Genomic DNA, 115,343 nt, shown 5'->3' with positions numbered 1-115,343 from the left:
ACCTTCCCGGACGCCAGGTCTATCGGGCCGCGTCCGGGATCGCCGTCGCCGACGTCCTCGCGGGTCAGTTCCAGGCGGTTCTGCTCGTCGCGGGTGTGTTTGCGGCCGGGTGAGAAGAGTTCCTCGAAAACGTTGAACACGGATCCTCCCTGAACCGTGACACCCCCCGACGTCCTTTTCAGCGTAAACCTCAGCCCGTCGGACCGGGCATGAGGGAATCGGCCGGAAAAAGCCCCATCCGGTGCGCCAGCGCCGCCGCCTCGCCCCGGCCGGAGACGCCGAGCTTCGCCAGGATGTTGGAGACGTGGACGCTCGCGGTCTTCGGGGAAATGAAGAGTTCCTCGGCTATCCGGCGGTTGGTGTGGCCGGCGGTGACCAGGCGCAGCACGTCCCGTTCCCGGCTGGTGAGCCCCAGCGCACCGGCGGGGTCCGCGGCGGCGGCCTGCTCCGGGGCGGACGTGAGCGGGAGGCGGGCGCGCTGGGCGAGTGCTCCGGCGGCGTCGGCGAGCGGCCGGGCGCCGAGGTGGCCGGCGACGGCGTGGGCGAGGCGCAGCAGTTCCGTAGAAAAGATCGCGCTCGTGGTACTCGCCGCCGCCCGTCAGCAGGGACTCGGCCAGCCGGTACCGGACGCGGGCGAGGTAGTAGGGCCGCTCCAGGGGTTCGAAGGCGGTGACCACCTCCGACCAGGTGCCCGGGGTGCTCCGGCCCTCGGCGCGCAGGAGTTCGGCGCGCACCCACTGTTCGTGGGCGAGCCAGACGGGGGCGTTCGTGGTGAGGCGCTTGACCGCCCCGAAGATGCCCGCGAGCGCTTCCTCGCGGCCGTCGCGCGCCGCGGGCAGCGTCCGGGCGTCGGCCTCGGCCGTGGCCGCTTCGAGCAGCAGCGGCCAGGCGTAGCGCAGGGGGCCGGGCGGGAAGCCGGACTCCAGGGCGCGGGCCAGTTCGGCGCGGGCGTCGGGGAGGCGGCCCTCGGCGACGGCGACCCTGATGGTGAGGCAGGCGATCGGGAGGTCGTGCTGCGGCATGGGGTCGTGCGGGCCGTAGGAGGCGCGGCCTTTCGGCGAGGTTTCTGGCGGCCTCGGGCACCTGTTTTTTGGGCGAGCGCGAGGAACGCCCGGTGGATCGCTGCGGCCCCCTGCGGACCGGCCGACTGCCTCCGGCGCTGCGCGTTGACGGCCGCCTCCGCGGCCTCGTCCCAGCGGCCCAGGGAGATGAGCGACTCGGCGAGGTTGCCCCAGACCCAGCCCTCGGCGTCCCGCAGGCCCATCCGGCCGGTGAGCCGCAGCCCCTCGCGCAGGATGCCGACGGCCTCCTCGGAGCGGCCAGATGCCTTCCAGGGTGGACGGCAGGTTCACATGGCTGCGGCCGGCGATCGCCGCGAGCCCCCGTGCGACCACCTCGTCCTTGACCTCGAACAGGTGGGTGAGTCCGGCGTCGATCTGCCCGGCCTCGACCATGAGGCCGCCGAGCGTGAGCCGGGCGTTGAGGGCGATGTCGTCGGCGCCCACCATGCGCGCGTACTCCACGGCGCGTTCGGCCGCCGTCAGCGCCTCCGGGCCGGGTCGGCGGAGCATCGACCAGTGGGCGACCATGGCGAGCACCTCGGCGTGCACCTCGGACGGCGGCAGGCCGCGGACCAGGTCCTGGGCGGTGGCGATCTCCTTCCAGCCGTCGCCGCGGGCGAGGCTCTGCACCAGCCGGGAGCGCTGGATCCAGAACCAGGCGGCGCGGTGGGGGTCGTCCTCCTCGTCCAGCAGGCGCAGCGCCCGCTTGGTGATCTTCAGGGCGCGCTCGCGCTCCCCGCAGAGCCGTCCGGCCACGGCCGCCTCGGCCAGCAGGTCGAGGGTCCCGCCGCGCCGTTCGGGCAGTTCCAGCGGGTAGGCCTCGGCGAAGTCGACGGGGCGCAGGGTGCCGCGCACGGCGTCGGGTGCGGCGTCCCACAGTTCCATCGCCCGCTCCAGCAGCCGCAGTTGCTCGGAGTAGGCGTGGCGGTGGCGGGCCTCGACGGAGGCGTCGAGGACGGCGGGCAGGGCCTTGGCCGGGTCGTGGGCGTGGTACCAGTAGCTGGCCAGGCGCGTCGCGCGCTGGTCGGCGGGGACGAGGGCCGGGTCGCTCTCCAGGGCTTCGGCGTAGCGGCGGTTGAGGCGGGAGCGTTCGCCCGGGAGCAGGTCGTCGCTGACGGCTTCCCGGACCAGGGAGTGCCGGAAGCGGTAGCCGTCGCCGCCGGGCGCGGGGGCGAGGATGCTGGCGTTCACGGCGGTCCGCAGCGCCTCGATGAGGTCGTCCTCGGCGAGCCGGGCGACGGCGGACAGCAGCCGGTACTCGACGGTGGAGCCGCCCTCGGCGACGATCCGGGCGACCTGCTGGGCGGTCTCCGGCAGCCGTTCCACGCGGACCAGCAGCAGGTCGCGCAGGGAGTCGGTCAGGCCGGTGCGGCAGCCCTCGTGGGCGGCGACGGCGAGCTCCTCGACGAAGAAGGCGTTGCCGTCGGAGCGTTCGAAGATCGCGTCGACCTGGTCCGGGTCGGGTTCCTGGGCGAGGATGCCGGCGACCTGGAGGCACACCTCCTCGCGGGTGAAGCGGGCGAGTTCGAGGCGGCGGACGGTGCGCAGGCGGTCGAGTTCGGCGAGCAGGGGCCGCAGCGGGTGGCGGCGGTGGATGTCGTCGGAGCGGTAGGTGGCGAGGACGACGAGGCGGCCGGTGCGCAGGGTGCGGAAGAGGTAGGAGAGCAGGTGCCGGGTGGAGGCGTCGGCCCAGTGCAGGTCCTCCAGGGCGAGGACGACGGTGTGCTCGGCGGCGACGCGCTCCAGCAGGCGGGCGGTGAGCTCGAAGAGGCGGGCCATGCCGTCCTCGTCGTGCCGGGCCGCCTCGCGCGCGGCCGCGGTGCCGATCTCCGGGAGCAGCCGGGCCAGTTCCTCCTCCTGCCCGGCCGCCGCGGCGGCGAGTTGGGCGGGCAGTTCCCGGCGCAGGGCGCGCAGTGCCGTGGAGAACGGCGCGAAGGGCAGTCCGTCGGCGCCGATCTCGACACAGCCGCCGAGCGCGACGACCGCGCCCCGGCGGCGGGCGGCGTCGGCGAACTCCTCCAGGAGGCGGGTCTTGCCGACTCCGGCCTCGCCACCGACGAGCAACGCCTGGGGGTCGCCGCCGGCGCCACCGGCGAGCACCTCGTCCAGCGTGCCCAACTCGGCGGCCCGGCCGACGAACACGGGGCTTACGGACCTGGTCTCCACGGCCCCGAGCATCGCATGCGGGTCCGACAGCCCGGCACCGGTTTTCCCACGACCGGCCACACCGGCGGCTGTTTCCGTCCCGTGGGCAACGACACCGGCGCCCGCGGCCGCTCTCTCGGGGACGGCCGGGGCGCCGGGTGGTGCCGTCGCGGTGTTCACGCCGCCCTGGCGAAGGGGTGCCTGCGGAAGCGGCGGCTATGGCTCTCGTGCTCGGCGGATCCTTCGGCGGCTTCGCGGCGGGCGGCGCGGCGGGCGCGGGCGGCCTCGCGGACCTGGCGCTCGTGCTCGGCCCGGCGGATGAGGTCGGCGGTGCGCATCTGCTGCATCTCGTACTCGTACATGGCGTGTCCTCGGTGAGATTCGAGTGGGAGGGCTTCGCTTTCTGCGATGCCTCCACTTTCGTCTCCCAGGCGGGGCGGCCACATCGGGAGAGTTCCGCATCTTCGGCGACGCGTGGGGCCTTAGACACGGCTGAGGGGCCTCAGGCCCTCCGTAAGGTGCTTACGGAGGGTATGAGGCCCCTCGGTTTCCGCGCCGGCTCAGCCCGCGGACGGCAGTCCGAGCAGGATGCCGGTGTACTTGAGGACGGCCAGGAACAGGCCGATCACGCCCAGCGCGACTCCCGCCCAGGCGACCGACTTGATCCAGGGGGCCTGGATCCTGCCGGGCGTGCCGAACGCGGGCCGGGCGAGCGTCACGACGCCGACGACCAGCGCGAGCAGCGCGAACAGGCCGCCCCACAGGGCGGTGGCCTGCCAGGCGTCGCCGTAGACCGCCTGGATCTGCTTGGCCACGCTCGCACCCTGTGCGGTCCGCAGCTGGCCGACGAGGTTCTGGCGGGCGGCGGCGATCGTTCCCAGCCAGCTGCCGGTGAGCGAGACGACGCCCAGCGCGGCGGAGACCACGGCCGCGGCGCCCTGTCCGACGCCGGAGGGGCTCGCGTCCTTGGTCTCGGCGGCCTCGGCCGCGGCCGGGACCTCGGTCTCGGTCGCCTCGTCGGACTTGGTGGTGTCCACCGCCTTCTCGTCGGTCGTGGCCTCGGTGGCCTCGGTCTCGTCCACTGCGTTCGTTGCCATGTCTCGCACCGTAGGGTCGCTGTCTGAGAAGTGTCTTAATGATCGTTGTGAGCGGCACGCGCGTGTGCGTCACGCCACTCGGGTGCCAGCACGGACCACACTTCGAGGTCGTGCCGTACGCCACGGTAGTGGTGCGCCGCGCGCCGCACACCGTCGCGGGTCAGACCGAGCCGCCGCGCCACGTTCAGGCTCGGCTGGTTGCCCGAGGCGGCGACCCACTCGACGCGGTGGATGCCGCGCTGTTCGACCGCCCAGTCGATCAGCACCCGCATCGCGCGGGTGACGAGGCCCCGGCCGGTGGCGGCGGGCTCCAGCCAGCAGCCCACCTCGCACGTGCCGTTCGCCGCGTCGAAGTTCGGGAACAGCACCCCGCCCACGAGCCTCCCGTCCAGCCACAGGCCGTGCAGGGACCCTGTGTCGGCGGCGCGCTTGTCGGCGTACAGCTGGAGCTTCGCCCGGGCCGAGAGCAGGTCCGTCTCGGTCGTCCCGAACGGGATGTACTGCCCGATGAACTCCCGTCCCCGGTCCAGGTGTGCCAGGAACTCCTCGGCGTGCCAGGGCTCAAGGGGCCTCAGCTCGGCGTCGTCACCCAGGGATATCGCGTACATCCGGCTGCCGCTCCTCCTCCGCCAGGACGTCCGCCACCTCGGCGTCCGTCGCGGCGGCCAGCCTCTCATGGGCGGCACGGCACTCGGGCGGTTCGATGCTGATGCGCGGCAGGCGCTTGTCGAGCCAGCGGGGCAGCCACCAGTTGGCACCGCCGAGCAGGTGCATCAGGGCGGGCACGAGCAGCGTGCGCAGCACGAAGGCGTCCAGGGCGACGGCCGCGGCCAGGGCGATGCCGAACATGGCGATCACCCGGTCGCCGCTGAGGACGAACGCCAGGAAGACGGAGATCATGATGACCGCCGCGGAGTTGATCACCCGGCTGGTCTCGGCGAGGCCGACCCGGACGGCACGCCGGTTGTCGCCGGTCTCCAGCCACTCCTCGTACATCCGGCTGACCAGGAAGACCTGATAGTCCATGGAGAGGCCGAAGAGCACCGACACCATGATCACGGGCAGGAAGGGCTCGATGGGCCCCGCGCTGCCGAGGCCGAGCAGTTCGCTGCCCCAGCCCCACTGGAACATCGCGACGACCACCCCGAAGGCGGAGGCCACGGCCGCGACGTTCATCGCGGCGGCCTTCAGCGGGATGCCGATCGAGCGGAAGGCCAGCAGGAGCAGCAGACAGCCCAGGCCGATGACGACCCCGACGAAGAGGGGCAGCTTGGAGACGATGACGTCGGCGAAGTCGTCGTAGCCGGCCGTCAGACCGCCCACCTGCACGTCGAGCGAGGTGCCCGACTCGGCGCGGGGCAGCACGTCCTCGCGCAGCCGGTCGACGAGGTCGCTGGTCTGCTTCGACTGCGGGGAGGACTCCGGTACGACGGTGAGGTAGGCGGTGTTTCCGCCCGGGTCGAACGTCACCGGGGTCACCGAGGCGACACCGTCGGTGGCGCGGAGTGTGCCGTCGAGGTTGTCCAGGGCGAGCCGGTCGTCGGCTCCGTCGACCTTCGTGACGAGGGTGAGCGGGCCGTTCACGCCGGGGCCGAAGCCGTCGGCGACCAGGTCGTAGGCCTGGCGGGTGGTGGACGTCTTGGGGTCGTTGCCCTGGTCGGAGGTGCCCAGGTGCAGGGAGAACGTGGGCAGCGCGAGGACGGCCATGACCACCAGGGCGACGGCACCGAGCACCTTGGGGTGACGCTCCACGAGCGCCGACCAGCGGGCGGCGAAGCCGGTGGGCAGCTCGGGCTCGGGCCCGTGCTCGGCCAGGCGGCGGCGCTCGCGGCGGCTGAGCGCGCGCATGCCGATGACGGAGAGCAGCGCGGGAAGCAGCGTCACGGACGCCGCGACGGTGAGGATCACGGTCAGGCTCGCCGCTATGGCGACGCCGTTGAGGAAGCCCAGCCGGAGGATCAGCATGCCCAGCAGGGCGATGCAAACGGTGGCACCCGCGAAGACGACCGCCCGTCCCGTGGTCGCGACGGCGTTCGTGGCCGCCTCCGCGACGGACAGCCCGCGTTTCAGGCCGCGCCGATGTCTCGTCACGATGAACAGCGCGTAGTCGATGCCGACGCCGAGCCCGATCAGCATGCCGAGCATGGGCGCGAAGTCGGCGACGCTCATGGCGTGCCCGAGCAGCACGATCCCGGCGTAGGCGGTGCCGACGCCGACCAGGGCGGTGGCGATGGGCAGCAGCGAGGCGGCGAGCGAGCCGAAGGCGAGGAACAGCACCACGGCGGCGACGACCACGCCGACGATCTCGGCGACGTGCCCGCCGGAGGTCCCGGTGAGCTCGACGGCGCTGCCGCCCAGTTCCACCTGGAGCCCGTCGGTCTCGGCGCTCCTGGCGGTGTCCACGACGGCCTGCGCCTCGGACCTGCCGATGTCCTGGGCCTGCTCGTCGAAGGTGACCGTGGCGTACGCGGTACGGCCGTCCTCGCTGATCCGGCCGGTGCCGGGGCCGTCGTAGGGGCTGGTCACGGAGGCCACGCCGGGCAGGTTCCCGACGCGGTCCAGGGTGCGGGTCATGGTCTGCTCGACGTCGGCGGCGCGGACGCTGCCGGACGTGGTGTGCCAGACGACGGTGTCACTGTCGCCGCCGAGCCGCGGGAAGCCCTCCTGCAGCAGCTGGGTGGCGCGGCCCGACTCGGTGCCGGGGACCTGGTAGTCGTTCGAGTACGCGGAGCCGGCGACGGCGGCACCCGAGGCGACCCCCGCCAGGGCGAGGAGCCACAGCAGAACGGTGACCATGCGGCGTTGGACACACCAGCGTGCGAGGGCTGCCACGGAACGTGCTCCCAGGGTGAATTTTTTGGATCTTCGGCCGGGAGCAGTCGTCCATGAACTGAACAGCCAGCAAAGAACGCATGAGCAATGCGCAGCCACTCTTACAGGCGTAAGAGATCGTTTGTCGGTTTCGTGGGCTTATTCACAGTGGCCGTGATCAGTCGAACTGGTCCCCCAGCGCCATCACCATCACCCCCGCGATCAGCAGCCACAGCGCCCGCCGGGTGCGTCCCCGGGAGCCCAGCACGGCGGCGAGGGCACAGACCGCTGCCCCGCCGGCATACGCGGCCGGGACGAGCGCGGTCGCGGAGCGGGTGAGACGCAGCAGCGCCGCGGCCAGTCCCGCGAGGGTCAGCAGGGCGCCGGTCCCGGCCGCCGTCCAGCGGGCTCGCCGCGCGTCCTCTTCCGTGACCTCGGCCTCGGCCTCTTCCTCTGCCTCCGGTATCTCCGGGCCGGTGTCGGAATCAACGCGTCCACTCATGGCCGAGACGGTAGCGCGTCGTGAAGGAAAACCAGGTGCGGGGCCCGAAGGCCGCCTGTTAGCGTCCCGCGGTCCGAGGAAACGCCCGCGGCACCCCGCCGCCCGGCCGAAGCAGGTGCATTGTTTGACGGTCCGACCGAGCTCCTACGCATCCCCCGTCTTCCTCAAGGACTCAAGGAGCCCGTTCACCGATGTCGGACATCATTTCCCGGACCTCGAACGACCCCCTCACTGACCGTGTGAGCCACCCCGGCTACCCGCGCAGCAACACCTACGACGCCCGCTGGACCATCGAGAACCAGATGGGCCCGCACGCGCTGTGGCTGCTGGAGTGGCTGGCCCCGGCCCTGGGGCTCGACACCCTGAGCCCCGGCTCGCGCGTGCTCGACCTGGGCTGCGGACGCGCCATGACGTCGATCTTCCTCGCCAGGGAGTACGACGCTCAGGTCACCGCCGCCGACCTGTGGGTCAAGCCCGACGAGAACGCCCGGCGCGTCGCCGAGGCGGGCGTGGCCGACCGCGTCCTGCCCGTGTTCGCCGAGGCGCACGACCTGCCGTTCGGCGAGAACAGCTTCGACGCGATCGTCTCCGTCGACGCCTACCAGTACTTCGGCACCAATGACCTGTACCTGCCCGAGCTGACGCGGCTGCTGAAGCCCGGCGGGCGGATCGGTGTCGTCGTACCGGCGCTGAGCGAGGAGATCGAGGGCATCGAGCCGCCGGAGCACCTCAAGCCGTTCTGGGAGCCCGGCTTCTGGTGCTTCCACACCGCCGCCTGGTGGCGTCGCCACTGGACCCGCAGCGGGGCCGTGGAGGTCGAGACGGCCGACTGGCTCGATGACGGCTGGCAGGACTGGCTGCGGTGGTGCGAGGTCGTCGCCGAGGAGCACACGGACGAGTGGCACGTCCGGATGGCCGGCCAGTGCGCCGAGATGCTGCGACTGGACCAGGGCCGCACGCTGGGCTTCGTCCGGGTCGTGGGACGTCGCCGCTAGACACCCATGAGCAGGGGGGATGCACCGGGTCCGGTGCATCCCCCCTGTCGGGTTCCGCGAAGGTCAGCCCTCGCTGACGCCCAGCTTCTCCAGGATCAGCTCCTTGACGCGCGCCGCGTCGGCCTGACCCCGGGTGGCCTTCATGACCGCGCCGACCAGGGCGCCGGCCGCCGCGACCTTGCCGCCGCGGATCTTGTCCGCGACGCCCGGGTTGCCGGCGATCGCCTCGTCGACGGCCGTCGTCAGCGCGCCCTCGTCGGAGACGACCTTCAGACCGCGCTTGTCGACGACCTCGTCCGGGGTGCCCTCGCCCGCGAGGACGCCCTCGATGACCTGCCGGGCCAGCTTGTCGTTCAGGTCACCCTTCGCGACCAGCTCGGCGACCCGGGCGACCTGCTGCGGCGTGATCGCCAGCTCGTCGAGCGCCTTGCCCGACTCGTTGGCGCTGCGGGCCAGCTCGCCCATCCACCACTTGCGGGCGGAGGCGGCGTCGGCCCCGGCCTCGATGGTGGCGACGATGGGCTCCAGCGCACCGGCGTTGAGGATCGCCTGCATGTCGACGGCCGAGACGCCCCACTCCTCGCGGAGCCGGCTGCGGCGGACCAGCGGCAGCTCGGGCAGCGCGGACCGCAGCTCTTCGACCCACTCGCGCGACGGGGCCACCGGGACGAGGTCGGGCTCCGGGAAGTACCGGTAGTCCTCGGCCTCCTCCTTCACACGGCCCGAGGTCGTCGACCCCGTGTCCTCGTGGAAGTGCCGGGTCTCCTGGATGATCGTGCCGCCGGAGGACAGCACGGCCGCGTGCCGCTGGATCTCGAAGCGGGCCGCGCGCTCCACGGACCTGAGCGAGTTGACGTTCTTCGTCTCGGAACGCGTGCCGAACTTCTCGGTGCCGTTCGGGCGCAGCGACAGGTTCACGTCGCAGCGCATCTGGCCCATCTCCATCCGGGCCTCGGAGACGCCGAGCGCCCTGATGAGCTCGCGCAGCTCACGGACGTAGGCCCGCGCGACCTCGGGGGCGCGCTCGCCCGCGCCCTCGATCGGCTTGGTGACGATCTCGATGAGCGGGATGCCGGCGCGGTTGTAGTCCAGCAGGGAGTGGGACGCGCCGTGGATACGGCCGGTGGCGCCGCCGACGTGCGTCGACTTGCCGGTGTCCTCCTCCATGTGGGCGCGCTCGATCTCCACGCGGAAGGTCTCGCCGTCCTCCAGCTGCACGTCGAGGTAGCCGTTGAAGGCGATCGGCTCGTCGTACTGGGAGGTCTGGAAGTTCTTCGGCATGTCCGGATAGAAGTAGTTCTTCCGGGCGAAGCGGCACCACTCGGCGATCTCGCAGTTCAGCGCGAGGCCGATCTTGATCGCGGACTCGACGCCGGTCGCGTTGACGACCGGGAGCGCGCCGGGCAGGCCGAGGCAGACCGGGCAGGTCTGCGTGTTGGCGTCCTGGCCGAGGGCGGTCGAACAGCCGCAGAACATCTTGGTCTTGGTGCCGAGTTCGACATGGACCTCGAGGCCCATGACGGGGTCGTACGACGCGAGTGCTTCCTCGTACGACACCAGGTCGGTCGTGGTGGTCACGGTGAGTACTTCCCTCTCAGCCCAGCAGGACGTCGTCGTCGCCCAGCCGCTTCAGCTCGCGGTAGAGAATCGCGAGGCCGGTGACGATCGCGACGGCGGACACGGTGGCGTCGATCAGGACCAGGGTGTCCTTCTCGGCGCGGGCCTTCTTCAGCCGCTTGGCGACGCCGATCGCGCCGAACGCGGTCCCGGCCATGGACAGGTACGTGCCGGACTTGGACTTCTTGAAGCCCTTGGCCTTGGTCAGTGCACTCACAGCGACGGAGCCTCCTCGATCAGCGGGTGGCCCCACTTTTCCACGAAGGCGGCCTCGACGGCGGCACCCACCTTGTACAGGCGGTCGTCCTTCATGACGGGGGCGATGATCTGCAGTCCGACCGGGAGGTTGTCCTCCGGGGCGAGACCGCACGGCAGCGACATGGCCGCGTTGCCCGCCAGGTTGGTCGGGATGGTGCACAGGTCGGCGAGGTACATCGCCATCGGGTCGTCGGCGCGCTCGCCGATCGCGAAGGCGGTGGTCGGGGTCGTCGGGGAGACGATCACGTCGACCTGCTCGAACGCCTTGTCGAAGTCCTGCTTGATCAGCGTGCGGACCTTCTGGGCGCTGCCGTAGTAGGCGTCGTAGTAGCCGCTCGACAGGGCGTACGTGCCGAGCATGATGCGGCGCTTGACCTCGGGGCCGAAACCGGCCTCGCGGGTGAGGGAGGTGACCTCCTCGGCGGAGTGCGTGCCGTCGTCGCCGACGCGCAGGCCGTAGCGCAGGCCGTCGAAGCGGGCGAGGTTGGAGGAGCACTCCGAGGGCGCGATCAGGTAGTACGCCGACAGCGCCAGGTCGAAGGACGGGCAGTCCAGTTCGACGATCTCGGCGCCCAGCTCCCGCAGCAGCTCGACGGACTCGTCGAAGCGCTGGATGACACCGGCCTGGTAACCCTCGCCGCGGAACTGCTTGACCACGCCGACGCGCATGCCCTGAACACTGCCGTTGCGGGCGGCTTCGACGACCGCCGGGACGGGCTCGTCGATGGAGGTCGAGTCGAGCGGGTCGTGCCCGGCGATCACCTCGTGCAGCAGCGCCGCGTCGAGGACCGTGCGGGCACAGGGGCCGCCCTGGTCGAGGGAGGAGGAGAACGCCACCATGCCGTAGCGCGACACCGCGCCGTAGGTCGGCTTCACCCCGACCGTGCCGGTGACGGCGGCGGGCTGGCGGATGGAGCCGCCGGTGTCGGTGCCGATGGCGAGCGGGGCCTGGAAGGAGGCGAGCGCGGCGGACGAACCGCCACCGGAGCCGCCGGGGATCTTGGTCAGGTCCCAGGGGTTGCCGGTCGGGCCGTAGGCGCTGTTCTCGGTGGAGGACCCCATGGCGAACTCGTCCATGTTGGTCTTGCCGAGGATGACGACGTCGGCGGCCTTCAGGCGCTGGGTGACCGTGGCGTCGTACGGCGGGATCCAGCCCTCGAGCATCTTCGAACCGACGGTCGTGGGCACGCCCTCGGTGGTGAAGATGTCCTTGAGCGCGAGCGGCACGCCGGCCAGCGGGCCGAGCTTCTCGCCCCGGGCGCGCTTCTCGTCGACGGCGCGGGCCTGGGCGAGGGCGCCCTCGCGGTCGACGTGCAGGAAGGCGTGCACCTTCTCGTCGACGGCCTCGATGCGGGCGAGGTGGGCCTCGGTGACCTGGACGGCCGTGAGCTCGCCGGAGGCGATCCTGGCGGCGGTCTCGGCGGCCGTGAGCTTGATGATGTCGGTCATGGCTTGTTAGTCCTCCCCCAGGATCCGCGGCACCTTGAAACGCTGCTGCTCCTGGGCCGGGGCGCCGGAGAGCGCCTGCTCGGGGGTGAGCGAGGGACGGACCTCGTCCGGGCGCATGACGTTCGTCAGCGGGAGCGGGTGCGAGGTCGGCGGTACGTCTTGGTCGGCGACCTCGCTGACGCGGGCGACCGCGCCGATGATGTCGTCCAGCTGTCCCGCGAAGTGGTCGAGCTCTTCGGGCTTCAGCTCCAGACGCGCCAGCCGGGCGAGGTGGGCGACCTCCTCGCGCGTGATGCCAGGCATGCAGCGATCCTCTGGGGTGGTGAGTGAGTGTGGTTTGGGCCCAATCCTATGGGGCCGCGGGCCGTGCCCGTGAAACGGTTTCCCGGAGGGGGGTGGCGCCACGGCCCCGGCACGGCCGGGGCGCTCCGGACGGGGGAAACCTAGCCGATGCGGCCCGAGTCCTCCGCGGTCGCCGCCGGCAGTGCGGCGCGGGGGCGCTGCCAGCCGCGGGAGCCTCGGGCGCGGAGCCAGGCCGTGGTCTCGTCCGGGGGCATCGCGGCGGCGACCAGCCAGCCCTGGACGGCGTCGCAGCCGAGGTCGCGCAGGCGTTCCCAGGTCTCGTCGTCCTCGACGCCCTCAGCGACGACGAGCAGGCCGAGGGAGTGCGCGAGGTCGACCGTGCAGCGCACGATCTCGGCATCCTCGGTGTCGACCGCGAGCCGGGCGACGAACGAGCGGTCGATCTTCAGTTCGCTGACCGGGAGCCGTCGCAGGTGCACGAGCGACGAGTAGCCCGTGCCGAAGTCGTCCAGGGACATCTTCACGCCGTGCGCGGTGAGCCCGTTGAGGGTGTCGGCGGCGCGCTGCGGGTCCTCCAGGAGGACGTGTTCCGTTATCTCCAGTTGGAGCGCTCCCGCGGGCACACCGTGCCGGGCCAGCCGGGCGGCGACCGAGCCGGCGAAGCCGGGGGTGTGGACGTCGCGCGGGGAGACGTTGACCGCGACCGGGACGAACAGGCCCTGGGCCCGCCAGCGTGCGACCTGGCCGAGCGCGGTCTCCAGGACGTACTCGGTGAGATGGGGCATCAGGCCCGAGGACTCGGCGATCGCTATGAACTCGTCCGGCGGCACCTTGCCCCGCTCGGGGTGCACCCAGCGGACCAGGGCTTCCAGACCGGCGACCTGCCCGTCGAAGCGGACCTTCGGCTGGTAGTGCAGTTCCACCTCGTGGGCGTCCAGCGCCCTGCGGAGGTCTCCCAGCAGACCGAGCCGGTCCGGGGTGTTGGAGTCGCGCTTGGACTCGTAGACCTCGACACCCGTACGGTCGCGCTTCGCCTGGTACATCGCCACGTCCGCCCGCCGCAGCAGTCCTTCGGCGTCCAGGGCGTGGTCGGGGAAGACGGCGACTCCGGCGCTGGCCTCCAGGACGAGGGTGAGGCCGTCGAGGTCGAGCGGGGAACTGAGGGCGGTGACCAGGGTGCGGGCGACCTGGGTCGCGGACGTCGTGGAGTCGGCGACGGGCAGTAAGACGGCGAACTCGTCCCCGCCGAGCCGGGCGGCCTCAGCCCCGCGCGGCAGCGCCACCCGCAGCCGGTCGGCGATCTGCAGCAGCAGCCGGTCACCGGCCAGATGGCCGAGGGTGTCGTTGACCGACCGGAAACGGTCGAGGTCGATCAGCATCAGGGCGGCGCGGGCGTCGATGCGCTCGGCGTCGTCCAGCGCCGTCCAGATGCGCTCCAGCAGCCACTGGCGGTTGGGCAGCCCCGTCAGCGGGTCGCGCAGCTGCTCCTCGGCACGGGCCCGGGCGATCCAGAGCGTGGAGTCCAGCGCGATGAGCGGGATGGAGAACAGCGGCAGCAGGATCGGCTTCGCCACGGCCACCACACACACCAGCGGCGCGATGCCCAGCAGCGCGACCGCGACCAGACCCTGTCTGACCAGGGCGGTGCGGGCGACGGTGGGCAGACCGGGGCGCGGGGCGTGCAGGTACCAGAGCAGGGCGCGGCTGACGGCCAGGTAGGCGAGGGCGACCAGGGCCACTTCGGGTGCGGTGTAGAGCGTCCAGCTGTCCGGGTGGGAGGGGGCCTCGACGGACGGGACGGATCCGAAGGCGCCCAGCACCAGGGCGCCGGCGCCGATGCCGAGGAGGTCGACCGCCCCGTGGAGGATGCCCTGGCGCCAGCGGTTGCGGCGGGCGACGCCGACCAGCACGACGACCGTGAGGCTGACCATGCCGGCCGGCAGCCAGCCGTAGAGCAGCAGCACGGCGAGGGTGAGGGCGGCGCCCGAGCCGGTGCCGCCCCACCAGCGGGATCGGCCCAGCATGACCAGGTGGCCGACGATGATGCCGGTCAGCACGGCCAGCGCCCAGCCGGCCGTGCCGGACGGGAAGAGCGCGTGGCCGCCGGTGAAGGCGCGGTAGAAGCCGGCGCCCAGGACGAATCCGGCCGCTGCGACGACCGCCGCGGGCAGCGCGGGCCAGGAGTGGTGCCGTTCGGGGTCCGCGTCCGGACCCGCGCCCGTCAGCCCGGGGGCGTGTTCGGTGACCGGCTGTGTGGTGCCGCGGCCGTCAGCCGCGGCGCGCCCCCCGGCACCGCGGGCGTCCGCGGTGTACTGTCCGACGGCGCGCACCTCCACGCCCGGACGCCCCGCCGGCCGTCCGGCCCCACGGACTGCACGCCATACGACCGCCATGCGGCGCAGGCGCAGCCGTGAGCCCGGCACGGCGCTCTCGGTCGGTTCCATTCCCGTCCCTCTCACAGCCGGCGGTGCCCACGCCACGCGGCCCGGTGCCCGACAACCCTTCGGCGGCCCGCGTTGGAAAACCCTTCCCCGTGCCCCGCGCGAGCACGAAGATGCCCCGACCGCAGCTGGGCACGGCAGGCGCACATCTCAACAGTAGGCCGCAGAAGGCTTCCACGGGCAGCGGTCGCGGACGGTTGCCCGAATGCGCCCCGGCCACCCGTATGCATCTGGTATGCGCCGAACGGGTGGCCTTCAACCGCTACTCCTCGGCCGAAAGCGCGACTTCTGCCGCCGCGTCCGGTCCCTGCTCCAGCAGGACCCCGAAACCGTCCTCGTTCAGGACGGGGACCTTCAGCTGCATCGCCTTGTCATATTTCGATCCGGGGCTGTCACCCACGACGACGAACGAGGTCTTCTTCGAAACCGAACCGGTCACCTTCGCACCGCGGCTCTGCAGCGCCTCCTTGGCGCCGTCCCGGGTGAAGTGTTCGAGGGTGCCGGTGACGACCACGGTGAGACCTTCGAGCGGGCGCGGACCTTCGTCCTCGCCGGTGCTCTCCGCCTCCATGCGGACGCCGGCGGCCTTCCACTTACGGATGATTTCGCGGTGCCAGTCCTCGGCGAACCACTGCTTGAGGGAGGCGGCGATGGTCGGGCCGACGCCTTCGGTGACCGCCAGCTCCTCCTCCGTGGCCTGGTCGATGCGCTCGATCGAGCGGAACTCGCGGGCCAGCGCCTCGGCCGCGACCGGTCCCACATGACGGATCGACAGGCTGGTGATGATCCGGGCCAGCGGGCGCTCCTTCGCCGCCGCGATGTTCTCCAGCATGGCGAGCGCGTTCTTGCGGGGGTTGCCCTCCTGGTTCGCGAAGATCGTCGCGACCTTCTCCTCGCCGGTCTTGGGGTCGCGCTTGGGCAGACCGCTGTCCGGGTCGAGGACGTACGCCTTGATGGGCAGCAGCTGGTCGATGGTGAGGTCGAACAGGTCGCCCTCGTCGACCAGCGGCGGGTCCTTCGGCTCCAGCGGGGCGGTGAGGGCGGCCGCGGCGACGTAGCCGAAGTGCTCGATGTCCAGCGCCTTGCGGCCCGCGAGGTAGAACAGGCGCTCGCGCAACTGGGCCGGGCAGGTGCGGGCGTTCGGGCAGCGCAGGTCGACGTCGCCCTCCTTCATCGGCCTGAGCGCCGTACCGCACTCGGGGCACTCGGCCGGCATCACGAACTCGCGCTCGCTGCCGTCGCGCAGGTCGGCGACCGGGCCGAGGATCTCCGGGATGACGTCACCGGCCTTGCGCAGCACCACCGTGTCACCGATGAGGACGCCCTTGGCCTTGACGACGTCCTGGTTGTGCAGCGTGGCGAACTCGACCTCGGAGCCCGCGACCGTGACCGGCTCGACCTGGGCGTACGGCGTGACCCGGCCCGTGCGGCCCACGCCCACACGGATGTTGACGAGCTTGGTGTTGACCTCCTCCGGCGCGTACTTGTACGCGATCGCCCAGCGCGGGGCGCGCGAGGTCGAGCCGAGGCGGCCCTGGAGCGGGATCTCGTCGAGCTTGACGACCACGCCGTCGATCTCGTGCTCCACCGAGTGGCGGTTCTCGCCGTAGTGGGCGATGAACTCCAGCATGCCCTCGAGACCGTCGACCACCCTGTTGTGCCGGGAGGTGGGCAGGCCCCAGGTCCCCAGCAGGTCGTACGCCTGGGAGAGGCGGGTCAGGCCGGTGAAGCCCTCCAGGGCACCGATGCCGTGGACCACCATGTGCAGGGGGCGGGTGGCGGTGACGCGCGGGTCCTTCTGGCGCAGTGAACCGGCCGCGGCGTTGCGCGGGTTGGCGAAGGGCTTGTCACCGGCCTCGACCAGCCGGGCGTTGAGCTCCTGGAACTTCTCCATCGGGAAGTAGACCTCGCCGCGGATCTCCACCAGGTCGGGCACGCGGTCGCCCTTGAGGCGCTCCGGGATCTCGGCGATCGTCCGGACGTTGGGCGTGATGTCCTCGCCGGTACGGCCGTCGCCACGGGTCGCCGCCCGGGTGAGGCGGCCGTGCTCGTAGGTGAGGTTCACGGCGAGGCCGTCGACCTTCAGCTCGCACAGGAAGTGGTAGTCCTGCTCGCCCAGTTCCCGCGCGATCCGCTCCGCCCAGGCGGCGAGCTCCTCCTCGTTGAAGGTGTTGTCGAGGGAGAGCATGCGCTCGCGGTGCTCGACCGCCGTGAACTCCGTGGCGTACGCGCCCGCGACCTTCTGGGTCGGCGAGTCCGGGGTGCGCAGCTCCGGGTACTCGTCCTCCAGCGCCTCCAGGGAACGCAGCAGTTGGTCGAACTCCGCGTCGCTGACGACGGGAGCGTCCTTCACGTAGTAGCGGAAGCGGTGCTCCTCGATCTGCTCCGCGAGGCGCGCGTGCTTCTCCCGTGCCTCGGCGGGCACCGTCGTCGTCTCCGCTTGCTTGTCGCCGGCCACCGTGTCGTCCTCCCGTTACTCTGGGTTGTCCGCGAGGGATCTCGCCGCCCGGACGCAGTGGGCGAGGGCCGAGCGCGCGTACCCCGGGGAGACCCCCGCGAGTCCGCACGCCGGGGTGAGCGTGACCGCCTCCGCGAGAAGCCCCGGTGACAGTCCCAGCCTGCGCCACAGCGTCCTGACACCCATGACGCTACCGGCAGGGTCTGACAATGGGCCCTCGGTGCCCGGGACGACACCGGCGAAGAGCCGGGTGCCGCCCTCCACCGCCTCCCCGATCGTCTCGTCGTCACGCTCGGTGAGCAGGGAGAAGTCGAAGGAGACGGCCGCCGCGCCCGCCCGGCGCAGCAGGGCGAAGGGCACGTCCGGTGCGCAGGAGTGGACGACGACCGGACCGTCGGAGTGCACCCCGACGAGCTCGCGGAGCGTGGCCTCGACGACCTGCCGGTCGACGGCCCGGTGGGTGCGGTAGCCGCTGGCGGTCCTCACCTGGCCGCGCAGGACGGCGGTGAGGGACGGCTCGTCGAGCTGGAGGACGAGGTGCGCCCCGGGGATCCGCCGCCGCACCTCGGCGAGGTGCAGACGCAGGCCCTCGGCGAGGGAGGCGGCGAGGTCGCGGCAGGCACCGGCGTCGGAGAGGGCCACCTCGCCGTTCCGCAGCTCCAGGTTGGCCGCGAGGGTCCACGGCCCGACCGCCTGGACCTTCAGCGGCCCCTCGTACTCCTGCGTGAACTCCTCCAGTGCGTCGAGATCCTCGCCGAGCCAGGAGCGGGCCCGCTTGGTGTCCCGCCCCGGCCGGTCGCCGAGCCGCCATCCACTGGGCTCCACACGCGCGTACAGCTCGACGAGCATCCCGGCGGTCCGCCCGATCATGTCCGCGCCGGGGCCCCGGGCCGGCAGTTCGGGCAGGAACGGGAAGTCCTCGAAGGTGCCGGTGACGGTCTTGGCGGCTTCTCGGGCGTCGCCGCCCGGCATGGATCCCACGCCGGTGGCGGCACCGAACCTGAACTGGCTGTTTTCACTCACCGGAGAAGCCTACGCAGCGACGCGGCCGGGGTCAGTTCCCCGGTCGTATCGTCAGGTCGTTGACCTCCGCGTCCCTCGGCAGGTCCAGGGCCGTCAGGATCGTCGTGGCCACCGACTCCGGGTCGATCCACTTCGAGGCGTCGTACTCCTTGCCCTCCTGCTGGTGGACCTTGACCTGCATCGGGCTCGCCGTACGGCCGGGGTAGACCGAGGTGACGCGGACGCCGTTCGCGTGCTCCTCGTGGCGCAGGGAGTCGGCCAGGGCCTTCAGGCCGTGCTTGGAGGCGGCGTACGCGGACCAGCCGGCGTGGGCGTTGAGGCCGGCGCCCGAGTTCACGAAGACCACGTGTCCCCGGGCGGCGCGCAGCTGGGGCAGGAAGTGCCGGGTCAGCTCGGCGGGGGCGACGAGGTTGACGTTGAGCTGGTGGCGCCAGGTCCTCGGGGTGAGTTCGCCGACCGGGCCGAGGTCGACGACCCCGGCGATGTGCAGCAGCGAGTCCACACGGTCCGGCAGCGACTGGTGGGAGAAGGCCCAGGAGAGCTTGTCCGGGTCGGCGAGGTCACCGACCAGGGTCTTCGCCCCGGGGAACTCCGCCGCCAGCTCCTTCGCACGGCCCGCGTCGCGCGCGTGCAGCACGAGGTCGTCCCCGCGCGCGTGCAGACGGCGGGCCACCGCCGCGCCGATGCCGGAGCCCGCCCCGGTGATCACATGAGTAGCCATGCCCGCCATGCTCGCATCAGAGCAGGGTCACTCGATGCCCCGGCTCTCCTCCAGGTACGCCAGGGCCCCCACCGGCTCCTCCGCGAAGAACACCAGGTCGGTGAGCGGGCGGGGCAGGAAGCCCTCGTCCTCCATGCGGCGGAACTGCTGCTTCAGGCCGTCGTAGAACCCGGCGGTGTTGAGCAGCACCACCGGCTTGTCCGTGTGGCCGTGCTTCTTCAGTTCCAGGATCTCGGTCGCCTCGTCGAGGGTGCCGGTGCCGCCCACCATGATCACCACGCCGTCGGCCTTCTCCAGGAGCAGCCTCTTGCGCTCGGCGAGGTCCTTCGCGACGACCATCTCGTCGACGCCCGGCCGGGCCTTGGCGGCGAGGAACTGCACGGAGACGCCGGCGAGCCGGCCGCCCGCCTCCTGCACCCCGTCGGCGACGACCTTCATGAGGCCGACGTCGGAGCCGCCCCACACGAGCGTGTGACCGCCCTTGCCCAGCAGCTTGGCGAACTCCCGCGCGGGACGGGTGTAGCGCTCGTCGAGGTCGGCGGCCGAGAGGAAGACACAGATGTTCATGGGCCCACCGTACGGGTCCGGTCGGCGGTGGCGGCGACCCGTATTTTCGACTGCTTGTGCGGGAGCCGTTCCCAGTCCTCCATGAACCGCGCGGTCAGGCCGTGTTTCGCGGCGAGTTCGATCAGCGTCGCCGTCCGGTAGTAGAAGTCCTCGCGCAGCACCTGGTGCTCCGCGCCCTCGGTGCGGTCGTAGGTGAAGTCGAAGAACCCGCCGGGCGCGAGGATCCGCCCGACGTGGGCGAAACACTCCTCGATGACGTGCGGCGGGGAGTGCGAGAAGACACTGTGCGCGTGCACCACGTCGAAGTGCGCGTCGGGCAGGAAGGCGAAGGTGAGGTCGTCGGCTAGCGCCAGGTAGGGCAGTTTGGGCTGGAGGTTCTCGGCCACGAGGGTGTCCTGGGCGGCGAGGAGGATGTGCGGTGATATGTCGATGCCGTAGTAGTGGCCGGCGTCGAGGTGGTCGATGAACAGCCGCCCGGCGCGCAGGTTGCCGCAGCCGATCTCCAGCATCCGGTGGTGCGGCTTCAGGCCGTGTCCCACCAGGTAGTCGAACTGCATGCGCCCGATCCGCGCCCACGCCTCGCGCGACGGGCTGTGTCCGACCGCCGCCTCCGCGCTGCGCGCCGCGTCGGAGGCCATCACGGCACGGTAGTAGGCGATGTGGTCGCGGTACCGCAGCCGCAGCCAGGCGTCCCGCACCGCGCGCCGGGCATGCGCGGGCACGCGCTCCGGGTGGCGCAGGGCGTACCGGACCTGGTGGGTCAGGGTGCTGCGGTTCCTGGCCGGTTCCGTGGCTCGCATGGGACCTCCTGCGGCGGTGGGAAGAACTCCGCTTCAGCGTGCGCTGTACCGGAGAAGTCGGCTACCCCGAGGAGGGCCATCGTGACCACCGGGCATCGCATCACCATCGAGCCGAGCGGGCGGCACGTGCGCGTGGTGCACGACGGGCAGGTACTGGCGGAGAGCGACCGGTCGCTGGTCCTGCGCGAGACGGGCTGTCCCGAGCGGTACTACTTCCCGGCCGAGGACGTACGTCTGGACCTGCTGACGCCGTCCGGCACGCACACGCGCTGCCCGTTCAAGGGCGACGCGTCCTACTGGTCGCTGCCGGGCGCCGCGGACCTCGTCTGGGCGTATCCGGAGCCCAAGCCGGACGTCGCGGAGATCAAGGACCACCTGTGCTTCTACGAGGTGGAAGTGTTCTGATCGGCGGACGCGCCGCCCGCCTCACCGATGAAGACCGTGCCGTGCGGCAGTCTGCACAGACATGGACAAGAAGATCCTTTCGCGTGACGGCACCCGCATCGCCTTCGAGAGCACCGGCCAGGGTCCCGCCGTCGTCCTGGTGAGCGGCGCGATGTCGACGGGCGGCACCCTGGCGCCGCTGGCCGTGTCGCTTTCGGAGCGTTTTCAGGCCGTCGTGTACGACCGCCGGGGTCGTGGGGCCAGCGGCGACACCGCGCCGTACGCCGTGGAGCGCGAGGTCGAGGACCTGGCGGCGGTGGTCGAGGCGGTGGGCGGCGAGGCGTGCCTGTACGGCATCTCGTCGGGCGGGGCGCTGGCGCTGGAGGCGGCGGCGAGCGGACTGCCGGTGCGGCGCGTGGCGGTGTACGAGACGCCGTTCGCGATGACCGAGGAAGGGGCCGAGGAGCGCGCTGAGTACACCGGGCGGCTGAAGGAGGCACTCGGTGAGGGGCGGCGCGGGGACGCGGTGGAGCTGTTCCTGCGGCTGACCGGTCTGGCCGAGGGGGTCATCCAGGGCGCCCGCCAGTCCCCCATGTGGGCCGGCATGGAAGCCATCGCCCCGAGCCTCGCCTACGACGACGCCGTGATGCGCGACGGCCGGGTCCCGCGCTCCCGGCTGGCCTCCGTCGGCGTGCCCGTCCTCGCGGTCGCGGGCGACGCGAGCCCGGCGTGGCTCCGCGAGGCGGCCCGGGCGATCGCGGAATCCGTCCCCGAGGGGGCGTACCGCGCCCTCCAGGGCCAGACCCACATGGTGGAGCCGAACGTGCTGGCGCCGGTGCTGCTGGAGTTCTTCTCGCGGGACTGAGGCGCGGGACCGAGAGGGGCGAGGTCACGGCCGGGGCCGAAAGAATCCCACCGGTCAGGCCACGCCCGCCGGGGTCCGCTTCGTCGAGGCGATCGTCGCCGAGCCGACCACGCGCGTGCCGTCGTACAGCACGATCGCCTGGCCGGGGGCGACGCCGCGGACCGGCTCGCTGAAGGTGACTTCCAGGGAGCCGTCGACCAGCTCGGCGGTGACCTCGGTCTCGCCGCCGTGGGCGCGGAGCTGGGCCGTGTAGGTGCCGGGGCCGGTCGGGGCGACGCCGCACCAGCGGGGCTTGACGGCGGTGAGGGCGCTGACGTCCAGGGCGGACGCCGGGCCGACGGTCACCGTGTTGTCCACCGGGGAGATGTCGAGGACGTAGCGCGGCTTGCCGTCGGGGGCCGGGGTGCCGATGCGCAGGCCCTTGCGCTGGCCGATGGTGAAGCCGAACGCGCCCTCGTGGGTGCCGAGCTTCGCTCCCGACTCGTCGACGATGTCGCCCTCCGCCTTGCCGAGCCGGTCCGCGAGGAAGCCCTGGGTGTCGCCGTCGGCGATGAAGCAGATGTCGTGCGAGTCGGGCTTCTTGGCCACCGCCAGCCCCCTGCGTTCGGCCTCGGCGCGGATCTCGTCCTTGGTGGTGACGGTGTCGCCCAGGGGGAACATCGCGTGAGCGAGCTGCCGGTCGTCCAGCACGCCGAGGACGTACGACTGGTCCTTGGCCATGTCGGACGCCCGGTGCAGCTCGCGCGTGCCGTCCTCGTGCACGATCACCTGGGCGTAGTGGCCCGTGCAGACCGCGTCGAAGCCCAGCGCCAGCGCCTTGTCCAGCAGCGCCGCGAACTTGATCTTCTCGTTGCAGCGCAGGCAGGGGTTGGGCGTGCGTCCGGCCTCGTACTCGGCGACGAAGTCCTCGACGACGTCCTCACGGAAGCGGTCGGCGAGGTCCCACACGTAGAACGGGATGCCGATGACGTCGGCGGCGCGGCGGGCGTCGCGCGAGTCCTCGATGGTGCAGCAGCCTCGCGCGCCCGTGCGGAAGGATTGCGGGTTGGCGGAGAGGGCGAGGTGGACGCCGGTCACGTCGTGGCCCGCCTCGGCCGCACGGGCGGCGGCGACGGCGGAGTCGACTCCGCCGGACATGGCGGCCAGGACGCGGAGGGGACGGGAGCGCTGCGGGGTGTCAGTCATAGCCCCTCCAGGGTACGGGGACGCGGGAACCAGGGCTCGCGAGTATGCGTTGACGATCACATGGGACAGCGGAAGGCTTCGACGGACGGCGACCGGAAGGTCGGGCGCCGCGCGTTGCTGATCGGCGGGCTGGTGGCGGCGACGGGCACGGCCGTGCTGGCCCGGGACGAGCTCGCGCGCCTGTGGTGGCGGACTCCGGGCGTCGAGAAGCCGCGCAAGGAGGGCGAGGTCGACTACGCGGGCGCGCGCTGGGTGGCGGCGTCGGACGCGAACTGGCGCCGGGCGGACCGGCCCGACGACTTCGGCATAGACATGGTGATCGTCCATGTCACGCAGGGCAGCTTCGACAGCGCGGTGAAGGCCTTCCAGGACCCGGGGCACAAGGCGGCCACGCACTACATCGTCCGCCAGGACGGGCACGTCACGCAGATGATCCGCGAGCTGGACGTGGCGTACCACGCGGGGAACCGCGACTACAACGAGCGCAGTGTCGGCATCGAGCACGAGGGTTTCGTGGACCGTCCGCAGGACTTCACGGACGAGATGTACGAGGCCTCGGCCCGCCTCACGGCCCGGATCTGCGCGCGGTACGACATACCCGTCGACCGCGAGCACATCATCGGCCACGTGGAGGTCCCGGGCACGGACCACACGGACCCCGGGCCGCACTGGGACTGGAAGAAGTACATGCGGCTGGTGCGTGAGGCGCGTACGGCTCCGGCCTGATCCGGCCGGGGGCGCGGATCAGGCCGCGTTACGTCAGCCCCGCCGCCCTGGCCCGTTCCACCGCCGGGCCTATGGCCTTCGCCAGGGCCTCGATGTCGGCCTCGGTGGAGGTGTGGCCGAGGGAGAAGCGGAGGGTGCCGCGGGCCAGGTCGGGGTCGGTGCCGGTGGCGAGGAGGACATGGCTGGGCTGGGCGACGCCGGCGGTGCAGGCGGAGCCGGTGGAGCACTCGATGCCCTGGGCGTCGAGCAGAAGCAGCAGGGAGTCGCCCTCGCAGCCGGGGAAGGTGAAGTGGGCGTTGGCCGGGAGGCGGCCCTCCGGGTCAGGGTCGCCGCCGAGGATCGCGTCCGGCACGGCCGAGCGGACCGCGGAGACGAGGGCGTCGCGCAGGGCGCCGATCTCGCGGGCGAACCACTCGCGCTGCTCGGCGGCCAGCCGCCCGGCGACCGCGAAGGAGGCGATGGCGGGCACGTCGAGGGTGCCGGAGCGCACATGCCGCTCCTGGCCGCCGCCGTGCAGCACGGGGACGGGGGTGTACTCGCGGCCGAGGACCAGGGCGCCGATGCCGTACGGCCCGCCGATCTTGTGGCCGGTCACCGTCATCGCGGCGAGGCCGGAGGAGGCGAAGTCCACGGGGATCTGGCCGAAGGCCTGGACGGCGTCCGAGTGCAGGGGGACACCGAACTCGGCCGCGGTGTCGGCGAGTTCGCGGATCGGCAGGATCGTCCCGATCTCGTTGTTCGCCCACATGACGGTGGCGAGGGCCACGTCGTCGGGATTGCGGGCGATCGCCTCACGCAGGGCCTCCGGATGGACGCGGCCGTGGGCGTCGACCGGGAGGTACTCGACGGTGGCGCCCTCGTGTTCGCCGAGCCAGTGCACGGCGTCCAGGACGGCGTGGTGCTCGACGGGGCTGGCGAGGACGCGGGTGCGGGCCGGGTCGGCGTCACGGCGCGACCAGTAAAGGCCCTTGACGGCGAGGTTGTCGGCCTCCGTGCCGCCCGAGGTGAAGACGACCTCGCTGGGGCGGGCGCCGAGGGCTTCGGCGAGGGTCTCGCGGGCCTCCTCGACGGTGCGGCGGGCCTGCCGGCCGGATGCGTGGAGGGAGGACGCGTTGCCGGTGGCACCCAGGTGGGCGGTGAGCGCCTCTGCCGCCTCCGGGAGCATCGGGGTGGTCGCGGCGTGGTCGAGGTAAGCCATGGTGAGCCCGATTCTACGGCTCCCCTTCGATCGGCCTCAGCTCAAGGTTGGCCGAACCCGGCGTGGCTCAGAAGCTCCACGAGACGGAGTTGTCCGCCTGCATGAACGCCACCAGGACCAGCAGGTCGGCGACGCCCAGGCCGAGACCCAGGAAGGCACGGCCGCGACGCTTGGTGCCGCGCCACAGGGCGACGGCGGCCAGCACGATGGCGACGGGGCCGAGGAAGACGTTGAGGACGAGGAGGCCGAGCAGGCCCAGGATGAAAGACGCGACGGCCATGCCGTCGGTGTCGCGGATGCCGGTGCGGCGTGTGGCCGGAGCGGTGAGCTGCATGGTGATCGACTCCCGGTGATCGGATCGGTGGAGCGGCGGCCGGTGCGTGGGCGCGGCGGTCAGTGAGCCCGCGTGTGGCGGTCAGTGGGCCTGCGTGTGGCGGTCAGTGGGCCTGCGTGTGGCGACGGCGGCCGTGGCGCTCGCGGAGCGCGAAGATGCCGAGCCAGACCGCGATGACGACGCCCGCGGCGACGGAGAAGGTGAGCGGCGCGTGGGCGACGGTGCCCAGGACGACGCCCAGCAGCAGGAGCGCGGCGACGATGAACAGCACGGTTAACAACCCCCAGAGTTTCGGTGAACGATTGTGGTTACACTTGTTCACTGACTTCCCAGTCTAGCGGCTCTCAAGACTTTCCAATTACAGAGAACAGTTGTTAACTGCATGGTATGAGTCACACGCTCGGCATCCGGCAGGCCCAGAAGCAGAAGACCCGGCAGGCACTCCTGGACGCGGCCCTGGGGCTGCTGGAGGAGCAGAGCCTGAGCAGCCTCGGGCTGCGCGAGGTCACCCGCGCCGTCGGTGTCGCCCCGACCGCCTTCTACCGCCACTTCCGCTCCACGGCGGACCTGGGCGTGGCCCTGGTCGAGGAGGCGCTGGGCAGCCTGCACCCGATGATCCGGACGACGGTGTCCACGACGGACGACAGCCAGGAACGCATCACGCGCGCCATCGAGCTGATCGCCCGTCACGTCGACGGGTACCCCGCCCATGTCCGATTCATCGCCCGCGAGCGACATGGCGGAGTTCAGCCGGTACGGGAGGCGATACGCGAGCAACTGGCCCGGTTCGCCCAGGAGGTCAAGGACGAACTGGCCGAGGACCCGGTGTCCGAGGGCTGGTCCGAGGACGACCTGCTGATGCTCGCGCACCTCTACGTCGACCAGATGCTGATCACCGCGTCGCTGTTCCTGGAGGCGCTGGAGGGGCCGGCGGAGGAGCGGGAGGAGCGGACCCGGAACGTCGCGCAGGTGGCGACCCGCCAGATGCGGCTGATCGGGCTGGGCCGTCACCACTGGCTGGACTGACCCGGCCCGCACGACGCACGGGGGCGGCGCGCTGGTCCCCGAGCGCGCCGCCCTCGCGGCTTCCGGCTGTGCCTACCGTGCCTGCCCCTGACCACCACCGCCCGGCGCACCGCAGCCGCCGCCCTGCCCGCCACCGGGACCGCCCTGCCCGCCGCCGGGCGCCCCACTGGGCATCCCGGAAGGCATCCCGGAAGGCGCCCCGGACGGGGCACCCGACGGCTTGGCGCCTCCCGAAGCACCTCCCGAAGCGCCACTCGACGTACCGCTCGACGTGCCGCTCGAAGCAACTCCGGACGGAACCCCCGGCGGAGCCCCCGAAGGCGCCCCGGACGGCACACCCGACGGCGCCCCGCTCGGCATCCCCGAGGGCGCCTGGCAGGCCTGCCGCTGCTGCCCGGACCCACCGCCACTGCCCGAGGACGACGAGGAGTCACCCGAACCGCAGGCCACCAACGCCAGGGCCGACGACAGCACCAGCAGGGTCACGGCCGGAACGAGACGCGCACGCTTCATGAGAGACAACTCCAAGGCAGATGAGGGAGTCCTGAGGCGGGCACTCAACCAACGCCGCATGGGCCTTCCTTGGGCCCGCCCTGTGACCGCCCTGTCAGCGAGGCAAAGCGCACCTCAAGACACCCGCCCGACCTGCGGTTTCACCCCGGCGCTCCGCCCGGGCGCCGGTACAGCCCCGTGACGGAAGCAGCCGTCCGGGCCAGCTCCTCGCGCACCTGAGGGGGCGAGAGGACCTTCACCTGGTCGGCGAAGGCGAGCAGTTGGCGGGTCTCGCCGAGGACGCCATACGTCAGCCGCACGGTCACCCACTCGCTCTCACCGTCGTCCTCGGGAAGCCCCGCCAGCAGGGGCGCCGTCAGCCGCAGGAACATGTCAAGCCGGTCACGCCGCACCCTGACCGTGACGTCGAGCCCCTCGGGACGCGCCTCGACCTGCCGGCGCAGGACCTCCCAGACGTCGGCGAGTTCGACGCCCGGGCGCCGCCGCACCGGATCGTCGAGGAGCCGGGCCGCGCGCACCCGGTCCGCCCGGAAGAGCCGCGGTGCGGCCCGCCGGTCGGCGACCAGGTACCAGACGCCCGCCTTGGCGACGAGGCCGTACGGGTCGACGGTGTACGTCCGCACCTGGCGCTCTCCGCTGTGCCGGTAGCGCAGCCGCAGCCTGCGGTCGGCGAAGACCGCGTCGCGCAGCACCTCCAGGTCGACGGCCGGTTGCGGGCCGCCCCGCCAGCGGGTGGCGTCGACGAGGATGCGGCGGGAGGCCGTCTCGGCGGCCGGGCGGTGCGGGGCCGGCAGTGCGGCCATCACCTTGCGCAGGGCCGAGCCGAACGCCGCGTCCAGCCCGAGCGCGGTGTGCGCGCCCTGCGCGGCCAGGACGAACAGTGCGCGGGACTCGTCGGCGGTCAGGCCCGTGACGTCCGTACGGAACCCGGCGAGCAGTTCGATGCCGCCGTGCCGTCCGCGTTCGGCGTAGACCGGCACGCCCGCGGCCGACAGGGACTCGACGTCGCGGTAGACGGTGCGGACGGACACCTCCAGCCGCTCGGCGAGTTCGCGGGCCGGGACCCGGCCACGGGTCTGCAGGAGCAACAGGATCGACAGCAGTCGGTCGGACTTCACGGCATCAGCATCGTGCCGTGCGGGAGTTCGCAGCAAATGTTGACGGCCGTTGTCAGGTTATCCGGGGATGCTCCTCTCGCCCACCCACACAGGAGGAGACGCGATGACCACCGACCCCCGCCCGCTGTTCGCCCGCGCCACCGAGCAGGCCGCCGCGCTGATCCAGGCCGTGCGCGCCGAGCGGCTCGACGGCCCCACCCCGTGCTCCGAGTTCGACGTGCGCACGCTGCTGAGCCATCTCACCGGCGGGGCCCGCCGCATCGCGATCGCGGGCGAGGGAGGCGACGCGGTCGCCGCCCAGCCGTTCGCGGAGGGCGTGCCCGACGACGGCTGGGCCGTCGCGTACGACGAGGCCAGGATCCGTGCCGTCAAGGCCTGGGCGGGCGACGACCGCCTCGAGGCGGTGGTGCGTCTGCCGTTCGGCGAGATGCCGGGCCGCACGGCTCTGTCGGCCTACGTCATGGAGACGGTGACCCATACCTGGGACCTGTCCGAGGCCCTGGGCCGGCCGCTCGCCCTCGACCCGGAGCCGGCCGAGTTCGCGCTCGCCGTCGCCCACCGCATGCTGCCCGACGAACAGCGGGACGAGCGCACGCCGTTCGGCTCGGCCCGGCCGGCCCCCGAGGGAGCCGACACCTACGACAGGCTGGCCGCCTGGCTGGGGCGTACGCCGCTCAGCCGAGCCTGACCCGGGCGAGCTGCCGGGACTGCGCGACCAGCCGGCCGGCGCTGTCCCACACCTCGGCGTCCTCCTCCAGGAAGCCACCGGCGAGGTTGCGCGTGGTGATCGACACGCGCAGCGGGCCCGGGGCCGGGCGGCAGCGGACGTGCACGGTCAGCTCGACGGTGGGCACCCAGCCCTTCAGCCCGAGCTCGAAGGCGGTGGGCGGCAGGGCGTCCACCGTCAGCAGCAGGGAGAGCGGGTCGGCGTCCCGGCCGTCCGCGAGACCGAACCAGGCCCGCATCTCGCCGTTGCCGGAGGGCTGTCCGAGGGCCCAGCCCAGGGTCGACGGGTCGAGCTTGAGCATCAGCCGGTCCGTGATGGCCGAGCTGCCGTCGACGGGGGCGGGCCCGTCGTCGGGGCCGAAGCACTGCTCGATCGGCGGAATGGCGGGCGGCACGGCCGTCGTGCGGACATCGTCGGGCAGGGCGCCCAGGTCGCCGTAGGAGGCGAGGACGCGGATGCGTTCGACCTCGCGGCCCTGGTCGTCGTACTGGAAGAGGGAGGCCTGGCCGGTCGAGAGGGTCCGGCCGGTGCGGACGACGTCGGTGCGGACGACCGCCGGGCCGGGCTGGGACGCGGTCAGGTAGTGCGCCGAGACGGTGAAGGGGTCGGCGTGCGGCAGGGCGTCCGCGAGCGCGCGGCCCAGGACCGCCAGCAGGTAGCCGCCGTTGACGGCGCTGATGATCGTCCAGCCGGCGGAGAGGTCGATGTCGTAGACGCCGGGCGCACGGCGGGTCACCGCGGTGTCGCGGTCGAACTCGCTGTCGCCGATCGTGGCCCGGACGGCCGGGACGGAGGCTGCTTCTGGCATGCCTGAACAGTACAAGAACTAACTACTAAGCGGTAGCTTTGCGGGCCTCCGATGGTCATGGACAACTTCCGCGCCGAGTCCGCCCCGCGCGGCTGGGCCGTGGCCGCTACTCGGCCGGGGCGCACTGCGCGGCCAAGCTCGCCGTGGCCCACCCCGACCGCTACCGGGCCGCCGTGAGCCTGTCCGGCTACAACGACCCGATCGGCGAGCGCGACTCGCTCGCCGCGCGGACCCCCGCCCTGCGCGCCGAGAACGACCCCTGCCTGCTGCTGCGCGGAGCGCGCGTGCCGCCGCGGATCGCCCTCTACCTCTCCGGCCAGCCGCACGACGGCTACGAGGCGGCCGTGGCCCTGGAACAGACCGCGAAGGCCCCGACGACCGTGCACGTGGTGTATGTCCCGCGGAGCGCGGGCGGTCACACCATGGCGCTGTGGCGGCCGCAGGTGGTCCCGGCGTTCCGCTGGCTCACGGAGGTCACCGGCCGCGGCCCCGTCACGGCAGGAGGGGCTGCTCCTCCTCGCTCACCGTCGACCGCCGGTGCCACGCCCGCGGAGCTCGCCAGTGGTACCGCATGGCGAGCAGCCGCAGTACGAAGGCGGTGATCACCGCGAGGGTGCTGGTGAGCGGGGACAGGGCGTCGTAGCGGATGCACAGCACGACCATCGTGGCGCCGACGATCGCCGGCACCGCGTAGAGGTCGCGGTCCCAGCGCAGCAGCGAGGGCACCTCGTTGGCGAGCACGTCCCGCAGCACACCCCCGCCCACCGCGGTGACCATCCCCAGACAGGCCGAGGCGGTCAGGTTGAGCCCGTACTCGTACGCCTTCGTCGTCCCGGCGACGCAGAACAGGCCGAGGCCGGCCGCGTCGAAGACGTTCACGGCGACCTGGATGCGCTCCACATGGGGGTGCAGGAAGAAGACGAGGAGGGTGGCGAGCAGCGGGGTGAGGAAATAGCCCAGGTCCGTGAAGGCGGCGGGCGGGACGGCCCCGATGACCAGGTCACGGAAGAGCCCGCCGCCCAGCGCGGTGCCCTCGGCGAGCACGGCCATGCCGAACACGTCGAAGTTCTTGCGGACCGCCAGCAGCGCGCCGGAGATCGCGAAGACGAAGATGCCGATCAGCTCGAGCGAATGCTGGACGGACGGGGTGAAGAGTTCCTGGAGCACCCGAACATTTTTACCCATGACCGAGCCCCCGCCCCCCGGTGTGCGGGGGCGGGGGCTCGGGCGGGATCACTTCTCCACTGCGGACGTGGTGTTCTCCTCGGCCGCCTCGTGGGCCGAGGAGAGCAGCTTCGTGTCCTGCGGCTGCTGGTCCTCGAAGTTCTCCGGGTGGTGGCAGGCGACCTGCTGCCCGGCCCGCAGCTCCACCAGCGGCGGCTCGGTGGTCTTGCAGATCTCCGTCGCCTTCCAGCACCGGGTGTGGAAGCGGCAGCCGCTCGGCGGGGCGATCGGCGAGGGCACGTCACCCTTGAGCAGGATGCGCTCGCTCTTCACGCCCCGGCGCTTCGGATCCGGAATCGGCACGGCCGACAGCAGGGCCTTCGAATACGGGTGCATCGGCGACCTGTACAGCTGGTCGCGCTCGGCCAGCTCGACGATCTTGCCGAGGTACATCACCGCGATGCGGTCCGAGACGTGCCGGACCACCGACAGGTCGTGGGCGATGATCACGTACGTCAGGCCCAGCTCGTCCTGGAGGTCGTCCAGCAGGTTCACCACCTGCGCCTGGATCGACACGTCCAGCGCGGAGACCGGCTCGTCCGCCACCACCAGCTTGGGGTTGAGCGCGAGCGCCCGGGCGATGCCGATGCGCTGGCGCTGGCCGCCGGAGAACTCGTGCGGATAGCGGTTGTAGTGCTCGGGGTTGAGGCCGACCACCGACAGCAGCCGCTGGACCTCCTTCTTCACCCCGCCCTCGGGGTCGACGCCCTGAAGCTTGAAGGGGGCGCCGACGATGGTGCCGATCGTGTGCCGGGGGTTCAGCGAGGAGTACGGGTCCTGGAAGATCATCTGCACGTCGCGGCGCATCGGGCGCAGGTCACCCGTGCCGAGGTGCGTGATGTCCTTCCCCTGGAACTCCACCGTGCCGCCGCTGGGTTCGAGCAGCCGGGTGATCAGCCGGCCCATGGTGGACTTGCCGCAGCCCGACTCGCCCACGACGCCGAGCGTCTCGCCCTTGCGGACCTCGAAGTCGATGCCGTCGACAGCGCGCACCGCACCGGTCTGCCGCTGGAGCAGGCCCTTGCGGATCGGGAAGTGCTTCTGAAGGCCGGTCACCTTCAGCAGGACGTCGCCGTCGGCGGTGGTGTCCTTGGTGAGGACGCTCCCACTCGCGTCCGGTTTGCCCGTCTTTGTTTCGTCTTTGTCGTCGCTCACAGCTTCGGCGCAATCTCTTCGGTCCAGATACGCTCCCGCTGCTCCTGGGTCATGTGGCAGGCGGCCCAGTGCGAGCCGCCGACCTCGGTCAGCTCGGGGCGGACCGTGCGGGTGACGTTGTCCTTCGGGATGTCCGCGTACGGGCAGCGCGGGTGGAAGGCGCAGCCGGACGGGAGGTTGATGAGGGAGGGCGGCGCGCCCTTGATCGGGATGAGCCGGTCGGTCTCCTCCCGGTCCAGACGCGGCATCGAGCCGAGCAGACCCCAGGTGTAGGGGTGGCGGGGCGCGGAGAACACGTCCTCGGCGGGACCGCGCTCCACACACCGGCCGCCGTACATGACCAGCAGGTCGTCGGCCATCTCGGCGACCACGCCCAGGTCGTGGGTGATCATGATGACCGCGGAGCCGAACTCCTTCTGCAGGTCCCGGATCAGGTCGAGGATCTGCGCCTGCACGGTGACGTCCAGGGCGGTGGTCGGCTCGTCGGCGATGAGCAGCTCGGGGTTGTTCACCAGCGCCATGGCGATCATGGCGCGCTGGCGCATACCGCCGGAGAACTCGTGCGGGTAGCCGTCCACGCGCTTGGCGGGCTCGGGGATGCCGACCCGGTCCAGCATCTCGATCGCCCGCTGCTTGGCGACCTTCTTGCTGACGTCGTGGTGGACCCGGTAGGCCTCCACGATCTGCTGCCCGACCGTGTAGTAGGGGTGCATCGCAGAGAGCGGATCCTGGAAGATCATGGCCATCTTCCGGCCGCGCAGCCGCCGTACGTCGTCGGGGTCGGCGGCGATCAGCTCCTGGCCGTCCAGCCACACCTCGCCGGAGACCTTGGCGCGTGCCGAGCGGTGCAGGCCCATCACACCGAGCGAGGTGACGGACTTGCCGGAGCCGGACTCGCCCACGATGCCCAGGGTCTTGCCCTTGCGCACGTCGAAGCTGACGCCGTCCACCGACCTGACCAGACCGTCGTCCGTGTCGAAGTGGATGCGCAGATCCCGAACGGACAGGAACGCGTCGTCCGCGGTGGACGGGGCGACGGAGTCCGGTTCGCCGAGCGCGGCTTTGTCGAGCTTGCTCACGAGTACCTCACCCGGGGGTCGATGGCGGCGTACACCAGGTCGACGATCAGATTGCAGAAGACGATGAAGAACGCGGCGACCAGGGTCACGCCCATCACGATGGGAAGGTCGTTGTCCTTGATGGCCTGGACCGAGTAGGCGCCGATGCCCTGGAGGGAGAAGACGGTCTCGGTGAGCACCGCGGTGCCGACCAGGGTGCCGAAGTCCATGCCGAAGATCGTGACGATCGGGGTGAGCGCGGAGCGCAGGCCGTGCTTGGACACGACCGTGGTCTCCTTCAGACCCTTGGCCCTGGCCGTTCTGATGTAGTCCTCACTCATCGTCTCCAGCATGCCCGCCCGGGTGAGCCGGGCGTACAGGGCGGAGAAGAGGAAGGCGAGACTGATCCAGGGCAGCAGCAGGTGCCAGGCCCATTCGGCGGGGTTCTCGGTGAACGGGATGTAGTCGATGCTGTCCCAGATCGGGATCTCGTAGACGAAGAGCGCGTTGAGGATCTGCCCGGTGAAGAAGATCGGGAGCGAGACGCCGGCGAGCGCGATGAACATGGAGATCCGGTCGATCGGCTTGCCCTTGCGCAGTGCCGAGATGACACCGGTCGTGACACCGGAGACCAGCCAGATCACCGCGGCACCGATGGCCAGCGAGAAGGAGACCGGGATCCGCTGCTCCAACTGGGGCCACACCTCGATGTGGCTCTTGAAGGAGTACCCGAAGCAGGGTGCGCTGCAGTGCGTCGCGTCGGGACCGAACGTGTAGTCGGCGCCCACCACGAGGCCCTTGAGGAAGTGCCAGTACTGCTCGTAGACGGGCTGATCCAGTCCCAGGTTCTGCTTGATCGCGGCAACGGACTCGGGGTTCGCGTCCTTGCCCACGTACTGGGTGGCCAACTGGTCGGCCGTCTGGCCCCCGAGGCGGGGCACCAGGAAGAAGATGGCGAAGGTGACTGCGCTGACCACCAGCAGCAACAGCACCGCGCCCATGACGCGTCGGAGGATGTACGCAGCCACAGCTGTACGGCTCCGGGTGGCCGCGGCGGGATCGTCCGCCGCGGCCACCCGGTGCCTTCACCTGCCTTTCAGAGGTTCCGGCCTGCTGGTTACTTCGAGGAGCCCATCAGCAGGTAGTCGTACATGCCGAGGTAGGCCTGCGTGACCGTGACGTTGGTCGCGGACTTCGGCCGGAGCAGCAGGTTCTTGCGGTAGACGACCGGGACGACCGAGGCGTTGTCGAGCACCATCTTGTCGATCTCGCCCCAGGCCTTGGTGCGGGCCGCGTCGTCGGTGTTGGCGATCGCGTCCGTCAGGGCCTTGTTGATCTTCGGGTCGTCCAGCTCCATCAGGTTGTTGCCGCCCGAGGGCTTGATGGCGGCACCGTTGACGACCTGGTCGAGGAAGCCGTAGCCGGTCGGCCAGTCGGCACCCCACGCCATCGAGAGCATGCCGAGCTTGTTGGCGTGGACGTAGCTCGGGACACCGGCGAAGTTGGAGAAGTACTTACCGGCCGGGAACTGCTTGATCTCGACGTTGATGCCGATCTTCTTCAGCGACGCCTGGACGGCGGTGGCCTGGGCGACCTCGGCGGGGCGGTCGGAGCGAGCGGTCAGGATCGTCTTGAAGCCGTTCGGCTTGCCGCACTCCTTCAGCTCCGCCTTGGCCTTCGCCGCGTTGCCCTTGTTGCCCTCGGTCGCGTAGGTGTCGAACTTGGTGTAGCCGTTGACCGACGGCGGCAGCAGCGTGGTCGCCACGTCACCCTTCGGCGTGCCGCCCATGGCGTCGAGCACGGACTGCTTGTCGAGGCCCCACTGCACGGCCTTGCGGCAGTGGATGTTGTCGAACGGGGCCACCTTCAGGTTCAGCGCGATGTACTGCGTGGCACCCGCGTACGAGCTGTCCGTCTGGCCGGCGTTCTTGCCGGCCAGCACCTTTGGCTGGGTCTGCGGAGCCACACCGGTGCCCGCCGCGTCACCCGTGATCTTGTCCGAGAGCAGGTCGTTGTCGATCGTGACCTGGTTGACCTTGAACTTGATCGTGACCTTGTCCGGCAGGGCCTTGCGGTTCGGGTCCGTCTTCGGGTCCCACTGCGGGTTGCGCACCAAGGTGGCGCCGCGACCCTCCTCGTAGGACTGGAACTGGTACGGACCGGAGGACACGATGTGCTGGACGTACTTCGCACCGTCGTCCTTGGCCTGCGGCACCGGCGCGGTCTGGGAGAACGTCGCCAGGTAGTCGAAGTCGGCGAAGGGCTGCTTCAGCTTGAAGACGATGGTCCGGTCGTCCGGCGTCTCGATGGACTTGATGCCGTCGGCCGACTTGTCCTTGTAGGGACCCTTGTACTTGTCACCGCCCTCCAAGTACGACTTGAAGTACGTCGGCCCGTTGGACAGGGCCTCGGGCGCGAAGTTGGAGCGCTCGACGGCGTACTTCACGTCCTTGGACGTCACCGGCTTGCCGTCCTGGAACTTCACACCCGCACGCAGCTTGTACGTCCAGGTCTTGGCGTCCGGGCTGGACTTGCCGAGAGACTCGGCGAGGTCGGGAACGACCGTGAGGCCGTCCTTGCCCGCCGCCGGTTTGAACGTGGTGAGCGTTCTGCCGTAGAGGCGGGAGAAGTTCTGCACCCAGCCGTAGTACGTGTTGCCCGGGTCGAGCGAGTCGGGCACGTCCGAGTGCTCGTACGAGACCGTCCCGCCCTTCTTGCTCGACGCGTTGACGATCGAGTTCAGCGCGGCGTCCTTCTTGCCGCTGCCTCCCCCGTCGTTGTCGTCACCTCCGCCGCCGCACGCGGCAGCACCCAGCGACAGTGCCAGGACCGACGCAACGCCGGCGGTCACCCTTCTCGTCTTCACCTGAGGAAGCCCCCTCATTCGATGGATCACTTGCTGCGAGGGTCGAGGGCGTCACGCAGCCCGTCACCCAGCAGGTTGAAGGCCAGGACGGTGATGAAGATCGCCAGTCCGGGCACGAACATGTACTGCGGATCAGCCGTGTAGAGATCCACAGCGTTGCTGAGCATGCCGCCCCAGGAGGCCTGCGGCGGAGCGATACCGACACCGAGGAAGCTCAGCGCAGCCTCGAAGAGGATGTTCGTCGGGATGATCAGCGTCGAGTAGACGAGGATCGGTGCGACGAGGTTCGGGAGCAGTTCCCGGAACAGGACGTACGGGCCGCGTGCGCCGAGGCTGGTTGCGGCCTCGATGAACTCCCGCTTGCGCAGGGTCATGGTCTGCGCGCGCACGATGCGGCCGATGTACGGCCAGCTGAAGAAGCCGATCACGAAGATCAGCACGCAGATGCGCAGGGACAGTCCGTCGAGACCGAAGAACCCGTCCTGCACGGACGCCGAGATCGAGATGGCGAACAGGAGCAGCGGGAAGGCGAGGAAGGTGTCCATCAGCTTGCTGATGATGCTGTCGACCCAGCCGCCGTAGTAACCGGCGACGACACCGAGCACGGTGCCGATGCACACCGACAGCAGCGTGGCACCGCCCGCGACCAGCAGGGAGACCCAGGAGCCGTCGATGATGCGGGCGAGCATGTCCCGGCCGTACTGGGGGTCCACACCGAGGGGGTGGTCCCAACTCATACCTCCCCAGCCGCCCTTGGGTGCGAGCAGCGCGGGGTCGATGAGGTCCTGGTTGAACTTGTTGGGATCCAGGTTGAAGATCCACTGAATCGGCTTGGAGAACACCGCCAGCAGCGTGAGCAGGATGACGACGACGCCTCCCGCCATCGCCACCTTGTCCCGCTTGAAGCGCATCCAGGCGATCTGGGTGAGCGAGCGACCCTCGATCTGGCTCTTCTTGACCCCGGAGAGCACGGCCTCGGGCTGTGCTCCGGCTTCCGCCCCGGTGGTCTCGATGGGTGCGGTCACGGTGCGATTGACCCCTCTCGGGCCGGCGATCGCCGAGCCCCTGGCTGCCGCTGTAGCGGTTTGTATGTCTCGTACACAAGACCGACCCGGCCCGTGTCTTGCGGGGAGTCTTCAATGCTTTGGCGATCTGTTGCCAGACTTGGCGATGAAAGGATGCGTAAACGTGATGCTGTCTGCGGGGTTCCGTTATCCGGACAGCGGGTAACGGGGGTCGGACGTGCTGCGTCTGGGGGATTTTAGGACAGGGCCCCCCATTTCGCCCTTATCTACGCGCGGAGAGCTGAGGGGTCGTCGCCTTCGGAGGGCGGTCCGGGAGAGGTCTGCGAAGCCGTCCGGGACCGGTCAGTACCGGCCCTGCGCCGGCGGGTATCCGTAGCCCGAGACCGGGGCGGTGGCGTGGGCCTCGCGGTCGTAGAAGGGGCGGGCCTTCGCACGCAACCACATGGCGACCGGGTCGTGTTCGTCCGACATCGCGACGGTCGACACGGGCAGGCCGTCGGGTACGGCGCCGAGGGACTGCTGCATCATCGCGCGCACGGAGTCCACGGCCGGGGGCGAGGTGTCGTACACATCCAGGCCGATGGCGAGGTACGGCGCCCCGAGCGCGGGCTGCACCCAGGCGCGGCGCAACGAGCGGACGGCCGGGGTGCGGTGGGCGTTCTGCGCGAGCAGGGCGTAGAACTGCGGGATCTCGATGGCCGGTTCGGACAGCCGCAGGGGGCCGGCGGGCTGGCGGTCCAGGCCCGTGGCGATCCGGCGCAGGTCGAGCCAGGGGATGCCGACGCCGCCGCCGGGGGCGTGCGGGTTGAGCCAGAGGCCGTAGTGGTCGGGGTAGAGGGCGCGGGCGACGTCGACTCCGTCGACCACCTCGTACGAGCGGTTCCAGCCGCTGGCCGAGAGTTCCTGTGCGGAGGTGACGCAGGGCGCGTAACCGTACCCGTCGACCTCCATGTTGCCGTACTGGGCGTCGGGCGAGCCGGCCTGGCCGTGCCACAGCAGCATCCAGATCTGGCCGGAGTGCGGGGTGGCCAGCGCGCGCAGGAGCGCCTCGTAGGCGTCGTAGCGCCCGGGCGTGACCTGGCGCAGCATGTGCTCGACCTGTCCGGCCGCGGCCGTGCCGCTCGCGCTCACCTTTACCGCCCCTTCGTACCAACGCCTCGACCGTGACCTAGCTTAAGCCCGCGCGGGAGCCCGGAGCTTGGTGCCGCCCTGCGGGTACGGGCGGCGTGTGGTTCCCGCGCCCCTTCGGGGCGTCGCCCTACCGCTGGTAGAAGGGCCGGACCCGGTTGCGCATCCAGTCACCCACGGGGTCCTCCGCCACGTCCAGGAGCACCAGGTTGACGGGCCAGGGGGCCGGGGCGGCGGTGACGGCACGGGTCAGGGCCTCCAGGGGGAGGGCCCGCAGGTCGCCTTCCCACTGGGAGAGTTCGACGCCCACGAACATCACCGGGTCGGCGGTCTCGATCGCGGCGAGGCAGCGGCGGGCGGTGAGGACGACGCCGGTCGCCTCGAACTCCGCGGAGGCGGCGGCGAGGAAGTCCACCGGGTCGTCCTGCCAGTCGGGTTCGAAGAGGCGGACCCGGCCGCCGCTCGCGGGGCCGTCCAGCGGGGTCCGGCCGGCCCGGCAGAGGTCGGCGACGGCGGGCGGCGGGAGCGGGATGCCGACCACACCGCCCGGGTTGACGGCTATCCCCGCGTGCGGGGGAAGACCGCGGGCGAACTCCACGGCGGGGGCGATGGTGTACGACATGTGGGAGCCGACGACCTGGCGGAACTGCTCCTCGGAGCTGAACACCGGCACGAACGCCTGGCCGTCGATCTCGATGCCGGGCAGGTCGAGGGGGCCGCTGTTCGGGCCGCCGCCGCTGGGCAGCGGGATCCAGACGAAACTCCGGCCGAGCACCTCGATGACCCGCCCGGCGGCCGACGGCCCGGCGCCGAGGGAGGCCGAGAGCACCTCCTCCAGCTCGTTGCCGGGCCATCCACCGTGCGGGTGGGTCTGCGTCTGCGCCGGGAAGTCCGCGGAGAAGTCCGCCGGGAAGTCCATCTGCCTACCGCCTGCCTGAAACCACTGCTGTGGCTAAGAAGGCTAGCGGCTCACGCACGGCGAGCGGTCAGCAGACGTGGCGCGGGCGCGTACGACCGGCTGTGTCCTGCACCGAGGCTGGGCCGCAGGCGGCCGAACCATGGTGCACGGGCGAACGCGACCGGTACGAGACCATGCCGTGGGCGGACCGGTGCACGGACGGCCGGCGGAGCGTAGGGCACGGGTGCCCGGCGCCCAAGCCGCCGTGCCTGAACCCGTGCGGGCGCCCTGCGGCTCACGACGCGGCGATCACTACCCCGACCACAGTGCACGGGCGAACGCGACCGACCCGAGGCCATGCCGTGGGCGGACCGGTGCACGGACGGCCGGCGGAGCGCAGGCCGCGGATGCCCGCGCCCAAGCCGCAGTGCCTGAACCCGTGCGGGCGCCCTGTGGCTCACGACGTGGCCATCAGTACCCCGACCACGGTGCACGGGCGGCCGCCCAACCGCCGGGCACGGGCGCGGGGGCCCGGTGCGGTGGCAGTCGTGTTGTGTGGACCTCGGCCCGTGGGGGTCAGGTGGTGAAGCCGATGTGGTGCAGGGTGTTGGCCGTGTTGCGGTCGGCGAGGACGGCCGAGCCGCAGCCGGCGGGGAGGTCGCCGCGTTCCACCGAGCGCAGCAGGCGGGTGCTCGCGGCGCGGTGGCGCAGGAAGGCGTAGCGCGAGACGCCGCGACCACGGTCGCGCTGACCGGCCAGGGCCTGCTCCGGTGTGACGTCGAGGAGCAGGAGATGCAGGGTGCCGCCCCGGCGGCGGGCCTCGCGGGCCAGCCAGCGGCGGACCCAGGTCTGGGTGCCGCAGTCGTGCACCACGACCCCCTCGCCGGTGCGCAGGGCGCGGCGCAGCCCGGCGTAGTGGGCGAGGCGGACGAGCGGGCGGTAGACCGCGTAGGGCAGGAAGCGCGGCATACGGCCCTCCCAGCGGTCGCGGGTGTCCTGGGAGTCGACGCGCCGGCCCGGCACGGTACGCCGCATCAGCGTGGACTTGCCGCTGCCGGGCAGGCCCGTGACCACGACCAGGTCGCGGGGGCCGAACAGCAGCGCCTGCGGGCCACGGCCGGCGCGGTCGCGCAGATCGCGGACGACCGGCACGGGCAGCGGCGGGCCGCAGACCGCCCGGGCCGGAGCGGCCGGCTGCTCGGGCAGCGCGATGCCCGACGTCGTGGCGTACGCGGTGGTCCTGTTCACCGTGATCGTCCTCCCCTGGGGCCAGGTACGGAGTCCCATCCCCGCCGAGTGTAAAGAGAAGGTAATGCCCGATGTCTCTTGTTTCAGTCCTCTTCCTGCAACAGGCCTGCTACAGGGGGATCCCCCTGCCACCCCGCGAGGATGCGTGCAATGATGTGCCCGCCAACTGCATACCGGCCGTTTGAATCCGCGCGGGAGAGTTCCCAGCATCGCTGACGCTGGGGCGCCGAAGGAGCAAGTCCCTCCCTTGAATCTCTCAGGCCCCGTTACCGCGCGGGCGAGGCACATCTGAAAAGCGGGTCGCCCACCGGGCGGCTCCACCCAAGGTGCAAGCCGTGCCCCGTGTGGTCATGGCGAACCTCTCAGGTTCCGATGACAGATGGGGAGGAACGACCTCGCCCGTCATGCATCTGGGAGACACCGACCGTGAGCAGTACAGGAGAACTCCGTCACACCGCGCTCGATGCCCTGCATCGCTCGCTCGGCGCGACGATGACCGACTTCGCCGGCTGGGACATGCCCCTGCGCTACGGCTCCGAGCGCGACGAGCACAACGCGGTGCGCACGAAGGCCGGGCTCTTCGACCTCTCCCACATGGGCGAGATCACCGTCACCGGCCCGCAGGCCGCGGCCCTCCTCGACCACGCACTGGTCGGCAACATCGGCGGCGTCAAGCCCGGCCGCGCCCGCTACACCATGATCTGCCGGGCCGACGGCGGCATCCTCGACGACCTGATCGTCTACCGGCTGGCCGAGACCGAGTACATGGTGGTCGCCAACGCCTCCAACGCCCAGGTGGTCCTGGAAGCGCTGGTGGAACGTTCCGCCGGCTTCGACGCCGAGGTGCGCGACGACCGGGACGCCTACGCCCTGATCGCCGTGCAGGGCCCCGAGTCGCCGGGAATCCTGAAGTCCCTGACCGACGCCGACCTCGACGGCCTGAAGTACTACGCCGGACTGCCCGGCACGGTCGCGGGGGTCCCGGCCCTGATCGCCCGTACCGGGTACACCGGCGAGGACGGTTTCGAACTGTTCGTGAAGCCGGAGCACGCGGTCGAGCTGTGGCAGGCCCTGACCAAGGCGGGCGAGGGCGCCGGGCTGGCCCCGTGCGGGCTGTCCTGCCGCGACACGCTGCGCCTGGAGGCGGGCATGCCGCTGTACGGGCACGAGCTGAGCACCTCCCTCACCCCGTTCGACGCCGGGCTCGGCCGGGTGGTGAAGTTCGAGAAGGAGGGCGACTTCGTCGGGCGCGAGGCGCTGGCGGAGGCCGCCTCCCGCGCCGAGCAGAACCCGCCCCGCGTCCTGGTCGGCCTGGTCGCCGAGGGCCGCCGGGTCCCGCGCGCCGGGTACGCGGTCGTCGCCGGCGGCGAGGTGATCGGCGAGGTCACCTCCGGTGCCCCCTCCCCCACGCTCGGCAAGCCGATCGCGATGGCCTACGTCGACGCCGGGCACGCCGCTCCCGGCACGCCCGGTGTGGCCGTGGACATCCGGGGCAGTCACGAGCCGTACGAGGTCGTGGCGCTGCCGTTCTACAAGCGGCAGAAGTAGACACTGGCCGTAGGCCGCCACCGCGGTCCCGGGCCCGTCATCCTCCCGCTCACCAGCGGTTCCCTTCATCAGCACTCCCGCGCGTACAGGAGAATTCAGGCCATGAGCAACCCCCAGCAGCTGCGCTACAGCAAGGAGCACGAGTGGCTGTCGGCCGCCGAGGACGGCGTCTCGACGGTCGGTATCACGGAGCACGCCGCCAACGCCCTCGGCGACGTCGTCTTCGTCCAGCTCCCCGAGGTCGGTGACACGGTGTCCGCGGGCGAGACCTGCGGCGAGCTGGAGTCGACCAAGTCGGTCTCCGACCTGTACTCCCCGGTCGCCGGTGAGGTCACCGAGGTCAACGAGGACGTCGTCAACGACCCGTCCCTGGTGAACTCGGCCCCCTTCGAAGGCGGCTGGCTGTTCAAGGTGCGCGTCACGGACGAGCCGGGCGACCTGCTCTCCGCCGACGAGTACACCGCGTTCTCCGCCGGCTGAGGAGTCCCGCCCCTATGTCCGTCCTGAACACACCCCTGCACGAGCTCGACCCGGCCGTGGCCGCCGCGGTCGACGCCGAGCTGCACCGCCAGCAGTCCACGCTCGAGATGATCGCCTCGGAGAACTTCGCTCCGGTCGCGGTCATGGAGGCGCAGGGCTCGGTCCTCACCAACAAGTACGCCGAGGGCTACCCGGGCCGCCGCTACTACGGCGGCTGCGAGCACGTCGACGTGGTCGAGCAGATCGCCATCGACCGCGTCAAGGAGCTGTTCGGCGCCGAGCACGCCAACGTCCAGCCGCACTCGGGCGCCCAGGCCAACGCGGCCGCGATGTTCGCGCTGCTCAAGCCGGGCGACACCATCATGGGTCTGAACCTCGCGCACGGCGGGCACCTGACCCACGGCATGAAGATCAACTTCTCCGGCAAGCTCTACGACGTCGTCGCCTACCACGTCGGCGACGACGGCCGGGTCGACATGGCCGAGGTGGGGCGGCTGGCGAAGGAGTCCCGGCCGAAGCTGATCGTCGCGGGCTGGTCCGCCTACCCGCGCCGGCTGGACTTCGCCGAGTTCCGCCGGATCGCGGACGAGGTCGGCGCGTACCTGATGGTCGACATGGCCCACTTCGCCGGTCTCGTCGCCGCCGGGCTGCACCCCAACCCGGTGCCGCACGCGCACGTGGTCACCACCACGACCCACAAGACGCTGGGCGGCCCGCGCGGCGGTGTGATCCTCTCCACGGCCGAACTGGCCAAGAAGATCAACTCCGCGGTCTTCCCCGGTCAGCAGGGCGGTCCCCTGGAGCACGTGATCGCGGCCAAGGCGGTCGCCTTCAAGGTCGCGGCCTCGGAGGACTTCAAGGAGCGCCAGCGCCGTACGCTGGAGGGCGCCCGCATCCTGGCCGAGCGTCTGGTGAAGGACGACGCCCGGGCCGCGGGGGTGGACGTCCTGTCCGGCGGCACGGACGTGCACCTGGTCCTGGTCGACCTGCGCGACTCGGAGCTGGACGGCCGGCAGGCCGAGGACCGCCTCCACGAGGTGGGCATCACCGTCAACCGCAACGCGGTCCCGAACGACCCGCGTCCGCCGATGGTGACGTCCGGTCTGCGGATCGGCACGCCGGCCCTGGCGACCCGGGGCTTCGAGACCGAGGACTTCGCGGAGGTCGCGGACGTCATCGCCGAGGCGCTGAAACCGTCCTATGACGCCGAGGCGCTCAAGGCCCGGGTGAAGGCCCTGGCCGACAAGCACCCGCTGTACCCGGGTCTGAACAAGTAACGAACACCGCTCGGGGTCGCCGTGCCGCCACAGACGGGCGCGGCGACCCAGCCCCTGTGCACCACCCCGTAGTCAGGAGTACCCCCGTGGCCATCTCGGTCTTCGACCTGTTCTCGATCGGCATCGGCCCGTCCAGCTCCCACACGGTCGGCCCCATGCGGGCGGCCGGGCTGTTCGCCCGGCGGCTGCGCAACGAGAAGCTGCTGGAGTCGGTGGCCTCGGTGCGCGCCGAGCTGTACGGCTCGCTCGGTGCCACGGGCCACGGCCACGGCACGCCCAAGGCGGTGCTGCTCGGACTGGAGGGTGACTCGCCGCGCACGGTGGACGTGGAGACGGCCGACGAGCGGGTGGGCACGATCAAGGCGGACGGCCGGCTGAGGCTGCTGGGCGAGCACGAGATCGCGTTCTCCTTCGACGACGACATGGTCCTGCACCGCCGCAAGACCCTGCCGTACCACGCGAACGGCATGACCCTGTGGGCGTACGACGCCTCGGGCGCGGAGCTGCTGACGAAGACGTACTACTCGGTCGGCGGCGGCTTCGTCGTCGACGAGGACGCGGTCGGCGCGGACCGCATCAAGCTCGACGACACCGTGCTGAAGCACTCCTTCCGTACGGGTGACGAGCTGCTGCGCCTGACGGAGGAGACGGGTCTGTCCATCTCCGCCCTGATGCTGGAGAACGAGCGGGCCTGGCGGAGCGAGGAGGAGATCCGCGAAGGCCTGCTGGAGATCTGGCACGTGATGGAGGCGTGCGTGACGCGCGGCATGTCCCGCGAGGGCATCCTGCCGGGCGGTCTGAAGGTACGCCGGCGTGCCGCGAACACCGCGCGCAAGCTGCGCTCCGAGGGCGACCCGAAGGCCCTCGCCATGGAGTGGATCACCCTCTACGCGATGGCGGTCAACGAGGAGAACGCGGCCGGCGGCCGGGTCGTCACCGCCCCCACCAACGGCGCCGCCGGCATCATCCCCGCGGTTCTGCACTACTACGTCAACTTCGTCCCCGGCGCCGACGAGGAGGGCGCGTGGTCCGCTTCCTGCTCGCCGCGGGGCGCGATCGGCATGCTGTTCAAGGAGAACGCCTCCATCTCCGGCGCCGAGGTCGGCTGCCAGGGCGAGGTCGGCTCCGCCTGCTCGATGGCCGCGGGCGCCCTGGCCGAGGTCCTCGGCGGCTCGCCCGAACAGGTCGAGAACGCCGCGGAGATCGGCATGGAGCACAACCTCGGTCTGACCTGCGACCCGGTCGGCGGCCTGGTCCAGATCCCGTGCATCGAACGCAATGGCATGGCGGCGGTCAAGGCCGTCACCGCCGCCCGCATGGCCATGCGCGGCGACGGCTCCCACAAGGTGTCCCTGGACAAGGTCATCAAGACGATGAAGGACACCGGCGCGGACATGTCGGTCAAGTACAAGGAGACGGCCCGGGGCGGGCTGGCGGTGAACATCATCGAGTGCTGAGCGCCGGCGCACCGGGCGTCTTGCGATGCGAGATGGCGATACCGAAAAACAAGATGGCTGACATCGTTGCAGTGACCATGTTTCATGCGTGAAGGACGACGATGCCCGCCCCAGCCCCTGGTTCAGCCCCGACGCCCGTCAACCCGCGGTCCCGCGTCCTCGTCGCCAGCCTCATGGGCACGACGATCGAGTTCTACGACTTCTACATCTACGCGACCGCCGCGGTGCTGGTCTTCCCGCAGCTGTTCTTCCCGAGCAGCGACCCGACCACCGCGCTGCTGTCGTCCTTCGCGGTCTTCGGCGCCGCGATGGTCGCCCGTCCGATCGGCGCCGTGGTCTTCGGGCACCTCGGTGACCGGCTCGGCCGCAAGAAGACGCTCGTCGTCTCGCTCCTGACCATGGGCATCGCCACGTTCCTCATCGGCGTCCTGCCCACCTACGCCCAGGCCGGCTGGCTGGCCACCGCGCTGCTCGTGCTGATGCGGCTCGCTCAGGGCTTCGCGCTCGGCGGCGAGTGGAGTGGCGCCGCCCTGGTCGCGACCGAGAACGCCCCCAGCGGCAAGCGCGCCCTGTACGGCACGTTCCCGCAGCTGGGCGCCCCGCTCGGCTTCATCATCGGCAACGGCCTGTTCCTGGTCATGGGCGCGCTGCTGCCGTCCGCGGCCGGCGCCGACCCCTCCCAGCCCTCGGACGCCTTCGTCAGCTGGGGCTGGCGCATCCCCTTCCTGTTCTCCGCCGTGATGGTCGCGATCGGGCTGTGGGTGCGCTCCCGGCTCGTCGAGTCGGCGGTCTTCGCCAGGACCCGCGAGTCCGGCGGGGTGCGGCGGCTGCCGCTCGCCACCGTGGTGCGCAGCCACGGGAAGCAGCTGGTCCTGGGCACCTTCATCATGCTGGCGACCTATGTGCTCTTCTACCTGATGACCACGTTCTCGCTGAGCTACGGACGCACCGCGAAGGACGCCGCCGTGCCCGGACTGGGGTACGACTACACGACGTTCGTACTCATGATGATCTTCGGTGTGCTGTTCTTCGCCGCGTTCACCCTGGCCTCCGGTCCGCTCGCGGACCGTTACGGGCGGCGTGCCACCCTGATCTGGATCACCGTCGCGATCATGGTCTTCGGACTGGTCTGGGTGCCGCTGATCGAGCTGGGCACCCTCGGCGTCATGCTGTGGCTCGTGCTCGGCTTCACCCTGATGGGCATGACGTTCGGGCCGATGGGCGCGCTCCTGCCCGAGCTCTTCCCGACCAGCGTGCGCTACACCGGCTCCGGCATCTCCTACAACGTCAGCTCGATCCTCGGGGCGGCGGTCGCCCCCTTCATCGCAGTGGCGCTGTGGGAGACCGGGGACGGCTCGCCGTGGCTGGTCGGCGTCTACCTCTCGGCGATGGCGGTGCTGACGCTGATCGCACTCCTGCTCGTCAAGGAGACCAGGCACGTCTCCCTGGACGACCGGGAGGCCGCCGCCGCCGACGCGACCCGCGCCCCGGCCGACTCCCCCACCTCCTGAAACCGACCGTCAAACCGACCGGCGTTCACCACCGCCGGGTCGCGAGCCTCCTCGCGCCCGGCGTACGGCTTCCGTCGCGGGGCATAACAACAACCCCTGACCCGAGGGGACTTCAGCCCCACCCGCACCAGAGGGAGTCCCATGCTGCGCGGTATCGACGTGAGCGCCTACCAGTCGTCCTCCTACGACACCGACGGCCTCTCCTTCGTCTTCGTCAAGGCGACCGAGGGGCGGTCCTACGTCAACCCGAAACTGGCCGCCCAGACGAAACGGGCCCGGGACGCCGGGCTGGTCGTCGGCTTCTACCACTTCCTGTGGCCCGGCAACCTCAGCGCCCAGGCCGAGTACTTCGTCGGCAAGGCCCCGGACCGCCCGGGCGACATCCTCGCCGTCGACTGGGAGACGACCAGCAGCGGGACGCACGCGAGCAACGCGGAGAAGGACCTGTTCATCCGCAAGCTGAAGGACCTCCGGCCGAACAACCAGGTCGTTCTCTACGCCAACCGCCATTTCTGGCTCAACATCGACACGACGTCCTATGCGGGCGACGGACTGTGGATCGCCGACTACGTCTCAGCGGGCAAGCCCCGCATCGAGGCGAAGTGGCGCTTCCACCAGTACACCGACGACCCGCTCGACAAGAACGTGGCCGACTTCGCGAGCATGGCGGCGCTGCGGAGGTGGGCCGAGGACGCCTGAGCTAGCCGCTGAACTCCGGCGTGCGCTCCGGGGACGCCTCCGCCAGGGCCCTGGTGACCGCGTCGACGCCGCCGCGCAGGCCGTAGACCGGGGTGTCGGGCTGCTGGCGCCAGGAGTCGTCAATGCCGCCCGCGTCGACGGTGTCGAAGCCGAGGGCTTCGATCAGGTCCCGTACCTTGCGCTTGGCCGCCTCGTCGTCACCGGCCACCGGGAGGGCCATGCGGTCGGGGGCACCGGCCGGGAGCGGGCGGTCCAGGATGTCCTGGGCGTACGTGCCGTTGAAGGCCTTGACGACCGGGTGGCCGATCTGACGTTCGGTCCAGCGGCTCTCGGTGAGGCCGTCGTCCTCGATCGCGGCGATCCTGCCGTCGCGCTGCCGGGGGTAGTAGTTGCCGGTGTCGATGACCGCGACGCCGTCCGCCGCCTCGTCGAGGAGACCGGAGGGAAGGTCCGGGACCGCCTTCAGCGGGATGGTGATCACCACGATCTCGGCGCCCCGCGGCGCCTCCCGGACCGTCACGGGCGTCGCGCCCGTCTCCTCCGCGAGGGCCGAAAGTGTCTGCGGGCCGCGGGAGTTGGCGACGGACACGTCGTGACCGAGGGCGGTGAGCCGCCGGGTCAGGTTGCCGCCGATGTTGCCCGCTCCGATGATGCCGATCTTCATGTCGTCGCCTCGTCCCTCGGGAGATGAACAGCGCCTCGTGAAGTGCTGGTGACCATGGTCAACCTCCGGGGCGGGTGGGTTATTCCGGCTTCGGGGCAGGTGCGAAAGCCTGGACCTGCCCGGCCGGGAGCGGCTGATCGGGGCGCTGGAGGAGCTGCGCCGGGGCCATCCGCACCTGGCGACGGTCCTGGTCACCCACCACCTGGAGGAGCTGCCGCCGCACACCAGCACGCCCTGCTGCTGCGCGAGGGCCGTCCGCTCGCCGCCGGCCCGGCGGCCGAGGTGCTCACCGCCGACCATCTCGGCAAGTGCTTCGACCTGCCGCCGGCGCTGGAGCGGCACGACGGCCGCTGGAGCGTCCGCACGGCACGCCGGGCATGACCGTGAGCGCCGCCCGCCGGGCATGACGAGGGGCCCGGTCCGTCCCAGGACGGACCGGGCCCCTTCGTTCAAGACCGTCGGAGCCGGAGCGGCGGCGACTACTTGTTCAGGTAGGACCAGAACTCGTCGAAGCTCAGCTTCTTGTCGCCGTCGAGGTCGCGGGCCTTGATGACGACCTCGGCGACCGACTCGGTGACGTTCCAGTCGCCCGACTGTGCCAGGGCGGTCTTGAACTCGGTAGCGGTGATGTAGCCGTCACCGTCCGTATCGATCCGCTCGAACTGCTTGCGTGCTTCCTCGATGTCCGCCACCGATCCGCCCCTACTCTCGTGTTCTGCGCCGTACCGACGCGTCTTGCTGACGCAGGTCAGATTAACCGCCCGCGCGGGTCTCCAGCGCGGCGACCACCCACGCGAACTCCTCCCGGTACGCCGCCTCGGGCCCGGCGCCCTTCACGATCGCCAGCAACTCGCGGTAGCGGGCCACCCTGTCGGTGGCGTGCGACCGCAGCCGGTCCAGCACGGTGGCGGGGTCGGCGTCGCCCAGCAGCTCGCGCAGCACCTGATCCGCTTGCGGCGAGCCGGGGGCGATGCCGCGCTCGCGGGCCTCGGCACCGAGCTGCACGAGCCGCCGGGAGAACCACAGGGACGCCCCGGCGGGTGTGTCATGACCGCGATCGGCCGCGTTGAACTCGGCGACCTTGCGCATCTGGGCCCTGAAATCCGGGTCCCGGAGCATCTCGGCCAGCTCCAGCCAGGCGTCGACCTGCTCGGGGGTGGGCTCTTCGGGCAGGTCGGCGGCGGTGTTCCGCATGCGTTCGCGGATCACCGGGTCCGCCGTGTCCAGCCCGTGGAACACCTCGTCCACGAACTCCTCCACGATGCGCCGCCGCTCGGCCGCCGACAGTCGTGCCAGTCTGTTCACGAGCGTCATCTCCTCCGCTCCGGAGCCACGTTGGACGACCGTCGACAGCACCGCGCGCGTCACCTTCAGCGACCGGATCCGGGCGTCCAGCGCGAGCACGTGCGCGGCCGCGACCTGGGCGACCGTCGTCTCACCGGCCAGCACCCGCCGGACGTCCACCAGCCCGAGTCCGAGCTCGCGCAACGTCCGGATCAGCTCCAGGCGCGCCACGGACGCGGCGTCGTAGAGCCGGTATCCGCCCGCGGACCGGGCCACCGGCGGCAGCGCGCCCTCGTCGGACCAGAACCGGATGGTGCGCACGGTCAGTCCGGTGGTCCGGGCCAGTTGGCCGATGGTGAGCAGTCCGGTGCCGTCGTCGATCATGTCTGGGAGTCTGGACCTTCCAGTGGGTGGAGACTCAAGGAGCGCGTCGGTGACCGACACACTGCGGGGCATTCTCGACGCCGCGGCGCGGGGTGTCTTCCCGCCGGCGGACGGCGGAACGACGATCGTGGGGCAGCCGTCCGCCCGGGACGCGGGGGTCCTCGCCTTCACGGCTCACTCGGTCGTCTTCACGGACGAGGATCCGGACTGGGTACGCCACACGCTGGCCGGCACCGACGGCGACCGGCTCGCGGCCACGATGAACGCCCGCTTCCTGACGGCGCTCATGGACCGGACGGGCCGTGGGTCCGACACGATAGACGTGGTGCTGACCGGTGCCGCCCTGCCCGGGGAGCCCGCGCTCGCGTTGGCGGAGATCGACGATCCCGGCCATCCACGGGTGGTGTCCGCACGGCGACGGCGGGACGACGTGCGGGTGTGGGCGGCGGACGGCGGGGTGCTCGTCCTGGGGCGCGGGGTGGCCGGACGGTGGGAGGTCGCCGTCGAGGTGGACGAGGGGGCGCGGCACCGGGGGCTGGGGCGGCGGCTCGCGGCCGCGGCGCGGCACCTGGCCGGGGGCGCGCCGGTGTGGGCCCAGGTGTCGGCGGGGAACGCCCGCAGTCTGCGGGCGTTCCAGGCGGCCGGCTACCGGCCCGTGGCCTCGGAGGTGCTGCTGTATGACACTCACCGGAAGATGCCGGTGTGGCCGAGCGAGTAGCGTCCGGGCTGTGGGTAAACCGCGAGGCCGTGCGGTCCGCTGCCGACCGGGATGCGGGCGAGCTGCTTGCCGGTGCGGGTGTCGATGGCGTACACCTCGGCGTCGTAGCGGCCGGACAGCCACAGCACCTTGCCGTCGGCGGAGACACCGCCCATGTCGGGGCTGCCGCCGTCGGGCAGCTGCCACTTCTTGGTCAGCTCGCCGCGCGTGAAGTCGAAGACGGAGATCGTGCCCTCGCCGCGGTTGGACACGTACATCTCGCGGGAGTCGCGGCTGACGTACAGGCCGTGGCAGCCCTTGCCGGTGGGCAGCAGTGTGGGCTCGGTGAACCGGTCGCCGTCCAGGACCCACATGCCGTGGGCCATCATGTCGGCGATGTAGAACCTCTTGCCGTCGGGTGAGACCTTGACGTCCTGCGGCATGGCACCGTCGAACGGCAGCCGCCGCTGCCCGACGACCTCCATCTTCTCGGTGTCGACCTTGAGCAGTTCGCCGCTGAACTCGCAGGAGACGATGAAGTAGCGCCCGTCGAGGGAGAAGTCGGCGTGGTTGACGCCGTAGCAGGAGACCGGGACGGTCTTCCTGACCTCCATGGTGTGCGGGTCACGGAAGACCAGTTCGCGGTCGAGGGAGGCCATGACGACGGCGTACCGGCCGTTGGGCGTGAAGTAGAGGTTGTAGGGGTCGTGGACCTCCACGTCCTTCCCCGCCTTGCCGGTCTTCGGGTCGATCGGGGTGAGGGTGTGACCGCGGTTGTTGTTGACCCACAGCGTCTTCAGGTCCCAGGACGGGACGACGTGCTGGGGCTGCCGGCCCACGCTGATCGTCTCGATGATCTCGTAGGTCTTGGGGTCGATGACCGAGACGGTGTCGGACTCGGTGTTGGGGACGTAGACCCGGGACGGGAAGTCCTTGACCACGGGCGACAGCTTGTTCGGGCGGTCGGCCGCGTACACGTCCTGGGGGTCGAGGACCGGCGGCATGCCCGGCAGTCCCCGGACGGGCTTCCTCTCGGGCGGTGCGGGCACGGCGGCCTTGGTGCCGTGTGCCTGGGAGGTCCGTTCCCCGCCGTCGGTACCGCAGGCGGCGAGTACGGCGAGGGCGGCACCCGCGACGAGGGTGCTTGTGACGAGGTGGCGGTGCATTCGACCATTTAAGGTGTGCTTTACCGGGAAAGCGGTGATTCCCCTGTCCGGCGGCCGAGTGACCTGTCACCGGCCGTGCGGCCGTTCGGGCGCCGGGCCCGGAGGCGGTCCTCAGCGGTCGGCGACCCGCATCTCGAACCAGGTGGTCTTGCCGCGGGGCAGCAGGTCGACCCCCCAGCGGTCGGCCAGCTTGTCGACGAGGAACAGGCCGCGGCCGCTGATGTCCATCTCCTGGACCGGCATCAGGCACGGCAGTCCGCGGGAGGGGTCACGGACCTCGACGCGGATCCAGCCGCGGCGCCGGTGCAGGCGCAGTCCGAAGACACGGGCGCCGGTGTGGCGTACGGCGTTGCCGACCAGCTCGGAGACGAGCAGGACCGCATCCTCCGTGGTCTTGGGGGTGAGCCCCCAGTGGCGGAGGATCACGACCTGGGTCAGCCGTCTGGCGGTGGCCGCGGACTCGGGGCGGGACGGCAGTGGAACCTCTGCCTCCGTCGGGTTGCCGTACAACTCCAGCGCCTTCAGCGCGTGTTCGTCCTCGACGGTCGGCGACCAGCGCGCCGCGGCCGCATGTGCGTGTCCCCGCGGCTGTTCCATACCCTCCAGCCCCGCCATGCCCCCCATCATGGCCGTGCGGGTCGCCCTTGGGGGCCGTTCCCGGGGAATACACCCCCGGAAACGGGTCGTCACCCGGCGATCCGATGACATATGCCGACGGCACTTCGGAGCCGCTCACAGTGGGCCCGACCTGCGATGACGGACCGTTCCGAGGCATGGGACGAGCTGTCCCGGCCGGATACGCTTAAGGCTGCCTTAAGGCTGTCATAAACCGCCCCATCGAGGGACCCGGACCAGACGCCGTGTCAATTGCAAGCCCCTGTGGAGTGTTCAGAGGAACTTCGCCTTGCCCGGCCCCTCCTCCACGAAGCTGCGCATCCCGCGCTCGCGGTCCTCGGTGGCGAACAGACCTGCGAACCAGTTCCGTTCGATCGTCAGGCCCGTGTCGATGTCCGTCTCCAGGCCCGCGTCGATCGCCTCCTTGGCGGCGCGCAGCGCGAGCGCCGGGCCCTGCGCCAGCTTCGAGGCCCAGGCGTGCGCCTGCGTGTACACCTCCTCCGCGGGTACGACCCGGTCCACCAGGCCGATCTCCCGCGCCTCGTCCGCCTTCACCATCCGGCCGGTGAAGATGAGGTCCTTGGCCTTGGAGGGGCCCACGAGCCGGGCCAGGCGCTGGGTGCCGCCCGCGCCGGGGATCAGGCCGAGCAGGATCTCCGGCTGACCGAGCTTGGCGTTCTCGCCGGCGATCCGGTAGTCGGCGCAGAGCGCGAGTTCGCAGCCGCCGCCGAGCGCGTAGCCCGTCACGGCCGCGACGACCGGCTTGGGGATCCGGGCCACCGCCGTGAACGAGTCCTGCAGGGCGCGGGCGCGCAGGACCATCGCGGTGTGGTCCATCGCCTGCATCTCCTTGATGTCCGCGCCGGCCGCGAACACCTTCTCCCCGCCGTAGACCACCACGGGCCCGCACGTCCCTCCCGGCGCGCGGGCCTCCTCGGCGAGTTCCTTCAGCCGGTCCTGCGTGGCGATGTCCAGCGCGTTCATGGGCGGACGGTCCAGGCGCAGCGTGCCGACACCTTCAGCGACTTTCGAGAGAGACGGTCATAGGTAGTAGGTTGAACGGGGGCTAACAGATTTGGGGGCGTGCGGTGGGTCACATCGGCCGGGGGTCCGGGGGTTGCCCCCGGGCAAACACAGCACGGGGGCTAACGGGATTGGGGGCGGTGCGGTGGGTCACATCGGCCGGGGGTCCAGGGGTTGCCCCCGGGCAAACACAGCACGGGGGCTAACAGATTTGGGGGCGGTGCGGTGGGTCACATCGGCCGGGGGTCCAGGGGTTGCCCCCGGGCAAGCACCGCACGGGGGCCAACGGCAAGGGCCCCGGTGCGGTCCGTCACACCGGGGCCCCTGCCGTCAGGCCGGGGTCACTTCTTCCACTTCTCCCAGGACATGTTCCAGCCGTTGAGCCCGTTGTCCGGGTCGACGATCCGGTCCTCGGAGTTCTTGACGACCACGACGTCGCCGACCATCGAGTGGTTGAAGAACCACGCGGCCGGCACCTTCTTGTCCCAGCCGCCGCGCACGTCGCGCAGGCCGATGCAGCCGTGGCTGGCGTTGTAGTTGCCGAAGGCGCCGCCCGCCCAGTAGTTGCCGTGCAGGAAGGTGCCGGAGGTGGTCAGGCGCACGGCGTGCGGGACGTCCTTGATGTCGTACTCGCCGCCGTAGCCGACCGTCTCGCCGTTCATCCGGGTCACCGTGAGCATCTCGCTGACGACCATCTGGCCGTTCCAGGTCTCCATCCCGGGCTTGCCGGTGGTGACCGGGATGGTCTTGACGGTCTTGCCGTCGCGCGTGACCTTCATCGTGAGCTTCTTGGCGTCGACCACGGAGACCTGGTTGCGGCCGATGGTGAAGTCGACGGTCTTGTCCTGCTCGCCGTAGACGCCGGGGCGGCCTTCGACGCCGTCGAGGTCGAGGTCGACGGTCACCTTGGTGCCGGGCTTCCAGTACTTCTCGGGGCGGAAGTCGAGACGGTCGTTGCCGAACCAGTGACCCTCGACGTCGACGGCCGGTTCCGTCCTGATGCGGATGGCCTTCTCGACGTCGTCCGGGTGGGTGATGCCCCGCGAGAAGCGGATGGAGAACGGCATGCCCACCCCGACCTTGGAGCCGTCCTCGGGGGTGAAGCTGCCGGTGAAGGTGTTGTCCGGCGTCAGGGTCGTGAAGCCGGTGTCCTCCGCGGCCGTGCGGCCTTCGGAGTCCTTGGCGACCGCGTGGACCTTGTACTTGGTGGCCGCGGCCAGATGGGTGGACGGCGTCCAGGTGGCGCCGTCCCCGGATATCTTCCCGGCGATCTTCCTGCCCTTGCCGTCCTCGACCTCGACCTCGGTCAGCTTCCCCTTGGCGGCGGTGACCTTCAGCGCGCCGCTGGTGTCGACGGACTTGGCGCCGTCCTTCGGCGTGATGCTGACGACGGCCTCGGACTGCTTGCTCCGCGCGGCGTCCGAGCCCTTGCCCTCGCCCCCGCCGGCACCGGAACCCGTCCCCCCGCCACCGCACGCCGTGACGGCCAGCAGCAGCCCCCCGGCTATCAGTGCGAGCGCTCCGTTCCGCCCGCCAACCGACGCCCCCGATATCGGTCGCCCGTTCACGTGGTTCTCCCCTCCCCGGGCCTGGTCAGGCCCCGCGCCCCTGCGCGTCCCCCGCGCACCGGCGAATAGTAACCACAGGGTGAACGGCACCGGCGGCCCGCGAATGTCACCGTTCGGTCCCAACGGAACGCTGCGTCAACCCACCCCCGTGTCGGACTACTTCACCGCACTGCCCGCCTTCCATGCGTTCCAGCCCATATTCCAGCCTCCGAGCCCGTTGTCGGGATCGACCTCTTTGTCATTGCTGTTGACGACCTCGACGACGTCCCCGACGAGGCTGCGGTCGAAGAACCAGCCGGCCGGGGTGGCGGCACCGCCGCCCTTCACGTCGCGCAGTCCGACGCAGCCGTGACTGACGTTGCTGTGCCCGAAGACGGAGTGGTGGGCCCAGTAGTTGCCGTGCAGGAAGGTGCCGGAGTCGGTCAGGCGCATGGCGTGCGGGACGTCCGGGATGTCGTACTCGCCCTTGCCGTCGCGCTTCTTGAAGCCGACCGTGGCGCCGTTCATCCGGGTGACCTCGAGCATCTCGGTCACCACCATCTTGCCGTTGTACGTGGTGGTCTTGGGGGCGCCGGCCGTGACCGGCACGGTGGCGAGCGTTTCGCCGTCGCGGCGGACCTCCATGGTGTGGCGGGCGGCGTCGACCACGGAGACCTGGCTGCGGCCGACGGTGAAGGAGAACGTCTTGTGCTGCAGGCCGTAGACCCCGCGGGCCCCCTCGACGTCCCGCAGGCGCAGGGCGACGGTGACCTGGGTGCCGGGTTTCCAGTACTCCTCGGGACGGAAGTCCAGGCGGGTCCTGCCGAACCAGTGCGGGCGGATCTCGACGGCGGGACTGGCGGTGACCCGCACCGCGCGTTCCACGGCGGCGCGGTGGGCGATCGCCCGGTTGAACTCCAGTGAGACGATCATTCCGGTGCCGACCGTGGCGCGGTTCTCCGGGGTGACGTAGCCGATGAAGCGTTCCTCGGGGACGTACGTCGTGAAGGTGGTGTGCCGGGCCGAGCGGCGTCCGTCGCCGCCCACGGCCACCACGTCGACGGTGTACTTCGCCGCCAGCGCCAGCCGCTTCTCCTCGGGCTCCCAGGTGAGCCGGTCGGCGGACAGGCGCCCGCGCACCGGGGTCTCCTGCGCGTCCTGCGACCTGACGACCTTCACCGACTCCAGGCGTCCGCCGGGCACGCGCACCCGCAGCTTCCTGCCGGGGCGCACACCCCTGCTGCCGTCGTCGGGCGAGACCCGGATGACGTCCTCGGGCGCCGGGGGCGCGCCGAAGGCGCCGGCGATCCCGCCCATGTCGTCCGAGGTACAGCCCGTGGCCCCGGCCATCAGCCCTGCCCATGTCACTACGGCGGCCAGCGCGGCCCTCGCGCGCCGCGCGCGCCCTTGTACGTGCCTCACGAGGTGCCCAACGACCGGCCGCGTCCCCGGGAAACGACCATGCCCGCCCCCGGGGAAACGTGAGTGCGACCCATGCTCTGGGCAGAACAGTGGGGAGGACGACGCGCAGGGGAGCCGCGACCCGGGCCGCGCACGGGGCCGCACCTCTCTGTCCCCCGTCGTCCCACGAGCCGCGGGAGGCTGACAGGTGTCCAGCGCAGCCGAGCAGGAGGCGGTGGCCGCTCGTCGGGCCGCCGGGAACGGGCGCCAGGCCGCCGCGAACGGCGTACGGCGGACCGCCGCGCCGCCGCCCACGGTGCCTGCCTGGCCGGGCGCGCCGACGCCGCTGGGCGCCCGGTTCCGGGTCGGTCCGGACGGGGTGGCGGGGACCAACTTCGCCCTGTGGGCGGGCGGGGCCGAGGGCGTGGAGCTGTGCCTCTTCGACGAGGCGGGCAAGGAGTCGCGGGTCCGGCTCGGCGAGCTGACCCACGAGATCTGGCACGGTTTCGTGCCGGGCGTGCTGCCCGGCCGGCGCTACGGCTACCGGGTGCACGGCCGGTGGGACCCCTGGACGGGCTCCCGCTGGAACCCGGCGAAACTGCTCCTCGACCCCTACGCGCGCGCGGTGGACGGGGACTTCTCGCTGCCTCCCGAGGTGTACGGGCACGTCCGCGACTGGCCGCAGCAGCACGTCGCCGACACCGTGCGCGACGAGCGGGACTCGGCGCCGTACGTCCCCAAAGGCGTCGTCGTCCACGATGACGACGACTGGGCCGACGACCGCCGCCCGAAGACGCCGTGGGCCGACTCCGTGATCTACGAGCTGCACGTCAAGGGCTTCACCCGGCTGCACCCGGAGATCCCCGAGGAACTGCGCGGCACCTACGCCGGTCTCGCGCACCCGGCCGCGATCGAGCACCTGGTCAGGCTGGGGGTGACGGCGGTGGAGCTGCTGCCGGTGCACCAGTTCGCCCACGAGGACCACCTGCTGCGCAGAGGCCTGCGGAACTACTGGGGCTACAACTCCGTCGGCTACTTCGCCCCGCACTCCGGCTACGCGGCCTCCGGGACGACCGGTCAGCAGGTCGGCGAGTTCAAGCGCATGGTGCGCGCCCTGCACGCGGCCGGAATCGAGGTCATCCTCGACGTGGTCTACAACCACACGGCGGAGGCGGGCGAACTCGGCCCGACGCTCTCCTTGAAGGGCATCGACAACCGCGGCTACTACCGCCTCCAGGACGACCCGCGCCGCTACGCCGACTACACCGGCTGCGGCAACACCCTGCACGTGGTCCAGCCGCACGTCCTGCGGCTGATCACCGACTCCCTGCGGTACTGGGTGACCGAGATGGGCGTGGACGGCTTCCGTTTCGACCTGGCGGCGGCGCTGGCCCGTTCCATGCACGACGTCGACATGCTCTCCCCGTTCCTGGCGGTCATCGCCCAGGACCCGGTGCTGCGCCGGGTGAAGCTGATCGCCGAGCCGTGGGACGTGGGGTCGGGCGGATACCAGGTGGGGGCGTTCCCGCCCCTGTGGACGGAGTGGAACGACCGGTACCGGGGCGCCGTCCGGGACTTCTGGCGGCACGCCCTGCCCGATGTTCGGGAGATGGGCTACCGCCTGTCGGGCTCCAGCGACCTGTACGCCTGGGGCGGGCGCAGGCCGTACGCGTCGGTCAACTTCGTCACCGCGCACGACGGTTTCACCCTGCGCGACCTGGTGACCTACGAGCGCAAGCACAACGAGGCCAACGGCGAGGGCAACCGGGACGGCTCGGACGACAACCGGGCCTGGAACTGCGGTGCCGAGGGCGAGACGGACGACGAGGGCGTACGGGCGCTCAGGCGGCGGCAGCTCAGGAACCTGCTCACCACCCTGCTGCTGTCCACGGGCGTGCCCATGCTGGTCGCGGGCGACGAACTGGGCCGCACCCAGCGCGGGAACAACAACGCCTACTGCCAGGACAACGAGATCGGCTGGGTGGACTGGAGCCTGCTGGAGGACCCCGGCTGGAGGGCGCTGTTCGAGCTGACCTCCCGGCTGATCAAGCTCCGTCACCGGCACCCGGTGCTCAGGCGCCGGGCCTTCTTCTCGGGCCGGGCGCAGACCGCGGACGGGCTGCGCGACCTGGCCTGGTTCACCTCCCGGGGCACCGAGATGACGGAGCAGGACTGGTACGCGCCGGCCGCCTCGCTGGCCATGTACCTGTCCGGACGGGACATCCCGGGCCGGGACGAGCGGGGGCGGCAGATCCTCGACGACAGCTTCCTGGCCGTCCTGCACGCGGGTGAGACGCCGGTGAGCTTCGCGCTGCCGGGGCCGCCGTGGGCGGAGCGGTACGAGGTGGTCGTGGACACGAGTCTGGAGGAGCAGGGGGAAGCGCCGGGCGTGGTGCACCCGGCGGGGACGGAGATCACGGTGCCGGCCCGGGCGGTGCTGCTGCTGCGCGTGGCCGGCTGAAGCATCGTTTCGCCGGCGGGCGATGTCGCGGCCCGTCCGGCGGGCCTTGTCGCCGCCCGTTGCGGGTGCGTGAACTCGCCGGGGATCTTCTTGACCCCGCCGTCGCACCGCTGGCAACGTCCGTACCGAGCCGCGGCCCCTCCCCCTCCCCCTCTCTGAATCCCAGGACCTCCGCATGCCCGAAATATCCCGTCGTGCCCTAGGGGCTCTCGTCGGAAGCGGTGCCGTGGGCGCCGTCGCCGGTACGGCCGGTGCCGCCGGTGCCACCGATGCCGCCGGTGCCACCCCCGTCGAGCGTCCCTTCACGGCCCGTCCCGGTGCCGGATCCGGCCGGCGCCCCAACTTCCTCGTCATCCTGGGTGACGACCTCGGCTGGGCCGACCTGTCCTCGTACGGCGCCCCGCACATCAGGACGCCGAACCTGGACCGGCTGGCCCGCCAGGGCGTGCGCTTCACGGACGCCTACTCCGGCTCCTCGACCTGCTCGCCGACCCGGTTCAGCCTCTACACCGGCCGCTATCCGGGCCGTACGAAGGGCGGCCTCGCCGAGCCGATAGCCGACAAGTCGCAAGGCCTGGACCCGAACCACCCCACCCTCGCCTCCCTGCTGAAGAAGGCGGGCTACGACACCGCGCTCATCGGCAAGTGGCACTGCGGCTGGCTGCCCGACTTCAGTCCGACCAAGTCGGGCTGGGACGAGTTCTTCGGGAACTTCGGGGGCGTGCTGGAGTACTACTCCAAGCTCGGCCAGCTCGGCGCGTACGACCTCTACGAGGGCGACGCCGAGTACCAGGACCTGAGGTACTACACGACCGTCCTCACCGAACGGGCGGTGGAGTACGTGCGCCGGGACCACGACCGGCCCTGGCTGCTCAACCTCAACTTCACCACCCCGCACTGGCCCTGGCTCGCCGAGGGCGACGAGGAGACCGCCGCCGGGATCGCGGCGAAGATCAGGGCGGCGAAGAGCCAGGCCGAGGTCAGCAAGGCCCTGAACCACTACGACGGCGGCTCGGTCGCCAAGTACACGCAGATGGTGGAGAGCCTGGACGCGGCCGTCGGCGAGGTGCTCGCCGCGCTGCGCCGCTCCGGGCAGGAGGACGACACCGTGGTGCTGTTCGCCAGCGACAACGGCGGCGAGCGCTGGTCGTACCTGTGGCCGCTCAGCGGCGGGAAGTTCTCCCTCCAGGAGGGCGGCATCCGGGTGCCGGCGATCCTGCGCTGGCCCGACCGGATCGACGGCCGCCAGGTCAGTCACGAGCCCCACTTCTCCCCCGACTGGACCGCGACCCTGCTGGAGCTGGCCGGCGCCCGGCACGACCCGGCGTACCCACTGGACGGCACGAGCCTCGCCGGGTACCTGCTGCGGGGCGAGGAACCGCCCGAGCGGGACCTGTTCTGGCGGGTGCGGGGCAACCGGGCGCTGCGGCGCGGCGACTGGAAGTACTACCGGGACGCCAAGGGAACCGACCACCTGTACAACCTGGCCGAGGACCAGCGGGAGCAGGCCGATCTCGCCCCGGACCGGCCGGAGCTGCTGGCGGAGCTCAGGTCCTCCTGGGAGAAGATCGCCTCCGGTCTGCTGCCGTACCCGGACTAGCCGAGGAGCCCACCGGTAGGCCGTCGCGCGGTCGGGAGGTACCCCCAGGTCGTAGGGCCACAGGACGAGTCGGAGTCGCCAGAAACTCGGTGGGCAGTGTCAGTGGCGGTCCGTAGGCTCGCTGCCGATGGCCACTACACCCGCACCCGCCCAGGACCGTTCCGCCGTGCGTACGCTGCTGCGTCTGTGGCCGTACGTGCGGCCCGTGCGGGCGCGGCTGTTCAGCGCCGCGTTCGTGGCGATACTCGCCTCGTGCGTGGGTCTGGTGATCCCGCTCGTGCTGAAGTGGCTGGTGGACGGACCGGTCGCGGACCACGACCCGGGCGGGGTGTGGCTCGGGGCGCTGTTCCTCCTGCTCCTCGGCTTCACGGAGGCGCTGCTGTTCGGCCTGCGGCGGTGGCTCGTGGCGCGGCCGCTGTCCCACGTCGAGGCGTCGATGCGGGCGGCTCTGTACCGGCACCTCCAGCGGCTGCCGGTGGCGTTCCACGACCGGTGGGCGTCCGGGCAGTTGCTGTCCCGGGGGACGACGGACCTGATGCTGCTGCGTCAGTTCCTCGCCTTCCCGCTGACGTTCCTGCTGGTCAACGGGGTGACGATCCTCGTCGGCGTGGTCATCATGCTGCTCCAGGACTGGACCCTCGGTCTGGTCGTCCTCGGGCCCGCGGTGCCCCTCATGGTGACCTGCGTGATCTTCGAGAAGCGGTACGCCAAGGTGGCCCGGCTCGCCCAGGACCAGGTCGGCGACCTCACCACGGTCGTCGAGGAGAGCGTGCTCGGCATCCGCGTCATCAAGGGCTTCGGCCGCCATCGCAGCCAGGCGCGGGCGTTCCGGGAGCTGTCGGGGACACTGCGCGGCACGGAACTGCGCAAGGCGCGGCTGCTGGCGACGATCTGGGGCGTCATCGTGACGCTGCCGGAGGTGGCGATCGGGGCTGCGCTGGTGGTGGGGGTCGCCCAGGTGGCCGACGGGGCGTTGTCGGCGGGCACGCTGGTGGCGTTCCTGTCGACGGCCCTGGCGTTGCGGTGGCCGGTGGAGTCGATCGGCTTCCTGCTGGCGATGAGCCAGGAGGCGGCGACGGCGACGGAGCGGTACTTCGAGGTGATGGACGAGGGCGTCGAGGACCCGGGGGCGGCCGCTGCCGCACCGAACGCCGAGGACGAAGGCCTGCGCTTCGACAACGTCCGGTTCCGCTACCCCGACGCCCCGCCCGGCTCCGCGCCCGTCCTCGACGGCGTCACGCTCCACATCCGGCCCGGCGAGTCCATGGCCCTGGTCGGGGCGACGGGCAGCGGCAAGACCACGCTCACCGCGCTCATCCCCCGCCTCTACGAACTGACCTCGGGCCGCATCACCCTGGACGGCGTCGACATCGCCGCCCTGTCCAGGGAGGCGCTGCGCACCAAGGTCGCCGTCGCCTTCGAGGAGCCCACGCTCTTCTCGGCCGGAGTCGGCGACAACGTTCTCATGGGGACGGACGGCACGGCCGGCGAGAGGGAGCTGGAGCGCGCCCTGTCCGTCGCACAGGCCGACTTCGTGCACGCGCTGCCGCAGGGGACGCAGACCCGGGTCGGCGAGCAGGGCCTCAGCCTCTCCGGCGGGCAGCGGCAGCGGCTCGCGCTCGCCAGAGCCGTCGTGGGGCAGCCGGAGTTCCTCGTCCTGGACGACCCCCTGTCGGCCCTGGACGTGCACACGGAGGCCGCCGTGGAGGCCGCCCTGCGCCAGGTCCTCGCGGACACGACGGCCCTGATCGTGGCGCACCGCCCGTCCACCGTGCTGCTCGCCGACCGGGTCGCCCTGCTGTCCGGCGGCCGGATCACCGCGGTCGGCACCCACCAGGAACTGCTGCGTTCGAACGCCGAGTACGCGCACTTGATGTCCGGCGAACAGTCAGGCGAACAGTCAGGCGAACAGTCAGGCCAAGAGGAGGGTGCACGATGACGGCGGCCACCACCACACCGGCCGACGAGAAACCCGACGACGACCGGCCCGGCGCCCGGACCCCCGCCACCGGCGACCCGTTCGACCAGGACGTCCTGCCGACACCTCCGGGCGCCACCGCCGCCCTCCTCCGTTCCCTGCTCGCGCCCAGGAAGGCCCGGGTCACGGTCACGACGCTCCTGCTGCTGCTCCAGCAGGCGGTCGTACAGGCGGGTCCGCTGCTCGTGGCGTACGCCATCGACCGTGCCGTACCGGCGTTCCGGGCGCAGGACCACGGGCCGCTGATCGCGGTCGGGGCCGGCTACCTCGCGTGCGCGCTGGCCGCCGGTGGTCTCCAGTTCGCGTTCGTCGCCGCCGCGGCCCGGGTGAGCCAGGACGTGCTGCTCGACCTGCGCGGCCGGATCTTCCGTCACGCGCAGGCGCTGAGCGTCGACTTCCACGAGCGCTACACCTCGGGCCGGCTCATCTCCCGCTCCACGACGGACGTGGAGTCGCTGCGCGAGCTGCTGGACGAGGGACTCCAGGAGCTCGTGACGGTCGTCCTGTCGTTCGTCTACATCTCGGCGATGCTGCTCTGGCTGGATCTGGGCCTCGGCGGCGTGGCGATGGCGTCCTTCGTGCCGTTGTACGCCCTGGTGCGGCTGTACCAGCGGCGGGCCGGGCGGGTGTACCGGGCGCGGTCCACCGCCATCGCGGCCGTCATCGTCAAGTTCGTCGAGACCATGAACGGCATCCGGCCGGTGCGCGCCTTCCGCCGCGAGGCCGTCAACGACACGGACTTCGGCGCGCTCAACCACCGGCACGAGCGGACCAACGGCGACGCGCTGCTGGAGATGGCCCGGTACGTCACCGGCTCGCGGCTGGTCGCCAACACCGCGGTCGCGGCGATCGTGCTGTGGGGCGCCTACCGGGTCGCGGACGGCACGCTGGCCCTCGGTGTGCTGGCGGCGGCCGTGCTGTACCTGCGGCGGCTCTACGACCCCATCGACCGGCTGGGGATGTTCCTCAACTCCTACCAGTCGGCGGCCGCCTCGCTGGAGAAGATCGCCGGGCTGCTCGCGCAAGCCCCGTCGGTGCCCGCACCGGAGACTCCGCGGCAGCTCCCGCCGCTCGCGAGCGAACACCCGGGGCGCGAGGTCGTCTTCGACGGGGTCCGCTTCGGCTACCGCACCGGCGGCGAGGTGCTGCCCCGCTTCGACCTCACGGTCCCGGCCGGGCAGACGGTCGCGGTCGTCGGTTCCACCGGCGCCGGCAAGTCGACACTGGCCAAGCTGCTGGCCAGGTTCTACGACCCCTCCGGCGGCCGGGTGCTGCTGGACGGGGTCGACCTGCGTGACCTCGCCGTGCCCGAACTGCGGCGCGGGGTGGTCATGGTGACGCAGGAGGCCTTCCTGTTCTCCGGCACGGTCGCCGAGAACATCGCGATCGGCCGTCCGGACGCCCGCCGCGAGGAGATCGAGCGGGCGGCGAAGGAGATCGGCGCGCACGACTTCATCAGCGCCCTGCCCGACGGCTACGACACCGACGTACGCAAGCGGGGCGGCCGTATCTCGGCCGGCCAGCGGCAACTGGTGGCGTTCGCACGGGCGTTGCTGGCCGACCCGGCGGTGCTGATCCTCGACGAGGCGACCAGTTCGCTGGACATCCCGGGCGAGCGGGCGGTGCAGCGGGCGATGGCGACGGTACTGAAGGGCCGTACCGCCGTGGTCATCGCGCACCGGCTGTCGACCGTCGAGATCGCGGACCGTGTCCTGGTGATGGAACACGGCCGGATCGTGGAGGACGGAGAACCGGCCGAACTCATCGCGGGCACGGGCAGGTTCGCGGATCTGCACCGGGCCTGGCGGGACAGTCTGGCGTAGCGCGGAGCGCCGCCAGGTCGTCGTCCGGCCTGGCGGCGGACAGGAGAAGCGTTCGCATAGCGAACATGAACTTCCGGTCAACGAACCTTTTCCGGCCATAGTGTTGACGCGCTCCTGACAGCAAGCGCACTCCCCTGCCACGCTTCCCACGACTGCTCCACGGCAACCCCACGGCAACACCTCCACCTCCCCAGGCCGGGCGACCCCCGGTCCAGCAGAAGGAGTCAGTGTTGAGAAGCAGTTCCTCGCGAAGAGGCACCTCCCACAGACGCACTCCCCACACCCCTCGCCGCACCGCGGCCGTGGCCCTCGCCGGCGTCGCCGCGCTGATCGCCGCCGCCGTGCAGACCGGCACCGCCACCGCGGCCCCCGCGACGGCGCCGGCGGCCGCGAGCAAGGCGAAGCCCGGCACGGAGTCGGTCCGGCTCACCCCCGCCCAGCGGGCCCAGCTGATCCGGGAAGCCGACGCCGGCAAGGCCGAGACCGCGAAGGACCTCGGCCTCGGCGCCAAGGAGAAGCTGGTCGTCCGCGACGTCCTCAAGGACAGCGACGGCACCGTGCACACGCGCTACGAGCGCACCTACGACGGCCTGCCGGTCCTCGGCGGCGACCTGGTCGTGAAGAGCACGAAGGCGGACGCCACCGCCTCCGTCGTGAAGGCCACCCGCGCCGCCATCAAGCCGGCCACGACGACCGCGGCCGTGTCCACCGCCAAGGCGGAGCGGCAGGCGCTGTCCGCGGCGAAGGCGGGCAAGGCCAAGAGCCCCGACGTCGACAAGGCGCCCCGCAAGGTGATCTGGGCCGCGAGCGGCAAGCCCACTCTCGCCTACGAGACGGTCGTCGGCGGCCTCCAGGCGGACGGCACCCCGAACGAACTGCACGTCGTCACCGACGCCGCCACCGGCGAGAAGCTCTTCGAGTACCAGGGCATCGAGACCGGCACCGGCAACACGATGTACAGCGGCACGGTCACGCTGGGCACCACGCAGTCGGGGTCGACGTACAACCTGACCGACGGCGCGCGCGGCGGCCACAAGACGTACAACCTCAACCGCGGCACCTCCGGCACGGGCACGCTGTTCTCCGGCCCCGACGACGTGTGGGGCAACGGCAGCGCGTCCAACGCGGAGACCGCCGGCGCGGACGCGCACTACGGTGCCGCGCTGACGTGGGACTACTACAAGAACGTGCACGGACGTTCAGGCATCCGGGGTGACGGCGTCGGCGCCTACTCCCGCGTCCACTACGGCAACAACTACGTCAACGCCTTCTGGTCCGACAGCTGCTTCTGCATGACCTACGGCGACGGCTCGGGCAACACCCACCCGCTCACGGCCATCGACGTGGCCGGCCACGAGATGACGCACGGCGTCACCTCCAACACGGCGGGCCTGAACTACAGCGGCGAGTCCGGCGGTCTGAACGAGGCGACCTCCGACATCTTCGGCTCGACCGTCGAGTTCTACGCCAACAACTCGGGCGACGTCGGTGACTACCTCATCGGCGAGGAGATCGACATCAACGGCGACGGCACGCCGCTGCGCTACATGGACAAGCCCAGCAAGGACGGCGCGTCCAAGGACAGCTGGTACTCGGGCATCGGCTCGATCGACGTGCACTACTCGTCGGGCCCCGCGAACCACTTCTTCTACCTGCTCAGCGAGGGCAGCGGCACCAAGACCATCAACGGTGTCACGTACAACTCGGCCACCTCGGACGGCCTTCCGGTCACCGGCATCGGCCGGGACAAGGCGGAGAAGATCTGGTTCCGCGCACTGACCACCAAGTTCACCTCGACCACCAACTACGCGGCCGCCCGCACCGGCACCCTCGCGGCCACCGGTGAGCTCTACGGGACCGACAGCGCCGAGTACAAGGCGGTCCAGGACGCGTGGGCGGGCATCAACGTCGGCACCCGCTCCGGCGGCGGAGGCGGCGGCGGAACGTCCTTCGAGAACACCGCCGACGTGGCGATCCCGGACCGGGGCGCGGCGGTCACGTCGCCGATCACCGTCTCCGGGCGGACCGGCAACGCGCCGTCCAACCTCCAGGTGGCCGTGAACATCGTCCACACCTACATCGGTGACCTCCAGGTGCAGTTGGTCGCGCCCGACGGCACGGCGTACACGCTGAAGGGGTACGGCACCGGCGGCAGTGCGGACAACATCGACACCACGTACACGGTGGACGCCTCCTCCGAGGCCGCCAACGGTGTCTGGCAGCTGCGGGTCCAGGACAACGCTGCCGTCGACACCGGCTACATCAACAGCTGGAAGCTGACCTTCCCGTAGGCCGCGGCGCACGGTCGGCGGCTCCATGTCAGGGCGCCGTCCCGGCGGGTTCGACTCCCCCAGGACGGCGCCCGCGCCGTTCCCCGGGCGCACATACCGCGCCGTCGATTTCCGGCCAACATCACACGCACTCCTGACATGTACGCGTCCGGGGTGCCAGTCTTCCTCCACCCGCCGCACAGCACCCCAGCAGTTCCCCCACACTTAGGAGCTCGTGTGACCTCCCCTCTCTACGCGCGTCACAAGCGCACCACCCTGGCCATCGCCACCGCCGTCGCCGCCGGCGCGCTCCTCACCACCGGACTGACCTCCGGCACCAGCGCCGCGGCCGACTCCGCCTCCGGCAAGCCGGCCCTCGCCGCCGCACCCGTCCTGCTCTCCGCGCCCGCCCGCACCACGCTCATCAAGGAGCAGCAGGCAAACGCCACGAAGACCGCCGACGAGATAGGCCTCGGCGCCCAGGAGAAGCTGGTCGTCAAGGACGTCGTGAAGGACGCCGACGGCACCGTCCACACCCGCTACGAGCGGACCTACGCCGGCCTTCCGGTCCTCGGCGGCGACCTCGTCGTGCACGAGTCGAAGTCCGGTGAGACCAAGGGCGTCACGAGAGCGACGAAGGCCGCTCTCAAGGTCGCCTCGCTCAAGCCCACGGTCACCGCCGCCAAGGCGGAGAAGCAGGCCGTGACCCTGGCCAAGGCGGACGGCTCGGAGAAGACCGAGGCGAACTCCGCGCCCCGCAAGGTGATCTGGGCTGCCGACGGCAAGCCGGCCCTGGCCTACGAGACGGTCGTCGGCGGCCTCCAGGACGACGGCACCCCGAACGAACTGCACGTCATCACCGACGCCGCCACCGGCAAGAAGCTCTACGAGCACCAGGCCATCGAGACCGGCACCGGCAACACCACCTACAGCGGCACCGTCACCCTCAGCACCACCCAGTCCGGGTCGACGTACAACCTGACGGACGGCACGCGCGGCGGCCACAAGACGTACAACCTCAACCGCGGCACCTCCGGCACCGGCACGCTCTTCTCCGGCTCGGACGACGTCTGGGGCACCGGCAACCCCTCCAACGCCGAGACCGCCGCCGCCGACGCCCACTACGGCGCCCAGATCACCTGGGACTTCTACAAGAGCGCCTTCGGCCGCAACGGCATCCGGGGCGACGGCAAGGGCGCCTACTCGCGCGTCCACTACGGCAACAGCTACGTCAACGCCTTCTGGTCGGACAGCTGCTTCTGCATGACCTACGGCGACGGGTCGGGCAACACCAACCCGCTGACCTCGCTCGACGTGGCCGCGCACGAGATGAGCCACGGTCTGACGTCCGTCACGGCGGGCCTGAACTACAGCGGCGAGTCCGGTGGTCTGAACGAGGCCACGAGCGACATCTTCGGCGCGGGCGCGGAGTTCTTCGCCAACAACTCCTCGGACGTCGGTGACTACCTCATCGGCGAGGAGATCGACATCAACGGCGACGGCTCCCCGCTGCGCTACATGGACAAGCCCAGCAAGGACGGCGCGTCCAAGGACTCCTGGTCCTCCAATCTCGGCAGCGTGGACGTCCACTACTCCTCCGGCCCCGCCAACCACTTCTTCTACCTGCTGTCCGAGGGCAGCGGCTCGAAGACCATCAACGGCGTGACCTACAACTCGCCCACCTCCAACGGCTCCACGGTCACCGGCATCGGCCGCACCAAGGCGCTGCAGATCTGGTACAAGGCGCTGACGACGTACATGACGTCGACGACCAAGTACGCCCAGGCCCGCACGGCGACCCTGAACGCGGCCTCGGCCCTGTACGGCGCGAGCAGCACCGAGTACAAGGCGGTCGCGGCCGCCTGGTCGGCCGTCAACGTCGGCTGACCGAAGCTCGACCGAGGGCGGTACCCGGATCCACGACAGGTCCGGGTACCGCCCTACTCTTGGTGACCGTGTCTCATCCGGATTCGCAGGACTTCACCTACGCCGACGTCGGCGCCACCCGTGAGCAGGGCTTCTGCCCGCCGGGCTTCCACCCCATGAATGTGCGCACCCGTCTCGGCGAGGGTGAGGAGGTCTTCCGCCGGGCCTCGGAGGCGGTGCTCACCTGGGAGATGCACCGGACGATGGGCGTCGGCGTCGACACGAGCGCGGACCGGGCCGCCCCCGGTGTCGACGTCACCGTCACCCTGGCCGGCATGATCAAGGCCCCCTGCCGGGTGGTCTGGACGGTCGAGGAACCCCGCCGGGCGGGCTGGGCCTACGGCACCCTGCCCGGCCACCCGGAGACCGGCGAGGAGTCCTTCGTGGTCGACCGCACGGGCGACGGCACGGTCTGGCTCACGGTGAACGCCTTCAGCAGGCCGGCCAAGTGGTACGCGCGGGCGGGCGGGGTAGCGACCAGGGGCTTGCAACACGCGTACGCCCGCAGGTGCGGCAACGTCCTACGGAACATCGCGACGCAGGGTGGCGAATCGCCCTGAGGGGCGCGGGGCTGTATCGATCGGCGGCTCCGCCGCGTGGGCGCGACCAGCCCCCACGCGGCCCGCAGACGGCGAACTCACCGCATCAACAACCCCGCAGCCTCCACAAGCTCCTCGGACGGCCCGGCCACAAGCCCCAACTCCGCGCTGGAAGCCAACAGCCGATGCGCGGGAAGGATCCGCACCGTGTACCCAAAAGGCCCGGTGCGATCCAGGGACAACGCCCCTTCATAGACCCACCGCCCGTCCCGCTCGGGGGACCCGACCGGCTTCAACGGAACGATCGTCGCGTCCCCGATGCGGTCCTCCTCGTCCACCCGCCCCGACACCACCTGCACATCCACGTCGTCCGGCCCGAGCTCCCCGAGCCCGACCCGCACCCGCAACCCCAGGGTCGTACCGAGCTCGGCCAGCGCCTCGGACGCCGACGTCTCCACGTGGTCGACCGTGACGCCCGGCCACGCCGCCCGCACCCGGCCCTTCCACTCCGCGAGGTCACGGGCGGTGTCCGGATCCATCGACCGGTGGGCGAGCGCCGCCGGCGAGTAGAGCCGCTCGACGTACTCGCGCACCATCCGCCCGGCCAGCACCTTCGGTCCGAGCAGGCTCAGGGTCTGGCGGACCATCTCGAGCCAGCGGTCGGGCAGCCCGCTCCGGCCGCGCTCGTAGAAGCGGGGTGTCACCCGCTGCTCCAGCAGGTCGTACAGCGCCGCGGCCTCTATGTCGTCGCGGTGGTCCGGATCGGTCGCCACCCCGTCCGCCGTCGGGATCGACCACCCGAAGTCCGGCTGGAACCACTCGTCCCACCACCCGTCGAGGACGGACAGATTGAGACAACCGTTGAGCGCGGCCTTCATCCCGGACGTGCCGCACGCCTCCAGCGGCCTGAGCGGATTGTTCAGCCAGATGTCGCAGCCCGGGTACAGCTTCTGCGCCATCGCCATGCCGTAGTCCGGCAGGAACACGATCCGGTGCCGCACCCTCGGATCGTCCGCGAACCGCACCAGCTCCTGCACCAGCCGCTTCCCGCCGTCGTCCGCGGGGTGCGCCTTGCCCGCCACGACGATCTGCACCGGCCGCTCGGGGTGCAGCAGCAGGTCCATCAGCCGGTCGCGGTCGCGCAGCATCAGCGTCAGGCGCTTGTACGACGGGACGCGCCGGGCGAAGCCGATGGTGAGGACGTCCGGGTCGAGCACGCCGTCGATCCAGCCCAGCTCGGCCGTGGCCGCCCCGCGCTGCCGCCAGGAGGCCCGCAGCCGCTCCCGCACCTCCGTCACGAGCTGCTCGCGCAGGCCCCGCCGCAGTTCCCAGATCTCCTGGTCGGGGATGTCGGCCACCGCGTCCCAGCGGTCCGAGCCGCCGACGGTCAGCGCGTCCTCGGCGCGCTGCACGCCGATCTGCCGGGCGCCGAGCCGGAACACCTCCGGCGCGACCCAGGTGGGCGCGTGCACACCGTTCGTCACGGAGGTGATCGGCACCTCGTCGGCGTCGAAGCCGGGCCACAGCCCGGAGAACATCTCGCGGCTGACGTTGCCGTGCAGCAGCGACACACCGTTGGCGCGCTGGGCGAGGCGCAGGCCCATCACGGCCATGTTGAACAGGTTGGGCTCCCCGCCGGGGTAGGTCTCGATACCGAGCCGCAGGACGCGCTCGACATCGATGCGCGGCAGCTCGGCGTCGGGCCCGAAGTGGCGGGCGACCAGCTCACGGTCGAAGCGGTCGATGCCGGCCGGGACGGGGGTGTGGGTGGTGAAGACGGTCCCGGCGCGCACCGCCTCCAGTGCCGAGTCGAAGTCCAGGCCCTCGGCGCAGAGTTCGGCGATCCGCTCCAGGCCGAGGAACCCGGCGTGCCCCTCGTTGGTGTGGAACACCTCCGGCGCGGGGTGCCCGGTCAGCCGGCAGTACGCGCGCACCGCCCGTACCCCTCCTATGCCGAGCAGCATCTCCTGGAGCAGCCGGTGCTCGCTGCCGCCGCCGTAGAGCCGGTCGGTCACGCCGCGCTCGCCGAGGTCGTTCTCCTCGACGTCCGAGTCCAGCATCAGCAGCGGGACCCGGCCGACCTGCGCCTGCCAGATCCGGGCGCGCAGCTGCTTGCCCCCGGGCAGGGCGAGGGCGACCTGGGCGGGGGTGCCGTCGGGCTCCTCCAGGAGGACCAGGGGCAGCTCGTTGGGGTCGAGGACGGGGTAGTGCTCCTGCTGCCAGCCGTCCCGGGAGAGGGTCTGGCGGAAGTAGCCGTGCCGGTAGAGCAGCCCGACGCCGATCAGCGGCACGCCGAGGTCGCTGGCGGACTTCAGGTGGTCGCCGGCCAGGATGCCGAGGCCACCGGAGTACTGCGGCAGGGCGGCGGTGACGCCGAACTCGGGTGAGAAGTAGGCGATGGCGGCGGGGAGTTCGTCGGGCTGGGCCTGGTACCAGCGGTCGCCGGTCATGTAGTCGTGCAGATCGCCCTCGACCGCGGCGAGGCGGCGCAGGAACCGGCGGTCCTCGGCCAGCTCGGCGAGGCGCTGGGGCGGCACGCTGCCCAGCAGCCGGACCGGGTCGCCACCGGAGGTGGCCCACCGCTCGGGGTCGACGGACTGGAACAGGTCACGGGTCTCCGCGTGCCACGACCAGCGCAGATTGCGGGCCAGGTCGCTGAGCGGCCGGAGGGGTTCGGGGAGAACGGGTCGGACGGTGAATCGACGGATCGCCTTCACGGGTTCCACCTCGGCGCGTTCGCTGGTTGACGCAGGGCTTTGACACAGGGCTTCATCGACGTCTCCTACGACAGTACCGGCGTCGGCGCCGCCGCCGCTGAAGCTCCGCCGCCGGACCCCCGATCGGCCGGAACCGGCCCATCCCCGGATATGGCCGATTCCGCCCCCATAGGCGTCCTTGTGGTGCTTCACCCGCCACGAGAGGCTTCCCGTGGCGACCCGGCCCGCGCCCGCCGTCCGCGGCACCGCGCGGCAGCCGTACGCCGAGTCGAGGAGGGGAACTCGGACCATGGCACGGACGCGCACCCGGCGTCTGCGCTGGACGGGGGGCCTGGCCGCGGCGATCTGCGCCGCGGCGTTTTCGGCCATCACCCTGCCCGCGCACGCCGTACCGGAGGGGCGGATACTCGGCGCCGGAGAACCCGGCGCCGTGGACGGCAGTTACCTGGTGACACTGAGGAAGCACACCCCGGCGCCGTCGGCGGCGGGAAAGAGCCTGGCCGAGCGGTACGGGGTGGACATCAGCCACACCTACGGCGCGGTCCTGAACGGCTACGCGGTCAGGGCGGACGCGAGACGGGCCCGGTGGCTCGCCGCCGACCCCCGGGTCGCCTCGGTCGTCCAGGACACCCGGGTACGCCTGGAGAGCACCGGGCTCACCCAGCGCAACCCGCCGTCCTGGGGTCTGGACCGGATCGACCAGCCCGGCCTGCCGCTGGACCGCGGATACACCTCACCCGGGTCGGCGGGTGCCGGGGTGACGGTGTACGTCATCGACACCGGCGTCCGGACCACCCACCGGGATTTCGGCGGCCGGGCGAGCCACGGCTGGGACTTCGTCGGGAACGACGGGGTCGCGGCGGACGCCAACGGCCACGGCACACATGTCGCCGGCACGGTCGCGGGGAAGTCCCACGGCGTCGCCAAGAAGGCCAGGATCGTCTCCGTGCGCGTCCTCGACGCCGCGGGCGGGGGCACCACAGCCCGGGTGATCGCCGGGATCGACTGGGTGACCCGGCACGCGCGCAAGCCCGCGGTCGCCAACCTCAGCCTGGGCGGGTTCCGCAACGCACAGCTGGACGCCGCCGTCCGCACCTCCATCGCCTCCGGCGTCACGTACACGGTCGCCGCGGGCAACGACGGCCGGCCCGCCGGTCTGTACTCGCCCGGGAGCGTGGAGCAGGCGATCACGGTCGGCGCGACCGACCGGAGGGATACAAAACCGGCCTTCTCCAACCACGGCCCGGCGCTCGATCTGTTCGCCCCGGGCGTCGCCATCACCTCCGCGTCCGCCGCCAGCGACACCGCGCAGGCCACGTACTCGGGCACGTCGATGGCGTCCCCGCACGCCGCGGGCGCGGCCGCGCTGTATCTGGCTGATCATCCGAAGGCGACTCCGTCCCAGGTCGGGAGGGCTCTGACCACATCGGCGGCGACCAAGAAGATCTCCGGCGGGGGGCCCGGCTCGCCGGACAAACTGCTGCGGGTGCCGGGCGGGTAGGGCGAAGCCGCAGCCGTGCGCGGGGGCCGGCCTCGTCCGTGACGGACGAGGCCGGTCTTGTGTGTCGACATACGCGTGAGGAGTTAACAAAGTGCCGGATTGCCCACCCGAATAGGGTGGGAAGGCTCCTCCGGGTACCCCTCTCAGGAGCACCACGCAGGACCCACCTCCCCATAGACATCCGCCCACCCACGTTGACGCGGACAGGAGCGGTCATGCCCGCCAAGCACCATTCGTCACCACCCCCGACCCGCCGCACCGGGGCGCGCGCGCCCAGCGGCGAAGCACACCCCGTGCGCCCGGCCGACGCCGGTCCACCGGCACCGCAACCACCCCCCGCGCATGCGGCGACCGCCGTCGGGCGCATACCCGTCCTCGACGTCCGCCCGGTCGTCCTGCGGGGGCGCCGGCCGGCCAAGGCCGTGACCGGTGAGAGCTTCGAGATCTCGGCGACCGTGTTCCGGGAGGGGCACGACGCGGTCGCCGCCAACGTCGTCCTGAGGGATCCCGAGGGCCGGCCCGGGCCGTGGACGCCGATGCGGGAACTGGCCCCCGGCACGGACCGGTGGGGCGCCGAGGTCACCGCCGGCGAACCCGGCCTGTGGACGTTCACCGTGGAGGCCTGGGGCGATCCGATCGGCACCTGGCGCCACCACGCCGAGATCAAGATCCCCGCGGGCATGGACACGGACGTCGTCCTGGAGGAGGGCGCGCGGCTGTACGAGCGCGCCGCCGCCGGTGCGCCCGAGGACGGCCCGCGGGAGGTGATCCTGGCCGCCGTGGACGCCCTGCGGGACGAGAAGCGCCCGGCGTCGGCGCGGTTGGCGGCGGCGTTGACGCCGGAGGTGGACGAGGTGCTGGCCCGGCATCCGCTGCGGGACCTGGTCACCACCTCCGAGCCGCTGCCGCTGCTGGTCGAGCGGGAGCGGGCCCTGTACGGCTCCTGGTACGAGTTCTTCCCGCGTTCCGAGGGCACCCGCACCCAGCCCCACGGCACCTTCCGCACCGCCGCCCGCAGACTGCCGGCGATCGCCGCGATGGGCTTCGACGTGGTCTACCTGCCCCCGATCCACCCCATCGGCACCACCTTCCGCAAGGGCAAGAACAACTCCCTCTCCCCCGGCCCCGACGACGTCGGCGTGCCCTGGGCGATCGGCTCGCCCGAGGGCGGCCACGACGCCGTCCACCCCGCCCTGGGCACCCTGGAGGACTTCACCTGGTTCGTGGACCAGGCCCGGGACCTGGGCCTGGAGGTCGCGCTGGACTTCGCCCTGCAGTGCTCCCCGGACCACCCCTGGGTGCAGAAACACCCCGAGTGGTTCCACCACCGCCCCGACGGCACCATCGCCTACGCCGAGAACCCGCCCAAGAAGTACCAGGACATCTACCCCATCGCCTTCGACGCCGACATGGACGGCCTGATCGCCGAGACCGTGCGGGTGCTGCGGCACTGGATGGACCACGGGGTGCGGATCTTCCGGGTGGACAACCCGCACACCAAACCGGTCGTCTTCTGGGAGCGGGTGATCGCGGAGGTCAACCGCACCGACCCCGACGTGATCTTCCTGGCGGAGGCGTTCACCCGCCCGGCGATGATGCACACCCTGGCCCAGATCGGCTTCCAGCAGTCCTACACCTACTTCACCTGGCGCAACACCAAGCAGGAACTGACCGAGTACCTCACCGAACTGTCGGGCGAGGCCGCCTCCTACATGCGGCCCAACTTCTTCACCAACACCCCCGACATCCTGCACGCCTACCTCCAGACCGGCGGCCGGCCCGCCTTCGAGGTCCGGGCCGTGCTCGCCGCGACCCTCTCCCCCACCTGGGGCATCTACTCCGGCTACGAGCTGTGCGAGAACACCCCGCTGCGCGAGGGCAGCGAGGAGTACCTCGACTCGGAGAAGTACCAGCTCAGGCACCGTGACTGGGTCACCGCCGAACGCGAGGGCCGCACCCTGACCCCGCTGCTGACCAGGCTCAACACCATCCGGCGGGAGAATCCGGCCCTCCAGCAGCTGCGCGATCTCCACTTCCACGAGGCGGACCAGGAAGCGGTGATCGTCTATTCGAAGCGGAAGGGTTCGAACACGGTTCTGGTGGTCGCCAACCTCGATCCCCACCACACCCAGGAGGCCACGGTCTCGTTGGACATGCCGCAACTCGGCCTGGACTGGCACGAGTCGGTGCCGGTGCGCGACGAGCTCACCGGCGAGACCTACCACTGGGGCAGGGCCAACTATGTGCGCCTCGAACCGGGCCACCGGCCCGCGCATGTCTTCTCGGTTCTGCGACCGTCCAACCCGCAGATCGGAGGGTCACCCACAACATGATCGTCAACGAACCCGTCCAGGACACCTTCGAGGACACTCCCGCACGGGACCGCGACCCTGATTGGTTCAAGCGCGCCGTCTTCTACGAGGTGCTCGTCCGCTCCTTCCAGGACAGCAACGGCGACGGCGTCGGTGACCTGAAGGGCCTGACCGCAAAGCTCGACTACCTCCAGTGGCTCGGCGTCGACTGCCTGTGGCTGCCCCCGTTCTTCAAGTCCCCCCTGCGGGACGGCGGCTACGACGTCTCCGACTACACGGCCGTGCTGCCGGAGTTCGGCGACCTGGCCGACTTCGTGGAGTTCGTCGACGCCGCCCACCAGCGCGGCATGCGCGTGATCATCGACTTCGTCATGAACCACACCAGCGACCAGCACCCGTGGTTCCAGGAGTCGAGGAAGGACCCCGACGGGCCCTACGGCGACTACTACGTGTGGGCCGACGACGACAAGCAGTACCCGGACGCGCGGATCATCTTCGTCGACACCGAGGCCTCCAACTGGACCTTCGACCCGGTCCGCAAGCAGTACTACTGGCATCGCTTCTTCTCCCACCAGCCGGACCTCAACTACGAGAACCCGGCCGTGCAGGAGGAGATGATCTCTGCGCTGAAGTTCTGGCTGGACCTGGGCATCGACGGCTTCCGGCTGGACGCGGTGCCGTACCTGTACCAGGAGGAGGGCACCAACTGCGAGAACCTCCAGGCGACGCACGACTTCCTGAAGCGGGTGCGCAAGGAGATCGACGCGCAGTACCCGGACACCGTGCTGCTGGCCGAGGCCAACCAGTGGCCCGAGGACGTCGTCGACTACTTCGGCGACTACCCCAGCGGCGGCGACGAGTGCCACATGGCCTTCCACTTCCCGGTCATGCCGCGCATCTTCATGGCCGTGCGCCGCGAGTCCCGCTACCCCGTCTCCGAGATCCTGGCCAAGACGCCGGCCATCCCCTCGGGCTGCCAGTGGGGCATCTTCCTGCGCAACCACGACGAGCTCACACTCGAGATGGTCACCGACGAAGAGCGCGACTACATGTGGGCCGAGTACGCCAAGGACCCACGGATGCGCGCCAACATCGGCATCCGGCGCCGCCTCGCACCCCTGCTGGACAACGACCGCAACCAGATCGAGCTGTTCACGGCCCTGTTGCTGGCCCTGCCGGGCTCACCGATCCTGTACTACGGCGACGAGATCGGCATGGGCGACAACATCTGGCTCGGCGACCGCGACGCGGTCCGCACGCCGATGCAGTGGACGCCGGACCGCAACGCCGGGTTCTCCTCGTCCGATCCGGGGCGGCTGTTCCTGCCCACGATCATGGACCCGGTCTACGGCTACCAGGTCACCAACGTCGAGGCGTCGATGTCGTCGCCCTCGTCGCTGCTGCACTGGACGCGGCGCATGATCGAGATCCGCAAGCAGAATCCCGCCTTCGGCCTCGGCTCGTACACCGAGCTGCCGTCGACGAACCCGGCCGTGCTGGCGTTCCTGCGGGAGTACGAGGACGACCTGGTGCTGTGCGTGAACAACTTCTCGCGTTTCGCGCAGCCCACGGAGCTGGATCTGAGCGCCTTCGAGGGGCGGCACCCGGTGGAGCTGTTCGGCGGGGTCCGCTTCCCGGCCATCGGCGAGCTGCCGTACCTGCTGACCCTCGGGGGCCACGGCTTCTACTGGTTCCGGCTGCGCAGGGACGCCGTGTGAGGTCCGGAAGGGCCTGTTGAAGCCAGATACCGCGGGGCGGGCCGCAAACCCCCGTGGCGGGGCGTTTCCTCCGCCCCGCCCGGGGCACGCATCAGTAACACCCCACCCACGCGCGTGAGCCGGAGGGCGCGGTCCGGGCCCGCTGAGGGCGCCGGAGGCGCACCGAGAACGGGTGAAAGGACGCGACGCCATGTCGGAAGCCGTCACACGCACCGTCACCACCCCGCCCGGCCTCCTTGCCTCCCTCGACCCACTGCTGCGGGAATGGCTGCCGCGGCAGCGCTGGTTCGCGGGCAAGGGGCGACCGGTCACCGGGTTCACGCTGGTCGCCGCCACCGAACTGCTCCCGGGCACCGCCAAGCTCGGCCTGTACCACCTGCTCGTCCGCGCCCACCAGCCGCTCGCCCCCTCCCACGGCGCGCCCGGCCACCCCGGTGACTGCTACCAGCTCCTGATAGGCGTGCGCGAGGCGCTGCCGCCTCGGCTGGCGCCCGCGCTGATCGGACATCTGTCGGCGGGGCCGCTGGCCGGCCGGACGGTCTACGACGCCCTGCACGACCCCAGGCCCGCCGAGCTGCTCCTGGAGGCGCTGCGCACCCAGGCCCGTATCGGCGGGCTCCGCTTCGAGCGGGACCCGGAGCAGGAGATCCGGTCCCAGCTGGTGCCGCGCGTGGTGACCGCGGAGCAGTCCAACTCGTCGATCGTCTACGGAGATACGTTCATCCTGAAGCTGCTGCGCCGGATCGTGCCCGGCGTCAACCCCGACCTGGAGCTGCCGCTGGCGCTGGCCCGCGCGGGCTGCCCCCAGGTGCCGGCTCCGACGGCCTGGATGGTCGCGGACGTCGACCCCGCGGCGGACCCGGTGCTCGCCACAGGTTCGGTGGACCTGGCCGGCCAGCCGTACGTCCTGGGGGTGCTCCAGCCGTTCGTGCAGGGCGCCTCCGACGGCTGGGAGCTGGCGCTGCGGGAGCTCGCCAAGGGCGAGGACTTCGGTGCCGAGGCGCGGGCGCTGGGGCGGGCCACCGCCGAGGTGCACACCGCGCTGGCCCGGGCGTTGCCGACCGTCACCCTCGGTCACACCCAGCTGGAGCTCATGGTCGCCGGCATGATCGAGCGGCTGGAGGCGGCCGTCCAGGCGGTGCCCGTGCTCCGGCCCTACGCCGACGGCCTCAGGTCGGCGTTCACGGCGCTGGGCGATCTGGCCGCCGAGGGCCGCACCTGGACCGCGCAGCGCGTGCACGGCGATCTACACCTCGGGCAGTGCCTGCGCTCGCCGGCCGGCGAGTGGTGGCTGATCGACTTCGAGGGCGAGCCGGCCCGGCCGCTGGCCGAGCGGCGCATGCCGCAGCCGGCGGTGCGGGACGTGGCCGGCATGCTGCGGTCCTTCGACTACGCGGCCCGCTCGGCCGATCCGCCCCAGCCGGACTGGGCCGAGACCTGCCGGTCCGCGTACTGCTCCGGATACGCCGACGCCTCCGGCCGCGATCCGCGCACCGACCCGGTGCTGCTGCGCGCCTACGAGACGGACAAGGCGATCTACGAGGTGGTGTACGAGGCCCGGCACCGTCCCGACTGGCTGCCGGTGCCGCTGGCCGCCATAGACCGGCTCGCCGAGTCCGGCCACCTGACCTGACTGACCGATCTTCGCCCAGGAGGCTCCGCCCGTGACCCCCCGCCCTGAGTCCAGCGGTTCGCGCCCCAAGGGGACGGCCGGGGAGAAGATCCCCGAGCAGCCCACGGCCGCCCAGCAGAAGAGCGCCGCGAAGAAGACGGCGGTGCCGAAACAGGCAGCGGCCAAGAAGGGGACGGCAGCCGCGAAGAAGGCCGCCGCCAAGAAGACGTCCTCGGCACGGTCACCGGCGACGAAGTCCGCAACCGCCGCCAAGAAGGCGGCCCCTGCCAAGACGACCGCCGCGCAGAAGGCCGTCGCGCAGAAGGCCGCCGCGAAGAAGTCGGCTCCCGCGAAGGCGACCACGACCAAGGCGACCGCGGCGAAGGCCACCGCCAAGAAGGCGGCCGCGACCAAGGCAGCCGCCAAGCAGACGGCCGTGAAGAAGACAGCGGCGAAGAAGGCGACCGCGAAGACGGCGGTCGCGAAGGCGGGCGCCGAGAGGGCGACCGCGACGAAGGCGACGGCCACCAAGGCCGCCGCGAAGACCACTGCCGCCGAGTCGCCCGCGAAGAAGGCCCCTGCCAAGAAGGTCACCGCCAAGAAGTCCTCCCCCGGGAAGGACGCCGCGGAGCAGGCTTCCCCCACCCAGGTCGTTCCGCCGGAGACGGAGATCGCCGTCTCACCGGCCGTCGACGCGGTGGACCGGGAGCGGCTGCTCTCCGGCACGCACCACGCCCCCCACTCCGTGCTCGGCGCCCACCCCGTCCCCGGCGGGGTCGCGTTCCGGGCGTTCCGGCCGTACGCGCGGTCGGTGACCGTCGTCTCCGGGGAGTTGCGGGCGGAGCTGCACGACGACGGGGAGGGGTTCTTCTCCGGGCTGCTGCCGCTGACGGAGGTCCCGCTGTACCGGCTGCTCGTCGAGTACGAGGGGACGGTGCTGGACACCGAGGACGCCTACCGGTTCCTGCCCACACTGGGCGAACTGGACCTGCATCTGATCGGCGAGGGCCGGCACGAGGAGCTGTGGACGGCGCTGGGCGCGCACCCGACCACCCACCAGGGCGTGACCGGCACCCGGTTCGCGGTGTGGGCGCCGAACGCGCGGGGCGTGCGCGTGGCCGGCACCTTCAACTTCTGGGACGGCACCGGGCACGTCATGCGGTCGCTGGGCTCGTCCGGGGTGTGGGAGCTGTTCCTGCCGGACATCGGCGAGGGCGAGCTGTACAAGTTCGAGATCACCCGCCCCGACGGTTCGAAGACCCTGCGTGCCGACCCGCTGGCCCGCCGCACGGAGGTGCCGCCCGCGACCTCGTCGGTCATCACCTCCTCGGAGTACGAGTGGGGCGACGCCGACTGGCTGGCAGGGCGTGCCGAGGCCCCGGCGCACGAGTCGCCGTTCTCGGTGTACGAGATCCATCTGCCGTCCTGGCGACCTGGACTGACGTACCGTCAGCTCGCCGAGCAGCTCCCGGGGTACGTGAAGAACCTGGGCTTCACGCACGTCGAGCTGATGCCGGTCGCGGAGCATCCGTTCGGCGGCTCCTGGGGCTACCAGGTCACCGGCTTCTACGCGCCGACGGCCCGGCTGGGCACGCCGGACGACTTCCGGTACCTGGTCGACAAGCTGCACCAGGCCGGTATCGGCGTCCTCATGGACTGGGTGCCGGCGCACTTCCCGCGCGACGACTGGGCGCTGGCCGAGTTCGACGGCCGGCCCCTGTACGAGCACGCGGATCCGCTGCGGGCCGCGCACCCCGACTGGGGCACGCTGGAGTTCGACTTCGGGCGCAACGAGGTGCGCAACTTCCTCGTCGCGAACGCCTCGTACTGGTGCGAGGAGTTCCACATCGACGGCCTGCGCGTGGACGCCGTCGCCTCGATGCTCTACCTCGACTACTCGCGTGAGCCGGGCCAGTGGACGCCCAACGAGCACGGCGGCCGGGAGAACCTGGACGCGGTCGCGTTCCTCCAGGAGATGAACGCGACGGTGTACCGCAGGGTGCCCGGCGTGGTCACGATCGCCGAGGAGTCGACCGCCTGGGACGGTGTCACCCGGGCCACCCACCACGAGGGCCCGAGCGGCTTCGGCGGGCTGGGGTTCGGGCTGAAGTGGAACATGGGCTGGATGCACGACTCGCTCCAGTACATGAGCCACGAGCCGGTGCACCGCAAGTACCACCACCACGAGATGACGTTCTCGATGGTGTACGCGTACAGCGAGAACTACGTGCTGCCGATCTCCCACGACGAGGTGGTGCACGGCAAGCGTTCCCTGGTGTCGAAGATGCCCGGCGACTGGTGGCAGCAGCGCGCCGGGGTCCGGTCCTACCTCGGCTTCATGTGGGCCCACCCGGGCAAGCAGCTGCTGTTCATGGGGCAGGAGTTCGCGCAGGGCGCCGAGTGGTCCGAGGCGCACGGGCCCGACTGGTGGCTGCTGGACCCGGGGTACGGGGCCGAGCCCGACCACCGGGGCGTGCGTGACCTGGTCCGCGACCTCAACACCGTCTACCGCGCCACGCCGGCGCTGTGGCGGCTCGACACGGATCCGGCCGGATTCGAGTGGATCGTCGGGGACGCCGCCGAGGACAACGTGCTCGCGTTCCTGCGGCTGGACCAGGAGGGCACCCCGCTGCTGGCGGTGTCGAACTTCGCGCCGGTCGTGCGCCAGGACTACCGCCTGGGCGTGCCCGAGGACGTCCCCGCCTGGCACGAGGCGGTCAACACCGACGCCGAACGCTACGGCGGCAGTGACGTCACCAACCCCGACCCGGTCAAGCCCGAGGCCCAGCCCTGGCACGGCCGCCCGGCGAGCATCCGCCTGACCCTGCCGCCCCTGTCCACGGTGTGGCTGCGCCCGGCTTAGGTGGTCTGTGACGCGCCGGGGCGGAAGCGGCTCATTCCGCCGCTCCCGCCAGCGTGTGCGCGATGTGGTCGGCGAGCGGCGCCAGCCAGTCGCTGCGTGCGTTGCCGAGCAGGTGGTCGCCGTGCGGGACCGGCAGGTAGGTGCCGTGCGGTGCCAGACGGGCCAGCGGCTCGCCGTTCGTCACGCCGGGGATGACGTCCTGGCCGCCGTCCACGACCAGCAGCGGGGCCGTGATGCGCGGTGCCAGGTCGGCGAGGTCCACAGCGCGGGCGAAGGCGCGCGCGGGGTCGGCGCCTGCGGCCCGCCGGGTCATGATGTCCCGCACGGGCGGGGGCAGTCCGTCCCAGTCGAGACGGAAGGGGCCGCTCACGGTGGCGACGGCCGCCACGCGCGGCTCCAGTGCCGCGGTCCGCGCCGCGTAGTAGCCGCCCAGGCTGAGACCCACGAGCCCGATCCGTGCGACACCGAGGGCGTCGACGACCCGGCCGACGACCTGCTCGTAGTCCGGTGTGAGGACGCTCGTGGCGGCGAGGGCACCCTGCCCGGGTCCGTCCATCGCGAACACCGCGAGTCCCCTGGCGAGCAGTGCGGACGCCACGCCGAGGAACTCCTCCTTGGCCGAGTCCAGGCCGGGGACCACGACCACCGTCCCGGGAGCGTCCGAAGGTCCGCGCAGCCAGCCGGTGAAGCCCTCGCCGCTGACGCGCCGCGCCTCGGGCTCCAGCACGGTCAGCGCGCGGCTCAGCGCCTGGTCCGCCTCGGCCGCGGCCCGGCCCGCCTCCGCGTACGGCGCGAGTGTGGCGAGGTGGAACCACCGGGCCGCCATCAGGAGGTACTCACCCGCGGAGACGGACGATCCGGCCCGCTCCGCGCGCTCGACGCAGGCGCGTCCGGTGCGCGAGAAGGCCGGTCCCCAGTCGGCGACGGAGGTGAGGCCGGCGGTGACCCGCCGGTACTCGTGGGGATCGATGCCCGCGCCGGTGGCGCGTGTCCACTGGGCGGCGGCGAATTCGGCGGTGTTCATCGGGTTCCTCCCGTCAGCAGGACGGCCTTGCCGCGTATCCGGCGCTCGCGCAGATCGACCAGGGTGCCCGCGGTGTCCGTCCAGTCGGCGATCCGGCCGATCTCCGGGTGCAGCCGGTCCTGTGCCACCAGGCGCACCAGCGTCGCGAGGTCGGGCCCGTAGGGGGCGCCGGCGTAGTGGAAGTGCTGGAGGGTCACGCGCTCGGTCCCGCCGAGGAGCTCGAAGAAGTCGAGGGTCGCCGGGGTGCGGCTCGCCTGGCCGAACCAGACGACCAGTCCGCCCGGCCGCGCCTTGGAGAGGGCCACCGGCAGATCCGGTCCTCCCGTGGACTCCAGCACGACGTCGAACGGCCCTTGAGCCGCCGCCGGCTCGTGCACCACCTCGGCGCCCAGCTCCGCGAGCCGCTCGCCGCGCTCCGGCGTGGCCGTCACCGCGGTCAGCTCGGCTCCGGCCGCGACGGCGAGTTCGGTGACGTAGTGGCCGACCCCGCCCGAGGCGCCGGTCAGCAGCACCCGGGCGCCGGCCAGGGAACCGGCCGTGCGCAGCAGTCGCAGAGCGGTGATGCCGGCGAGGGGCAGGGCCGCCGCCCGGACGCTGTCGACGCTGTCCGGGAGCGGTGCGAGGGAGTGCGTGGGCACCGCCGCGTACTCGGCCCAGCCGCCCTGCGCCGGATGTCCGGCCACCCGGGTGCCGATGGCGGGGCCCGAACCGTCGGCCGCGGCCTGCACGACGAGTCCGGCGACGTCCTTGCCGGGCAGCAGCCCCGGGCGGGGGTGTTCGAGGAGGAACGTCTCGCCCCGGTTCGGTGCGAACGCCTCGACCTTGACCAGCGCCTCGTCCGGCTCCGGTACGGGCGGGGGGAGCTCGGCGAAGGCGACCGGACGGGCCGCCTCTCCCGTGGGAATGAGTCTTCGCATGCCGACCATGCAACCTCCGCGACCGCCCCGTGATCCAACAACGAACCAGCAGGACCGACAACGTTCGGTTGTCGCTTAGAGTGAGGAGCCGTGGATCTCGACATGGCGCAGGTACGGGCCTTCGTGCGCGCCGCCGAGGAACTGCACTTCGGGCGGGCGGCCGGCACACTCGGCCTCTCCCAGCAGGCGCTGTCCAAGCGGATCGCCCGGCTCGAGTCACTCCTCGGCACCGAGTTGTTCCAGCGCGGCGGCAAGGCGGTCGGCCTCACGGATGCGGGGCGGCGTTTCCTCGGGCCGGCCCGGCAGGCCCTGGCCTCGGCCGAGTCGGCGGTCGCGGCCGCGGTGGGACCGGATCGCCCCCTGCGGCTCGACGTCTGGGGGCACCTCTACGCGCCGATGCGGACCCTGGCGCAGGTCGCCGGACGTGCCGGGGAGCTGGTGCCGGGGCACGGACGCGATCTGCCGTCGGTGATGGCGGCCCTGCTGCGCGGCGACATCGACGCGGCGTTCGGCCGGGTTCACCCGCCCCTGCACGCCGGGCTGGCCCATCGCCTGGTCCGCCTGGAGCCGGTGGACGCGGTACTCAGCGCGGACCATCCGCTCGCCGCCGAACCGGCGCTGCGGCCGGAGCAGTTGGGCGGCAGCGTGCTGTGGGCGCCCGGTGCTCTGGACCGGCTCGACTTCCTGCACCGGTTCGCCCACCGGTTCACCATCCCCACCACGGCCACGACCCTCAACCTGGGTCTGGCCCATTTCCTCGCCGAGGTGGCGGAGGACCCGCGACGCTTCTCGCTGCTGCCCGCCGACGTGCCGCTGCCGGACGTGCCGGGCCTGCGTTCCGTCCCGCTGGTCGACCCCACGCCGCTCTACGCCTGGTCGCTGCTGTGGCGCACCGGCAGCGGGCACCCGGGGCTGAACGCCCTCACCGCCGCCTTCGCCGCGCAAGCCGGGCGGAGCCGATGGCTGGAGTACGACCCGGCGCGCGACTGGCTGCCCGAACCTCCCGCGAACGCTCCTACGGGCAAGGCGGGTTGACATCTGGCCCTCGTGACAGGGCTGTGACCGGAGGAGTGGCCTCCACCACAGCCCCTCCGGTCCGGTCCTGGTGGGGTGTCCGCATGGATGCCACCCCGCTCACCTCGCGGGCCCCGCGGTGCTGATGAGCTTGGTCTCGTTGGCCTGTGCCGTCGGCGCGCTCGTCGCCGGGGCAGGGGTTGTCGCGATGGCGCTTCCCGGACGGCCCGAGCCGTGGCCGGACCATCTGATGCGCCGTGCGGCGGCGACGGCCGCGTGGGCGGCGGCGGCCGTGTACTCGCTGGGGTTCTTCGACGTGCTGATGTCGGAGCAGGCGTTCGGTGACGGCGCAGACTCGGTCCCGGCCCCGGCCTGCCGCGACGGCTTCGATCCGGACACGGTCCGGGGACTCTCCCACCACCGTTCCTCGTACCTGCCGCTGCGCTTCGACTGCGTCCGCGAGGACGGCTCCGTGTACTCCGGCGCCCCGGGGGACTACGGGTGGATGAACGCGGCGAGCGCGTCCCTCGCCCTGTCCGCCGCCCTGCTGGTCATCGGTGTGGGCTACGCGAGTGAACTCCGGGCCCGGAAGACACCGGGAGCAGCGTCATGACGCTGCTCCCTCGGTTTCCCGGAGACCGCCCCCTGCCCCAGGGAGCCGATGCGGGAGGGCGTCCTGGGGAGCGGGGCGGTGTCGGGAGTCTCCACCCCGAGGTCGCTCCCGCTGTGGGCGGCCCCGTACCCGGCGGCACGAGGCCGCTCCGCTACACGAACGCGTCCGCCAGGGCTTTCGGCAGCTCCCCGGTGTGCAGCACGCCGAGCCGCTGGGTGGCCCGGGTGAGGGCCACGTACAGGTCGCTGGTGCCGTACCGGCCCGGCTCGACCACGAGGACGGAGTCGAACTCCAGCCCCTTGGCCTGGCGCGGGTCGAGGAGGACGACCGTGTGCGTGAGGTCCGGTTCGGCGTCCGCCGTCACACCGTCCAGCCGGGCCGCGAGGGCACGGTGCAGCTCCCGGGGGGCGATCACCGCGAGCCGTCCCTCGGCGGGGGTGAGCTCGTCGACCGCCTTGGCGACGGCGCCGGGCAGGTCGTCGGTGGCCCGTGCCCAGGGGCGTACGCCCGTGGAGCGGACGGAGCTCGGCGGTTCGAACTCCGGGTGCTCGGCGCGCACCACGGCCGCCGCCACGTCCATGATCTCGGCGGGGGTGCGGTAGTTGACGCCGAGCCGGGTGTGTTCCCAGCGGTCCTCGACGTACGGGTCGAGGATGCCCGCCCAGGAGCCGACGCCGGCCGCCTCGGCGGTCTGCGCGGGGTCGCCGACCAGGGTCATCGAGCGGGTCGGGCTGCGCCGCATCAGCAGCCGCCACGCCATGGGCGACAGTTCCTGCGCCTCGTCGACGATGATGTGCCCGAAGGCCCAGGTGCGGTCGGCCGCGGCGCGCTCGGCGGCGCTGCGGTGGTCGTCCTCCTCGTGCCGCTCGGCGAACCGCTCGGCGTCGATGATGTCGTGCGCGGACAGCACCTCGCTGCCGTCGGGGTCGCTGTCCTCCTTGTCCTCGAACTCGTAGGTGCGGGAGGCGTACGACACCTCCAGCACGCCCTGCGCGTAGGCGATCTGCTCCTCGCGCTCGCGGGCGGCGCGCTCCCGGGCCAGGCGGTCGTCGTCGCCGAGGAGTTCGGCGGCCTCGTCGAGCAGCGGCACGTCCGCGACCGTCCAGCGCCGGGTCACGGGGCGGCGTACGGCGTCGGCGTCCTCGGCGGGCAGGAACTCCTCGGGCGCGGCGAGGAAGTCGGCGACGAGCCGCTGCGGGGTGAGCACCGGCCACAGCTGGTCGATGGCGGACCAGACCTCGGGGTTCTCGGCGATGTCGTCGCGGATCTGGGTGATGTCGCTGGGGTCGAGCAGGCTGGAGCCGTCGAACGGGTCGGTGCCGATCCGCTCGGCGTACAGCTCGGTGAGGGTGTTGAGGATGTGGCCCTCGAAGTGCTCGCGGGCCGCGTTGTGCGGCAGCGTGGCGGCGCGGGTGCGCTCGCGGGCGACGTTCACCAGACCGTCGTCGAGCATGAGGACCTCGCGGTCGTGCTCGATGGCGATCACCGGGTCGGGCAGCGCCTGCCGGGAGCGGACGACCTCGGCGAGGACGTCGGCCATGTCGGCCCGGCCCTTCACGGCGGCGGCCTCGGGCGTGTCGGTCGCGGTCGCCTTCACCCCGGGGAACAGCTCGCCGACGGTCGCGAGGAGCACGCCCGTCTCGCCGAGGGAGGGCAGCACCTCGCCGATGTAGCCGAGGAAGGCCGGGTTGGGCCCGACGATCAGCACGGCGCGCTTGGCGAGCAGCTCACAGTGCTCGTACAGCAGGTAGGCGGCGCGGTGCAGGGCGACGGCCGTCTTGCCGGTGCCGGGGCCTCCCTCCACCACCATGACGCCGCGGTGCGGGGCGCGGATGATGCGGTCCTGGTCGGCCTGGATGGTCTGCACGATGTCGTTCATCCGGCCGGTGCGGGCCGAGCCCAGCGCGGCGAGCAGCACGGCGTCGCCGGTGGGGTCCTCGTGGCCGGTGCGGGTCTCGTCCCCGAGGTCCAGGATCTCGTCGTGCAGGTGGGTGACCCTGCGGCCGTCGGTCGCGATGTGCCGCCGGCGCCTGAGGCCCATCGGAGTGTGGCCGGTGGCCAGGTAGAAGGGCCGGGCGACGTCGGCGCGCCAGTCGATCAGGACGGGCGTGCGCTCCGCGTCGTCGGTGCGCAGCCCGATCCGGCCGATGTGGTGGGTGGTGCCCGAGGTGAGGTCGATCCGGCCGAAGCACAGGGAGCCGTCCACCGCGTTGAGCGCGGCGAGCAGCCCGGAGCGCTCGGCTACCAGGATGTCCCGTTCGAGTCTGGCCTGCATGGGGGTGTTGCCCTGCGCGAGCGCGTCCGTGACGGAGGTCTCGGCGTCGCCGCGCAGCGCGTCCACGCGCGCGTACAACCCGTCGATGAATTCCTGCTCCTGCCGCAATTCATCGTCCGGAAATTCGGTGTTTGACAATTCCGCTCCCGCCCGGATATACTGTGCTCACTGAACTTCGCGCGACTTCTTTCGACTTGAAGTCGCGAACAGACAAATATACGCAAGGAAATCCCCCGAGCGCAATTGCTCGGGGGATTTCCTGTGGTCCGGGCGGGTCGCCTACAGCACGTCGGCCAGCTCCTCCAGCAGCCGCCGCTTGGCTCGCGCCCCCACCATCGACTTCATGGGCTCACCGCCGCGGAACACCATGAACGTCGGCATCGACAGCACCTTGTAGGCATTGGTCGTCGCCGGGTTGGAGTCCACGTCGAGCTGCACCACCTTCAGCCGGTCGCCCTCCTCGGAAGCGAGGGCTTTCAGCACCGGCCCCATCTGCCGGCACGGCGGGCACCAGTCGGCGGTGAACTCCACCAGCACCGGCAGGTCCGCGCCGATCACCTCCGCCTCGAAGTCCGCGTCCGTCACGTCCGTCACGCCGGTCACGTCGCTCACCAGTCCCCTCCCAGTTCGCACTGCGGCTCCGGACCTCCCGGAGCCTCCGCCTCGGCGGCCAGCTCGGCCCGGGCCAGTTGCCGGGCGACGGTGTCCCGCACCCCGCTCAGCTGACCGATCAGGGAGTCGAGCTCGTCCAGCTTGCGCCGGTAGACCGCGAGCGACGCCGGGCAGGAGTCCCCCTCGGGATGCCCCGCCCGCAGACACTCCACGAAGGGCCGCGTCTCCTCCAGGTCGAACCCGAAGTCCTGGAGCGTCCGGATCTGCCGGAGCAGCCGCAGATCGCTCTCGTCGTAGGTCCGGTATCCGTTGCCCGCGCGCCGTGCGGGCAGCAGCCCGCGTGACTCGTAGTACCGCAGCGTCCGCGTCGTGGTCCCGGCCCGTGCGGCCAGCTCGCCGATTCGCATGCGTACGAACGTAATCCTTGCCCCTGGCGTCAAGGCAACAGTGGTTCGCCTCGCACGATCAGCGAGTTCCCGCGGTCTCCGGCTCCCTGTCCTCGACGGGCTCCGGCGCCGTCTTCCCCTTGCGCGGCAGCAGCAGCGCCACGACGACCGTGCCGACCCCCAGAATCACAGCCCCCACCACACTGGTGTGCGCGACCGCGTCGGCGAAGGAGGCCCCGACCGCGTCGGCCATCTGCCGGGCTCCTGCGCCGAGTTGCTCGGCCTGCGCGCGCAGCCGCTCCGCCTGCTGCGGATCGCTGGTGTGCGCCGCCTGCTCGGCCAGCTGCCGTGCCTTGTCCCCGATGCCCCGTGCCACGGCGTACCCGGCCCCGACGGAGTCCTGGGCCGTCTCCAGGGCGGAGGCGGGCAGCTTGCTGCCGGTGGTGGCGTCGGAGAGGTGCCCGGAGTACGACGTCGCCAGCAGTGAGCCGAGGATGGCGATGCCGAGCGAGCCGCCCAGCTCCAGCGACGTGTCGTTCACGGCGCCGCCGACGCCCAGTTCGGACTCCGGGAAGGCTCCCATGATCGCGTCCGTGCAGGGCGAGAGCGCCAGCCCGATCGCGAGCCCGAGGACGATCAGGGGCGCGACGAAGTCGCCGTACGACGACCCGGCGTCGACCCGGGTGAGCAGGGCGAGGGCCGCCGTACCGCCGACCATGCCGGCCGTGACGGTCCACTTCATGCCGACCCGCGGGGTGAGGTAGCCGGTGAGCGCCGAGCCCACGAAGACCGCGCCGGCCAGCGGCAGCATGCGCAGGCCGGTGTCCAGGGCGTCGTAGCCGAGGACGAACTGCAGGTGCTGGGTCAGGTAGTAGAAGGCGCCGAAGACCGCCAGGAAGAACAGGGCGACGGCGAGGTTGGACCCCGCGAAGCGGCGGTCGGTGAAGCGGCGCACGTCGAGGACGGGACGCGGGTGGCGCAGCTCCCAGAGCACGAAGGCGACGAGCCCGGCGCCCGCGACGACCGCCGCCGTGATCGCCTTGGTGCCCCAGCCGAAGTGCGGGCCCTCGATGATCATGTAGACGAGCGCGCCGATCCACACCACCGACAGCAATCCGCCGACGTAGTCGATGCGCTCTCGGTGACCGGCCTTGGACGGCGGTACGAGGACGAAGGCACCGACGACGGCCAGTGCGGCCACGGGGACGTTGATGAGGAACGTCGACGACCAGCCGTGCCGCTCCAGCAGCGCCCCGGCGACCAGCGGTCCCGCGGCGATGGCCAGTCCGGCCGTCGCGGTCCACAGGGTGATGGCCTTGGCGCGTTCCGCACGCGGGAACGTGGCCGCGAGCAGGGACAGCGTGGCGGGCATGATCATCGCGGCGCCGCCGCCCATCACGGCACGCGCCGCGATGACCGTCGTGGCGCTGTCGGCCAGGTAGCCGAAGACCGCGCCCGCGCCGAACACGACGAGCCCGAGCACCAGGGCGCCCCGGCGGCTGTACTTGTCGCCTATCGCACCCAGCAGCAGCATCAGCGCGGCGTACGGAACGGTGTAGCCGTCGATGACCCACTGGAGGTCGGCGCTGGACAGACCGAGGTCCTCGGTCATCGCGGGTGCGGCCACGGTGAGGGCGGTGTTCGCCATCACGATGATCAGCAGGCTCAGACAGAGCACGAGGAGCGCCCACCAGCGGCGTGCGTAGGGACGCTCCCTCCTCTCGGCCGGTTCGGTCATGACGAGTCGCACGACGGTTCGCCTTCCTCACTGACTCGCGGAGTTGCACAGGAGTGTGCATTTGCACAACGCTGTGCAATGTACGCCCGTTGCACAGCACTGTGCAAGTCGATGGAGGGGAGGCACAATGACGTCCATGACCACGGGCAGCACCAGCCGCGCCGACGCCAACCGGCGCCGCATCCTCGACGTCGCCCTCGCCGAGCTGCTGCGGGACCCCGACGCGTCCATGGACCAGATCGCCCGCGCCGCGGGCGTCGTACGGCGGACCGTGTACGGGCACTTCCCGAGCCGCGAGGGGCTGATCAGCACGCTCGTCGACGAGGCCGTCCAGGCTCTGTCGGCCGCGCACTCGGCGGGCCGCGAGGGCGTGGAGGACCCGGCCGAGGCCGTGGCGCGTTCGGTGCTGGCGGTGTGGGAGATCGCCGACCGCTACCGGCTGCTGGTCGCGCTCGCCCAGCGCACGGTCACCATGCAGGGCATCCGGGAGCGGCTCGGACCGGTCCGTGAGGAGAGCATCGGACTGCTGCGGCGCGGACTGGACGAGAACGTCTTCAGCTCACCGCTTCCGGCGCCGGCCCTGGCCTACGTGCACGAGCAGACGCTGTTCGCGGTCATGGAGGCCGTGAACGACGGCCTGCTGACAGCGCGAGAGGCGGGCCGCTGCGCCGCGGTCACCGTGTTGACCGCGGCGGGCGTGCCCGCCTCGAGAGCCACCGAACTGGTGGCGAAGCTGAACGATTGAACTTCTTGGGGTGATGACCGGGCGGCTGAGTGACGGGGGGACACCCAGCCGCCCGGATTCTGGGGGGCGGCGCGGCCGTCAGGCCTTCGCCAGCTCCTTCTCGCCGCCCTGCTCGGGCACCTCGACGTGACCGTCGCCCGGAGCGTCGTCGTGGTCGTCCAGCAGCGTCTTCTCGTCGAAGGGCAGCCGGCCCGCGAGGACCTCGTTGACGCGCTCCTTGTCGATCTCCTTCGTCCACGTGCCGATCAGCACGGTGGCCACGGCGTTGCCGGCGAAGTTGGTCAGGGCGCGGGCCTCGCTCATGAAGCGGTCGATACCGACGATGAGGCCGACACCGTCCACCAGGGCCGGCTTGTGCGACTGCAGACCACCGGCCAGGGTCGCCAGGCCCGCGCCGGTGACACCGGCGGCGCCCTTGGACGCGACGAGCAGGAAGAGCAGCAGCGGGATCTGCTCGCCGATCGACATGGGCGTACCCATGGCGTCGGCGATGAACAGCGAGGCCATGGTCATGTAGATCATGGTGCCGTCGAGGTTGAAGGAGTAGCCGGTCGGGACGGTGATGCCGACCACCGGCTTGCTGATGCCCAGGTGCTCCATCTTCGCGATGAGCCGCGGCAGCGCGGACTCGGAGGAGGAGGTGGACAGGATCAGCAGGAACTCCCGGCCCAGGTACTTGAACAGCGCGAAGATATTCAGGCCGGAGACGACGCGCAGCAGGGCGCCGAGCACAACGATGACGAAGAGGAAGCACGTGACGTAGAAGCCGAGCATCAGCACGGCGAGGCTCTTGAGCGCCTCCAGGCCGGCGGAGCCGGTGACCGCGGCGATGGCGCCGAAGGCACCGATCGGGGCGGCCCACATCACCATGGCGAGGATACGGAAGACGAGCCGCTGGATGTGCTCGATGCCGCGCAGGATCGGCTGGCCGGCCGAGCCCATGCCCTGCAGCGCGAAGCCGGCGAGCAGAGCGATCAGCAGGGTCTGCAGGACCGACTCGTTGGTGAAGGCCGACACGATCGTGGTCGGGATGATGCCCAGCAGGAAGTCGGCGGTGTTCGCGGTGGCCTCGGAGTCGATCTGCGCGTGACCGGCGTCCTTGACCGCGTCGGTCACCGCGAGGCCGGTGCCCGGCTCCAGGATGTTGCCGACGACCAGGCCGATGCCCAGCGCGACCAGCGACATCACCATGAAGTAGCCCAGGGCGATACCACCGAGGGCACCGACCTTGGCGGCCTTCCGTACCGAGCCGATGCCCAGCACGATCGTACAGAAGATGATCGGCGAGATCATCATCTTGATCAGGGCCACGAACCCGGTGCCGATCGGCTTCAGCCCGACAGCGAAGTCCGGTGCGGCCAGACCCACCGCGATACCGGCAGCGACCGCGATGATCACCGCGATGTAGAGGTAGTGGGTGCGGTCCCGCTTGGGTTTGCGTGCGGCAGGTGCCGTATCGGCTGCGCTGGTCACGGCGGCCCTCCTTGACGACGTCGTCGGCATCACCGGCGTGCGGCTCACGTCCGGGAAAACTCCGGGAAACTCCGAGAAACAGGGAGCGGGACTCCCGGAGATGCGTTATGGGGAATGCCGTGACTATGTCCTGCTCTGTGAGCGCGGTCACCCTTCCGTTCATTTAGTTCACAATCAGCCAAGGGGCAGACTGACGACATGCGCATCTCCGTACCCCGACCTCGCAGCCTGGCGGCCCAGCTCTTCGCCATGCAGGCGGTGCTCATCGCCGTCGTCGTGGCCGGATGCGCACTGTTCACCTACGTCAGCGACCGCAGCCAGGCCGAGGAGGCCGCGACGCGCCAGGCCAGGGCGGTGGCACGGTCCGTGGCCGACTCCCCCTCCGTGCCGGCGGCCGCGCGCGCCTCCGACCCGACCGCGGAGCTCCAGCCGTACGCGCTGAAGGTCATGCAGGACACCGAGGTCGACTTCATCACGATCATGAACCCGAAGGGCATCCGCTGGACGCATCCCGACCCGGACCAGATCGGCCAGACCTTCCAGGGCCACACCGAGCGTGCCCTGAGGGGCGAGACCTTCACCGAGACCTACACCGGCACCCTCGGCCCCTCGGTCCGCGCGGTCACCCCGATCCGGGACGGCACGCGGATCGTCGGCCTGGTCAGCGCGGGCATCCGGGTCGAGGCGATCAGTGAGCGCGTGCAGAGTCAGGTCACGGGCCTGCTGGGCGTCGCGGCCGGGGCACTGGCCCTGGGCGCCGTCGGCACCTACGTTGTCAACGCCCGGTTGCGCCGCCACACCCACGGTATGAACGCATCCGAGCTGAGCCGGATGCACGACTACCACCAGGCCGCCCTGCACGCGGTACGTGAGGGGCTGCTGATGCTGGACGGGCAGTACCGTGTGGCGTTGATCAACGACGGGGGGCGGGAGCTGCTCGGCGTGGAGGGGGACGTGGTGGGCAGGTCGGTGGCCGAGCTCGGGCTCCCCGCCCCGCTGACGGGCGCGCTGCTGGCGTCGGAGCCGCGGGTGGACGAGGTGCATCTGACGGCGTCGCGGGTGCTGGTGATCAACACCTCGCCGGTGTCGGGCGGCGAGCGGCGCGGTACTGTCGTCACGCTGCGCGATGTCACCGAACTCCAGTCCCTGATGGGCGAGTTGGACTCCGAGCGGGGCTTCACGCAGGCGCTGCGCTCACAGGCGCACGAGGCGGCGAACCGGCTGCACACGGTCGTCTCGCTGATCGAGCTGGGCCGGGCGGACGAGGCGGTGGAGTTCGCGACGGCCGAGCTGGAGCTGGCGCAGGCACTGACCGACCAGGTCGTCGCGGCGGTGAGCGAGCCGGTGCTGGCGGCGCTGCTGCTGGGTAAGACCGCCCAGGCGAACGAGCGGGGCGTGGAGCTGATGGTGTCCGAGGACAGCAGCCTGGACGACGGACTGCTGCCCGAGACCCTCCCCGCGCGGGACCTGGTGACCATCCTGGGCAACCTGATCGACAACGCCGTGGACGCGGCCCAGGGGAGCGCGCGGGCCCGGGTGACGGTCGCCGCCTACACCGAGGACCGGGACGGCGCCCCGGAGCTGGTGCTGCGGGTCTCGGACACGGGCCCGGGCGTCGACCCGCAGCACGCCGAGGCGGTCTTCCAGCGGGGCTTCTCGACGAAGCCGGCGGGTCCGGGTGGCCGGGGGCTCGGACTGGCGCTCGTACGGCAGGCGACCCAGCGGCACGAGGGCTCGCTGTCGGTGACGGAGGCCGACGGGGGTGGCGCGGAGTTCGAGGTGCGGCTGCCGCTGGGCGAGGCGAAGGACACGACGTCCTCAGAGCGGGTCCGCGAGCACCCGGCGCCCGGGCAGCCCGCCCGGAAGGACACGACGCCCGCGGAGCCCGTCCAGGAGAACCCGACGCCCGCGGAACCCGCCCGAGAGAACCCGGCGCCCGCGGAACCCGCCCGGGAGAACCCGACGCCCGCGGAACCCGTCCAGGAGAACCCGACGCCCGCGGAACCCGCCCGAGAGAACCCGGTGCCCGCGGCGCCGGCCCGGGAGGACCACGTGCCCGGAGGCCCGGCTCCCGCCGTCCCTCCGTCCACAGACCCCGCGTCCCGTGGCGCGGTTTCCGGGGGCTCTACATCGAGGGGCTCTGGAGGCCACGTATGACGAGCGACACGACGAGACAGCAGGCCATCCGCGTCCTGGTTGTGGAGGACGACCCGGTGGCCGCCGACGCCCACGTCCTGTACGTCGGCCGGGTCCCGGGCTTCGTCGCCGTGGGCAAGGCGCACACGGGCGCGGAGGCCCGCCGGGCCCTGGACCGCACCCCGGTGGACCTGCTCCTGCTCGACCTGCACCTGCCCGACGTGCACGGGCTGCAGCTGGCGCGCTCACTGCGGGCGGCCGGGCATCACGCCGACGTGATAGCGGTGACGTCGGCACGCGACCTCACCGTCGTCCGCGAGGGCGTCTCCCTCGGGGTCGTGCAGTACGTCCTGAAGCCGTTCACCTTCGCGACCCTGCGGGACCGGCTCGTGCGGTACTCCGAGTTCCACGCGGCGGTCGGCGAGGCGAGCGGCCAGGACGAGGTGGACCGGGCGCTGGCGGCCCTGCGCGCACCGGGCCCGGCCGCCCTGCCGAAAGGCCTGAGCGCACCGACGCTGGAGCGGGTGACCGTGGCCCTGCGCGACAGTGCGGAGGGCCTCACCGCCGCCGGTGTCGCCGAGACGGTCGGCATCTCCCGCATCACGGCCCGCCGTTACCTGGAGCACCTGGTCGACGCGGGCCGCGCGGCCCGCCGCCCGCAGTACGGGACGGTGGGGCGGCCGGAGTTGCAGTACCGCTGGGTCACCGGGTAGTGACGGGTCGTCAGACGCGACGGGGCGGGATCGATCCGGCGCACACGCATTGACCTGACTAGACCACTCAACTTAGGTTCACGACGCAGCCGTCCCGGCCACAACGAAGTGCGCCCGTAGGAGGTCGTGCCCGTGCGCCCCACCGCCGCCCTCACACCCTTCCTCGCCCTCGTCCTCGCCGCGACCACCCTCACCGCCTGCGGCGGGGGCTCCGGCAGCGACCCGGACACCGTGAAGGTCTCCTTCAAACAGTCCACGGACAACTCCGTCAAGGTGATGGACACCTACCTCGCGGACATCAAGAAGCAGTTCGAGAAGGCCAACCCCGGCAAGAAGGTCGAACTCGTCCCCATCAAGGCCCCGGACTCGGAGTACTACACCAAGCTCCAGCAGATGCTCCGCTCCCCCAAGACCGCCCCCGACCTGGTCTACGAGGACACGTTCCTCATCAACTCGGACATCACCAGCGGCTACCTCAAGCCCCTCGACGCGTACCTCGCCAAGTGGCCGGACTGGAACCGGTTCATCGACACCGCGAAGGCGGCGGCCAAGGGCGAGGACGGCAAGACGTACGGCGTCCCCGACGGCACCGACACCCGCGGACTCTGGTTCGACAAGGGCGTCTTCGCCAAGGCCGGCCTCCCCGCCGACTGGCAGCCGAAGACCTGGAACGACGTCCTGAGCGCCGCCCGCGCCATCAAGAAGAAGGTCCCGGGCGTCATCCCGCTCAACGTCTACACGGGCAAACCGGTCGGCGAGGCGGCCACCATGCAGACCTTCGAGATGCTGCTCTACGGCACGAACGACGGCGGCACGGATCCCCTCTACGACAAGAACACGAAGAAGTGGATCGCCGGCGGCCAGGGCTTCGAGGACGCGCTCGGCTTCGTCGAGACGGTCTACAAGGAGAAGCTGGGCCCGGACGTCTCCGACGCCCTCGACCCGAACGTGATGACCCGGGTCCGCGGCGAGTGGCTCCCGAAGGGCGAGCTCGGCATCGCCCTCGACGGCTCCTGGCTGCCGCAGGACTGGCTGCCCGGCAGCGGCCACGAGTGGCCCGAGTGGTCGAAGAAGCTGGGCCTCGCCGCCATGCCCACGCAGCACGGCCAGGCGCCCGGCAAGGTGAGCATGTCCGGCGGCTGGACCTGGGCCGTCCCCGCCAAGGCGGGCAACCCGGACCTGGCGTTCGAGTTCATCAAGACCATGCAGACCAAGGCCAACGCGCAGAAGTGGTACGTCGCCAACTCCGGCATCGCGGTCCGCGAGGACGTCGCGAAGGACCCCGCGTACGCCACCGCCCAGCCCGGCATCAAGTTCTTCACCGACCTGGTGCGGAGCACCCACTACCGACCCGCCTACCCCGCCTACCCCAAGGTCTCCACGGCCATCCAGGAGGCCATGGAGGGCGTGACGACGGGTGACACCACGGTCGGCGAGGCGGCCCGCGGTTACACCGACGCCCTCAAGGACGCCACGGACAACCAGGTCGTCGAGCGGTGAGCGGCGGTACGCGCCGATGACCGCCACAGCACCGCACCCCGAGATCGGAAAGGCGCCCCGGCCCCCTGCTTCCCTCCGCCCCCGGCGGGGCCCGGGCGTGCTGATCCGCACCCTCCCCCTGGTCCCCTCGGTCGTCCTCCTGCTCCTCTTCCTCGCCGGCCCGATCGTCTACTGCGTCTGGATCGCCTTCACGGACCTCCAGCTCACCGGCCAGGCCCAGGAGTCGTTCGTCGGCTTCGACAACTTCACCCGGGCCTTCGGCGACGAGGCGTTCCTCAACGCCGTATGGCTGACACTGGTGTTCACGGTCGTCTCGTCGCTGATCGGCCAGAACACCCTCGGCCTGGCCCTCGCGGCCCTGATGCAGCGCGCGTCCAAGCCGGTCCGCACCCTCACCGGCGGCATCGTCGTCACGGCGTGGGTACTGCCGGAGGTCGTGGCGGGCTTCCTCCTCTACGCCTTCTTCCGCCGGGAAGGCACACTGAACGCCATCCTGGACTGGCTGCACCTGCCGTCCCAGAACTGGCTGTTCACCCTGCCCATCCTGGCGGTGTCCTTCGCCAACGTCTGGCGCGGAACGGCCTTCTCCATGCTGGTGTACTCGGCCGCGCTGAACGAGATCCCCAAGGAGATCACCGAGGCGGCCGAGGTGGACGGGGCGGGCGGCCGGCGCCGGATGTGGCACATCACCCTCCCGATGATCCGCCGCTCCATCGGCACGAACCTGATGCTCAACACCTTGCAGACCCTCTCGGTCTTCGGCCTGATCTGGGTGATGACGAGAGGCGGCCCGGGCGGCAGGAGCCAGACGCTCCCGCTCTTCATGTACGAACAGGCCTTCCAGAACAGCCTCATCGGCTACGGCACGGCGGTGGCCCTGCTGCTCCTGCTGGTCGGCTCCCTGTTCTCGCTCGTGTATCTGCGCCTGCTGCGGACGGAGGTCTGACCCCCGTGGCCCTGACCCTCTCCTCCCGCCGCACGACCCGCCGGCTCGCGGCCGACGCGGGACTGCTCGTGGTCGCCGCGGCGTTCGTCCTGCCCCTGGCCTGGGTGGTCCTGTCCTCCCTCGACCCCCGTGCCGACCTCCGTGTGAAGGCCCCCGACGGCCTCACCCTGGACAACTTCGACGCGATCCTGACCTCGGACATCACCTTCACGCCGCTGCTCAACAGCCTGGTGCTGTGCGGCAGCGCGACGCTGCTGACGGTGGTGTGCGCGGCGCTGGCGGCCTATCCGCTCTCCCGCTTCCGCTCCCGCTTCAACCGCCCGTTCCTGCTGACGATCCTCTTCGCGACCAGTCTGCCCATCACGGCGATCATGGTCCCGGTCTACGCGCTGTTCGTCCAGGTGGACCTGATCGACACCATGCAGGGCACGATCTTCTTCTTCGCCGCGTCCCAACTGCCGTTCGCGATCTGGCTGATGAAGAACTTCATGGACGGCGTACCGAAGGAACTGGAGGAGGCGGCCTGGACGGACGGGGCGGGCTCCCTGCAGTCCCTGGTCCGCATCGTCCTGCCGCTGATGGGGCCGGGCGTGGCCGTGGTGACGGTCTTCTGCTTCGTCATGATGTGGGGCAACTTCTTCGTCCCCTTCATGCTGCTGCTCACCCCCGACCAGATGCCGGCGTCCGTCAGCATCAACGACTTCTTCGGGAATCGGGGGATGGTGGCGTACGGGCAGTTGGCGGCGTTCTCGATCGTGTACTCGACGCCGGTGATCCTTTTGTACGTGTTGATCGCCCGGAGGTTGGGGGGTGGGTTCGCGCTGGGTGGGGCGGTGAAGGGCTGAGCGGCGTTTGTGCTGGGGCGGGGCGTTGCGCAGCTCGGCGCCGCGAGGTGCCGCTGCGCCCACCCGTGCCGCCCCAGCGGCACGACTGCCCGCAGCTAGGGGCGCGACGTGAGGGGCCGTGTCGGGGGGTGTTCGCCCGCAGTGGGCGGCGCGTGTGACGCCAGTTGGCCGGTAGGTGGCCTGGTCGCGCCGTTCCGAGGACGGACACCCCCCGGCGCGGCCCCGACCCCCCACCGGGCGATCACCGCACCAAGCACGGACGCTTGGCGTCGAACTCCCACCCCGGAACCAGGTACCGCATCCCCACCGCATCGTCCCGCCCACCCAACGCCTTCTCCCGGTACAGCTCATGCGCCGCGAGAAGCCGGTCCATGTCCAGTCGCACACCCAGGCCCGGCGCATCAGGGACCGCGACTTCGCCGTCGGCGATGCGCGGCGGGTCGACGGTCAGCCGCTCCAGCCCCTCCTGCCAGATCCAGTGCGTGTCCAGGGCGTTGTACTCGCCCGGCGCCGCCGCCCCGCAGTGGGTCACCATGGCCAGCGAGATGTCGAAGTGGTTGTTGGAGTGGCAGCCCCAGGTCAGCCCCATCGCGTTGCACAGCTGCGCCACCCGCACCGACCCCTGCATGGTCCAGAAGTGCGGGTCGGCCAGCGGAATCGACACCGACTGGAGTGCCAGCGCGTGCGCCATCTGGCGCCAGTCCGTCGCGATCATGTTGGTCGCCGTCGGCAGCCCCGTCGCACGGCGGAACTCCGCGAGGATCTCCCGCCCGGAGTAACCGCCCTCCGCCCCACAGGGGTCCTCCGCGTACGCCAGCGTCCCGACCAGCGGCCGGCACAACTCCACCGCCTCCCGCAGCGACCACGCCCCGTTCGGGTCGAGGGTGATCCGGGCCTGCGGGAAGCGCTCCTTCAGCGCCCGCACGGCCCGTACCTCCTCCGCTCCCTCCAGCACGCCCCCCTTGAGCTTGAAGTCCCGGAACCCGTACAGCTCGTACGCCGCCTCCGCCTGCCGGACGATCGCCTCCGGCGACAGCGCCTCCTCGTGCCGCACCCGGTACCACTCCACCGGGGAGTCGGGCTCACGGACGTACTCCAGGTCGGTCCGGTCCGGGTCACCGACGTAGAACAGATAGCCCAGCACCCGCACCGAGTCCCGCTGCTGCCCGTCACCCAGCAATGCCGCGACCGGCACGTCGAGATGCTGCCCGAGCAGATCGAGCAGCGCCGACTCGACCGCGGTGACGGTGTGCACCGTCGTCCGCAGGTCGAAGGTCTGCGCACCCCGACCCCCGGCGTCCCGGTCGGCGAACCGCTCGCCGATCTCGCGCAGCACCCGCTTGTAGTCGCCCACCTTCGCCCCGACGACCAGCCCCTCGGCGTCCCGCAGCGTCCGCGCGATCTTCTCCCCGCCGGGCACCTCGCCCAGCCCCGTACGGCCCTCGGAGTCCGTGAGAACCACGATGTTGCGGGTGAAGTACGGCCCGTGCGCGCCGGAGAGGTTCAGCTCCATGCTGTCCCGGCCCGCGACGGGGTAGACGGCGAACGCCGTGACGGTCGGCTGTTGCCGGATGCTCATCGGATGTCCCTTCTCGGATGGGTTCGGATGGGTGATGCGCAGACCAAGGACGCCGGGGTTCACAGGCCGAGGGCGTCGAGCACCCACTCGACCACCAGCACCCCGCCCAGTCCGAGCACGGCGAGCACCGTCGTGTAGGACGTGCGGACCTTGATCGCCTCGATGACGGAGAGGTTGAAGTACTCCTTGAACAGCCAGAACCCGGGGTCGTTCACATGGGAGAACGCGATGGAGCCGCAGGCGACGGCCAGCACCATCACCTCCGGGTGCGCCCCGCTGCCCGCCAGGAGCGGCAGCGCCACCCCGGAGGCCGTGACGACGGCGACCGTGGCCGAGCCGAGCGCGATGCGCAGGATGACGGCGACGAGCCAGGCGAGGACGATCGGCGAGATGGACCAGCCGTCCGTGGCGTCCTTGATGTAGTCGGAGATCCCGCCTTCAACCAGGACGTTCTTGAAGGCCCCGCCCGCGCCGATCACCAGCAGGATCATGGCCATCGCCTGGGCCGCCGAGGTGCAGGAGGCGGCGACGTCGGCGAGGCTCCGGCCGATCCGCGGCCCGAACGCCCAGACCGCGAGACACAGGGTCAGCAGCAGGGCGATCGGTGCCGAGCCGACGAAGGCGACGACGTGCAGGAACGGGCTCTCGCCGGAGGTGGCCATGTCGGTCACGGCGGCGGCGACGATCAGCACCACGGGGAACAGCGCCACGAACAGCGACCAGCCGAGCCCCGGCATCTCCTCCTCGGTGAACTCCCGTTCGCTGACCAGGCCCTTGGGGATGCCGGGCGTCAACCGCGCGACGAACGGAAGCCGGGGCCAGGTGAGGGCGATGAGCACCCCGGCGGGCACGGCGACGAACAGGCCGTAGAACAGCGTCAGTCCGACGGAGGCGTGGAAGGTCGCGGCGACGGCGGTGGGGCCGGGGTGCGGCGGCAGGAAGCTGTGCATGGTGGACAGGGCGATGGACATCGGCAGGCCGACCCACAGCAGCTTCGCCCCGGTGACCCTGACCAGGGTGAACGCGATGGGCACGATGATGATGAACGCGACCTCGTAGAACATGGTCACGCCGATCAGCATGGACGTGACCACCATGGCGACCTGGACCCAGCGCGGGCCGAAGGCGTCGAGGAGCTTGCCGGCTATCCGCTGTGCGGCGCCCGAGTCGCCCATCACCCGGCCGACCATGGCGCCGAGCCCGATGGTCAGCATGGTGTCGCCGATCTGGTCCCCGATGCCCTCGGAGAGGACGTCCGGGATGGTCGCCACCGGAATGCCCTGGACCAGTGCCACCCCGACCGCCACGAGCAGCAGCGCGGCGAAGCCGTTCAGTCTGAGCCTGGTCATGAGGAGAAGCAGGATCAGGACGCTGATCCCGACTACGAGCAGAGGCAAGGCAGTTCCCCTTTGAACTGGTGGGAGCTCATCCCTGTATGCAGATGCTGTCCACGTATGCAGATGGAGGCTAAGTGGGTGAACCTGCGGGGTCAATGGTCGTGCGATCACGGATTGCCGGGGACCGGATCGCGGCGGACCTACGATGAGCCCATGCAGGAGAGGAGAGGCGTCCGCGGCGTGAAGTCGGCGGCCCGGACCGTCGCGCTGCTGGAACTGCTCGCCGGGCGGGGCGAAGAGCCCTCCCGCCTCGACCAGCTCGCGCAGGACCTGGGCGTGCCGCGCAGCAGCATGTACCAGCTGCTCCAGACGCTCGTCGACTCCGGCTGGGTCCGTACCGACGCCACCGGCTCCCTCTACGGCATCGGCATCCGGGCGCTGCTCACCGGCACCGGCTACCTCGACGGGGACCGGCGCATCCGCCTGGTCCGGCCGTACCTGGACGAGGCGTCCGACGCGCTGGGCGAGACGATCCACATGGCACGGCTGGACGGCCGGGACGTCGTCTATCTCGCCACCCGGGAGTCGCACGAGTACCTGCGCACCATCAGCCGGGTCGGCCGCCGTGTCCCGGCGCATGCCGGTGCGCTCGGCAAGGCGCTGCTCGCCGAGCGCACCGACGGTGAACTGCCCTTCGGCGACGGCCCGTTGACGGCCCTCACGGAGAACACGCACACCGACCGGGCCGCCCTGCTGGCCGACCTGGCCGGGGTGCGCGCACGCGGCTACTCGGTCGACCGCGAGGAGACGGTGCCCGGCATCGCCGGCTTCGGTTTCGCCCTGCGCTACGGCACCCCGGTCGTCGACGCCATCAGCTGTTCGGTCCCGGTGGCCCGGCTGACGCCTGAGCACGAGGCCCGCGTCATCGACGTGATGCGGGACGTCCGGGCGAGGATCGAGTCCGGGCCGCCACCGGTGGCGGGCGTGCCCGACTGGCGCTGAGGATCAGGTCGCGAAAGATCAGGGGCATTCGCGAAAGATCAGGGGCAGTTCGCGAGAGATGAGGGGTGGTGCGCGAGAGGGATCGTCAGCCGGCGGCTGCGTCGGGCAGGACCCCGGCCCGGAACGGCTCCACACCCTCCAGCGTCCGCACCCGCGTCGGCTCGATGAGCAGCATCACCCGGCGCTCCCCGGGCAACAGCCACGGGTACCGGTCCTCCCCGAGGTACTTGCGCGCGAGCCGGTCCATGCCCCGCTCCGCCTCCTCGCCCTCGACGAACCGGACGACCTTCCCCCGGATCTCCGCACGGTCGTACGGGTTCGCGGGGTCGTGGTGGGACAGGGAAACGTACGGATTGCGCCGCAGATTCTCCTCCTTCACCCGCCCGATCGAGGTGTTGACCATGACGTACTCCCCTTCGATGTCCGCCCACATGGGCGACACCTGAGGCGCCCCGTCCGCACTCACGGTCGCGAGGTGCCAGAAGTTCGTCGCCAGCAGACGCTCGCGAATATGCCCGTTGAGCTTGCCGTTCACGTTTTTCACTGCCTTTCCGGACCCACGTCCGCCGGGTCCGGCGCCATCCTCACCACCGCCCCGCCCGGCCTGGCAAGACGATCTTCAGCCCCCTTCCAACCCGCGAGTAGCCGTAGCTTCCTACAATCCGTGATCCTGGCCGAACAGACCGTAGTCGCCGCAGTCCCGCGCCCCTAGCTTGTGGCGCGTGCGCCGACCTTCGCCCCGCCCGAGTGAACCGACCCCGACCCCCACGCCGCCGCCCTTCAACGCCCCCGCCGCCCGCCGGCTGCGCGCCGCGCTCGGGATGACGCCCGACCACGTCGCCCACGACATGCGCGTCTCGTACGGGCACCCGCACATCACCCCGGGCCACGTCATCGCCTGGGAACGCGGGGCCGCCGCCCCGTCCGGATCCGAACTCACCGCCCTGGCGGGCGTCCTGTGGTGCTCGCCCGGCGAACTCATCGGCAGACCCCGCACCCTGCGCGAGCACCGCATCGCCCGCGGCCTCGCCCCCGAGGACGTCGCCCGGACCGTCGGGCACGAACTCCACGCGTACCTGCGCATGGAGGCGACCGACTCCTGGCGCGGCAGCGACCGGCAGTCCGCCGCCCTCGCCGATCTGCTCGGCCTCCGGCTGCCCGACTTCGTCGCCGTCACGGGCCGTGACGCCAGACTCGGCGACCTGCTGCGCAGCGCCGTCACCACCCGATGGCAGGCCTACGTACGCCCCGTGGCGAAGGTCGTCCCCCTGGACCGGCGGTTCCTGGAGGACGCCCTGCAGGAACTGCACCAGGACTACCAGGGGCACATGGCCGCCACTCTGAGCTGGGGCGGCGGCAGCAGCGAGGCCGGTGACCTGGCGCGCGACTTCCTCGACCGGATCGTCGAGCACTTCTGGACGACGGTCCAGGAGAACCCGGCCTGATCCTGATCCCGGATGCCGCCCGGCCCAGGCCCCCGGACGTCGCCCGGCCTAGAACACCGACTCGGCCTCGTCCATCCGGTCCTTCGGCACGGTCTTCAGCTCGGTGACCGCTTCCGCGAGCGGCACCATCACGATGTCCGTCCCGCGCAGCGCCGTCATCCTGCCGAACTGCTCCTGGTGCGCCGCCTCCACCGCGTGCCAGCCGAAGCGCGTGGCGAGCACCCGGTCGTAGGCGGTCGGGGTACCGCCGCGCTGGACGTGGCCGAGAATGACCGGCTTGGCCTCCTTGCCGAGCCGTCGCTCCAGCTCATGGGCGAGTGCCGTGCCGATGCCCAGGAAGCGCTCATGGCCGAACTGGTCGATCTCGCCCTTGCCGTAGTCCATGGAGCCCTCGGCCGGGTGGGCGCCCTCGGCGACGCAGACGACCGCGAACTTCTTGCCGCGGGCGAAGCGCTCCTCGACCATCTTCACGAGATCGGCCGGGTCGAACGGACGCTCCGGCAGACAGATCCCGTGCGCACCGGCCGCCATGCCGGACTCCAGCGCGATCCACCCGGCGTGCCGGCCCATGACCTCGACCACCATCACCCGCTGATGGGACTCGGCGGTGGTCTTGAGGCGGTCCATCGCCTCGGTGGCGACGCCGACCGCCGTGTCGAAGCCGAAGGTGCGGTCCGTGGAGGAGATGTCGTTGTCGATCGTCTTCGGGACGCCCACGACCGGCAGACCCGCGTCGGACAGCATGCGGGCCGCCGTCAGCGTGCCCTCGCCGCCGATCGGGATCAGCGCGTCGATGCCGAACTGGTGGATCATGTCGGAGGCGTTCTCGCAGGCCTCGCGGAGCCGGTCGCGCTCCAGCCGGGACGAGCCGAGGATGGTGCCGCCGCGGGCGAGGATGCCGCTGACCGCGTTCAGGTCGAGGGTGCGGTAGCGCCCGTCCAGCAGGCCCGCGTACCCGTCCTCGAAGCCGATGACCTCGTCGCCGTAGTTGTCGACCGCTCGGTGCACGACCGAACGGATCACGGCGTTCAGGCCAGGGCAGTCGCCGCCTGCGGTGAGGACTCCGATACGCATCGTGCTGTGTCTCCTGCTCGCTGTGGATACCGGTGAGCCTCCGCCGATTGTTTCACGCTCCACAGCCCGATGGGGCAGCCCCACTCTGACGGGCGCCTTATCTAGCGGCGGAGGTATTGTCAAGGCGGTTCTGCTCGCCTCGGTGGGCGATTTTTCGACGTCCCGCACAGCCCACAGAGACACCCCGGACATCCCCCCTGAGACCGGACCTCCCCCTGAGACGAAACGGAGAGCGCGCGTGACCCGCAGCGTGTACGTGACCGGCATCGACCGCGGCGACGGACGGCAGGTCGTCGAACTGGGGGTCATGGAGCTCCTCACCCGGCAGGTGGACCGGGTCGGCGTCTTCCGCCCCTTGGTCCACGACGGGCCCGACCGCCTCTTCGAGCTGCTGCGCGCACGCTACCGGCTCGCCCAGGACCCCGCGACCGTGTACGGCATGGACTACCACGAGGCGTCCGCCCTCCAGGCCGAGGCCGGCACGGACGAGCTGGTGTCCACGCTCGTCGACCGCTTCCACCTGGTCGCCCGGGACTACGACGTCGTCCTGGTCCTCGGCACCGACTTCGCCGACACCCAGCTCCCGGACGAGCTGTCGCTCAACGCCCGGCTGGCGAACGAGTTCGGCGCGTCGGTGATCCCGGTCGTCGGCGGCCGCAAGCAGAGCGTCGAGTCCGTGCTCGCCGAGACGCGCAACGCCTACCGCGCCTACGACACCCTCGGCTGCGACGTCCTGGCCATGGTCACCAACCGGGTGGCCCCTGAGGACCGCGACGAGATCGCCGGCCAGCTCGGCTCCCGGCTCCCCGTGCCCTGTTACGTGCTGCCCGACGAGCCCGCGCTGTCGGCCCCGACCGTCTCGCAGATCAGCCACGCCCTCGGCGGCAAGGTGGTGCTCGGCGACGACTCGGGCCTGGCCCGGGACGTGCTCGGTTTCGTCTTCGGCGGCGCGATGCTGCCGAACTTCCTCGGCGCCCTGACCCCGGGCTGCCTGGTCGTCACCCCCGGCGACCGGGCCGACCTGGTCGTCGGCTCGCTCGCCGCACACAGCGCCGGCACCCCGCCGATCGCGGGCGTGCTGCTCACCCTGGACGAGGTGCCCGGCGACGACATCCTCACCCTCGCCGACCGCCTCGCCCCCGGCACCCCGGTGCTGTCGGTGGCCGGCACCAGCTTCCCCACCGCCGAGCAGCTGTTCTCCCTGGAGGGAAAGCTGAACGCGGCCACCCCGCGCAAGGCGGAGCGGGCGCTCGGCCTGTTCGAGCGGTACGCCGACACCGCCGGCCTCGCACGCCGCGTCTCCGCGCCGAGCAGCGATCGCGTCACGCCGATGATGTTCGAGCACAAGCTGCTGGAGCAGGCCCGCTCCGACCTGCGCCGCGTCGTGCTGCCCGAGGGCACCGAGGAGCGTGTGCTGCACGCGGCCGAGGTGCTGCTGCGCCGGGGCGTGTGCGAGCTGACACTGCTCGGCCCGGTCGACCGGATCCGCAAGAAGGCCGCCGACCTCGGCATCGACCTGGGCGAGTCCCAGCTGATCGACCCTGCCGCCTCCGACCTGCGCGACGCCTTCGCGGAGAAGTACGCGGCGCTGCGCGCCCACCGCGGCGTCACCGTGGAGCTGGCGTACGACGTCGTCTCGGACGTGAACTACTTCGGCACCCTCATGGTGCAGGAGGGCCTCGCCGACGGCATGGTGTCGGGGTCGGTGCACTCCACGGCCGCGACCATCCGCCCGGCCTTCGAGATCATCAAGACCAAGCCGGACGCCGACATCGTCTCGTCGGTGTTCTTCATGTGCCTGGCCGACAAGGTGCTCGTCTACGGCGACTGCGCGGTCAACCCCGACCCGAACGCCGAGCAGCTCGCCGACATCGCCATCCAGTCGGCGACGACGGCCGCGCAATTCGGTGTGGAGCCGCGCATCGCCATGCTGTCGTACTCCACGGGCACGTCCGGCTCCGGCGCCGACGTCGACAAGGTGCGCGAGGCCACCGGGATCGTCCGCAGGCTGCGGCCCGACCTGAGGATCGAGGGCCCGATCCAGTACGACGCCGCGGTGGAGCCGTCGGTGGCGGCGACCAAACTGCCCGGCTCCGAGGTCGCCGGGCAGGCGAGTGTGCTGATCTTCCCCGACCTGAACACCGGCAACAACACCTACAAGGCCGTGCAGCGCTCGGCCGGCGCCATCGCCGTCGGCCCGGTGCTCCAGGGGCTGCGCAAGCCGGTCAACGACCTGTCCCGGGGCGCCCTCGTCCAGGACATCGTGAACACCGTCGCCATCACGGCGATCCAGGCCCAGTCCCCCGCCCCGTCCCCGAGCGAGAAAGCAACCGCCCAGTGAGCTCCACCCGCGTCCTCGTCCTCAACTCCGGTTCCTCGTCATTGAAGTACCAGCTGCTCGACATGCGCGACAACGACCGGCTGGCGGTGGGCCTGGTCGAGCGCATCGGCGAGCAGACCTCCCGCCTCAAGCACACCCCGGCGGGCGGCGAGAGCCGGGAGCGCGGCGGGGCGGTCGCCGACCACGACGCCGCTCTGAAGGCCGTGGCCGAGGAGCTCGCGAAGGACGGCCTCGGCCTGGACTCGCCCGAGCTGGCCGCGATCGGGCACCGGGTGGTGCACGGCGGGAAGTTCTTCACCGAGCCGACCGTCGTCGACGACGCCGTGCTCGCCGAGATCGAGCGGCTCATCCCGGTGGCCCCGCTGCACAACCCGGCCAACCTCACCGGGATCCGTACGGCACAGGCGCTGCGGCCCGACCTGCCGCAGGTCGCGGTCTTCGACACCGCGTTCCACACCACGATGCCGGAGTCGGCCGCCCGCTACGCGATCGACGTGAAGACCGCCGACGAGCACCGCATCCGGCGCTACGGCTTCCACGGCACCTCGCACGCCTACGTGTCCCGGGCCACCGCCGAGCTGCTGGGCAAGGACCCGGCCGAGACGAACGTGATCGTGCTGCACCTGGGCAACGGGGCGTCCGCCTCGGCCGTGCGGGGCGGTCGCTGCGTGGACACTTCCATGGGGCTGACGCCTTTGGAGGGGCTCGTGATGGGTACGCGCTCCGGAGACATGGACCCGGCCGTCATCTTCCATTTGATGCGTGTTGGTGGAATGTCCGCCGACGAGATCGACACTCTTCTCAACAAGAAGAGCGGTCTGATCGGTCTGTGCGGCGACAACGACATGCGGGAGATCCGCCGTCGCGTCGACGAGGGCGACGAGCAGGCGGAGCTGGCGTTCGACATCTACATTCACCGCCTGAAGAAGTACATCGGTGCCTATTACGCCGTACTCGGACGGGTGGACGCGGTCGCCTTCACCGCCGGTGTGGGCGAGAACGCGGCTCCCGTGCGGGCGGCCGCCCTGGCGGGCCTGGAGGAGCTGGGCCTGGCGGTGGACGGCGAGCGCAACGCCGTACGCGGCGACGAGGCGCGGCTGATCTCGCCCGAGGGCGCCCGGGTCGCGGTGGCGGTGGTCCCTACTGACGAGGAATTGGAGATCGCGACACAGACCTACGCGCTGGTAATTGGTTCAGGGAATCACACCTGAGCGGCATCCCGCCCTTTTGTATTTTCCGCCAGACGGAATATTCCGTTGCGAAACAAACCGATAGGATCGCCCCATGCGCCGTTCGAAAATCGTCTGTACTCTCGGCCCCGCGGTCGACTCCCACGAGCAGCTTGTCGCGTTGATCGAGGCCGGCATGAACGTGGCCCGCTTCAACTTCAGCCACGGCTCGCACGCCGAACACCAGGGCCGGTACGACCGGGTCCGTGCCGCCGCCAAGGAGACCGGCCGGGCCATCGGGGTCCTCGCCGACCTCCAGGGCCCGAAGATCCGCCTGGAGACCTTCGCCGAAGGCCCGGTGGAGCTGGTCCGCGGTGACGAGTTCACCATCACCACCGAGGACGTCCCGGGCGACAAGACGATCTGCGGGACGACCTACAAGGGCCTGCCCGGTGACGTGGCCAAGGGCGACCAGATCCTCATCAACGACGGTAACGTCGAACTGAAGGTCACCGGCGTCGAGGGCCCCCGGGTGAAGACGATCGTCATCGAGGGCGGCGTCATCTCCGACCACAAGGGCATCAACCTGCCCGGCGCGGCCGTCAACGTGCCCGCGCTGTCCGACAAGGACGTCGAGGACCTCCGCTTCGCGCTGCGCATGGGCTGCGACCTCGTCGCGCTGTCCTTCGTGCGTGACGCCAAGGACGTCCAGGACGTGCACCGCGTGATGGACGAGGAGGGCCGTCGCGTCCCGGTCGTCGCCAAGGTGGAGAAGCCGCAGGCGGTGCAGAACATGGAGGACGTCGTGATGGCGTTCGACGGTGTGATGGTCGCCCGCGGTGACCTCGCCGTCGAGTACCCGCTCGAGAAGGTCCCCATGGTGCAGAAGCGCCTGATCGAGCTGTGCCGGCGCAACGCCAAGCCGGTGATCGTGGCGACCCAGATGATGGAGTCGATGATCACCAACTCCCGTCCGACCCGCGCCGAGGCCTCCGACGTGGCCAACGCGATCCTGGACGGCGCCGACGCGGTCATGCTGTCGGCGGAGTCCTCCGTCGGCGCGTACCCGATCGAGACGGTCAAGACCATGTCGAAGATCGTCACCGCGGCCGAGCAGGAGCTGCTGTCCAAGGGCCTGCAGCCGCTCGTCCCGGGCAAGAAGCCGCGCACGCAGGGCGGTTCGGTGGCCCGGGCCGCGTGCGAGATCGCCGACTTCCTCGGCGGCCGGGGCCTGGTGGCCTTCACGCAGTCCGGCGACACCGCCCGCCGGCTGTCCCGCTACCGCGCGCAGCAGCCGATCATCGCCTTCACCACCGACGAGGGCACCCGCAACCAGATGGCGCTCAGCTGGGGCGTCGAGCCGTACGTGGTCCCGTTCGTGAACAGCACCGACGAGATGGTCGACCTGGTCGAGCAGGAGCTGGTCAAGCTGAACCGCTTCAACGATGGCGACATCGTGGTCATCACCGCCGGTTCGCCCCCCGGCGTCCCCGGCACCACCAACATGGTGCGCGTCCACCACCTGGGCGGCGCCGCCAACTGATCCACCGATCCGGAAGGGCCTGAAGGCCCGCGTACGGCGCCGAGGGCGCCCCCTGTGACGGCAGGGGGCGCCCTTGCTTGTAGGTGACGAAGTACACCTACCGGAAATCTGTTTCCTGTGTAACTCTTGTGAAGCCCTTGGGGAAAGGGCACGGGGGAAGTGTGCCTGACCAGCACACGGGAGTCTCTGACCAGAGCGCGGACGTGTACCGACGGAAGTCACCGTCGGCCGTCCGCGCACGGCTGCCGCCGCACACCCACACTCGCGCCCGCCTTCCTCTTGGATCGAACATACGTCCAGTAGACAGGCGACAACATGCGAAGAGCCTTGCGCTCACGGGGGTTAGCCGGCACCGCACTGGTGGCGGCGTCCGCCGTACTGACAGGACTGGTGTACGCGACCCCCGCCCGGGCCGACGATCCGCCGGCCGAAGACCCTGATGCCGGTCAGTTCCGGATCAGCCTCGGGCAGGACGCCCGGATGAACCGGTGCGTGGCCGGTACGGCGCTGCACATAGGCGGCCCCACACTCAAGGCCGCCGCGGCCAAAGCCCTCAACGGAACCGACGCCGACCTCACGGCGGCCCTCGAAGGTGCCCAGACGGGCCTCGGCACACTCGGCGACGCCCGCGGCAAGGACAACGACGGCGTCACCCAGTACTTGGACCAGTCCAGGAAGCGCACGGAGCGCTGGGAGACGGCCAACAAGATCTACGCACAGACGGGCTGGGACTCGGGCACCGAGTACCACGCTCCCGAGTTCGACAAGGACGTCGTCGCCTTCACACTCGGTCCGCAGCGGGACCTGTACGGCCGGCTCGGCCAGGACGGCCGGAGTGTGCCCACCAAGGCCTCCGTCGACCAGGCGAGGAAGATCGCCGCCGACATCAAGGGCCAGGACGACTGGAACGACTTCGCCACGGACTCGATGTTCCGCGACACCGACGTCCGCGGCCCCTACAACTGGACCACCGCCAGCGACGTCGCCTCCTTCCTGCGTCACGGCGGCTTCGTCACCAAGCCGCTGGACGAGGGCTCCGCCGAGTACCGCATGGAGGTCGAGTCCCTCAAGGTCGCCTGGGGCGGCTGCGACAGTTTCAACCCCGTCGACGCCCGACGGAACCTCACCCCCGTGGTCCTGAGCGCCCATCAGGAGTGGGAGCAGGAGTACGCCGCCCAGGCCAAGCCGCGGAGCACCATCATGGCCGCCGAGGCGTCCGCTTCGGCCGAGGCCCGCAAGACCACCGAGGCGATGATCGAGTCCATCGGGCAGGCGTGGCTGGCCGAGCAGATCCTGCTCTGGCAGAAGTACTGGGCCGGCCAGCCCAAGGACAACATCCACCGGCCCAAGGCAGCGGTCTTCACCCAGGCCAAGACGGACCTCGCCAACGCGCAGAAGAAGGCCGCCGAGCAACTGACCCTGGCCAACAAGGCCGTGGCCGTGGCCAAGACGGCCTCGGAACAGGCCGGCACCGCGCAGAACGACGCGTACGCCATCGCCGACGCCGCCAAGACGCCGCGCGGCCGTGGCCTGCTGTACGCCCAGCAGTCGGTGCAGGCCGCCAAGGCCTCGTACGCCGCTGCCCAGGCGGCCGCGAAGGCCACCCAGACCGCGGTGAACGCCGCCAAGGCGACGGTGGCGGACAGCAAGGCCCTGTTCGCGCTCTCGCAGACGCAGGCGCACGCCATCAACACCGAGTTCCGGCGGATCGCCGCGCAGGAGGCGGCCGCCCAGGCGAAGGCCGCCCGGGTGTCGGCGGACGCGCTGGCAAAGGAAGCCGCTGCCAACGCCACGAAGGCGAAGAACGCGCAGGCGACGGCGGAGGCCGCCGAGAAGACGGCGAAGCAGGGCGCCGCGACGGCGGCTGCCGAGCGGGCCAAGGCCGAGAAGGAACGCGACAACGCCAAGCGGGAGCGCGCCAACGCGGCGGCCGAACGGTCCAAGGCGAAGGACGCCGAGCAGCGGGCGCAGTCGGACCGGGATGCCGCCTCCCGGGCTCGCACCGCCGCGGAAACGGCGGGCGGCACCGCCGCTGCCAAGCGCGAAGAGGCCGAGGAGGCCGAAGCCCAGGCGTACTTGGCCCGCGACCTGGCCGTCGCGGCCGAAAAGAAGCGGGACGCCGCAAAGTCCAGGGCGGCCGCCATGGAGGCCGCCGCCGAGGCGGCCAAGGGTTCCGCCGCTGCGGGTGAGGCTCGTGAAGCCGCGACGGAAGCCCGCTCTGCCGCCACCGAGGCGACGGACGAGGCGCGCGACGCACGGGCCGCGGCCAATGACGCGAGCGAGGCCGCCGTGAAGGCTCGGGCCGCCGCCACGCGCGCTGACGCCGCAGCGTCCCGCTCCCGCGCCGCGGCCGACAACGCGTGGTCCGCGTACGAAACCACGCGCGCCGCGGCCGCCACGGCACACGCCGCCGCGGCCGAGGCGATCGACGCCGCGGCAGCGGCCAAGAAGAACGCCGCCGACGCCGAGGCCGAGGGCAAGAAGGCCGCCGCAGCGGCGGTCACGGCACGTAAGGAGGCCACGGCAGCGAAGGCCGAGGCCGCCAAGACGGCCGCGTGGGCCGCGACCACGGCCGGTTACGCCTTCGCCGCGGGCGAGGCGGCCACCGCCGCCCGGGACTCCGCCGCCGAGGTGATCAAGCCCGCCAACCAGGCCATCGCCATGGGCACTCCGTACAAGGAGACCGACGTCTCGGCCGCGTTCGCAGTCCTCGTGGGGCAGACGTCCAAGCCGATCGCGGAACGCCAGGCCGCCGCCGCCAAGGCCAAGGCCGATGAGGCCGCCAAGGCGGCCAAGGCGGCCAAGGCCCTGGCCGAGAAGGCGAAGGGCGACGCCAAGCTCGCAGCCGAGGCCGCCGCCGCGGCAGCCGACGACGCGGCCAAGGCCGCGGCCTCGGTAGCCGCCGCACGCGCTTCCGCCGCCGAAGCCGCCACAGCCGCGGAAGCGGCGAAGAAGGCCGACGCGAACGCCCAGAAGTACGACCAGCAAGCCGGTACTGACGCCGTCTACGCCGGCATGGCCGCGAACGAGGCGGAGTCAGAGGCGGCCGCGGCGGACCGGGAGGCCGACGAGGCGGAGAAGGACGCCGCCAGTGCCCGTTCCGCCGCCACCGCGGCGGAGAAGGACGCGGCGAGCTCCCGCAACACCGCCACCAAGGCGGAGCAGGACGCCACCGCGGCCGAGACGGCGGCCAAGAATGCCGACGGTGCCGCGAAGGACGCCGACCAGGCCGCCGACCGCGCGGAGCAGGAGGAGCGCAAGCGGCTCGAACAGCAGCGCCGTGAAGCCATGGAGGCGGGTGAGACCGGTGTGCCCGGAGGAAGTGCGGGCCCGGCCCTGAGCGCCGACGACGAGGCCGTCCTGCGGGCCCAGTGCGGCCAGCAGTGTGTCGACGACTACCGTGCCGCTCAGGCAGCCGTCTCGCTGAGCGTGATCGACTGGGTGAAGGCCAACGGCGGCGAGATCCTGCTGGAGGTGCTCGGCGTCAACAACGTCAAGCGCTGCTTCGGTGAGGACGACATCGAAAGCTGCCTGTGGTCCTTCGTCGACGTGGCGTCCCTCGCACTGGTCGTGGGCAAACTTCCTGCCGTCGGCAAAGCGATCGTCCGGGTCGCCAGCGGTATCGCCGAGTTCTTCGAGAAGGCCGCGTGGGGCAGGAAAACCCTCACCAGGCTGAAGGACATCATCGAGAAGTTCCGCAAGGGCCAGCTCGGCGAGTGCGTTCTGGACGCCGCGGACCTCTTCAGCGGCGCGGCCGGGGCTTCCAAGGCCAAGGGGCTCGCCGCCGCCAAGGCGGCAGGGGGCAAGAAGCGGTTCTGCGGGATCGACCACATCTCGCCGATCGACGGTGACTGGTGCACCAAGCGGGGTGCGCACGTCAACCTGAAGAACGGCCGCGAGGTGGGGCTGCAGACCACCAACGTCAAGGGCGGCATCATGGGCTACGCGATCGACGTCAAGGCGGGAGCGGCCACCAATGACGAGATCCGCGCGGTCGTCCAGACGCTCATCGACGACGACCGGCTGCGTGAGGACCTGATCGCGAAGTCGACGGATGCCATGCGCATCTTCAACCAGGACGCCGCGAACCAGCGGTACAACGAGAAGTTGGAGACTGGTCAGAAGCCCCGGCCGCTGAGGTGGGGCTGCAAGACCAACTTCGCGCCGAAACTGAAGTTCCTCATTGACGCGTTGAAGGAGATCAGCCGCCAGAAGGGTGTCGGGTAGGCACCGACACAGAGTTGAAAAAAAGGGGGCCGGTTCGTGATGCGGGCCGGCCCTCCGCTCTTGCGTCAGCCGCAGACGTGGTGCCCTCGGGCGATCGCGCTGTGCAGGACCGTACCGCTGTCCCCGGACACGTCCGCGTCGGTCCGGCGGAAGGTGAAGTGCACGTCCGCCGGGGAACGGGGCACCACGAGGGTGAGCTGGTCGGCCGGTTCGGGCCAGAGCCCCTCCTCGGCACGTATCCCGGCCGTGGCGAACGCCTCGCGCAGCTGCGCGGCGGTCACGGCCGAGGGCAGTTCCTCCGTCTCGCCCGATACGCCGCTCGGCAGGTCGACGGACCCGCTCCCGGTGCTCAGTGCCACGGCCAGGAGCTTGTCGCAGCAGACCTCGAGACGGACATCGCCGTAGCGCACGTTGCGCGGCTCGCCCCTCTTCCGCCGCCTTCCCGGGAAGTACTCCCCATCTTGAGGCGGCCCCAGCCGCTCGGACACCTCAGCGAGGGACGCGCCGGGTTTGAGAACGCCGATTCCACCGGACTCGGCGAATTCCGTCAGCACGTCCACGATGGTCATGCCTCGATCATCCCCTATCTCTCGGGACAGCGGCGAGGGCGCCCTCTGGTGGCCAGGGGGCGCCCTCGAGTCCGACGGGGGACGTCAGTCCGTGACGTACTGATGCAGCCCGGGCACGGTCAGCGTGCCTCCGAACTGGCCTGCCTGGGTGACCTTCACGTTGGTGAAGTAGATGAGCGGGATGTTCAGGGGCGGCGGGTGCTCCGGGTCGAACGTGACCGGGATCAGGCCGAGCAGGTTTCCGGAGATGCTCTCCGTGTACATCACCGTCTTGCCGTCGGTGATCGTGGACTTCGAGCCCTTGGCCGCCTGGACGTGGTGGGTCTTGCCGGACGCCTTGTCCTTGACGAGCTGGTGCAGGTCCCCGATGTCGGTCCCGTCGTTGATGACGTACTTCAGGACCTTCTTTGTGGCGCCGCTCGCGGTCTTCACCTCGACGATGCCCTGGTAGTCGGCACCCTTCAGCGTCAGCGAGCTGGCCTCCAGGCGCCAGGGCTCGTCGGGCACGAGGATCTTGTTGTCGATCCCGCCCTCGGCGTCCGTGGCGGCCGGGCAGTCCTCGGGGTCTACGGAGGGGCTCTCGGACGGGCTGGGGGAGGCTGTGGCCTTGTCCGCCGCCTCTTCGGCCGCCTTCTTCGCCGCCTCGGTGGTGTCCTCAGCCGCCTTCGACGCCTTGTCGGTCGTGTCCTTCACCGCGTCCTCGGCCGTGTCGGTGACCTTGTCGGTGGTCTCCTTGACGGTGCCGGACGCGTCGGACTTGCTCGCGTCCCCGGACTCGCTCGTGTCCCCGGACTCGCTCGTGTCCCCGGAAGGCGACGAGGACGCGGACGGCGTGGGGCTCGGGCTCTCGGTGGACTTGCCGCCCGTGAGGATGCCGCCGATCGCGTCGCCGATGCCGTCCAGCAGCCCGCCACCACTCTCGGACGCCGACGGACTCGGCGTGGCCGCGTCGTCCTCGCCCGACGTGCCAGACGAGGCCGAAGGGGTCGGCGTGGGCTCGGTCTTGTCGCCCGAGTCGTCGGAACCTGAATCCGACGAACCAGACGAACCCGTCGAACCCGACGGGGCCTTGTCCGCGTCCTCGCCCGAGCCGCCGGCCGACGCCGACGGAGCCGGCTCAGCAGCGTCCTGGTCCTTCTTGCCGTCGGCGTCTCCGTCACTCGCCGAGGGCGAGGGAGAGGCGCCGTCCTTGTCGTCGTCCAGCGCCGCGACGCAGTCCTTGTACTCGTCCGCCTTGAGGCTGTTCGAGGTCGACGGGTGGTCGTCGGCGAGGGCGAGCGTGGGGGTGAAGCCCATACCCATGAGCACCGCGG

General features: G+C 71.2%; 91 protein-coding genes, 4 pseudogenes and 2 riboswitches (1 of these 97 only partly in view). Of the genes and pseudogenes, 41 read left to right on the top strand and 54 right to left on the bottom strand.

Annotated elements, in window-relative coordinates:
- The 7 genes and pseudogenes from SSQG_RS43055 to SSQG_RS27415 form a co-directional block, all read right to left on the bottom strand.
- On the bottom strand, window positions 1-140 hold the 5' portion of the coding sequence (locus SSQG_RS43055; protein WP_039933721.1) for a DUF6191 domain-containing protein. 43 nt of this gene lie to the left of the window's left edge; 140 of the gene's 183 nt are visible here — the first part of the coding sequence; it begins with the start codon at window positions 138-140; the stop codon falls past the left edge of the window.
- 50 nt (window positions 141-190) lie between these two features.
- Window positions 191-3,239, bottom strand: a pseudogene (locus SSQG_RS43545) (helix-turn-helix transcriptional regulator).
- Window positions 3,240-3,382: 143 nt separating this feature from the next.
- Window positions 3,383-3,568, bottom strand: coding sequence for a hypothetical protein (locus SSQG_RS27435; RefSeq protein WP_003993141.1), 186 nt, complete (start codon window positions 3,566-3,568; stop codon window positions 3,383-3,385).
- 198 nt (window positions 3,569-3,766) lie between these two features.
- Window positions 3,767-4,303, bottom strand: a complete 537-nt coding sequence (locus SSQG_RS27430; RefSeq protein WP_039933720.1) for a hypothetical protein — start codon at window positions 4,301-4,303, stop codon at window positions 3,767-3,769.
- 35 nt (window positions 4,304-4,338) lie between these two features.
- Window positions 4,339-4,911, bottom strand: a complete 573-nt coding sequence (locus SSQG_RS27425) for a GNAT family N-acetyltransferase (RefSeq protein ID WP_003993139.1) — start codon at window positions 4,909-4,911, stop codon at window positions 4,339-4,341.
- The gene (locus SSQG_RS27420) at window positions 4,889-7,135 is read right to left on the bottom strand and encodes an MMPL family transporter (protein ID WP_039933719.1); all 2,247 of its coding nucleotides are present in this window, start codon (window positions 7,133-7,135) and stop codon (window positions 4,889-4,891) included. Before SSQG_RS27420 ends, SSQG_RS27425 begins: the two co-directional genes overlap by 23 nt.
- A gap of 157 nt (window positions 7,136-7,292) precedes the next feature.
- Entirely contained in the window at window positions 7,293-7,616 is a 324-nt protein-coding gene (locus SSQG_RS27415; RefSeq protein ID WP_003993137.1) for a hypothetical protein, read from the bottom strand.
- Between the two features lie 191 nt (window positions 7,617-7,807).
- Between SSQG_RS27415 and SSQG_RS27410 the strand changes: the two genes are divergently transcribed.
- Complete coding sequence (locus SSQG_RS27410) at window positions 7,808-8,611, top strand: SAM-dependent methyltransferase (RefSeq protein ID WP_003993136.1); 804 nt, start codon at window positions 7,808-7,810, stop codon at window positions 8,609-8,611.
- 63 nt (window positions 8,612-8,674) lie between these two features.
- On the opposite strand, the gene gatB is transcribed toward SSQG_RS27410, so the two are convergent.
- The 10 genes from gatB to SSQG_RS27360 all read right to left on the bottom strand — a co-directional run bounded on the left by gatB (window position 8,675) and on the right by SSQG_RS27360 (window position 20,248).
- Entirely contained in the window at window positions 8,675-10,189 is a 1,515-nt protein-coding gene (gatB, locus tag SSQG_RS27405; protein WP_003993135.1) for an Asp-tRNA(Asn)/Glu-tRNA(Gln) amidotransferase subunit GatB, read from the bottom strand.
- 16 nt (window positions 10,190-10,205) lie between these two features.
- Window positions 10,206-10,445 (bottom strand): hypothetical protein, encoded by a 240-nt coding sequence (locus SSQG_RS27400; protein ID WP_003993134.1) that lies wholly within the window; start codon window positions 10,443-10,445, stop codon window positions 10,206-10,208.
- The gene (gatA, locus tag SSQG_RS27395; RefSeq protein ID WP_003993133.1) at window positions 10,442-11,935 is read right to left on the bottom strand and encodes an Asp-tRNA(Asn)/Glu-tRNA(Gln) amidotransferase subunit GatA; all 1,494 of its coding nucleotides are present in this window, start codon (window positions 11,933-11,935) and stop codon (window positions 10,442-10,444) included. Before gatA ends, SSQG_RS27400 begins: the two co-directional genes overlap by 4 nt.
- A 6-nt stretch (window positions 11,936-11,941) precedes the next feature.
- Complete coding sequence (gene gatC / locus SSQG_RS27390) at window positions 11,942-12,238, bottom strand: Asp-tRNA(Asn)/Glu-tRNA(Gln) amidotransferase subunit GatC (RefSeq protein ID WP_003993132.1); 297 nt, start codon at window positions 12,236-12,238, stop codon at window positions 11,942-11,944.
- A gap of 140 nt (window positions 12,239-12,378) precedes the next feature.
- Window positions 12,379-14,682 (bottom strand): putative bifunctional diguanylate cyclase/phosphodiesterase, encoded by a 2,304-nt coding sequence (locus tag SSQG_RS27385; protein ID WP_003993131.1) that lies wholly within the window; start codon window positions 14,680-14,682, stop codon window positions 12,379-12,381.
- Window positions 14,683-14,941: 259 nt separating this feature from the next.
- A complete protein-coding gene (ligA, locus tag SSQG_RS27380) occupies window positions 14,942-17,137 on the bottom strand; it encodes an NAD-dependent DNA ligase LigA (RefSeq protein WP_003993130.1) in 2,196 nt (731 codons plus the stop codon).
- A 15-nt stretch (window positions 17,138-17,152) separates the two neighbouring features.
- Window positions 17,153-18,160 carry a methionine synthase gene (locus SSQG_RS27375; RefSeq protein WP_003993129.1) on the bottom strand — a complete coding sequence of 336 codons (1,008 nt, stop codon included), beginning with the start codon at window positions 18,158-18,160 and terminating at the stop codon, window positions 17,153-17,155.
- Window positions 18,161-18,191: 31 nt separating this feature from the next.
- Window positions 18,192-18,881, bottom strand: coding sequence for an SDR family oxidoreductase (locus SSQG_RS27370; protein WP_208865673.1), 690 nt, complete (start codon window positions 18,879-18,881; stop codon window positions 18,192-18,194).
- Between the two features lie 27 nt (window positions 18,882-18,908).
- The gene (locus tag SSQG_RS27365) at window positions 18,909-19,448 is read right to left on the bottom strand and encodes a TIGR00730 family Rossman fold protein (RefSeq protein ID WP_003993127.1); all 540 of its coding nucleotides are present in this window, start codon (window positions 19,446-19,448) and stop codon (window positions 18,909-18,911) included.
- Window positions 19,445-20,248 (bottom strand): class I SAM-dependent methyltransferase, encoded by an 804-nt coding sequence (locus SSQG_RS27360; RefSeq protein ID WP_003993126.1) that lies wholly within the window; start codon window positions 20,246-20,248, stop codon window positions 19,445-19,447. The genes SSQG_RS27365 and SSQG_RS27360 overlap by 4 nt, the downstream gene beginning before the upstream one ends.
- 81 nt (window positions 20,249-20,329) lie before the next feature.
- Between SSQG_RS27360 and SSQG_RS27355 the strand changes: the two genes are divergently transcribed.
- Both SSQG_RS27355 and SSQG_RS27350 read left to right on the top strand, forming a co-directional pair.
- Window positions 20,330-20,653, top strand: a complete 324-nt coding sequence (locus tag SSQG_RS27355; protein WP_003993125.1) for a DUF427 domain-containing protein — start codon at window positions 20,330-20,332, stop codon at window positions 20,651-20,653.
- 61 nt (window positions 20,654-20,714) lie between these two features.
- Complete coding sequence (locus tag SSQG_RS27350) at window positions 20,715-21,497, top strand: alpha/beta fold hydrolase (RefSeq protein ID WP_003993124.1); 783 nt, start codon at window positions 20,715-20,717, stop codon at window positions 21,495-21,497.
- Between the two features lie 54 nt (window positions 21,498-21,551).
- On the opposite strand, the gene mnmA is transcribed toward SSQG_RS27350, so the two are convergent.
- Complete coding sequence (gene mnmA, locus SSQG_RS27345) at window positions 21,552-22,682, bottom strand: tRNA 2-thiouridine(34) synthase MnmA (RefSeq protein WP_003993121.1); 1,131 nt, start codon at window positions 22,680-22,682, stop codon at window positions 21,552-21,554.
- 60 nt (window positions 22,683-22,742) lie between these two features.
- Between mnmA and SSQG_RS27340 the strand changes: the two genes are divergently transcribed.
- Window positions 22,743-23,408 carry an N-acetylmuramoyl-L-alanine amidase gene (locus SSQG_RS27340; RefSeq protein WP_003993120.1) on the top strand — a complete coding sequence of 222 codons (666 nt, stop codon included), beginning with the start codon at window positions 22,743-22,745 and terminating at the stop codon, window positions 23,406-23,408.
- Between the two features lie 28 nt (window positions 23,409-23,436).
- On the opposite strand, the gene SSQG_RS27335 is transcribed toward SSQG_RS27340, so the two are convergent.
- From SSQG_RS27335 to SSQG_RS40420, 3 genes are all read right to left on the bottom strand, one after another.
- Window positions 23,437-24,606: a cysteine desulfurase family protein gene (locus tag SSQG_RS27335; protein ID WP_003993119.1), complete on the bottom strand. Its 1,170-nt coding sequence runs from the start codon at window positions 24,604-24,606 to the stop codon at window positions 23,437-23,439.
- A gap of 67 nt (window positions 24,607-24,673) precedes the next feature.
- Entirely contained in the window at window positions 24,674-24,940 is a 267-nt protein-coding gene (locus SSQG_RS27330) for a hypothetical protein (RefSeq protein WP_003993118.1), read from the bottom strand.
- Between the two features lie 103 nt (window positions 24,941-25,043).
- Window positions 25,044-25,220 (bottom strand): hypothetical protein, encoded by a 177-nt coding sequence (locus SSQG_RS40420; protein WP_167545768.1) that lies wholly within the window; start codon window positions 25,218-25,220, stop codon window positions 25,044-25,046.
- 107 nt (window positions 25,221-25,327) lie between these two features.
- Between SSQG_RS40420 and SSQG_RS27320 the strand changes: the two genes are divergently transcribed.
- A complete protein-coding gene (locus SSQG_RS27320) occupies window positions 25,328-25,966 on the top strand; it encodes a TetR family transcriptional regulator (protein WP_003993116.1) in 639 nt (212 codons plus the stop codon).
- A 653-nt stretch (window positions 25,967-26,619) separates the two neighbouring features.
- Here the strand turns inward: SSQG_RS27320 and SSQG_RS27315 are convergent.
- Window positions 26,620-27,597: a helix-turn-helix transcriptional regulator gene (locus tag SSQG_RS27315; RefSeq protein ID WP_003993114.1), complete on the bottom strand. Its 978-nt coding sequence runs from the start codon at window positions 27,595-27,597 to the stop codon at window positions 26,620-26,622.
- 103 nt (window positions 27,598-27,700) lie between these two features.
- Between SSQG_RS27315 and SSQG_RS27310 the strand changes: the two genes are divergently transcribed.
- On the top strand, window positions 27,701-28,285 hold the full coding sequence (locus SSQG_RS27310) for a TIGR03086 family metal-binding protein (RefSeq protein ID WP_003993113.1): 585 nt from the start codon (window positions 27,701-27,703) through the stop codon (window positions 28,283-28,285).
- Here SSQG_RS27310 and SSQG_RS27305 read toward each other — a convergent pair.
- A complete protein-coding gene (locus SSQG_RS27305) occupies window positions 28,272-29,132 on the bottom strand; it encodes a thioesterase family protein (protein WP_039933714.1) in 861 nt (286 codons plus the stop codon). The two genes, SSQG_RS27310 and SSQG_RS27305, sit on opposite strands and share 14 nt — an antisense overlap.
- A gap of 45 nt (window positions 29,133-29,177) precedes the next feature.
- On the opposite strand from SSQG_RS27305, the pseudogene SSQG_RS39705 reads away from it, so the two are divergent.
- Window positions 29,178-29,734 (top strand): annotated as a pseudogene (locus SSQG_RS39705) (alpha/beta hydrolase-fold protein); the annotation flags it as partial.
- Here SSQG_RS39705 and SSQG_RS27300 read toward each other — a convergent pair.
- The 9 genes from SSQG_RS27300 to SSQG_RS27260 form a co-directional block, all read right to left on the bottom strand.
- Window positions 29,625-30,317 carry a trimeric intracellular cation channel family protein gene (locus SSQG_RS27300; RefSeq protein ID WP_425315003.1) on the bottom strand — a complete coding sequence of 231 codons (693 nt, stop codon included), beginning with the start codon at window positions 30,315-30,317 and terminating at the stop codon, window positions 29,625-29,627. The pseudogene SSQG_RS39705 and the gene SSQG_RS27300 overlap by 110 nt on opposite strands.
- Before the next feature lie 48 nt (window positions 30,318-30,365).
- Window positions 30,366-31,511, bottom strand: a complete 1,146-nt coding sequence (locus SSQG_RS27295; RefSeq protein ID WP_003993109.1) for an ABC transporter ATP-binding protein — start codon at window positions 31,509-31,511, stop codon at window positions 30,366-30,368.
- Window positions 31,508-32,590, bottom strand: coding sequence for an ABC transporter ATP-binding protein (locus SSQG_RS27290; RefSeq protein WP_003993108.1), 1,083 nt, complete (start codon window positions 32,588-32,590; stop codon window positions 31,508-31,510). The genes SSQG_RS27295 and SSQG_RS27290 overlap by 4 nt, the downstream gene beginning before the upstream one ends.
- Window positions 32,587-33,597: an ABC transporter permease gene (locus SSQG_RS27285; protein ID WP_039933711.1), complete on the bottom strand. Its 1,011-nt coding sequence runs from the start codon at window positions 33,595-33,597 to the stop codon at window positions 32,587-32,589. The genes SSQG_RS27290 and SSQG_RS27285 overlap by 4 nt, the downstream gene beginning before the upstream one ends.
- A gap of 89 nt (window positions 33,598-33,686) precedes the next feature.
- Window positions 33,687-35,453 (bottom strand): ABC transporter substrate-binding protein, encoded by a 1,767-nt coding sequence (locus SSQG_RS27280; protein WP_003993106.1) that lies wholly within the window; start codon window positions 35,451-35,453, stop codon window positions 33,687-33,689.
- 8 nt (window positions 35,454-35,461) lie between these two features.
- The gene (locus tag SSQG_RS27275; protein ID WP_003993105.1) at window positions 35,462-36,460 is read right to left on the bottom strand and encodes an ABC transporter permease; all 999 of its coding nucleotides are present in this window, start codon (window positions 36,458-36,460) and stop codon (window positions 35,462-35,464) included.
- A gap of 342 nt (window positions 36,461-36,802) precedes the next feature.
- Entirely contained in the window at window positions 36,803-37,591 is a 789-nt protein-coding gene (locus SSQG_RS27270; protein WP_003993104.1) for an enhanced serine sensitivity protein SseB C-terminal domain-containing protein, read from the bottom strand.
- A 127-nt stretch (window positions 37,592-37,718) separates the two neighbouring features.
- Window positions 37,719-38,507: an enhanced serine sensitivity protein SseB gene (locus tag SSQG_RS27265; RefSeq protein ID WP_003993103.1), complete on the bottom strand. Its 789-nt coding sequence runs from the start codon at window positions 38,505-38,507 to the stop codon at window positions 37,719-37,721.
- Window positions 38,508-39,062: 555 nt separating this feature from the next.
- Entirely contained in the window at window positions 39,063-39,734 is a 672-nt protein-coding gene (locus SSQG_RS27260) for an AAA family ATPase (RefSeq protein ID WP_003993102.1), read from the bottom strand.
- A gap of 182 nt (window positions 39,735-39,916) precedes the next feature.
- A riboswitch (glycine riboswitch) is annotated at window positions 39,917-40,016 on the top strand.
- Window positions 40,017-40,123: riboswitch (glycine riboswitch) on the top strand.
- A gap of 37 nt (window positions 40,124-40,160) precedes the next feature.
- On the opposite strand from SSQG_RS27260, the gene gcvT reads away from it, so the two are divergent.
- The 6 genes from gcvT to SSQG_RS27230 all read left to right on the top strand — a co-directional run bounded on the left by gcvT (window position 40,161) and on the right by SSQG_RS27230 (window position 46,706).
- Window positions 40,161-41,282: a glycine cleavage system aminomethyltransferase GcvT gene (gcvT, locus tag SSQG_RS27255; protein ID WP_003993101.1), complete on the top strand. Its 1,122-nt coding sequence runs from the start codon at window positions 40,161-40,163 to the stop codon at window positions 41,280-41,282.
- Between the two features lie 102 nt (window positions 41,283-41,384).
- Window positions 41,385-41,762 carry a glycine cleavage system protein GcvH gene (gcvH, locus tag SSQG_RS27250; protein ID WP_003993100.1) on the top strand — a complete coding sequence of 126 codons (378 nt, stop codon included), beginning with the start codon at window positions 41,385-41,387 and terminating at the stop codon, window positions 41,760-41,762.
- A 14-nt stretch (window positions 41,763-41,776) separates the two neighbouring features.
- On the top strand, window positions 41,777-43,039 hold the full coding sequence (glyA, locus tag SSQG_RS27245) for a serine hydroxymethyltransferase (RefSeq protein ID WP_003993099.1): 1,263 nt from the start codon (window positions 41,777-41,779) through the stop codon (window positions 43,037-43,039).
- Between the two features lie 86 nt (window positions 43,040-43,125).
- Window positions 43,126-44,496, top strand: a complete 1,371-nt coding sequence (locus SSQG_RS27240) for an L-serine ammonia-lyase (RefSeq protein WP_003993098.1) — start codon at window positions 43,126-43,128, stop codon at window positions 44,494-44,496.
- A gap of 101 nt (window positions 44,497-44,597) precedes the next feature.
- Window positions 44,598-46,007 carry an MFS transporter gene (locus SSQG_RS27235; protein ID WP_003993097.1) on the top strand — a complete coding sequence of 470 codons (1,410 nt, stop codon included), beginning with the start codon at window positions 44,598-44,600 and terminating at the stop codon, window positions 46,005-46,007.
- 141 nt (window positions 46,008-46,148) lie between these two features.
- A complete protein-coding gene (locus SSQG_RS27230) occupies window positions 46,149-46,706 on the top strand; it encodes a glycoside hydrolase family 25 protein (protein ID WP_003993096.1) in 558 nt (185 codons plus the stop codon).
- Window position 46,707: 1 nt separating this feature from the next.
- Here the strand turns inward: SSQG_RS27230 and SSQG_RS27225 are convergent, their stop codons facing one another.
- The gene (locus SSQG_RS27225) at window positions 46,708-47,370 is read right to left on the bottom strand and encodes an NADPH-dependent F420 reductase (RefSeq protein ID WP_003993095.1); all 663 of its coding nucleotides are present in this window, start codon (window positions 47,368-47,370) and stop codon (window positions 46,708-46,710) included.
- Between the two features lie 109 nt (window positions 47,371-47,479).
- On the opposite strand from SSQG_RS27225, the pseudogene SSQG_RS43040 reads away from it, so the two are divergent.
- Window positions 47,480-47,751: pseudogene (locus SSQG_RS43040) on the top strand (ABC transporter ATP-binding protein); the annotation flags it as partial.
- Window positions 47,752-47,849: 98 nt separating this feature from the next.
- Here SSQG_RS43040 and SSQG_RS27220 read toward each other — a convergent pair.
- Both SSQG_RS27220 and SSQG_RS27215 read right to left on the bottom strand, forming a co-directional pair.
- Window positions 47,850-48,062, bottom strand: coding sequence for an EF-hand domain-containing protein (locus SSQG_RS27220; protein WP_003993093.1), 213 nt, complete (start codon window positions 48,060-48,062; stop codon window positions 47,850-47,852).
- Between the two features lie 61 nt (window positions 48,063-48,123).
- Window positions 48,124-49,038, bottom strand: coding sequence for a MerR family transcriptional regulator (locus tag SSQG_RS27215; RefSeq protein ID WP_003993092.1), 915 nt, complete (start codon window positions 49,036-49,038; stop codon window positions 48,124-48,126).
- On the opposite strand from SSQG_RS27215, the gene SSQG_RS27210 reads away from it, so the two are divergent.
- Entirely contained in the window at window positions 49,037-49,756 is a 720-nt protein-coding gene (locus tag SSQG_RS27210; protein ID WP_052310481.1) for a GNAT family N-acetyltransferase, read from the top strand. The genes SSQG_RS27215 and SSQG_RS27210 overlap by 2 nt on opposite strands.
- Here the strand turns inward: SSQG_RS27210 and SSQG_RS27205 are convergent.
- The 5 genes and pseudogenes from SSQG_RS27205 to SSQG_RS27185 form a co-directional block, all read right to left on the bottom strand.
- Window positions 49,723-50,901, bottom strand: a complete 1,179-nt coding sequence (locus SSQG_RS27205; protein WP_003993090.1) for a YncE family protein — start codon at window positions 50,899-50,901, stop codon at window positions 49,723-49,725. The two genes, SSQG_RS27210 and SSQG_RS27205, sit on opposite strands and share 34 nt — an antisense overlap.
- A 111-nt stretch (window positions 50,902-51,012) precedes the next feature.
- A complete protein-coding gene (locus SSQG_RS27200) occupies window positions 51,013-51,516 on the bottom strand; it encodes an ATP-binding protein (protein WP_039933707.1) in 504 nt (167 codons plus the stop codon).
- 273 nt (window positions 51,517-51,789) lie between these two features.
- Window positions 51,790-52,561, bottom strand: a pseudogene (locus tag SSQG_RS27195) (enoyl-CoA hydratase/isomerase family protein).
- Window positions 52,562-52,880: 319 nt separating this feature from the next.
- The gene (locus tag SSQG_RS27190; protein ID WP_003993087.1) at window positions 52,881-54,107 is read right to left on the bottom strand and encodes a L,D-transpeptidase; all 1,227 of its coding nucleotides are present in this window, start codon (window positions 54,105-54,107) and stop codon (window positions 52,881-52,883) included.
- Between the two features lie 156 nt (window positions 54,108-54,263).
- Window positions 54,264-55,508: a L,D-transpeptidase gene (locus SSQG_RS27185; protein ID WP_003993086.1), complete on the bottom strand. Its 1,245-nt coding sequence runs from the start codon at window positions 55,506-55,508 to the stop codon at window positions 54,264-54,266.
- Window positions 55,509-55,695: 187 nt separating this feature from the next.
- Between SSQG_RS27185 and glgX the strand changes: the two genes are divergently transcribed.
- The 7 genes from glgX to SSQG_RS27150 all read left to right on the top strand — a co-directional run bounded on the left by glgX (window position 55,696) and on the right by SSQG_RS27150 (window position 68,105).
- A complete protein-coding gene (gene glgX / locus SSQG_RS27180; protein ID WP_003993085.1) occupies window positions 55,696-57,948 on the top strand; it encodes a glycogen debranching protein GlgX in 2,253 nt (750 codons plus the stop codon).
- Between the two features lie 175 nt (window positions 57,949-58,123).
- Entirely contained in the window at window positions 58,124-59,548 is a 1,425-nt protein-coding gene (locus SSQG_RS27175; protein ID WP_003993084.1) for a sulfatase family protein, read from the top strand.
- Between the two features lie 127 nt (window positions 59,549-59,675).
- Entirely contained in the window at window positions 59,676-61,487 is a 1,812-nt protein-coding gene (locus SSQG_RS27170) for an ABC transporter ATP-binding protein (protein WP_003993083.1), read from the top strand.
- Window positions 61,484-63,349 carry an ABC transporter ATP-binding protein gene (locus tag SSQG_RS27165; RefSeq protein WP_003993082.1) on the top strand — a complete coding sequence of 622 codons (1,866 nt, stop codon included), beginning with the start codon at window positions 61,484-61,486 and terminating at the stop codon, window positions 63,347-63,349. The genes SSQG_RS27170 and SSQG_RS27165 overlap by 4 nt, the downstream gene beginning before the upstream one ends.
- A 230-nt stretch (window positions 63,350-63,579) precedes the next feature.
- On the top strand, window positions 63,580-65,640 hold the full coding sequence (locus tag SSQG_RS27160) for a M4 family metallopeptidase (RefSeq protein WP_003993081.1): 2,061 nt from the start codon (window positions 63,580-63,582) through the stop codon (window positions 65,638-65,640).
- 216 nt (window positions 65,641-65,856) lie between these two features.
- Window positions 65,857-67,506, top strand: a complete 1,650-nt coding sequence (locus SSQG_RS27155) for a M4 family metallopeptidase (protein WP_003993080.1) — start codon at window positions 65,857-65,859, stop codon at window positions 67,504-67,506.
- Window positions 67,507-67,565: 59 nt separating this feature from the next.
- Complete coding sequence (locus tag SSQG_RS27150) at window positions 67,566-68,105, top strand: DUF1990 domain-containing protein (RefSeq protein ID WP_003993079.1); 540 nt, start codon at window positions 67,566-67,568, stop codon at window positions 68,103-68,105.
- A 77-nt stretch (window positions 68,106-68,182) separates the two neighbouring features.
- Here the strand turns inward: SSQG_RS27150 and SSQG_RS27145 are convergent, their stop codons facing one another.
- Window positions 68,183-70,801 (bottom strand): glycosyltransferase family 1 protein, encoded by a 2,619-nt coding sequence (locus tag SSQG_RS27145; RefSeq protein ID WP_039935460.1) that lies wholly within the window; start codon window positions 70,799-70,801, stop codon window positions 68,183-68,185.
- A gap of 289 nt (window positions 70,802-71,090) precedes the next feature.
- Between SSQG_RS27145 and SSQG_RS27140 the strand changes: the two genes are divergently transcribed.
- The 5 genes from SSQG_RS27140 (at window position 71,091) to glgB (ending at window position 80,807) form a co-directional block, all read left to right on the top strand.
- Window positions 71,091-72,302: a S8 family peptidase gene (locus tag SSQG_RS27140; RefSeq protein ID WP_003993077.1), complete on the top strand. Its 1,212-nt coding sequence runs from the start codon at window positions 71,091-71,093 to the stop codon at window positions 72,300-72,302.
- 215 nt (window positions 72,303-72,517) lie between these two features.
- A complete protein-coding gene (locus SSQG_RS27135) occupies window positions 72,518-74,635 on the top strand; it encodes an alpha-1,4-glucan--maltose-1-phosphate maltosyltransferase (protein WP_003993076.1) in 2,118 nt (705 codons plus the stop codon).
- Window positions 74,632-76,332, top strand: coding sequence for a maltose alpha-D-glucosyltransferase (gene treS / locus SSQG_RS27130; RefSeq protein WP_003993075.1), 1,701 nt, complete (start codon window positions 74,632-74,634; stop codon window positions 76,330-76,332). Before SSQG_RS27135 ends, treS begins: the two co-directional genes overlap by 4 nt.
- 190 nt (window positions 76,333-76,522) lie before the next feature.
- Window positions 76,523-77,965 carry a maltokinase N-terminal cap-like domain-containing protein gene (locus tag SSQG_RS27125; protein ID WP_039933706.1) on the top strand — a complete coding sequence of 481 codons (1,443 nt, stop codon included), beginning with the start codon at window positions 76,523-76,525 and terminating at the stop codon, window positions 77,963-77,965.
- A gap of 31 nt (window positions 77,966-77,996) precedes the next feature.
- Window positions 77,997-80,807 carry a 1,4-alpha-glucan branching enzyme gene (glgB, locus tag SSQG_RS27115; protein ID WP_078506929.1) on the top strand — a complete coding sequence of 937 codons (2,811 nt, stop codon included), beginning with the start codon at window positions 77,997-77,999 and terminating at the stop codon, window positions 80,805-80,807.
- A 31-nt stretch (window positions 80,808-80,838) separates the two neighbouring features.
- Here the strand turns inward: glgB and SSQG_RS27110 are convergent, their stop codons facing one another.
- Window positions 80,839-81,831 carry an alpha/beta hydrolase family protein gene (locus SSQG_RS27110; RefSeq protein ID WP_039933705.1) on the bottom strand — a complete coding sequence of 331 codons (993 nt, stop codon included), beginning with the start codon at window positions 81,829-81,831 and terminating at the stop codon, window positions 80,839-80,841.
- Window positions 81,828-82,748 carry a zinc-binding dehydrogenase gene (locus SSQG_RS27105; RefSeq protein WP_003993071.1) on the bottom strand — a complete coding sequence of 307 codons (921 nt, stop codon included), beginning with the start codon at window positions 82,746-82,748 and terminating at the stop codon, window positions 81,828-81,830. The genes SSQG_RS27110 and SSQG_RS27105 overlap by 4 nt, the downstream gene beginning before the upstream one ends.
- A 90-nt stretch (window positions 82,749-82,838) precedes the next feature.
- On the opposite strand from SSQG_RS27105, the gene SSQG_RS27100 reads away from it, so the two are divergent.
- Together SSQG_RS27100 and SSQG_RS27095 are read left to right on the top strand one after the other, a co-directional pair.
- Window positions 82,839-83,783 (top strand): LysR family transcriptional regulator, encoded by a 945-nt coding sequence (locus tag SSQG_RS27100; protein WP_003993070.1) that lies wholly within the window; start codon window positions 82,839-82,841, stop codon window positions 83,781-83,783.
- Between the two features lie 187 nt (window positions 83,784-83,970).
- A complete protein-coding gene (locus tag SSQG_RS27095) occupies window positions 83,971-84,375 on the top strand; it encodes a hypothetical protein (protein ID WP_244299257.1) in 405 nt (134 codons plus the stop codon).
- Between the two features lie 151 nt (window positions 84,376-84,526).
- Here the strand turns inward: SSQG_RS27095 and SSQG_RS27090 are convergent, their stop codons facing one another.
- From SSQG_RS27090 to SSQG_RS27075, 4 genes are all read right to left on the bottom strand, one after another.
- Window positions 84,527-86,806, bottom strand: coding sequence for a HelD family protein (locus tag SSQG_RS27090; RefSeq protein WP_078506928.1), 2,280 nt, complete (start codon window positions 86,804-86,806; stop codon window positions 84,527-84,529).
- Window positions 86,807-86,929: 123 nt separating this feature from the next.
- Complete coding sequence (locus tag SSQG_RS27085) at window positions 86,930-87,244, bottom strand: thioredoxin family protein (RefSeq protein ID WP_003993067.1); 315 nt, start codon at window positions 87,242-87,244, stop codon at window positions 86,930-86,932.
- A gap of 14 nt (window positions 87,245-87,258) precedes the next feature.
- Window positions 87,259-87,669, bottom strand: a complete 411-nt coding sequence (locus SSQG_RS27080) for a MerR family transcriptional regulator (RefSeq protein ID WP_003993066.1) — start codon at window positions 87,667-87,669, stop codon at window positions 87,259-87,261.
- A 58-nt stretch (window positions 87,670-87,727) separates the two neighbouring features.
- Entirely contained in the window at window positions 87,728-89,398 is a 1,671-nt protein-coding gene (locus SSQG_RS27075) for a DHA2 family efflux MFS transporter permease subunit (protein WP_003993065.1), read from the bottom strand.
- A 115-nt stretch (window positions 89,399-89,513) separates the two neighbouring features.
- Here SSQG_RS27075 and SSQG_RS27070 point away from each other — a divergent pair, with 115 nt between their 5' ends.
- On the top strand, window positions 89,514-90,131 hold the full coding sequence (locus tag SSQG_RS27070; protein WP_039933700.1) for a TetR/AcrR family transcriptional regulator: 618 nt from the start codon (window positions 89,514-89,516) through the stop codon (window positions 90,129-90,131).
- Window positions 90,132-90,209: 78 nt separating this feature from the next.
- Here the strand turns inward: SSQG_RS27070 and SSQG_RS27065 are convergent, their stop codons facing one another.
- Entirely contained in the window at window positions 90,210-91,604 is a 1,395-nt protein-coding gene (locus SSQG_RS27065; protein WP_003993063.1) for a C4-dicarboxylate transporter DctA, read from the bottom strand.
- A gap of 198 nt (window positions 91,605-91,802) precedes the next feature.
- On the opposite strand from SSQG_RS27065, the gene SSQG_RS27060 reads away from it, so the two are divergent.
- The 5 genes from SSQG_RS27060 to SSQG_RS27040 all read left to right on the top strand — a co-directional run bounded on the left by SSQG_RS27060 (window position 91,803) and on the right by SSQG_RS27040 (window position 97,744).
- Complete coding sequence (locus tag SSQG_RS27060) at window positions 91,803-93,761, top strand: sensor histidine kinase (RefSeq protein ID WP_003993062.1); 1,959 nt, start codon at window positions 91,803-91,805, stop codon at window positions 93,759-93,761.
- A complete protein-coding gene (locus SSQG_RS27055) occupies window positions 93,758-94,453 on the top strand; it encodes a response regulator (protein ID WP_003993061.1) in 696 nt (231 codons plus the stop codon). The genes SSQG_RS27060 and SSQG_RS27055 overlap by 4 nt, the downstream gene beginning before the upstream one ends.
- A 126-nt stretch (window positions 94,454-94,579) precedes the next feature.
- A complete protein-coding gene (locus tag SSQG_RS27050) occupies window positions 94,580-95,953 on the top strand; it encodes an extracellular solute-binding protein (protein WP_003993060.1) in 1,374 nt (457 codons plus the stop codon).
- A gap of 16 nt (window positions 95,954-95,969) precedes the next feature.
- A complete protein-coding gene (locus tag SSQG_RS27045) occupies window positions 95,970-96,899 on the top strand; it encodes a carbohydrate ABC transporter permease (RefSeq protein WP_003993059.1) in 930 nt (309 codons plus the stop codon).
- A gap of 5 nt (window positions 96,900-96,904) precedes the next feature.
- Entirely contained in the window at window positions 96,905-97,744 is an 840-nt protein-coding gene (locus SSQG_RS27040) for a carbohydrate ABC transporter permease (protein ID WP_039933696.1), read from the top strand.
- Window positions 97,745-97,985: 241 nt separating this feature from the next.
- Here the strand turns inward: SSQG_RS27040 and SSQG_RS27035 are convergent, their stop codons facing one another.
- Together SSQG_RS27035 and SSQG_RS27030 are read right to left on the bottom strand one after the other, a co-directional pair.
- On the bottom strand, window positions 97,986-99,323 hold the full coding sequence (locus SSQG_RS27035; protein WP_003993057.1) for an enolase C-terminal domain-like protein: 1,338 nt from the start codon (window positions 99,321-99,323) through the stop codon (window positions 97,986-97,988).
- 59 nt (window positions 99,324-99,382) lie between these two features.
- Window positions 99,383-100,720, bottom strand: coding sequence for a gluconate:H+ symporter (locus SSQG_RS27030; RefSeq protein ID WP_039933695.1), 1,338 nt, complete (start codon window positions 100,718-100,720; stop codon window positions 99,383-99,385).
- A 153-nt stretch (window positions 100,721-100,873) separates the two neighbouring features.
- Here SSQG_RS27030 and SSQG_RS27025 point away from each other — a divergent pair, with 153 nt between their 5' ends.
- Entirely contained in the window at window positions 100,874-101,662 is a 789-nt protein-coding gene (locus SSQG_RS27025; protein ID WP_003993055.1) for an IclR family transcriptional regulator, read from the top strand.
- An 85-nt stretch (window positions 101,663-101,747) separates the two neighbouring features.
- On the opposite strand, the gene SSQG_RS27020 is transcribed toward SSQG_RS27025, so the two are convergent.
- Window positions 101,748-102,206, bottom strand: a complete 459-nt coding sequence (locus SSQG_RS27020) for a PPOX class F420-dependent oxidoreductase (RefSeq protein ID WP_003993054.1) — start codon at window positions 102,204-102,206, stop codon at window positions 101,748-101,750.
- A gap of 178 nt (window positions 102,207-102,384) precedes the next feature.
- On the opposite strand from SSQG_RS27020, the gene SSQG_RS27015 reads away from it, so the two are divergent.
- The gene (locus tag SSQG_RS27015) at window positions 102,385-103,107 is read left to right on the top strand and encodes a helix-turn-helix domain-containing protein (RefSeq protein WP_003993053.1); all 723 of its coding nucleotides are present in this window, start codon (window positions 102,385-102,387) and stop codon (window positions 103,105-103,107) included.
- Between the two features lie 48 nt (window positions 103,108-103,155).
- Here SSQG_RS27015 and SSQG_RS27010 read toward each other — a convergent pair whose 3' ends face one another.
- A complete protein-coding gene (locus SSQG_RS27010; protein ID WP_003993052.1) occupies window positions 103,156-104,181 on the bottom strand; it encodes an ATP-dependent 6-phosphofructokinase in 1,026 nt (341 codons plus the stop codon).
- A 238-nt stretch (window positions 104,182-104,419) separates the two neighbouring features.
- Here SSQG_RS27010 and pta point away from each other — a divergent pair, with 238 nt between their 5' ends.
- The 4 genes from pta to SSQG_RS41505 all read left to right on the top strand — a co-directional run bounded on the left by pta (window position 104,420) and on the right by SSQG_RS41505 (window position 113,461).
- Complete coding sequence (gene pta, locus SSQG_RS27005; protein WP_003993051.1) at window positions 104,420-106,522, top strand: phosphate acetyltransferase; 2,103 nt, start codon at window positions 104,420-104,422, stop codon at window positions 106,520-106,522.
- Complete coding sequence (locus SSQG_RS27000) at window positions 106,519-107,733, top strand: acetate kinase (RefSeq protein WP_003993050.1); 1,215 nt, start codon at window positions 106,519-106,521, stop codon at window positions 107,731-107,733. Before pta ends, SSQG_RS27000 begins: the two co-directional genes overlap by 4 nt.
- A gap of 73 nt (window positions 107,734-107,806) precedes the next feature.
- On the top strand, window positions 107,807-109,234 hold the full coding sequence (gene pyk / locus SSQG_RS26995) for a pyruvate kinase (RefSeq protein WP_003993049.1): 1,428 nt from the start codon (window positions 107,807-107,809) through the stop codon (window positions 109,232-109,234).
- A gap of 390 nt (window positions 109,235-109,624) precedes the next feature.
- Window positions 109,625-113,461, top strand: a complete 3,837-nt coding sequence (locus tag SSQG_RS41505) for a hypothetical protein (RefSeq protein WP_158681111.1) — start codon at window positions 109,625-109,627, stop codon at window positions 113,459-113,461.
- A gap of 65 nt (window positions 113,462-113,526) precedes the next feature.
- Here SSQG_RS41505 and SSQG_RS26985 read toward each other — a convergent pair whose 3' ends face one another.
- Together SSQG_RS26985 and SSQG_RS26980 are read right to left on the bottom strand one after the other, a co-directional pair.
- Entirely contained in the window at window positions 113,527-114,030 is a 504-nt protein-coding gene (locus SSQG_RS26985; protein WP_003993047.1) for a hypothetical protein, read from the bottom strand.
- 84 nt (window positions 114,031-114,114) lie between these two features.
- Window positions 114,115-115,343 (bottom strand): hypothetical protein (locus SSQG_RS26980; RefSeq protein WP_078506927.1); only part of this gene is annotated, 1,229 nt, incomplete at its 5' end.

The sequence above is a fragment of the Streptomyces viridochromogenes DSM 40736 genome (assembly GCF_000158955.1).
In the GTDB taxonomy this organism is placed as follows: domain Bacteria; phylum Actinomycetota; class Actinomycetes; order Streptomycetales; family Streptomycetaceae; genus Streptomyces; species Streptomyces venetus.
The sequence above is the reverse complement of the archived record's forward strand: the minus strand, read 5'-3'. Positions and strand labels throughout refer to the sequence as shown.

Excerpts from the sequence above, each read along its gene's own strand:
- SSQG_RS27435 (WP_003993141.1), bottom strand. The coding sequence starts at position 3,568 with ATGTACGAGTACGAGATGCAGCAGATGCGCACCGCCGACCTCATCCGC.
- SSQG_RS27430 (WP_039933720.1), bottom strand. The coding sequence starts at position 4,303 with ATGGCAACGAACGCAGTGGACGAGACCGAGGCCACCGAGGCCACGACC.
- SSQG_RS27425 (WP_003993139.1), bottom strand. The coding sequence starts at position 4,911 with ATGTACGCGATATCCCTGGGTGACGACGCCGAGCTGAGGCCCCTTGAG.
- SSQG_RS27415 (WP_003993137.1), bottom strand. The coding sequence starts at position 7,616 with ATGAGTGGACGCGTTGATTCCGACACCGGCCCGGAGATACCGGAGGCA.
- SSQG_RS27410 (WP_003993136.1), top strand. The coding sequence starts at position 7,808 with ATGTCGGACATCATTTCCCGGACCTCGAACGACCCCCTCACTGACCGT.
- gatA (WP_003993133.1), bottom strand. The coding sequence starts at position 11,935 with ATGACCGACATCATCAAGCTCACGGCCGCCGAGACCGCCGCCAGGATC.
- gatC (WP_003993132.1), bottom strand. The coding sequence starts at position 12,238 with ATGCCTGGCATCACGCGCGAGGAGGTCGCCCACCTCGCCCGGCTGGCG.
- SSQG_RS27385 (WP_003993131.1), bottom strand. The coding sequence starts at position 14,682 with ATGGAACCGACCGAGAGCGCCGTGCCGGGCTCACGGCTGCGCCTGCGC.
- SSQG_RS27370 (WP_208865673.1), bottom strand. The coding sequence starts at position 18,881 with ATGGCTACTCATGTGATCACCGGGGCGGGCTCCGGCATCGGCGCGGCG.
- SSQG_RS27365 (WP_003993127.1), bottom strand. The coding sequence starts at position 19,448 with ATGAACATCTGTGTCTTCCTCTCGGCCGCCGACCTCGACGAGCGCTAC.
- SSQG_RS27360 (WP_003993126.1), bottom strand. The coding sequence starts at position 20,248 with ATGCGAGCCACGGAACCGGCCAGGAACCGCAGCACCCTGACCCACCAG.
- SSQG_RS27350 (WP_003993124.1), top strand. The coding sequence starts at position 20,715 with ATGGACAAGAAGATCCTTTCGCGTGACGGCACCCGCATCGCCTTCGAG.
- mnmA (WP_003993121.1), bottom strand. The coding sequence starts at position 22,682 with ATGACTGACACCCCGCAGCGCTCCCGTCCCCTCCGCGTCCTGGCCGCC.
- SSQG_RS27340 (WP_003993120.1), top strand. The coding sequence starts at position 22,743 with ATGGGACAGCGGAAGGCTTCGACGGACGGCGACCGGAAGGTCGGGCGC.
- SSQG_RS27335 (WP_003993119.1), bottom strand. The coding sequence starts at position 24,606 with ATGGCTTACCTCGACCACGCCGCGACCACCCCGATGCTCCCGGAGGCG.
- SSQG_RS27330 (WP_003993118.1), bottom strand. The coding sequence starts at position 24,940 with ATGCAGCTCACCGCTCCGGCCACACGCCGCACCGGCATCCGCGACACC.
- SSQG_RS27320 (WP_003993116.1), top strand. The coding sequence starts at position 25,328 with ATGAGTCACACGCTCGGCATCCGGCAGGCCCAGAAGCAGAAGACCCGG.
- SSQG_RS27310 (WP_003993113.1), top strand. The coding sequence starts at position 27,701 with ATGACCACCGACCCCCGCCCGCTGTTCGCCCGCGCCACCGAGCAGGCC.
- SSQG_RS27305 (WP_039933714.1), bottom strand. The coding sequence starts at position 29,132 with ATGCCAGAAGCAGCCTCCGTCCCGGCCGTCCGGGCCACGATCGGCGAC.
- SSQG_RS27300 (WP_425315003.1), bottom strand. The coding sequence starts at position 30,317 with ATGGGTAAAAATGTTCGGGTGCTCCAGGAACTCTTCACCCCGTCCGTC.
- SSQG_RS27280 (WP_003993106.1), bottom strand. The coding sequence starts at position 35,453 with ATGAGGGGGCTTCCTCAGGTGAAGACGAGAAGGGTGACCGCCGGCGTT.
- SSQG_RS27265 (WP_003993103.1), bottom strand. The coding sequence starts at position 38,507 with ATGGACTTCCCGGCGGACTTCTCCGCGGACTTCCCGGCGCAGACGCAG.
- gcvH (WP_003993100.1), top strand. The coding sequence starts at position 41,385 with ATGAGCAACCCCCAGCAGCTGCGCTACAGCAAGGAGCACGAGTGGCTG.
- glyA (WP_003993099.1), top strand. The coding sequence starts at position 41,777 with ATGTCCGTCCTGAACACACCCCTGCACGAGCTCGACCCGGCCGTGGCC.
- SSQG_RS27235 (WP_003993097.1), top strand. The coding sequence starts at position 44,598 with ATGCCCGCCCCAGCCCCTGGTTCAGCCCCGACGCCCGTCAACCCGCGG.
- SSQG_RS27230 (WP_003993096.1), top strand. The coding sequence starts at position 46,149 with ATGCTGCGCGGTATCGACGTGAGCGCCTACCAGTCGTCCTCCTACGAC.
- SSQG_RS27225 (WP_003993095.1), bottom strand. The coding sequence starts at position 47,370 with ATGAAGATCGGCATCATCGGAGCGGGCAACATCGGCGGCAACCTGACC.
- SSQG_RS27210 (WP_052310481.1), top strand. The coding sequence starts at position 49,037 with ATGTCTGGGAGTCTGGACCTTCCAGTGGGTGGAGACTCAAGGAGCGCG.
- SSQG_RS27215 (WP_003993092.1), bottom strand. The coding sequence starts at position 49,038 with ATGATCGACGACGGCACCGGACTGCTCACCATCGGCCAACTGGCCCGG.
- SSQG_RS27205 (WP_003993090.1), bottom strand. The coding sequence starts at position 50,901 with ATGCACCGCCACCTCGTCACAAGCACCCTCGTCGCGGGTGCCGCCCTC.
- SSQG_RS27200 (WP_039933707.1), bottom strand. The coding sequence starts at position 51,516 with ATGGCGGGGCTGGAGGGTATGGAACAGCCGCGGGGACACGCACATGCG.
- SSQG_RS27175 (WP_003993084.1), top strand. The coding sequence starts at position 58,124 with ATGCCCGAAATATCCCGTCGTGCCCTAGGGGCTCTCGTCGGAAGCGGT.
- SSQG_RS27170 (WP_003993083.1), top strand. The coding sequence starts at position 59,676 with ATGGCCACTACACCCGCACCCGCCCAGGACCGTTCCGCCGTGCGTACG.
- SSQG_RS27165 (WP_003993082.1), top strand. The coding sequence starts at position 61,484 with ATGACGGCGGCCACCACCACACCGGCCGACGAGAAACCCGACGACGAC.
- SSQG_RS27140 (WP_003993077.1), top strand. The coding sequence starts at position 71,091 with ATGGCACGGACGCGCACCCGGCGTCTGCGCTGGACGGGGGGCCTGGCC.
- SSQG_RS27135 (WP_003993076.1), top strand. The coding sequence starts at position 72,518 with ATGCCCGCCAAGCACCATTCGTCACCACCCCCGACCCGCCGCACCGGG.
- treS (WP_003993075.1), top strand. The coding sequence starts at position 74,632 with ATGATCGTCAACGAACCCGTCCAGGACACCTTCGAGGACACTCCCGCA.
- SSQG_RS27125 (WP_039933706.1), top strand. The coding sequence starts at position 76,523 with ATGTCGGAAGCCGTCACACGCACCGTCACCACCCCGCCCGGCCTCCTT.
- SSQG_RS27110 (WP_039933705.1), bottom strand. The coding sequence starts at position 81,831 with ATGAACACCGCCGAATTCGCCGCCGCCCAGTGGACACGCGCCACCGGC.
- SSQG_RS27105 (WP_003993071.1), bottom strand. The coding sequence starts at position 82,748 with ATGCGAAGACTCATTCCCACGGGAGAGGCGGCCCGTCCGGTCGCCTTC.
- SSQG_RS27095 (WP_244299257.1), top strand. The coding sequence starts at position 83,971 with ATGGCGCTTCCCGGACGGCCCGAGCCGTGGCCGGACCATCTGATGCGC.
- SSQG_RS27080 (WP_003993066.1), bottom strand. The coding sequence starts at position 87,669 with ATGCGAATCGGCGAGCTGGCCGCACGGGCCGGGACCACGACGCGGACG.
- SSQG_RS27070 (WP_039933700.1), top strand. The coding sequence starts at position 89,514 with ATGACGTCCATGACCACGGGCAGCACCAGCCGCGCCGACGCCAACCGG.
- SSQG_RS27060 (WP_003993062.1), top strand. The coding sequence starts at position 91,803 with ATGCGCATCTCCGTACCCCGACCTCGCAGCCTGGCGGCCCAGCTCTTC.
- SSQG_RS27055 (WP_003993061.1), top strand. The coding sequence starts at position 93,758 with ATGACGAGCGACACGACGAGACAGCAGGCCATCCGCGTCCTGGTTGTG.
- SSQG_RS27045 (WP_003993059.1), top strand. The coding sequence starts at position 95,970 with ATGACCGCCACAGCACCGCACCCCGAGATCGGAAAGGCGCCCCGGCCC.
- SSQG_RS27035 (WP_003993057.1), bottom strand. The coding sequence starts at position 99,323 with ATGAGCATCCGGCAACAGCCGACCGTCACGGCGTTCGCCGTCTACCCC.
- SSQG_RS27025 (WP_003993055.1), top strand. The coding sequence starts at position 100,874 with ATGCAGGAGAGGAGAGGCGTCCGCGGCGTGAAGTCGGCGGCCCGGACC.
- SSQG_RS27010 (WP_003993052.1), bottom strand. The coding sequence starts at position 104,181 with ATGCGTATCGGAGTCCTCACCGCAGGCGGCGACTGCCCTGGCCTGAAC.
- pyk (WP_003993049.1), top strand. The coding sequence starts at position 107,807 with ATGCGCCGTTCGAAAATCGTCTGTACTCTCGGCCCCGCGGTCGACTCC.
- SSQG_RS26985 (WP_003993047.1), bottom strand. The coding sequence starts at position 114,030 with ATGACCATCGTGGACGTGCTGACGGAATTCGCCGAGTCCGGTGGAATC.